The sequence below is a fragment of the Kitasatospora fiedleri genome (genome assembly GCF_948472415.1).
Classification (GTDB): domain Bacteria; phylum Actinomycetota; class Actinomycetes; order Streptomycetales; family Streptomycetaceae; genus Kitasatospora; species Kitasatospora fiedleri.
The window spans coordinates 7,416,368-7,530,358 of sequence record NZ_OX419519.1; the positions used below are offsets into that span (position 1 = coordinate 7,416,368).

A 113,991-nucleotide genomic window follows, 5' to 3' on the forward strand; every position below is an offset into this window, starting at 1 on the left:
AAGGCCGGACGCTCCCCGGCGGTACTGCGGACGGTGCCGTTCACGCGGCGGACTCCTCTGCAACTGCTCTGCTGGAACGGGTCGTTGATCGATAAACGGGGGGCCTGGCCGGACTGGTCGGTCTGGCCGGTCCGGTCGGCCTGGTCGGTCCGGTCAGGAGACCGGGCCGGCCAGCGCCTCCGCCTCCAGCTCGACCGCCGGGACCAGGCCCGCCACCCGCGGCGGGTCGGCCGGCTCCAGCAGGCGGCTCGGCCGACCGTCCACGCCGACCGGCAGGTCCCGTCCAGGGTGATCCGGCGCACCAGGCGCGGCTCGTCGCCGTAGTCGTTCACCGCGTAGTGCTGGGTGGCCCGGTTGTCCCAGATCGCCACGTCGCCGACCTGCCAGTCCCAGCGCACGCTGTTCTCCAGCCGCTCCACGTACCGCTGGAACAGCTCGATCAGCGCCCGGCTGTCCTTGCCCGACACCCCGACGATCTTCTGCGCGAACGACCCCAGCAGCAGGTGCTTCTCACCCGTCACCGGGTGCACCCGCACCAGCGGGTGCTCGGTCTTGAACGCGGTGGACACGAACACCTGCCGGAACAGCTTCGCCACCTCGGCGTTGTCCGCCAACTCCGGTGCCAGCGCCAGGTTCGCGGCGTAGTCGTAGTCGTTGGTGTGCACCGCCCGCAGGCTCTCCGCGAGCGCCTTGAGCGGCGCCGGCAGGTCCTGGTAGGCGGCCGCGGTGTTCGCCCACACCGTGCTGCCGCCCGCCGGCGGCAGCTCCAGCGCCCGCAGGATCGACGCCTTCGGGTACGAGGGCACGAAGGTCACGTCGGTGTGCCAGTTGTTCGCCCGTACGCCCTTGGTGGCGTCCAGCTCGAAGATGTACCGGCCGTCCGCGCTGGGCACCGTCGGGTGGAACACCGGCTGCCCCAACAGCCGTGCGAACGCCTCGTGTTCGGCGTCGTCCAGGTGCTGCTGCCCGCGGAAGAACAGCACCTTGTGCGCGTACAGCGCGGCCTCCAGCGCCGCCACCGTCGCGGCCGGCAGGTCGGCGCCCAGCTTGACGTCGTGGACCACCGCGCCGATCCGCCCCGCGGCCGGGGTCAGCCGCAGCTCGGTGGGCGTGGGCGTGGACGTGGGAGCGGACGTGGGAGCGGGGGCGGACGTGGAAACGGACATGGCGGAACTCCTTCGGTGGGACGGAGGGACGGAGACACGGCGGCGACGGCGACGACGACGGCGGTGACGACGGCCGTGACGACGGTGGCGGGTACGGGTGCCCGCCGCATCAGCCGGACGCGGACGTGGATGTGGACGTGGACGCGGACGTGGGCCCGGCACGGCATCCGGGCAGCCCGAGGGCGCGCCGCCGTACCGGAGAGAAGGGGGGAGAACGGTGAGAGGGGCGTCGTGACTACGCGCGGCAGCGCGGACAACAGCCACCGCGGCACACGGACACCGGGACCGGGCACGACGGACGACAGACGACAACGGCGGTACGCATCGGCCCTCCTTCCGGCTCGCTGCGAGTGGGCTCGGCGCTCATCGTGCTGGGCCGCGACGCCCGCTGTCAATCGCCATCCGCCCAGTTGGGGGCGGGTGTTGCGGAGTATTTCGACATGTTGCGGCGTGGTGACGGCCCCGCGACGAACCCCCGTCCGCCCTTGTCGCCGCGCCCTCGCCCGAGCAAAACTTCCCGAGCGGAAACAACCCGGGGCCGCGGCTCCGGGCCCACCGCGACGGGTCCGGAGCCGCGGCCCCGGGCCACGACTCAGGGACGGCCCGCCGGTGCGACTCGCTCCGGCGGACCGGATCGGCTCAGCCGAGCGTCCAGGTCTGCAGTGCGGTGCCGTTGCCGGTCTGCTGGGTGACGGGCGAGCCGTCCGCCGTGGAGGCGGTGGTGAGCAGCAGTCTGCTCTTGGCCGAGGCGATGGTGTAGCCGCCGGTCACCGGGGTGACGGTCCAGTGCTGGTTGGTGTTGCCGGTGCAGGTCCACTGGATGACGGCCGCGCCCGCGGAGGTGGAGCCGCCGTTGACGTCCATGCAGAGCTGCGAGGTCTGGTTGACCACCGTGTAGGTGCCGTCGCCCTGCCGGGTGAGCCGCCACCGCTGGTTGTTGCCGCCGTGCGCGGTCCAGGTGATCAGCTGGGTGCCCGCGGTGGTGGAACTGCCGGGGACGTCGAGGGACTTGCCGCCGGCGCCGAGGGTGTGGACGCCGTCCGGGGTGCCGGGGGCGGCGGGCCACGGGATGTCGGGCGCGGCGTAGTAGCCGATCCCGGCCGCGGTCCAGCGCGGGCCCTGGGCGGCGAGGCGGGGAGGAACCCGTTCCAGTCGTGGGTGGACTGCGGCGACCAGCCGATCTCGGCGACGGCGGGCAGCCGCGGGAAGGCCATGAAGTCGGTGTACACCGAGGCCGCCGGGAACTGGCCGGTCGAGGTGGGCAAGCTGGTGCTGCCGCGGTAGGCCCGGTCCGCCCACAGGGCCGCCTCGACGCCGAGGACGCTGCCGGCCGGGACCACCGGGGAGGTGCCGTCGGGCTTGGCGGTCGCGGTGGTCGGGTCCCAGCCGTAGGCCCGTTGCGCGGAGACGTAGCCGTCCCAGCTCAGGCCGTACGGCACGGTCGAGTCGTACTTCATGTCGAGGTAGGCGCGGTCACTGGGCGACATGACGAACTTCGCGCCCTGCGCGACGGCGCCGCGCACCTCGGTGATGCTCCTGGACTCGCCGGAGGTGCCGACCGTGGCCCGGTCCGCGGCGTCGCCCCAGAACTGCATGACGCTGCCCGGGGGGAGGGCGGACTGCCCGAGCTGGTGCCAGGCCATCACGGTCTTGCCCCGCGCGGTGACGGCCTGGGTGGCGGCGCTCGCGTACGCGTCGTACTCGGCCGAGGTGGCCTGCGGGGTCTCGTCACCGCCGACGTGGATGTAGGGGCCGGGGGTGAGCTGCGCGACGGCGCCGATCACGGTGGAGAGGAACGCGCCGACACCGGCCACGTGCCGCGCGTCCCTGAGGCAGTACAGGCTGATGCCGACGTCGAAGCCGGAGTACGGTGCGACCGCCCGGTCGTCGCAGTTCAGGTCGGCGACCGAGGCGAGTGCGGCCGAGGTGTGCCCGGGGCCGTCGATCTCGGGGACCACGGTCATGAAGCGGGACGCCGCGTACGCCACGATGTCCTGGTACTGCGCGGTGGTGTAGTACCAGGAGGTGCCGCCGGTGAACCCGCTCTGGGTGGCGGCGCCGACCATGGTCAGACCGGGGAGCGCGCCGATCGCGATCCGCCAGCCCTGGTCGTCGGTCAGATGCAGGTGCAGGGTGTTGAGCTTGTAGGCGGCGGCCTCGTCGATGTACCGCTTGACCTCGTCCACCGCGTAGAACCGGCGCGCGACGTCGAGCATCGCGCCGCGGTAGGAGTAGCGGGGCACGTCGGAGACCTGGACCGGCGCGACGGTCCACGGGCCCGCCTGCACGCTGCCGGACTCCACGGCCGCGGGCAGCAGTTGGCGCAGCGTCTGGACGCCGCGGAAGAGCCCTTCGGCCGTGTGCGCGGTGACGGTCGCGCCGCCAGCACCGGAGGAGAGGGTGTAGCCCTCCTGCCCCAGGGCGGCCGGACCGGTCGGGTCCAGCACGAGGGCCTGGCCCGGGCCCCGCGTGACGCCGGCGACCGGCAGGGCGTACCCGGTGGCGGGGGCGAGCAGGGCGGCCAGGTAGCCGCCCACGCCCACCGAGGCGGGATCGGTGGAGAGCACCGCGATCGGGGTGTGCGCGGTGATCGTGAAGCCGCTGCCGGCCACGGCCGACTCGGACGCCGGCTGCGGCACGATCGGCGGCAGCGCGACCGCGACCGCGGCGGCGGTCTGCGGTGCGACGGCGGTGCCGACGGTGACGGACACCGCGCCGGGCAGCAGCGCGAGGGCGAGGGACACGGCACCGAGGCGGAGGGGACGCCGACGCGGTGGACGGGAGGAAACGCTCACGGAGGATCTCCAAGGCGGGGGAGCGGGGAACCGGGGACGCGGGGGAACCGGGGGACCGGATATCGGCCGGTTGCGCAGGAGCAGTGCCTCTGATCGTTCCTGATCGAAAGTCGGTCATATCAATCAGGTCTGCGCAACGATGGCGGGCGTCCTGATTCCGTGTCAAGGGTGACCGCGACGGTGGACACCCCGGGGCGGGCCCGGCCCGGACGGACGACTCCGAGCTCGCCGGTCGTACCCGGCGAGGGGTCGCAGGGGCGGCCGACCGGCCCTGCGGTTGCGTCAGCCCGCTGCGGTGAGCGCAGCCTTGATCGTCCGGTTCACGCACGGACTCGATCGGCTGCCGGAGCGGCTCGAACAGGTGGGATCAGACCCGGCATCGCCCGCTCCCGGTGCCGGGCCCACCGGTGGGCGCCACGGCACCGGTCCGGGCGAAGTCCTCGGCAGAGCGTCGACACCCGCGCGGCTGCGCTCCGCAGCCGCGCGGGTGTCGGTCTCAGTTGCTACCGGTACTACTGGCCGAGCAGGTGGGCGAAGTCGTTGCCCAGGCCGCCCAGCACCGGCAGGGCGCCCAGGTCGGTGATCGCGCCGACCGGGATGCTGTAACCCTGGTTCGGGACCGGCCCGGCGGCCTCCTCGGCGGCTGCGCCGGTGGGGGCGGCGGCCGAGAGGAGCGCGGCGGCGAGGGCGAGGGCGGGGAGTGCGGTGCGCATGCGGCGTTCCTCGGGCGTGCGGTGACGGGGCAAGGGCTGACGGCCCTTCAACGCGCGACCGGCCGGGACGGTGACGCGAAGCCGCCCGTTCGGAGCAGGGGACGGAGCCGTGGCGGGTGGCGGTACGCCGTCTCGCCCCCTCCCCCTCCCGTCCCGCCGTCAGGGGCGCAGGACCGCCGGGTCCGCGAGCGCCGAGAGAATCCGGGCGAAGGCGTCCTCGCTCTCCGTGGGCCGGAACGTCGCGGGGCGGTGGTCGCACAGGAAACCGTGCGGGACGCCGGGGTAGCAGACCAGGTCGGTGCGGACGCCCGCAGTGGTCAGGCGGGCGGAGATCCGGGCCCACTGCTCGGGCGGGACGACGTGGTCCTCCGCGCCGACCAGGCCGAGCACCGCGGTGCCGTGGGCGGCGAGCGCGGCGGCGCCCTGCTCGGTGAGCGGGGGGCGGTCGTCGGCGAGCGGGGTGGGGCCCTCCAGGGTCCAGCCGGGGTAGCAGGCCGCGACCAGGTCCAGCGGCAGACGCGTCCCGGCCAGCAGGCCCAGGTGGCCGCCGACCGAGAAGCCGACGAACGCCCGGCCCGGGCCCCCGCCGAGGGACGCGCCGACGGCCAGCGCCACCGCCGTGTCGACGGTCACCTGCTCGGCCGTCAGCGTGCCCAGCAACTCGAAGCCGGCGACCCGCCCGGTGTCGTCGTACGGCAGCTCGGCCCGCTCCGCCACCCGCCCGTAGAAGTCCGGCGCGACGGCGGCGTACCCGGCGGCGGCCAGCCGCCCGCACACCTCGCGCACCCACGCCGTCACCCCGAACAGCTCCTGCCCGACCACCACGGTGGCCGCCGGCGGCACCCCCTCGGGCGCGGCCAGGAACACCTCCGGCCCGCCCCCGTCCGGCCGCACCCAACGCCCCGTCACATCTCCCGCGTCCATCCCGCGTCACTTCCCCGTCGCCCTCCGGGGACCCGACCGGGCCCCGCAGGCCCCACGCTACCCGCCACCGCCCGGCCGGAGACCACCCGTCCCGGCCCGCCGCGCCAACTCCCGGACCAGGCCCAGCGGCTGACGACCAGCCTGCGAGCGGGCGACCACACCACCCCCGCGAGCCGGCGGGCCACCGGAAAAGGGGACGAGTACCAGCCGGTCAGACGCCGGCGGGCGGGTGGACGGAGAGCCCTGGCCGGGCCAGCGGACGGGCGCGTTCGTACAGCTCGCGGGCGTGGGCGTTGCGGCGGTGCGGGCCGATCGCGGCGAGCATCGCCCGGTAGCGGTCGTCGGCCCGACCTGACTGGACGTGCGGGTAGTCGTCCAGCGCGCGGTGCCACTCCGTCACCGCCTCCTCCAGTCGGCCTTCCCGGAGCTTCCACTCGGCGAGCATCGCGCGGTGCCGCACCCTGGTCCGGCGGTAAACGGTGGGCCGGAGCTTCTCGGAGAGCTCCATCGCGCGGATCGCGGTGTCGCGGTTGCCGAGCTCGTAGTTGACCTGGGCGACGTGGTAGGCGAGCGAGGACGGGTCGTAGGAGCCGTGGGCCTTGGCCTTCGACTCGGCCTTCTCCATCGCGGTCTCCGCCTCGTGCAGCATCGCCATCGCGCCGCTCGCGTCTCCGGTCCGGGCGCATGCGTGGGCCTGCTGCCCGGCCAGGAACGCGCGCATCCTGGGGCCGGCTTCGGGTGCGGCAGCCGACGCGGCGTCGGCGTACCGCAACGCGGCTGCGCCGTGGCCGAGTTCGACCGCCTGCACGCTCATGCCCCGCAGGGTGGTGCAGTAGGTCAGGTGGTCGCCGGCGGCGCCGGCGAGTTCGAGGGCCTTGGTGTAGTAGCTCTGGCCGAGCAGGTCCAGGCGCTCGTCGACGGCCATGTAGCCGGTCAGGTACAGGTGGTCGGCCGCCGCGGAGAGCATCGCCCGGCGGACCTCGTCGGAGGCGTCGGCCTTCAGGTGCGGGGCGATGTTGTTGACCATGAACGCGGCGGCCATCGGCCGGGCGGTCCGGCCCCCGAACCGGTCGTCGAGTTCGCTGATCCGCTCGGTCATCTGGATCACCGCGTCGACCTCGGCCATGCCGATCCGGGTGTGCGGGTCGGTCCTGATCCGCTCGAACCGCCCGAGGACGTCCTTCCAGCCGGGGATGGTCAGGGCGACCGAGTACAAGCCCGCGCTGAGCACGCCCCTTCGCGATGGGTCCATGTCCATGCTCCCCAAGTCGATCAGTCCCGCCACGGTATCCGGTGCTTCGGGCCGGACGTCCGGCTGATCGGCGAATCCGGCCTCGAACGCGGTGATCGGTCGGCCGAGCCGGCGGGTGAGGGCTTCCAGAACCACGGCCTGGTACTTGGCCATCGGCCGGGTGCCCGACAGCCAGTGCGACACCGCAGACTCGTCGTACCGCAGCTTGATCCCGGCTTCGGTACCGGCCCGGTTGACCGCGCGGGCGAACTCGCCGTTGCTCGACCAGCGGCACTGCGCGATCAGCGCGGCGAGCTTGCCGTTCGGCGTCCGCATCCGTGCTGTCATGCCAGCCCCCGGCGAGGTTTCAAGGGTTTCAAGCGTCCGGGGTGTCTCTACCGTGTTCACGACCGGCGCACACCTGTTGACTCTGTGTCAGGCCGATTGGGTGGGCGGGAGCGGCGCCCGATCCAGCCTTCCTGTTCGGTGGCATCCACCACTGCGTTCGGTCCATCCCGGTGGCGGGTGCCGTCCACCAAATATTGCCGAAGGGCTGTGTCATGGCCGCCAGTTCGTCATTCCACCTCGTGAGAGACCCCGCCCGGACCCGGCCCCTGTTCGCCCGCTTCCGGTCGCCGCAGCGGCCCCGTGCCCCCGCCCTGACGTCTGGTCCACCACACCAGCCGAGGCGGGGACCAGGCGGCGGGGACCCCCTCCGCCCCCCGTGGGTGCTTCCGTAGGGCACACCCCTGCCGAATCACCCCACCTTCCCGAGCGCCAGCCGTCCGACCCGATCGAGGAGGCCACTGAAATGCACGAGCTCATCGCCAGTCGGTTCCTGGAGGACCACCTGGTCGTCCATCCCGGCAGCACCTCGGGCATCAAGGTTCCGATGCGGCACTACGCCGACCTGGAGCGGGCGACCGCCCAAGGCGAGGCGGCCCCGGCCTGGTTGACCAAGGCCGCCCGGCAGCGCTGGGCGATGGACCTCTCTCCCGTCCGCCCGCTTCGGGAGTACCTGCTGGTCCGCGCCCCGGCCGACCCGCAGTACAGCCGTGCGTCGTGGGAGATCAACCTCGGCTGCAACTACGACTGCGAGCACTGCTACCTCGGCGAGAAGACCTTCGAGGGCCTGAGCATGGAGGGCAAGGCCAAGCTCCTGCACCTGATGCGCGACGCCGGGGTGCTGTGGCTGCAGATCACCGGGGGCGAGCCGACCGTCGACCGCGACTTCACCGACGCCTACGCCCTCGCCCACGGGCTCGGCATGATGCTCACCGTCTCCACCAACGGCTCGCGCCTGTGGCAGCCGAAGATCCTGGACGTCCTCACCAGGCTGCCCGCCTACCGGGTCGTCGTCTCCGTCTACGGCGCCAGCGCCGCCAGCTACGACGGCCTGACCCGCCGCAAGGGCTCCTTCGCCACCTTCAAGAAGGGCATGGCCGCCGCTCTTGAGGCCGGTCTTCCGATGCGGCTCAACCTCGTCGTCACCGAGCACGCCGCCGACGAGGAGGCCGCGATGGTCGCCATGGCCGAGAACTGGGGGCTGGAGCACAACAGTTACGTCAACATGGCCCCGACGATCTACGGCGGCGCCGAGCCGCTGCCCGCGCAGTCCGCCAAGCACCTGCGGCAGCGGAAGGTGTTCACCGGCTGCAACGCCGGCCACACCTTCTTCCACTCCGACCCACACGGCAAGGCGTCGATCTGCAAGGTCGGCCGCGACCCCGGCGTGGACCTCATGACCGAGGGCCTCGACGGCCTCCGGCGCCTGGGCGTGATCGCCGACTCCCTCATGCTTCGCACCGGTGGATGCTTCGGCTGCCAGCTGTCCGGCTCCTGCGGGGTCTGCCGGCCGATGGCCAAGCTCTACCAGGAGGCGAAGGCGCCACTCGCAAGCTACTGCCGGCACGGACGACCCAGGGAGGAGGTGTCCACATGAACCCCCAGGCCATGATCCAGCTCGGAGCCACCCGCGCCAGCGCGGTCGACATCGAGCTCGTCGACGACCTCGACGAACTCGCCGAGTCCACCAAGTGCTCCTGCAACGCGGGCGACGACAACCCGTTCTAGGACACCGAACGGTCGAAAACCCGCGGGCCCCGGTCGCTTCCGTGCCGGGGCCCGCGGCGTGCGGAGCCGGTGGGTAGGGTGCTCGCATGCGCCTGACGTGGGACTGGATGAGCCCCGTGGTGACCGTGCCGTACGTGCCCACCCTCGGACCGGTCCACCCCGACGCCCTCACCCCCGAGCTGTTCGCCGACGTCATCGGTCTCGCCGGAACGGGCCGCTTCCTCGCCCACGACAAGGACCGCCGCTGGTCGGACACCAAGGACGAGACGGCCCTGCCGCTCGACATCGTCCACCGCCCCGGCCTCACCCTCATCCCGACGCTCTCCACCCACGGCACCCGCACCCTCAAGGTCCACCTCTACGGCAACCCGACAGGAGGCCACCAGGAGGCCACCGACCTCGCCGCGAAGCTCGCCGCCACCTACAGCGCCGCCAAGACCCGCGTCCTGTTCTTCCAGGCCCCCGGCCGGGCGGCCCGCACCGCCGCCGGGCCTGCACCCGCGTCCAGCTCCGCGAGTTCACCCCCGACCGGCCCGGCCTCACCCAGTCGGACGCCGCGCGGTCACTGGAGGACCACCCGCAGGTCGTACGGGCGACGTTCGCCGACTTCGCGGACGCGCTGGCCGGTGACGGCTTCGCCTTCCTCCACTCCCGCATGCAGACCGGCACTGTCGGCCCCGTCCTGGTCGCCGTCGCCGGAAGCCGGGTCATCGGGGCGATCGGCCCGATGGAGACCCTGCCCGATCCCGTCGGCCGCACCCGGCTGCTGCCGCAGTACTTCGGCGTGCTGCCCGACCACCGCGGCCACGGCCACGGCCGAGCGCTCTGGCGGGCCGCCATGCACTGGGGCCACACCCACAGTGCCGACTACCAGCTCCTGCAGACCGAGATCGGCGGCCCCTCCGACACGCTCTGCCGCTCCGAAGGACTCACCGACCTCGGCCTGGTCCGCACCGTCACCGCCTGACCCGGCGTCACGAGTACCGGAAGCAATCTCAGGCCGCGACGGCCGCGACGGGCGCGACGGCCTCGACGGGCGCTGCGGGCAGGTGTTCGGTGGGCAGGTGTTCGGCGAGCAGGGTGGCGAACTGTTCGGGGTCGAGGACGCGGATGCCGAGTTCTTCGGCCTTGGCGCGCTTGGAGCCGGCCTTCTCGCCCGCGACCAGGAGGGTGGTGCGCTTGGAGACGGAGGAGGACGCCTTGCCGCCGGCGCGTTCGATCAGTTCGTTCATCTCGTTGCGGGAGAGCGCCGCCAGGGGGCCGGTCATGCTGCCCGTCACCACCACGGCCTCGCCGGTCAGCGGGCCGGTGGCCGGGGCAGCGGCACCTTCGGCGGGGACGGGCGCGGCGGGCGCGGTCGGGGTGGTGACCTGGGTGCCCACGCCGAGGTCGGCCAGGCGGTCCAACAGGGCGGACAGTTCGGCGAGTTCGGAGACCACCAGGCGGGCCTTCTCCGGGCCGATGCCGTCCACGGCGGCCAGGGCCTCGGCGTCCGCCGACCGGATGGCCGCCATCGAGCCGAAGTGCGCGGCGATCCGCCGCGACATGCTGCGCCCGGTGCCGCGCACGCCCAGGGCGCACAGGACGCGGTTCAGCGGGCGGGTGCGGGCGGTGGCGATCGCGGCGAGCAGGTTGTCGGTGCTCGTGGTGCCCATCCGCTCCAGGGAGAGGAGTTGCTCGCGGGTCAGGGTGAACAGGTCGGCGAGGTCGGTGACCAGCCCGGCCGCCACCAGCTGCACCGCCCGGGTCGAGCCCAGGCCCTCGATGTCCAGTTGGTCGCGGCCCGCCGCGTAGATGATCGACGCCACCGCCTGGCAGTCGCGGCCCCGCACGCAGCGCCAGCGCTGCTCGCCGGTGTCGATCCCCTCCCCGCAGCGCGGGCAGGCGGCGGGGAAGACGATCGGCCGCTCCGCGCCGGTGCGCTCCTCCACCAGCGGGGCCTCGACCCGCGGGATCACGTCCCCCGCCCGGTGCACGAAGACCCGGTCGCCCAGCATCAGCCCGCGGCGGGTGATGTCGGCGGGGTTGTGGAGGGTGGCGTAGGTGACGGTGACGCCGTCGATGACCACCGGCTCCAGGACGGCGCGCGGCGCGATGATGCCGGTGCGGCCCACCGCCCACTCCACCTCCAGCAGCCGGGTCACCTTGTGCTCCGCCGCGAGCTTGCGGGCCACCGCCCACCGCGGGGCCCGGGAGCCGGAGCCGGCCTGCCGCTGGTCCGCGGCCGCGTCGGCCTTCACCACCACGCCGTCGATGCCGAACGGCAGCGCGCCGCGCAGCGCGGTGATCCCGGCGATCCGCTCCCGGACCTGCTCGATCGTCTCGCAGCGCACCGGGGCGGCGGCCGTGCCGGCGGCGGTGTTCGCGCCGAGCCCGGCCAGGGACTCCAGCAGGGCGCTGTGGCCCAGCTCCTCGTCCAGGCCGATCGCGCCGTAGGCGAAGAACGTCAGCTCGATCCGGTACGGGCGGCCCTTGGCCCGCAGCGTCCCGGCCGCGCCGCTGCGCGGGTGGGCGAACGGGGCGGCCTCGTGCGCGAGCCGGATTCGGTTGGCCTCCTCGAACTGGGCCGACGTCAGCAGCACCTCGCCGCGCAGCTCCACGTCCAGCGGGCGGGTGAGCACGGCGGGCAGGCCCAGGACGGCGTCGGCGGCGTGCGTGATGTCCTCGCCCGCCAGGCCGTCGCCCCGGGTCAGCACCTGCCGGAGCCGCCCACCCCGGTAGCGGGCGGCGACGGCCAGCCCGTCCAGCTTCGGCTCCACGCACCACCCGGCCACCGCCCGGCCCAGCCGCCGCTCCAGGCCCGCGGCCCAGTCGGCCAGCCCCGCGTCGTCGAACACGTTGTCCAGCGACAGCATCGGCACGCCGTGCGGCACGTCGCCCACCACCGCGCCGCCCGCGACCTTCCCGGTCGGCGACTCCGGCAGCACCTCGTCCGGATGCGCCTGCTCGTAGGCCGCGATCGCCCGCACCAGCGCGTCGTACTCGTCGTCCCCGAGCGGGGTCGCCCCGTCCCCGTAGTAGGCGGCGGCGGCCCGCGCGGCGGTGGCAACGGCGTCGGCGTAGTCGCCGGAAGAGAGCGGAGCGGCGTTGTTCATGACCGTCATCCTTCCGTTCCGCACTGACAACCGACCGCCTCCGACCGGACCGCCTGACGCCCCGTCAGCGACGGGTGAAACCCGTTCGGGCGAGAGTGGGATCGCGGAAGCGGGGAAGGCACGCCGAGCGACCCCCGCGAGACCCAGGAGCCACTGACGTGACAGCACCGCCCACCACCGCCTCCCGCGCCGACGACCGGCCGGTCCTCCTCGTCCTGTTCGGGGCGACCGGGGACCTCGCGCGCCGGATGCTCTTCCCCGCGCTGTTCGAACTGTGGGAGCGCGGCCTCCTCCCGGACCGGTTCGAGGTGATCGGCTCGGGCCGCCACTCGCCCGGCACCGACCAGGACTTCCGCCACGACGTCGTGGCGGCGGTCGCCGACTCCGCGGACGGCGCCGACCGCGCGGCGCTGGAACGGTTCGCCGAACGGATCCGGTTCGCCACCGCCTCCGCCGAGGACGGCTCCGGGCTCGCGGCGGCCGTGCAGCAGCGCCGCGCCGCGCTCGGCGAGGGCTGCCGGACCTTCCTCTACCTCTCCGTGCCGCCCGGGCAGGCGGACGGCATGCTGCGGATGACGGACCGCGAGGGCATCGCCCGGGACGCGACCCTGATGGTGGAGAAGCCCGTCGGCGAGGACGTCGACACCGCCCGCGCGCTCAACGCGCTGCTGGCCACCCTCGCCCCCGAGGAACGCGTCCTGCGGGTCGACCACTTCCTCGCCAAGGAGTCGGTGCGCTCCCTGCTGGCCCTGCGCACCGCCAACCCCTGGCTCGCCGGGTCGTGGGACGCCCGGCATATCGCCTCGGTGCTCATCGACGTCCCGGAGAAGATCGACATCGAGGGCCGGGCCGCCTTCATGGAACGCACCGGCACCTTCCGCGACATGATCCCCACCCACCTGTGCCAGGCACTGGCCGCCGCGGCGATGGAACCGCCCTCCTCCGACGACCCGGAGGCGGAACGCGCCGCCCGGCTCCGGCTGTTCGAGCAGACCAGGCCCTTCGACCCGGCCCGGACGGTGTTCGGCCAGTACGAGGGCTACCGGGAGGAGGACGGGGTGGCCGCCGACTCGACCACCGAGACCTTCGCCGCCGTCGAGGTCCGGATCGACAACCCGCGCTGGCAGGGCGTCCCCTTCCTGCTGCGCACCGGCAAGGCCCTGGACTCCGCCGACCACCGGCTCACCGTCCGCTTCCGCCCGACGGCGGACGGGGACGGGGACGGGGACCGGACCAAGGGCGAGGCCGGCACCGAGCTGGTGGTGGGCCTGAGCGCCACGGCGGACGTCCGGTTCGGCGTCCGGCTCAGCCGCCCCGGCCCCCGGCCCGGACTGGTGGACGGGGTGCTGGGCCTGGAGCCGCTGCCCGGCGCCGACGCCTCCCTCGGCGCCTACGCGCAGGTCTTCCACCACGCGCTGAGCGGCGACCACCGGGTGTTCACCACCGCCGCCGAGGTCGAACGGCTCTGGGAGCTCGCCGCACCGGTCCTCGCCGACCCGCCGCCCGCCGTCCGCTACCCCCGGGGCTCGTCCGGACCGGAGGTGCCGGGGATGGCGGGGGTGCCGGAGGTGCCGGAGGTGGCGGACCCGGCGTCGGACCGCGCGGGCTGAGCGCGCGGGCCGGGCGTGCGGCGCCCGCGGCCGGTCAGTGGCCGGTCGCGGGCAGGTCGCGCAGCGCGTTCTCCACGACCTCGGTCAGCGCCGGGTGGATCCACAGCGGGCCGTCGGCGAGTTCGCCGGCCGTCATGCCGGTGGTGAGGGCGACCACCAGGGGCTGGATCAGGGTGGCGGCCTGCGGGCCGAGGATGTGCGCGCCGAGCAGCCGTCCGGTCCGGCGGTCGGCGAGCACCTTGCAAAAGCCCTCGGTGTCCTCCAGCGCCCAGCCGTAGGCCACGTCGGCGTACCGGTGCACGGCGACGGCCGGGTCGAGCCCCTGCTCGCGGGCCTGCCGCTCGGTGAGGCCGACCTGGGCGATCTGCGGGCGGGTGAAGACGGCGGAGGGCACCGCCCCGTAGTCCATGGACCGCTCCTCGCCCGGGTGCAGCAGGTTGTGCGCGACGATCCGGGCCTCGCGGTTGGCGACGTGCTTGAGCGGGACGGGCGTGGCGATGTCGCCGAGCGCCCACACCCCGTCGGCGGTGGTGCGCAGCTGGGCGTCGACGGTGATCCGGCCGTCCTCCCCGGTGGCGACGCCGGCCCGGTCGAGGTCGAGCAGGTCGCTGTTGGGGCGGCGCCCGACGGCCACCAGCAGGGTGTCGGCGCGCAGTTCGGCGCCGTCGTCCAGGGTCAGCCGCAGGTCGCCGGGGCGGCCGGTGACGGCGGTCAGTTCACGGCCCAGCCGCAGGTCCCAGTGCCCGCGCATCGCCTCGGTGAAGGCGGCGGACACCGCCTCGTCCTGCTGCTTCCCGAGCAGCCGGTCCTCCTTCTCCACCACGGTGACGTGGCTGCCCGCGGAGCGGAAGACGTGCGCCAGCTCGGCGGCGATGTAGCCGCCGCCGAGCACCACCAGCCGGGCGGGCGGCTCGGGCAGGCGCATCACGGTGTCGGAGGTCTCGTAGGGCAGGCCGGAGGACGCCACCACGGGCGGGACGACGGGGCGGCCGCCGGCCGCGATGACGATCCGGTCGGCGGTCAGCTCCAGCGGACCGTCGGCGGTGTCCACGGTGAGCCGGCGCGGCCCGGTGAACCGGGCCAGGCCCCGGTGGACGGTGGTGTTCGCGGCGTCCCGGCGGTCCTGCTCGCCCTCGGCGGACGCCGCGTCCAGCCGGCCGAAGACCCGGTCCCGGACCTCGGGCCAGCGCACCTCCCGCAGCCGCGCGTCCACGTCGTGCCGCCCGGCGTCCCGGACGGTGTCGGCGACGTCGGCGGTGACGGCGAGCATCTTGCTGGGGATGCAGCCCGCGTTGAGGCAGGTGCCCCCGAACGGGCCGGCGGAGACGACGGCGACGTCCAGGTCGGCGAAGCGGTCGTCGAGGAGGAGGTTGCCCGAGCCGGCCCCGAGGACCAGGAGATCGTGATGGCGCATGTTCGGAACGTAACCGTTTCCCGGCGGACCATTCCGGACGCCGGTCCGGACGGGTGCCACCCGGAGGCTTCTCCCCGGGCCGGTGGGCCCGTCCGGCGGGCGGACGGAGGAGATGTTCACCCGTTCGGCGCATCCGCACCCATGAGTCGCGCGGAATGGGGGAGGCGTGAGTCAGCACCGTGCAGAACGACATCCCGATGAGGAGAACCCGCCATGGCCCGCACCGTCAACCGTGACGCCAACCGCCCCGCCTACACCGTCCCCGGCCTGACCACCGAACAGGGCGCGGAGCTGATCGTCACGCTGCAGGAGCGGCTGAACGCGCTGAACGACCTGCACCTGACCCTCAAGCACATCCACTGGAACGTGGTCGGCCCGCACTTCATCGCCGTCCACAAGATGCTCGACCCCCAGGTCGACCGGGTGCGCCTGATGGCGGACGACGTCGCCGAGCGGATCGCCACCCTGGGCGGCGTCGCGCACGGCACCCCCGGCCGACTCGTCGCCGACCGCAGCTGGGACGACTACAGCGTCGGCCGGGCCGACGCCATCGCCCACCTCGGGGCCCTCGACCTGGTCTACACCGGCGTCATCACCGACCTGCGCAACGCCGTCGAGCAGGCCGGCAAGATCGACCCCGCCACCGAGGACCTGCTCATCGAGCAGCTGCGCGACCTCGAGCAGTACCAGTGGTTCGTCCGCGCCCACCTGGAGAGTTCCAGCGGCACCCTCGCCACGGCGGACGCCCCCACCGAGGCGCGGGCCGCGAAGAAGGCCGTCCGCAAGAGCGGCAAGTCCGCGGGCTGACCGCGCCGCACACCCGGCTCGAAGGCCGCCCCCGCTCCGGCGGGAGGCGGCCTTCGGCGGGCCCGGGCCCGTCAGGCGGGGCGGTGCGCGGTCGCGAACGCCGCCGCGTCCCAGGTGCCGCCCAGGGCGGGGGCGAGGGCGGCGGTGGCGAAGGGGCGGAAGGTGGCGGGGGTGTGGGCGGCGGCGCCGGCGGGGAGGGCGCCGAGGAGGGGGGCGCCGGCGGCGGTGGGGAGGTCGGCGAGGTTGCAGCGGGTGGCGAGGTCGGGGGCGGCGGGCCAGCAGCCGATGACGACGCCGCGCAGCGGGAGGCCGCGGTGGCGCAGCGCCTCGACGGTGAGCGCGGTGGCGTTCAGGGTGCCCAGGCCGGCCGCTGCGACGAGCAGGAACCCGACGTCCAGGCCCAGGTCGCGGCAGGCCAGCGCGTGGTCGGCGAGGGTGCGGCCCCGCTCGTCGTAGCGCACCAGCAGCCCGCCCGCGCCCTCGACCAGGACGGTGCGGTGCCCGGCGGCGAGCTCGGCGACCGTCTTGGCGACGTCCTCGGGCGCGAGGGGCGGCAGCCCGGCCCGGCGGGCCGCCGTCTCGGGAGCGAGCGGCTCCGGGTAGCGGGCCAGCTCGACCGCGTGCACCAGCGGCCCGGCCAGCCGGGCGACCTCGTGCACGTCCCCCGGCTCGTCGGGCCCAAGACCGGTCTGGCCGGGCTTGAGCACCGCCACCGGCTCCGGGCACAGCGCGGCGACGGCGGCGGTGGTCAGGGTCTTGCCGACCTCGGTGCCGGTGCCGGTGACGAACAGGACGGTGGACATGGCGCGGTTCCTAGCGGTCGGAGCGGTCGGAGCGGTCGGAGTGATGGGCGCGGTGGGCGCGGGTGGAGGCGGTGGCCGCCGCGGCGATCGCCCGGCCGATCGCGGCCAGGTCCTCGTCCGGGGTGACGAACGGCGGCATGGTGTAGATCAGGTCGCGGAACGGCCGCAGCCACACGCCCTGCCCGGCCGCCGCCTCGGTCGCCGCGGCCATGTCCACGGGCGCGTCCAACTGCACCACGCCGATCGCGCCGAGCACCCGGACGTCCGCGACCCCGGGCCGTCCGGCGCACGGGGCGAGCGCGGTGCGCAGCGCGGACTCGATCCGCCCGACCTCGCCGCGCCAGTCCTGCCGCAGCAGCAGGTCGATCGAGGCGTTGGCGACCGCCGCCGCCAGCGGGTTGCCCATGAAGGTCGGGCCGTGCGCCAGCACCGGGACCTCGCCGCGCGAGATGCCCTCGGCGACCCGGCCGGTGCACAGCGTCGCGGCCAGCGTCAGGTAGCCGCCGGTCAGCGCCTTGCCCAGGCACATCACGTCCGGCGAGACGCCCGCGTGGTCGGCGGCGAACAGTTCGCCGGTGCGGCCGAAGCCGGTGGCGATCTCGTCGAAGACCAGCAGCACGTCGTGCGCGTCGCACAACTCCCGCAGCGCGCGCAGGTACGCGGGCGAGTGGAAGCGCATCCCGCCCGCGCCCTGGACCACCGGCTCGACGATCACGGCGGCCAGCTCGCCCGCGTGCCGCCCGATCAGCTCGGCCAGGTGCGCGAGGTACGCCGGGTCGGCCGGGGCGTCGTACCCGGCGGGCGGCTCGGCGGCGAACAGCTGCCGGGGCAGCACCCCGCCCCACAGGTGGTGCATCCCGCCCTCGGGGTCGCACACCGACATCGGGTGGAAGGTGTCGCCGTGGTAGCCGCCGCGCCAGGTCAGCACCCGGTGCTTCTCCGGCCGGCCGAGCGAGCGCCAGTACTGCAGGCACATCTTCAGCGCGACCTCGACCGCCACCGAACCGGAGTCGGCGAGGAAGACGTGCTGCAACGGCTCCGGCGTCAACTCGACCAGTTTCACCGCCAGTTCGACGGCCGGACGGTGGGTGAGGCCGCCGAACATCACGTGGCTCATCGAGTCGAGCTGCCCGCGCACCGCCGCGTCCAGCTCGGGGTGCCGGTAGCCGTGGATCGCCGCCCACCAGGACGACATGCCGTCGACCAACTCCCGGTGCCCGCCGACCGGTTCGGCCAGCCGCAGGCGCACGCCCGCGGCCGACTCCACCACGAGGGGCTGGACCGTTCCCGGCATCGGACCGTACGGGTGCCAGACGTGCGCCCGGTCCAGTGCGAGCAGCCGGGCGGCGTCCGGGGTGTGCTGACGGTCCATCAGGCGTTCGGGGCCAGCTCGGTGCCCGCGCCGCGACGGCGCACCCGGACCAGGTCGGTGCGCGCCTCGTCCTCCGCGCCCGGGGCCGCGACGGCTCCGGCGGTGCCGACGGCTTCGACCGCTCCGGCGGCCTCGACGGCCGGCGCGCTCTCGCCGTGGCCGCCGCACGGGCCGCAGCCGCCGCCCGTCCCGCAGGCGCCCTCCTCCTGGTGGCCGCCGCAGCCGGTGGCGGCGGCGTGGACGCGGTGGCGGGGGAGGGTGGTCTGCCCGGCGCCCTCCACCTCGAAGCCCGCGTCCTTGATCATGTCGAGGTCGGCCTGCCCGGCCTGGCCCTCGCTGGTCAGGTAGTCGCCCAGGAAGATCGAGTTGGCGATGTGCAGGCCCAGCGGCTGCATCGAGCGCAGGTGCACCTCGCGCCCGCCGGCGATCCGCACCTCGATGTCCGGGCAGACGAACCGGACCATCGCCAGGATGCGCAGGCAGCGCTGCGGGGTGAGGTTCCACTCCTCGGCCAGCGGGGTGCCCTCGAACGGGATCAGGAAGTTCACCGGCACCGAGTCCGGGTCCAGCTCGCGCAGCGCGAACACCACGTCGACCAGGTCCGCGTCGCTCTCGCCCATGCCCGCGATCAGGCCCGAGCAGGCCGACAGGCCCGCGCCGTGCGCCTTGGCCACGGTGTCCACCCGGTCCGCGTAGGTGTGGGTGGTGGTGATGTCGCCGTAGGTGGCCTCGGAGGTGTTCAGGTTGTGGTTGTACGCGTCCGCGCCGGCCGCCTTCAACCGCTCGGCCTGGTTGTCCGAGAGCAGGCCCAGGCAGGCGCAGACCTCGACGCCCTCGTCCGCGCCCTTGATCGCCGCGATGGTGTCCGCGACCCGGTCGATGTCCCGGTCCGTCGGGCCGCGCCCGCTCGCCACCAGGCACACCCGCTTCGCCCCGCCCGCGACGCCCGCGGCGGCGGCCTGCGCGGCCTGGTCCGGCTTGAGCCAGGTGTACTTGAGGATCTCCGCCTTCGAACCGAGGCGCTGCGAACAGTACGAGCAGTCCTCCGGGCACAGCCCGCTCTTCAGGTTCACCAGGTAGTTGAGCTTCACCCGGCGGCCGAACCACTGCCGGCGCACCCGGCCGGCGGCTGCGACCACGTCCAGCAACTGGTCGTCGGTGGTGGCCAGCACGGCCAGCGCCTCCTCCCGGGTGGGCAGTTCCCGGCGAAGGCCCTTGTCGGTCAGGATGTCGAGGAGGTCCATGGCCCGATCCTGCCCGGGCGGCCCCGGCGTCCGCCAGAGGGAACCCGCCAGAAGATCCCCCGCAGGCTGTGCGAGTTGTCACAGTGTCGCGGCTCACAGTGACCGCCCGGACACCGGCGCGGGCCGCGTCGGGCCGGGGCGCGTCGGACCGGGGCGCATCGGACCGGGCCGGGAGCGGGCGGGGCGGCCGGGACCGGGGTCAGGCGGGCTGGGCCGGGGGACGGTTGTCGATGACGATCCGGGTCGGCGGACGCTCGTCGACCGCCGCCGTGGAGTCCGCGGGCAGGGTGCGGCGGATCTCGTGGGACAGGTCGACGTAGTACGCCAGGGCCATGGCGCTGTCCTGGAGGTCGCGGGCCGGGCCGACGCCGGTCTCCCAGTAGGTGGTGTACAGGGCGTGGACGGCGGACATCAGGCTGGGGCCGGACAGCCGGACGGTCACCATGTCGCTCTTCTCGTCGGTGGCGGCCGGCGGCAGCTGGAAGTACTTGGCGCCGACGGCCCGCGCGACGATGAACTGCCAGGCGTGCGGGTGGCAGACCAGTTCGGCGGTGCCGATCTGGGCGGCGGTCCGCAGCACGGTGGACAGTTCGGCGTCCAGCTGGTCCCGGAGGCGGTCCGGTCGCACCGCGGGCGCGGAGACGGCGGGAGCGGGGGCGGCGGCGGGCTCCGGCGCGGGCTGCTGCCGGCCGGTCAGTTCGGAGAGCAGACCGGCGGCGGCCCGCTGCTCGGTGCTGTCGGTACTGTCGGTGGAGGCGGGGCCGGAGCCGGGGAGCGGGTCGGACGGGGCGGACAAGGCGGTCTCCTTCGGGGCGGCGGGCTCGGTGGTCTCGGCGGGCTCGGTGGTCTCGTTGGCGGCAGCGGTGCGGGCGTCGGCGTCGGCGTCGGCAGCCGGCACCGCCGGAACGGTGGTGGTGGCCTCGGTGGCGGGCTCCGGGGCGGGCTCCGGCCCGGCGTCCGGTCCGGACGGCGGTGCGGTCCGGGCCGTCCGCAGTTCGGCGAGTCCGCTCTCCCAAGCGGCCCGGGCCTCGGCCAGTTCGCGGCGGAGCCCGTCGATCTGCCGGTGGGCCAGGGCGAGGTCGCGCTGGTCGCGGTCGAGGGCGCGGAGGACTTCGGTGCGGGCCCGGTCCAGGCCCTGGCCGAGCGCGGTGGCCAGATCGGTGCGCAATTCCGCTTGGCCGGAACGGAGTTCCCGCAGTTCTTCGATCAGTGCGGGGGCGGTTTCGGTGCGGAGGAGTGCGATCTGTTCGGCGGTTCTCGTCATGTTCCCTCCCGTTGGCGGCGGGTGCCGTCGCGGGCCCGCCTGCGGCGGTCGGCGGTTCCCGGTGGTGTCCGGGCCAAGCGTGCTGGGCGTGTTCCGGGCGGGTGGGCGGGTCGGGGCAGGCTGTCGGAATTCCGGCGATCACTGGCCGGAATCGCCTCGCCGTCATGTTCGAATGGTTTGTTGTGGGTTTCCCACCCCTCGCCGGGAGCCCTTTTCGCGGATTTCCGTCCCGGCCGGGAAACGGATTCCCCGGGGCGCGGCGGAAACGTCGACCGGGCGGAGAGGGTCGGGTCGGGGAGGCGGGCGGGTTCGGTCCGAAGTGGGCGTGCGTCCGACCCGAAGGAAGGATCGTCCGATCAACTGCTTACAATCTGCGCCATGACCATCCAGCGGGGCCCGCACGCGCGCGGGGACGACGAGCAGCCGCCGCACGGGCACCGGGCGAGCGGCGAGCGGCGTCGGCTGGCCGTGCTCTGGGGCCTCGTCGCGGTGCTCGCGGCCGGCGGGGTCTGGGTGGTGGCCACCCCGCACCACCGGGGCGCGGCGTCCGGGGCGCCCAGCGGCGACAAGCCCACGGCCCAGGCGGCCGGGGCTGGCCAGCCCGTGGAGCCGCTGACGGAGTCTCAGTCCTTCCTGGCGGAGCGGTACTTCCCGGCCCAGCGCGGCTACGACTACGACAACTACCGGGCCCGCCGCTCGACCGCCCGGGAGGGCGCCGAGTGCCGGGGCGTGCAGAACGACAAGGCCCGCGACCTGCTGGCCGAACTCGGCTGCCAGGGCTGGCTGGGCGTCGCGCTCACCCGCAGCGACCAGCCGGTGGCCTCCAGCGTCACGGTGCTGCGCTTCCTCGACGAGGGGGCCGCGGCGCGGGCCCTGCCGACCGTCCGGGACAAGGCGCGGACTTCGAGTTCACCTACCCGGAGGGGATGTTCGCCCCCGCCGCGAACGTCCGGCCGATGTCGGCGACCCGGGTCGAACTGGTCGGCCACCACATCACGCTCACCGTCTCGCGCTACCTCGACCAGCGGGCCGGCGAGAAGCCCGACGACCTGCTCACCGCCAGCAGCCGGTCCGCCGCCGCCGTGGCCGGCCAGCCCTTCATGTGGATGTAGGACCGCCCCGCCCGGACGCGCCCCGCCCGCCCCGCCCGGACGCGCTCCGCCCGGACGCGCCCCGCCCGCGCCGCCCGGCGGCCGTCGTCCGCAGCAGCACCCCGGCCGCCAGCGCCAGCACCGCCGCCAGCGCGAACACCGCCGCCGCCCCGAACGGCAGCGCCACCCCGCCCAGCACGCTGCCCGCGCCGATGCCCAGGTAGATGCCGGACGCGTTCAGCGACACCAGCAGCGCCCCCTGTTCGGGCGCCGCCGCCAGCAGGCGCAGTTGCTGCGGCGGGGTCTGGCACCAACTGCTCGCGCCCCACAGGAACGCCAGCGCCCCGACCACCGCCGCCCCCGGCCGCACCGGCCCGGCCGCCAGGCCCGCCAGCACCGCGAACGCCGCCGCCATCACCGCGTACCCGGCCGCCAGCACCCGCACCGGCCCGCGCCGGTCGGCGAACCGCCCCGCCAGCAGGTTCCCGGCGACCGCGCCCGCCCCGTACAGCACCAGCGCCACCACCACCGCCGTCCGGCCCGAGACCCCGACGGCGGCCAGCACCGGCACGCTGTACGCGTACGGGACGTAGCAGGCGGCCATCCCGAGCACCGTCAGCGGCAGCACCGCGAGCACCCCCGGGCGGCGCAGCGCCGCCAGCCGGGCGCGCAGCGGGACGGGCTCGGTGCCCGGCAGCGGCGGCAGCGCCAGGCGCACCGCGAGCGCGCACAGCGCGGTCAGCGCCGCGACCGCCCCCAGCGCGGCCCGCCAGCCCAGCCCGACGGCGGCCACCCGCCCCAGCGGCACGCCCAGCGCGGTGGCCGCCGTCAGCCCGCCGATCACCACCGCCAGCGCCCGCCCGCGCCGCTCGGGGCGGACCAGCGCCGCCGCGCTCGCCCCCGCCGTCGGCGTGAACGCCGCCGCGCCGAGCGCCGCGAGCAGTCGGCCCGCCAGCAGCGCCGGGTAGGTCGGGGCGAGCGCGGTGAGCGCGTTGGCGGCGGCCAGCAGCACCAGCGCGCCGACCAGCAGGGCCCGCCGGGGCACCCGGGCGGTGGCCACCGCGAGCAGCGGCGAGGCGAGCGCGTAGCAGGCGGCGAACAGGCTCACCGACTGCCCGGCGGCCGAGGTCGACACGTGCAGCGCGGAGGCTGTCGCGGGCAGGAACCCGGCGGTGACGAAGGCGTCGGTGCCGACCGCGAAGGTGCCCAGGGCGAGCACGGCGGCGGGACCGAGACCGGCCCCGGTGGGGGTCGGGGCCGGGGCGGTGGGGGTGGGGCCTTGAGCGCGTCGGTCACGGGGGAGCCCTCCTCGGAGGCAGGCACGGGCCGCTGTTCCGGATATTAGGTGTCCCGAATTATTCGGGACACACTGTATCCGGAATCGACGGGCGGGGAAGGGGAGTTCCGGTGGGTGGGCGCTCAGCCGGTGGCGTCGGCGGTGCCGGCCAGGCGGGCGTAGTTGGCGCGGACCCGGGCCACCGAAGCGGCCGGGGTGGCCGCCGCCAGGTCGGCGACGCTCTGCCCGGAGAGCTCGCGCCGCCAGGCCAGTTCGGCGCGCCGCATCGCGGTGGAGACACCGCACGGGCGGGCGAACTCGCGGGCGGACGCGCCCGTCGCGGAGACGCCCCGCTGCCGGATCTCGGCACAGGCGAACAGCGGGTCCGGGCCCTCGACGGCGGCCACCACGTCCATCATGCTGATCCGCTCCGGCTCCCGGGCCAGCCGCACGCCCCCGCGCGGCCCGGAGACGGACGTCAACACCCCGGCCCGGGTCAGCCGTTGCAGCACCTTGTTCAGGTACGTCGGCGACAGCTCGAACATCGCCGCCAGCCGCGCCGAGGGCACCGGCTCCGCCCCGCCCACCCAGACCAGGGTGAGGCAGCAGTGCAGGCCCCACTCCACGCCTTCGCTCGTCCGCATATTCCGGATGGTAGCTATCCGGAACCCGGTCGCGCCAGCACGGACCGGTGCCCCGGGGGGCGTCCGTGCCGTCGGCGCGGCAGCGGCGCGCGGATCAGCCGTCGAGGTGCTGCCGGACGCGGCGGGAGGGGGAGAAGACGTACAGGTCGAGGATGGCGGGCAGCGGGGCCAGGCCCGGGCCGCCCGCCTCGATCCAGGCGGTGATGTCGGCGCCGGCGTCGCGGTCGTTGACCAGGCCGAGCCAGACCGGCCGGCCACCGGCCCGACGGCCCGCCGCGGAGGGCTGGACGACCACCACGTTGGCGTGGTCGCAGGCGTCCAGGCAGGCCACCGGGCGGACGGTGGCGACCTCGGCCAGGGAACCGCGCAGGTCGGCGAGTTGGGCGGCGTGGTCGAGGCCGGGGATCTTCGGGGTGCCGCAGCAGCACCCCCGGCAGACCGAGACGGTGCAGCGGGCGGGCGCACCCTGCGCGCCGACGGCGGCGGCCTTCTCGCGGGCCCGGCGGCTCATCGCAGGACCCCCGCGACGGTGCGTCCGGTGACGGCCCGCCAGGCGAGCGGCCTCCCGACGGTGCGGTTCCGCGCGGCGACGCGCAGCAGGCCCGGACCGCTCAGCCCCACCAGGACGGCCGCGCCCCCGCGACCGAGCACGCCCAGCGACAGTGACAGCGACAGGGCACCGGCCAGGTCCCGGACCGCGAGCACGGCGAGCAACGCGGCGGCCGCCACCACGTCCCGCGCCACCGCCGCGCCCGCACGCGCCAGGACGAGGCCCGACCCGGCCCGGCCCCTCCCGACGCCACCGGGCACGGCGACCACCGCCGACGCGTCGTCGACACCGTCGCCCACCCTCAGCACCCGCCGCCCGGCGGTCTCCAGTTCCTGCACGGCGGCGACTTTATCCTGCGGCGGCAGCGGGGCCCGCACCCCGGGGCCTCCGGCCCCCCGCCTTCGCCGCTGCGCGTGGACGGTTGTCGGTGGGCGGCCGCGGAGCCGTCCCGGTCGGCGGTGCCCGGCGGGGCCGCGGTCGTCGCCGCGTCCTCCGACTCCGCGGTGAGCGGCGGGGGTTCGGCCCGCGCGGTGGCGGCGACGTCCGGGGCCGGGGTCAAGTCCGTGGCGGCGTGCAGCAGTCGGCCGCCCGCGGGCGCTTCAGGACGAGGCGGTCCGGGGGCGGCGCAGGCAGAATTCGTTGCCCTCCGGGTCCGCCAGCACCAGCCGGTCCGTCGTCGTTCCGAGCCGTCGGGCGCCGAGGGCCAGCAGTCGGGCCGTCTCCGTGGCCGTGTCCGGGTCCGTCTCCGTGGCCGGGTCGGGGCCGAGGGGGCTCAGGTCGAGGTGCAGGGGGAGGCGGACCGGTCGGGGATCGGTGGTCGGGCTCAGCACCAGGGCGGGGAGCGGCCCGCCGTAGCCGTCCGCGGGCGGTCCGAGTTCGATGCTGCCGTCCGGTTCCCGGCCCAGCTCGACGTACCCGAGCACCGCGCCCCAGAACGCGGCCAGCCGCTCCGGGTCCGCGCAGTCCAGCACCAACTCGCCGATGCGGCACGCCATGCCGGCCAGCATAGCCACCCGGCCGGACGCGCGGGGGCGGTGCGGCGGTAGGCTGCCGGACTCCGGATGATCATCGGTACGGGGGCGTGGGGTGGAAGTACTGACAGGCACGCACCGGGTGCACTTCGTCGCGCTGTGGGTGCTGTTCGCGGCCGAGCTGCTCTGCCTGGCGGCGACCGCGCCGCCGCTGCGGCTGCTGGCCCCGGTGTGGCTGTGGGCGGGCCTGGCCGGTCTGGTGCTGCTGCTGTTCGTCTCCGCCCTGGTCCGCTGCTTCACCCTGCGGTTCCCGCGCCACGGCGGCTGGTTCGACCCCGTGCTGTACGTCTGGAACCTGTCGCACGGGACGAAGGTCTGGTACGGGATCGCGCTCTGCCTGGTCGGTCTCGGCCTGGCCACCGCCACCGGTGCGCAGGATGCCCGCCGGGACGCGACGGGCTCCTTCTACCTGCAACGCCACGACGTCCGCACCGACCTCACCCCCGCGCAGTACCGGGAGGTCCGCGGCGCCTTCGTCCGGATCGCCACCGGCGTCCCGGCCGGGCTGTGCGTGGTCGGCAGCTTCCTGGTGCTGCTCTCGGCCGACGTGGCGTACGGCGCCGCCGAGGCCGCCGCCCGCCCCCGTCCCCGCCCTCGTCCCCGCCCGGGCGGCACGCCGAAGTACTGAGCGCTCCGTGTCCCGGCGCCTTGTGTCCCGGCGCCCGGGCGGTGGTCAGCCGAGCCGGGGCCAGGCCAGCAGCTGCTCCAGGACGGCCGGGTCGCCGGCCGCGAGCAGATCGGCGGACGGGCGGCGGCGGTGCAGGGCGAGCAGGAGGTCGCTCGCGGTGCCGGCGAGTTCCAGCCCGGCGGGGCCCTGCCCGGGGGCGGCCTCCGCCGGGGTGAGGTCGAGGGCCAGCTCGGGGCCCTCGGCGGTGCGCAGCCGGAGGGCAACGGGGGCGTGCGGCCACGGGGCGGACATCGCCCAGTACAGGTCGCGGAACTCGTCCAGGCCGTCCAGGGCGACGGCCTCCGGCAGCGGGAGGGGCGCGCCGAGGGCGAGTTGGGCGTCGTGGGCGTGCACGGCGGCCTCCTGCACCTGGTGGCGGGCGACCGCCCCGCTGTCGCCGGGAACGCCGCTGCCCTGCCACCACGTCCAGCAGGCGCGGTCGGGACCGGCCTCCCGGAGCGCCGCGAGCACGTCGGAGGTCGCCGCCTCGGCCCGGGCCAGCGCCCGGGCGGCCGGGAGGCCGGTCTCCAGCGCCGGGCGCTGCGGGGTGAAGCCGGGGCCCGCGGCCACGGCCGCCGCCCAGAACAGGTGCACGCCGGTGATGTGGTCGAGCAGGTCCGAGAGCGCCCAGTCGGGACAGCTGGGGACGCGGGCCGTCAGGTCGGGTGCCTCGGCGACGGCCTTGCGCAGCGCGGCGGAGCGCTCGTCGACGAGGTCTAGCAGGTCCGAAAAGGCAAGCGGAGTGGTCATCCTGACTGCCTATCACGGACCGGTGACAACGAGGCCGCGCCCGCCGGCCCCCGTCCCGATTCCGGGCTCCCCGTCGGGCCCGGGGGCGGGGCGGCCGAGCGGGGTGATGCCGATCCGGGTGATCAGGCCGTGCGCGGTGCGCGGTGGCGCGACATGGTTCGATCCCGCCCGGTCGTGTCGGCCGGGCGGGATCGAGGGGGCGGCACCGCCCGGGGTCGGAGGAGGCTCCCCGCCCGTCGGAGCCCCGGGCGGTGCCGGCTCGGGGGGCCGGCGCCCGTCGGGTGACGGGTGCCGGCCGGTCGGTTGGCGTCCGTGGGAGGCCGGACGCCCGCCGGGGGAGGGGCGTCCATCAGCGGACGGACGCCCTTCGGGACATCAGGCCCCGAACACCTGGAACTCGGAGAGCTGCGCGGCGGGCCAGCCGGTGTTGCCGGTGACGTTCAGGCGCAGGTAACGGGTCGAGGTGGCCGGGAGGTTGATGGTGACGGTGTTGCCGGTGGCCGGGTCGAAGGTGTAGCCGGCGGAGCCCACCAGGGTGGTGAAGGTGGTGCCGTCGGTGGAGCCCTGGACGCTGAGGGTCTGGGTCCGGGAGGCCCAGGCGCTGGCCGGGGGCAGCTTCAGGACGGCCTTGGTCAGGCTGCGGGAGCAGCCCAGGTCGACCTGGACCCACTGCGGGAAGGCGTTGTTGGCGCTCTCCCAGTACGAGTTGGCGTCACCGTCGACCGCGTTGCCCGGACCGTAGGTCTGGCTGGTGCCGGAGGCGGTGGCCGGACGGCCCTGCGCCAGGTTGCCGCTGCCGGTCGGGCAGGTCGGCCCCGAGGGGACGAGGACGGCGAGGACGACGGGGAGGAGGACGGCGAGGAGCTGCCGTTGCCGCCGCCGAACACCTGGAACTCGGAGAGCTGCGCGGCGGGCCAGCCGGTGTTGCCGGTGACGTTCAGGCGCAGGTAGCGGGTCGGCGTGGCCGGGAGGTTGATGGTGACGGTGTTGCCGGTGGCCGGGTCGAAGGTGTAGCCGGCGGAGCCCACCAGGGTGGTGAAGGTGGTGCCGTCGGTGGAGCCCTGGACGCTGAGGGTCTGGGTCCGGGAGGCCCAGGCGCTGGCCGGCGGGAGCTTGAGGACGGCCTTGGTCAGGCTCAGCGAGCAGCCCAGGTCGACCTGGACCCACTGCGGGAAGGCGTTGTTGGCGCTCTCCCAGTAGGTGTTGGCGTCACCGTCGACCGTGTTGCCGGGGCCGTAGGTCTGGCTGGTGCCGGAGGCGGTGGCCGGACGGCCCTGCGCCAGGTTGCCGGTGCCGCTCGGGCAGGTCGGCGGGGTGGAGGTGGAGGGCGACGGGGACGGGGACGGCGAGGAGGGGTTCGAGGTGGACGGGGACGGGGACGGCGAGGAGCTGCCGTTGCCGCCGCCGACCGGAACGCCGTTGTACGTCCAGACCGGCGCGGGCCACTGGCCGGTGCAGGTCGAGCCGGTGAGGCCGGAGTTGCCGCCGCCGTCGGTGATCTGGAAGCCGGTGCCCACGCAGTTGTGGATCGGGGTGGCGGACTGCGCGATGTTCTTGGCCTTGACGTTGGTGAACTTCAGCTGGGCGTTGGCCTGCGCCTGGATGGCGTAGGTGCCCGCGCCGTCGATGTTCACGTTGGTCAGGTTGACGCCGGTGACACCGCCCTCGATGGTCTGGATCGCCTCGTAGGAGCTGTCCAGGATGTCGGTGTCGGTGATGTTGATGGTCGCGCCGGTGATCGGCTCGTTCAGGCCGTCGAACCAGATCGCGCCGACGCCGAACTGCCAGTTGAAGTCGCTGTTGCCGGTGCGGATCAGGGTGTTGCGGGCGGCGGTGATGGTGCCGGCGACGGCGGTGCCGCTGCCGGAGTTGACGCCCGGGTAGCGGTTGGCGATGTGCAGGCCGCCGCCGTTGCTGATGGTGTCGGACATGACGTTGTCCGAGATGGTGAAGTCCTTGCCGCCGTACGTGACGATGTTGTTGGCGAGGATCGGCAGCACCACCGTGTTGTGGGTGAAGCTGTCGTTGGTGTTCGCCACCCGCTCCGGCCAGGAGGCCAGGCCGTCGTCACCGGTGTTGCGCACGAAGGTGTTGGTGACCGTCGAGTTGGTCACGCCGGTGTGGAAGTTGACGCCGTCCGCGGTCTGGTCGAGGATGCGGCTGTTCTTGATGGTGAGCCGGTCCATCGGACCGTCCATCCAGGCGCCGACCTTGGTGTGCTGGATCCACAGGTTGTCCACCGTGGAGTTGGACATCGCGCCGCCCAGGCCGTTGACCTGGTCCTCGTCGACCCGCTCGCGGATGTCGCCGATGATGGCGAAGTCCTTGAGCGTGACGTTCTGGCTCGGGCCGCCGGAGGTGACGTACTTGCCGTAGATGCCGGCCGCGTGGCTGCGGTTGTTCGGGTCGCGCCCGCCCAGCACGCTGTACCAGGGGCCCGCGCCGGCCAGCGTCACCTTGTCCACGATCACGTGGTCGTACAGGGTGAAGTTGCCCTGCGGGATGTAGACCGTCCGGCCCTGCGCCGCACCGGCGTTCACCGCGGCCTGGAACTTGGCGGTGGAGTCGGTGGCGCCGGTGGGGTCGGCGCCGAAGTCCGCGACCACGTCGATCGCGTTGGCGGGCTTGGCGATCGGCGCGCCGACGTTCTCGAAGTCGGCCAGGTCGATGGTGAAGGTCGGCGACTGCGCGGTGGAGGAGACCTGCAGCCGGATCTTCGTCCCGATCGGGTAGGTGCTGCCGAGCAGGGTGCGGGTCTCGTCGAAGAAGTGGTGCGGGTTGGTGTCGCCCGGGTTGTTGTTGAACGGGTAACCGCCGTAGTACCAGCTGTACTTGGAGGTCACGTCGACGTTCTTCAGCTTCTGCCCGTTGACCAGCAGGTCCATCGAGGCGTCGCGGCCCTTGCCGTCCGAGGAGTCCGGCAGGCTGTAGCGGAAGTCGATCGAGTTGGCGGGCGCGGTGAGCGTGAACTCGACGTACTGGCCGACCGCGTTCAGCGTCACGGCCTGCCGGCCGGAGGCTTCCGAGGGCAGGTGGCCGTACAGCCGGTCCGGCCCGACCACGGTGCCGTTGGTGGCCGCGTACTCGGCCTCCTGCTCGATGAACGGGACGCTCGCGCCGCGGTTCGGGACGGCCAGCGGGGAGAGCGCGGGGACGGCGGCGGCGTGGGCCGTGCCGGCGTTGACGAACGCCGCCGCCAGCAGGCCGGAGGCGCCCAGGGCGAGCGTCGCCAGGGACGCGACGGTCCGTCTGGCGCGGGTGGGGGGATTCAGCATGGATGACCGTGCTTCCTGCGGGGGAGGGGCCCGGGTGGTGGCCGGGCGTGCCGAGCGTAGGACGCTGTGCGGCAGGAAGTCCACGGGTGAACGCAAAAAAGATACAGATTGACGCAAGATCAGATGTGAAGGGACGGTGGAACCCAACTGTAGGGCCCATGTCAGGGCAGCCGGCTCAGGGCGCGGACCCGACCAGGGCGTCGCCCGTCGGGGTGCGCCGGTAGAGCACCGAGCGGCCCGCGCGGGCCCGGGAGAGCAGGCCGGCGGCGCGCAGCACGGCGAGGTGGTCGGCGACGGCGCCGGGGGACTGGTGCAGGCTGCGGGCGAGCTGGGTGGTGCTGGCGGGGGTGTCCAGGGCGGCCAGGACGCGGGCGCGGGAGCGGCCGAGCAGGGCGGCCAGCGCGTCGGACGGGACGGCGGCGCCCGGCTCCCACAGCGCCGAGATGCCGCGGGCCGGGTAGATCAGGGTGCACGGCCACGGCTCGTCGTGGTGCGCGGCCACGCCCGGCCAGACGAACACCGAGGGGACCAGCAGCAGCCCCGCGCCGCGCAGCGAGTAGGTGGTGGCGGCGTCGAACGGCGGGACGTCGATGCCGCCGTCCCGCCAGCGGACGTTCTCGTGCAGCCCGGCCAGCGCCGCCGCCCAGCCGCGCCGGCCCAACTCGCCCGCCCGGTGCACCACGTCGCGCTCGCACAGGGCCCGCAGCTGCGGCCAGTCCCGGGCCAGCAGCCCGTGCCAGGCGCGGTCGAGCGCCCCCGCGACCTGCCGGACGGCGTCCGGCGCGGCCAGCACCGCCCGGGCCGCGCCGTCGGTGTCCGGGCGGGCCGCCAGGCAGCGGGCGATCTCGGCGCGGGCCGACTCCGGCGGGGTAGCCAGGATCGCGGCCAGGTCGTCCGCCCAGGTCTGCGCCATGCCGCGCGGCGGGATGGCGATGAAGTCCGCCCCGAACCTCTCGTTGCGCAGCGCCAGCGCGGCCCGCACCGCCGGGTCCGCCCGCAGCCGCAGGAAGGCCGGGCGCAGCCGCTCCCGCCACCCCGGCGGCAGCGACCGCTCCCCGCCCCGGTCCAACAGCCCCAGCAGATTGGCCAGTTCGAACGCGGGCGAGAGCGCGAACCGGCTGCGCACCAGGTCCTCCGCGGCCACCTCGAACCTCAGCATCCGGCGCTCCCTCCGCGCTCCCGCCGGGCCGTCCGACGGCTGCCCGCTCGCAGTTCGCCCGCCGTCCGTCCGCCGTCCGTCCCCGTGACCTTACGTCCAGGGACGAATCTCTCGCCCGCCCCGGCCCCCGGACGCCAGGCTCACCGGCATGACGACCTACCGCGAGGTCCTGGGCGACCCGCGCTTCCGCCTGCTGTTCACCACCCGCACCCTCGGCATCGTCGGGGACTCGCTGCGGATCACCACCCTGGCCGTGCTGATCTACGCGGGCACCGGCTCCGCGCTGCTGAGCGCCGTCGCCTTCGGCATCGGCTTCCTGCCGCAGCTGCTCGGCTCGATGCTGCTCGGCTCGCTCACCGACAGCCTGCGCCCCCGGCCGCTGATCACGGCCGGGTACCTGCTGGACGCCACCGCCGCCGCCCTGCTCGCCCTGGTGCGGATGCCGGTCGCGGCCGACCTGCTGCTGGTCGGCGCGGTCGCGGTGTTCACCCCCGTGTTCAACGGCGCCTCCAGCCGCCTGGTCGCGCAGACCCTGCACGGGGACACCTACGTGCTGGGCCGGTCGCTGACCCAGATCGCCTCCTCCGGCGCCCAGTTGCTCGGCCTGGCCGGCGGCGGCGTGACGGTCGCCCTGCTCGGCCCGCACGGCGCCCTGCTGGTCGCCGCCGGGCTGCACCTCGCCAACGCACTCGCGATCCGGCTGCGGCTGCCCGACCTGCCGCCCCCGCGGCGGGCCACCGGCTCGGTGCTCCGGCAGAGCCTGCGCGGCAACGGCGACCTGCTGCGCCGCACCCCCGTCCGCCGCCTGCTGCTCGCCCAGTGGCTGCCGTCCGCCGCCGTGACCGGCGCCGAGTCGCTGGTCGTCGCGTACGCCGGGGCGCGGGGCTTCCCGGCCGGCGGGTACGGGTTCCTGCTGGCCTGCCTGCCGGTCGGGATGCTGCTCGGCGACCTGCTGGTCGGACGGTTCGCCGCCCCCGCCACCCGGGAGCGGCTGGTCGCGCCGCTGGCCGCGCTGACGGGCCTGCCGCTGCTGGTCTTCGCGCTGCCCGTGCCCCCGCCGCTGTGCGCCGCCGCCCTGCTGGCCGCCGGTCCCGGCTTCGCCTACGCGCTCGGCCTCCAGCGCTCCTTCCTGGACGTGCTCCCCGCGGACGGCCAGGGCCAGGCGTTCACCCTGCTCGGCTCCGGCACCATGACGCTCCAGGGCGTCGGCCCCGCCCTGCTCGGCACCGTCGCCACCTTCACCGGGACCGGCCCCGCGATGGCCATCGCGGGCGCGGCCGCCGTCCTGACCGCGCTCTGGATCGCCACCTGGCACCGCCCGTCCCGCCCCGCCGCCGCGTCCCCCACGGCGGCGGGGGCGGAGGTGGCCTGAGGGTCCGTTCTCCGGCCCCGGTCACGTCGCTTCCGTGCCCCCGCCCCCGACCCCGCTCCCGTCGGCCAGGAACGGGCGCAGCAGCGCGAGGAGGGCGTGCGGCCGGTGCAGCGGGATGATGTGGCCGCAGTCCTCGATGAGGTGTCCGGTGAGGTCGTCGGCGATCGGGCGGAGCTGGCGTTCCAGCGCCGCGCCGACCGGCCGGGCGCCCAGCGCCATCGTCGGCACCGTCAGGCGGGCGGTGGCGACCGCCCGTTCGATCTGGGCCGCGCTCTCGGGCAGCGCCCGGTAGGAGGAGAACGCGCGGCTCAGCGCCCGGCGGCCGGTGTACGCGCGGACGAAGGCGTCCCGGAGGGCGGGGCGGACCCCGTCGCCGAGGGTGCCGGCGTCGAGGAACCAGTCGACGTAGGCGGCCTCGTGGCCCTCCAGCACGGTCTCGGCGAGGCCGGGCGCGGCGCGGTGGAAGCCGAACCACCACGGCGGCCCGCCGGCCAGGAACTCCTCGGCGCCGGGCAGCCCGCCCAGCACGGCCTCCATGACGGCCAGGCGCCGGACGAGGTCCGGGCGGCGCAGGGCGAGCAGGAAGGCCGGCGGGGCGCCCGCGTCGATGCCCACCACCGCGGCCGAGGGGACGCCGAGCGCGGCCAGCAGCGCCGCGGCGTCCTCGGCCAGCGTCCCGGCGTCGTAGCCGGTGGCCGCCGCGCCGCTGGCGCCGAACCCGCGCAGGTCCGGCGCGATGACGCGGTGGCGGTCGGCGAGGCCGGCCATGACGTCCGTCCACAGCTCCCAGGTGTGCGGGAAGCCGTGCAGCAGCAGGACGGCCGGGCCCGACCCGGCGAGGGCGACGTTCAGTTCGACGCCGTTGACGGGGACGCGCCGCAGTTCGGGCACCGGGGGGCTCCAGGTGGGGTGAGGAATGGTGACCACCTCACGCTAGGGACCTATCCTGGCCCCTCCAAGACGGCACTTCTCCCTCAGGTGGTGAGCCCGGAGTGACCACGTCCGAGTCCGGCGGACCCGGTCGGCGGCCAGGTGAGCGGGGCGACCTGCTGGACCCGCTCTGCCCGACCCGCCGGCTGCTCGACCGCATCGGCACCAAGTGGACGTCGATGGTGGTCAAGGTGCTGGCCGAGGAGGCGCCGGACGAGATCCGCTTCGCGGAACTGCGGCGCCGCGTCCCCGGCGTCTCGCAGAAGATGCTGTCCGTCACCCTGCGCAGCCTCGTCCGCGACGGCCTGGTCGCGCGCCGGGTGGAACCCACCGTGCCGCCCGCCGTCCACTACCGGCTCACCGCACTCGGCCTGTCCCTCGAGGGGCCGCTCTCCGCCCTGCGGGTCTGGGCCGAGACGCACATGCCGGAGATCGACCGCAGCAACCGGCTCGCCGACGGGTGAGCCGTCGGCGAGCCGGTTGCTGCGGGGCGGGGGTGCCGATCCGGGGTCAGGGCTTGAGGATCAGGCGGATCGGGTCGCCCTGCTTGCTGTGCAGGCGCTCGACGGCCTCGGCGGCCCGTTCCAGCGGGAGGACCTCGCTGACGGAGCGGGAGAAGTCGAGGCGGCCGCCCGCGGCGAGGGCGATCAGCTGGGGACGGCGTTCTCCTCGGAGCCGTAGTGGCCCAGGATCTGCTGCTGGAGGTAGGAGAAGCGGATGCTGTCCCGGACCGTCAGGGGCTGGTCGGTGAGGCCGACCAGGACCAGGCGGCCGTGCGCGCCGAGCACCTTCAGCGCCTGCTCGCGGACGGCGGGCACGCCGGCGAAGTCGAACGCGGCGGACAGGCCCGCGCCGCCGGTGGCCGCGCCGATCTTCGCGGCGAGCTCGGGATCGGCGGAGTCCAGGGCGAGGTCCGCGCCGAAGGCGAGGGCGCGTTCGCGGGCGGCCGGGGCGGGGTCGACGGCGACGATCGGGTTGGCGCCGATCGCGCGCAGCAGCTGCACGCCGTGCGCGCCCAGGCCGCCGACGCCCCAGACGCCGACCGGCTCGGCGGGGCGGACCCCGCCGGTGGTGGTGACGGCGCCCCACGGGGTGGAGACCGCGTCCGGGATGATCGAGCCCTGCTCGAACGGGATCGTGTCGGGCAGCCGGAACAGCGTGTCGGTGCGGGCCAGCGCGTACTCGGCCCAGCCGCCGTCGTAGTCCACGCCGCGCGTCCAGGTGGTCCCGTCGCGCTTCTCGCCGGCCTGGAGCACCACCCGGTCGCCGACCTGCCAGGCACCCGACCCGTCGCCGAGCCCGGCGACGGTGCCCGCGACCTCGTGGCCCAGCGTGACGCTCTCGCCGGGCAGGTACAGCGGGGTGAGCGAGCCGTCGATCAGGTGGACGTCGGACAGGCAGACGCCCGCCGCCTCCACCTTGACCAGCACCTGGCCGGGGCCGGGAACGGGACGCTCCACCTCCTCCACGCTCAGGGTGCGGGTGGGAACGTGCAGACGGACGGCACGCATCACAGCCATGGTCGATCCTCTCCGGCCGGCGGCGAGCCGTCGGCGGCCTCGTTGCCGCTCGCGACGGCCCGGCCGGTTGCGGCCCGGGCTATCGCAAGGTGACTTGCGTTGTCGAGGCTACGACGCCGACCGGTGCAACGCAAGGTCGCTTGCGTTAGGCTCCGGGTGTGCCCGCGAAAGAACCGTCCCGGGAGGAACCGCCCCGGGAAGAACCGCCCCGGAAGAACCGCCCGGGAGAGAGCCGCCCGGGGAAGAAGTGCCGGACGCCGCGCCGCGGACCGCGGCCGCCACCGCCCCGCTGCGCCGACGCGGCGCCGCGATGCGCCGGGCGGTCCTCGACGCGACGGTGCGCCTGCTCGCCGAGGGCGGCCTGGAGGCCGCCAGCGTCGCGGCGGTCGCCGCCGCCGCCGGGGTGCACGAGACCTCGGTGTACCGCAACTGGGGCACCCGGGAGCGCCTGCTGCGCGAAGCGCTCGCCGACTACACCGACCAGGCCATGCCGCTGCCCGACACCGGCAGCCTCCGCACCGACCTGCACCGGCTGCTCACCGCCCTCGGCGCCTTCCTCGACACCCCCGAGGGCCCGGCCCTGCTGCACCTGAGCATCGCCCCCGCCACCGCCGAGACCCGCAGCGGACGCGACGCCTACTGGGCCGACCGCCTCGACCGCGCCGAACAGCTCCTGCGCCGGGCCGCCGCCCGCGGCGAGATCCGCCCCGACGCCGACCCCCGCGCCGCCGTCGAGGCCCTGATGAGCCCGCTGTTCGCCCGCCACCTGCTGCTCGGCGAACCCGTCACGCCCGCCTTCGTCACCGCCCTGGTCGACCTCGTCCTGGACGGCCTCGCCCCGCGCTGAGCCCCGCGCCGTGCCCGGCGCTGTGCCCGCGCTGAGCCCCGCGCCGTGCCCGGCGCTGTGCCCCGCGCTGAGCCCCGCGCCGTGCCCGGCGGCTACGGTGGACCGATGACGACCCGGGTGATCGTGCTCAACGGCGGCTCCAGCAGCGGCAAGACCAGCCTCGCGCGGGCTCTCCAGGCGCAACTGCCGCGCCCCTGGCTGGCCTTCGGCATCGACGGCCTGGTCGATGCGCTGCCCCCGCCCTGCGGGAGGGCGGCGACGGCATCGGCTTCGCCACCGACGGCACCGTCGCCGTCGGCGACGCCTTCCGCGTGCTGGAGGCCGCCTGGACGGCCGGTGTCGCCGCCACCGCCCGGGCCGGCGCCCCGGTCATCGTCGATGACGTCTTCCTCTCCGGCCCGGCCTCCCAGCAGCGCTGGCGCGAAGCCCTGTACGGCCTGGACGTCCTCTGGGTCGGCGTCCGCTGCGACCCCGCCGAGGCCGCCGCCCGCGAACGCGCCCGCGGTGACCGCGCCACCGGCATGGCCGCCGACCAGGCGGTCCGCGTCCACCGCGGCGTCCACTACGACCTGGAGGTGGACACCACCCGCACCCCGCCCGACGCCTGCGCCCGCACCGTCGCGTTCCATCTCCGGTAAGGAAGTCGACGGTGGGCCGGTTGGCGACGGTCAGTCGAAGCGGCGGGTCGCGGTGATGCCCCCGTCCACCGGCAGGGTCACGCCGGTGACGTACGAGGCGCGGTCGCTGAGCAGCCACGCCGCCGCCTGCGCGACCTCCTCGGGCCGGGCCGGGCGGCCCAGCGGGGTCGAGCGGGCCACCAGGTCGGTGAAGGCCGGGCCGAGCGCGAAGAGGTCCTCGGTGCCGGGGGTGCGCACCACGCCCGGCGCCACCGCGTTGACCCGGATGCCGTGCGGCGCGTAGTCCGCCACCGCCGCCCGCACCAGGCCGGTCAGCCCGTGCTTCGCGGCCTGCTGCACACCGTCGCCGAACCCGCCGACCAGCGCCCCCACCCCCGAGTTGACCACCACCGACCCGCCCCGGCCGCCCGCCACCAGCGCCGCGAGCTGCGCCCGCAGGCACAGCCAGGTGCCGCGCAGGTTCAGCGCGTGCACGCCGTCCCAGTCCTCCTCGGCGCGCTCGGCCAGCGGCGCGGGCGGCAGGCCGTTGCCCGCGTTGTCGAACGCCGCGTCCAGCCGCCCGTAGCTGCGCAGCGCGGTGTCGACCAGCAGGTCCGCGCCCGCCGCGGTGGTCAGGTCGACGGCCACCGGCACCGCCCGCGCTCCCGCCTCCCGCAACTCGGCGGCCAGCGCCGCCACTTCGTCCCCGCTCCGGGCCGCCAGCACCAGCGCCGCGCCCTCCCGGGCGAACAGCCGCGCGGCGGCCGCACCGATACCGCGTCCCGCGCCGGTGACGATCGTGACCTTGTCCTCGAGAAGTCCCATGCCCGCCAGGGTGGTTGACGCCGCCCCGTCCCACCAGCGGCCGACCCGACCGGGGACCGCCGATCCCGGACCTGCGGGGGCGTGGACAGCGGGGCGGGGCGAGGAGGACTGAGGCGGGCTGAGACGGGGCGGGGTGGGCCGTAGTGAGGCGGCACCGGCCCGGCCAGCCCGGACCCGGCAGGTCCTGGTTGCGCGGCGGCGGGTGTGACAGGGTGGCGCGCATGCCCGAGACCCCGCTGGGCGCGTTCCTGCGCGCCCGCCGCGCCCGCCTGGCGCCGTCCGACCTCGGCCTCGCCGCGACCGGCCGGCGGCGCACCCCCGGGCTGCGGCGGGAGGAGGTCGCGGCCCGGGCCGGGATCTCGCCGGACTACTACGCCCGGCTGGAGCAGGGCCGCCAACGGGTGCCCACCGGGCCGGTGCTGGACGGCATCGCGGACGCCCTGCGGCTGGCCGACGCCGAACGGGCCTACCTGCACCGGCTGGCCGGGCGGCGGCCCGCCCCGGAGCGGCCGGAGGAGCGGCGGGGCGTCTCGGCGAGCACCCTGGCCCTGCTCGACACCCTGGACGCCGCACCGGCGTTCGCCACCGGCCCGACCTTCGACCTGCTGGCCTGGAACCGGCCCGCCGCCCTGCTGATGGCCGAGCCCGCCCGCCGGCCCCCGCACGAACGGAACCTGCTCTGGCAGGTCTTCTGCTGCCCGTACGGCTCCCGCACCGCCGACAACCACGCCCCCGAACGGTCGATCGGCGCGGACCTGGTCGCCTCCCTGCGGGCCCACCACGCCGACCGCCCCGCCGACCGGAACCTCGCCGACCTGGTCGACCGCTTCTCCGCCGCGAGCCCGGCCTTCGCCGCCCTGTGGTCCCACCACCGGGCCGGCCCGCCCGGCCCCGGCCGCCTGCACGTCCGCCACCCCGCGCTGGACACCGACGTCCTGGAGTACACCGTCCTGGCCCTGCCCGAACCCGGCCGCCACGTCTTCGCCTGCCTCGCCCCACCCGGGGGCCGCACCCGCCGGGCCTTCGCGGCGTTCGCCGCCGAACGCGGGGTCGAAGCGCCGGTACCTGGCTGAGGGGCGGCGCGGCCAGGGCCCGTCCCGGGGCGGGCGGTCAGCCGGGGCGCAGGCCCGCCGGGCGGGCGAGGAAGCGGGTCTGCGGGTCCCCATCCCGGCCCTGCCCGCCACGTCTTCGCCTGCCTCGCCCCACCCGGGGGCCGCACCCGCCGGGCCTTCGCGGCGTTCGCCGCCGAGCGCGGGGTCGAAGCGCCGGTGTCCGGCCGAGGTGCGGCGCGGTCCGGGCCGGTCTCAGGGGCGGGCGGTCAGCCGGGGCGCAGGCCCGCCGGGCGGGCGAGGATGCGGGTCTGCGGGTCCCCATCCCCGCCCTGCCCGCCACGTCTTCGCCTGCCTCGCCCCCGCCTGGTGGGCGCACCCGCCGGACCGAAGCGCCGGTGTCCGGCCGAGGTGCGGCGCGGTCCGGGCCGGTCTCAGGGGCGGGCGGTCAGTCGGGGCGCAGGCCCGCCAGACGGGCCAGGAAGCGCGTCTCCGAGTCCTCGCCCCGGCCCGCGTACGTCCGGGGACGGCGGTGAGGGCGCTCAGGGCGCGGCACCAGGCCAGTAGGCGGTCGGGGGAGAGGCCGGGGACGAGCGCGGCCAGCCGGTCGGTCCGCCGCCGTAGCGCGGTCAGGTCGGTGACGCCCTCCAGGGCCCAGTCCACGGCGTCGAAGTCCGGGTCGCCCCAGGTCGGCCGTGGGTCGATCGCCACCAGGCGCCCGCCGGGGCCGGAGAGCACGTTGGACGGGTGCAGGTCGCCGTGCACCAGCCCGGTCGGCCCGTCGGCGGCGAGGGCCAGGGCCGCCGCCCGGGGCCCGGCCAGGTCGGCCCCGGCCCCGGCCCCGGCGGCGGACGCCCGGCGCTCGGCGAGGTCGAACAGGAAGTCGATCCGGTGCGCGAGCGGGCGCAGGCCCGAGTCTCCCGCCGGCCGGGTGGCGGAGCGCAGGTCCCGCAGCAGGGAGGCGACTTCGGGCAGGGTCCAACCGAGCTGCCGCACCGGCGTACCGGGCCGGACGTCCGCGAGCAGCAGCGCCCCGGCGGCGGTGTTCGCCGCGAGCAGCGCGACGACCGACGCCCTGCCCGCCCAGACGCGCAGGGCCTCCGCCTCCTCGCCCGCGATCGAGGGATCGGGCGTCAGCTTCAACCACACCCGGGCACCGTCGCCGCGCCGCACGCAGCGGAACACCCGCGAGGTGCCCCCGCCCCCCGCCGCGACCGGCTCCAGCCCCCACCGCCCGGCCAACTCCCCGACCAGCCCGGGCAGCGCGTCGCACCACCCGAGCACCCCGCCCCCGAACCGCCCGACGAACCGCTCCCGCACCTCCGGCCCGACCCGAGCCAACTCCTCCACCGCGCCCTCCCCAGCCCACCGACCTCGATCCCGGGCATCCTACGGGCACGATCCGTCCCGCTCGGCAGCCGGGGAGGGGCGGGTGGGTCAGTGCGCGCCCACCGAGGTGATCTTGACGACGGCGCGGCCTTCTTCGTCGGAGCCGTAGAGGTCGACCTCGGCAGAGATGCCCCAGTCGTGGTCGCCGTTGGGGTCGTCGAAGATCTGGCGGACGCGCCACAGGCCCTCGTCCTCGACCTCCTCGATCAGCAGCATCTTGGGGCCGCGCGCGTTCGGGCCGGTGAAGAGGTCGTCGTACTCCTCCCAGTAGCCGTCCATCGCGTCGGCCCAGCGGTCGGCGTTCCAGCCGTCCTCGCCGTCGAGTTCGGCCAGCGCGTCGTAGTGTTCCAGCGCGCACAGCTCGACCCGGCGGAAGAGCTCGTTGCGGACCAGGACGCGGAAGGCCCGGGCGTTGGCCGTGACGGGGGCGGGCTTGTCGTCCAGGCGGACCTCGGCGGCCTCCGGCTCGGTCGGGTTGGCGAGCGCCTCCCACTCGTCCAGCAGCGAGGAGTCGACCTGGCGGACGAGTTCGCCCAGCCAGGCGATGACGTCCTTGAGGTCGTCGGTCTTGATGTCGTCCGGGACGGTCTGCTCCAGCGCCTTGAACGCGCCCGCCAGGTAGCGCAGCACGATGCCCTCGGTGCGGGCCAGCTCGTAGAAGCCCACGTAGTCGGTGAAGGTCATCGCGCGCTCGTACAGGTCGCGCACCACGGACTTCGGCCGCAGCGGGTGGTCGCCGATCCACGGGTGGGCCCGGCGGTACACCTCGTAGGCGTGGCCGAGCTGCTCCTCCAGCGGCTTCGGGTAGCTGATCTCCTGGAGCCGGTTCATCCGCTCCTCGTACTCGATCCCGTCGCGCTTCATCTCCGCGACGGCCTCGCCGCGCGCCTTGTTCTCCTGCGAGGCGAGGATCTGCCGCGGGTCGTCGAGGGTGGCCTCCACGACCGAGACCACGTCCAGCGCGTACGAGGGCGACTCCGGGTCGAGCAGGTCGAAGGCGGCCAGCGCGAAGGTGGACAGCGGCTGGTTGAGCGCGAAGTTCTCCTGCAGGTCGAGGGTCAGGCGGGCGATCCGGCCCTCGGCGTCCGGCTCGTCGAACTGCTCGACCACGCCGCCCTCCCGCAGCGAGCGGTAGATGGCGATCGCGGTGCGGATGTGGCGGCGCTGCGCGGCGCGGTCCTCGTGGTTGTCGGTGAGCAGCTTGCGCATCGCCTCGAACGCGTTGCCCGGGCGGCCGATCACCGACAGCAGCATCGCGTGGCTGACCTTGAAGCGGGAGACCAGCGGCTCCGGGTCGGCCCCGATCAGGCGCTCGAAGGTCTCCTCGGTCCAGGACACGAAGCCGTCCGGGGCCTTCTTGCGGACCACCTTCTTGCGCTTCTTCGGGTCGTCCCCGGCCTTGGCCAGCGCCCGGTCGTTCTCCACCACGTGCTCGGGGGCCTGCGCCACCACCTGGCCGACGGTGTCGAACCCGGCCCGGCCCGCGCGCCCGGCGATCTGGTGGAACTCGCGGCCCGCAGGATGCGCACCCGCTGCCCGTCGTACTTGGACAGCGCGGTGAACAGCACCGTGCGGATCGGCACGTTGACGCCCACGCCGAGCGTGTCGGTGCCGCAGATCACCTTCAGCAGGCCGGCCTGCGCCAGCCGCTCCACCAGGCGGCGGTACTTGGGCAGCATGCCGGCGTGGTGCACGCCGATGCCGTGCCGCACGTACCGGGACAGGTTGCGGCCGAACTTGGTGGTGAAGCGGAAGTTGCCGATCAGGGCGGCGATCGCGTCCTTCTCCTGCTTGGAGCACATGTTGATGCTCATCAGGGACTGCGCCCGCTCCACCGCCTCCTTCTGGGTGAAGTGCACCACGTACACCGGCGCCTGCCCGGTGGTCAGCAGCTCCTCCAGGGTGTCGTGCAGGTTGGTGCGCCGGTACTCGTAGAACAGCGGCACCGGGCGGGTCGCCGAGCGCACCACGGTGGTCGGGCGGCCGGTGCGGCGGGTCAGGTCCTCCTCGAAGCGGCGGACGTCGCCGAGCGTGGCCGACATCAGCAGGAACTGCACCTGCGGGAGTTCGAGGATCGGGATCTGCCAGGCCCAGCCGCGGTCCGGCTCGGCGTAGAAGTGGAACTCGTCCATCACGACCTGGCCGATGTCGGCGCGCGGGCCGTCGTGCAGGGCGATCTGGGCCAGCACCTCGGCGGTGCAGCAGATGATCGGCGCGGTCGGGTTCACCGAGGCGTCGCCGGTCATCATGCCGACCTGCTCGGTGCCGAAGACCTTGCACAGGTCGAAGAACTTCTCCGACACCAGCGCCTTGATCGGCGCGGTGTAGAACGTCCGCTTGCCCTCGGCCAGCGCGGCGAAGTGCGCGCCCGCCGCGACCAGGGACTTCCCGGAACCGGTCGGCGTCGCCAGGATCACGTTGTTCCCGGAGACCAGCTCGATCAGCGCCTCCTCCTGGGCTGGGTAGAGGGTGATACCGCGCTCCGACGCCCACTCGGCGAAGGTCTCGAACAGCGAGTCGGGCGTGGCGGGCTTCGGCATCAGGTCCAGGAGGGTGGTCACCCCGCTATCTTGCCCGTCCGGGATCACCGCGGGCAAAGCTCGCCCCCGCACCACCGCGCCCCGGCCGGTTCGGCGGTTGCCCGACGCGCCTGCGCCGCGACAGCGAGTCACCGGGGGAGGGCCGGGCCGATCACCCCCCCGACCGGCACCGGCACTACGGCCCGATCGCCGGGGACGGCGGCTTCGCGGGCTGGACCGCGCCCTGCCCGGCCTCCCCGCCGCCGCCCGGCACGATCGCGCTCACCCTCACCTGCACCCGCTGCCGAGACCCTCCCGGACGGGGCCGAGCCGGCCCCGGGGGCGGGCCCGGCCCGTCACGGGCAGGTGACCACCTGGCCGGCCCAGGACAGGCCGCCGCCGAACGCGAACAGCAGCACCCGGGCGCCCGAACGCAGCTCGCCGCGCTCCACCAGCTTCGCCAGCGCCAGCGGCACGGAGGCCGCCGAGGTGTTGCCGGAGTCCACCACGTCCCGGGCGATCACCGCGTCCTCGGACAGACCCAGCTTCTGCACCAGCGACTCGATGATCCGCAGGTTCGCCTGGTGGGTCACCACCCCGTCCAGCTCCGCCGGGCTCAACCCGGCCGCCCGGCACGCCTGTTCGGCCAGCGCGGGCAGCTCGGTGGTGGCCCACCGGAACACCGCCTGGCCGTCCTGCTCGAACTGCGGGTGCCACTCGTCCAGCAGCCGCACCGCGCTCGCCCGCGACGGGTCCGACCCCCAGACCACCGGACCGATCGCGCTGCCCTCCCCGTCGGTCGCGGACAGCACCGCCGCGCCCGCACCGTCGCCCAGCAGGATGCAGCTGCGCCGGTCCGTCCAGTCCACCAGGTCCGACATCTTCTCCGCGCCGATCACCAGCGCGTGCTTGGCGCCGCCCGCCAGCAGCGAGTGGTTCGCCACCGACAGTGAGGTGCAGAACCCCGCGCACCCGTTGTTCAGGTCGAACGCGACGGCGGACGGAATGCCCAGCCGACCCGCCACCTGCGCCGCGATCGACGGGCAGCGGTCCACCGCACTGCAGGTGGCCACCGTGACCTGCCCGATCTCCGCCGGGTCCAGCCCCGAGGCCGCCAGCGCCTTCGCCGCCGCCCCCGCCGCCAGATCGGTCACCGACTCGTGCGGCCCCGCGATCCGCCGGGTCACGATCCCGGTCCGCCGCCGGATCCACTCGTCATTGGTGTCCACCATCGTCGCCAACTCGTCGTTGGTCAGCACCCGGCCGGGCTGATGGTGGCCGAGAGCGGCTATCCGGACTCCGGGCATGGCGGTCCCCTTCTCCACGGGCGGCCCCCGGCCGACGCCGGGGCAACGGCCTGGAATATAGCAACCGACCGATCGGAAGCTAAAGGCCGCCCGCAGGACGGACACCCGGCCGACGGGGAGACACCGGTGACCCGTCCCACCGCAGTGCGACGGGTCCCGGCGGAGCCTGACCGCCGGGAGTGCGGCTCCCCGGACTTCGACCTCGCCGGTCGGATACGGTGCCGGCGTGATCCGGAACCCCCCGTCCACTGCCCCGACACCCGACGGGATGCTGCTCGCCGGCCACTTCGTCGCGGTACCCGAGCCGATCGAGGGCCCGGGTCTGCCCCGTGCGGAGCGGCCGGCCACGGCGTCCGACTGCCTGACCGACCGCCTTCCGCACGACGGCTGCTGGTTCGACACGGCACAGGAAGCCCTGGCGGCCTGCCTGCCCCTGCGAGTACCGGCGGCGGCACGCCTGTACGCCCTACTGGTGCCCGCCGACCACGCCGGCGACTTCGTCGGCGACATCCTCGCGGCCGGGACGGACGAACCGGTGCTGCTCGCGAACCTCGACGGCCGGGCCGGCACGCTGGCCCGGGAGGCGGCGGAGGGCGGGCACGAGCTCGGCTGGGAGGTGCTCGGCTACGACCACGGCCTGCTCCACAGCCGGCTCTTGGAGATCGACCCGGACGACGTCGCCTAGCTGGACGGCCTCCTCGACGCGGCCGAGTACACCGACCTCATCGGCATCGGCCGGGGCTGAACCCCCAGCCCGGCGGGGTCCGGCCGCTCGGCGTCCGTTCCGGCGGCGTCCGGTCCGGCGGAGCCCGGTCGTCGGGGCGCCGGAAGCCGCCCCGGAGGAAAATCGCGGTCCGCACGGCGGGCGCTGCGGCACAATCCCAGGATGATCGGCAACCGGATCACCCATCGCACGGCGGACGGCGTCCGCGTACCCGGAACCTGGCGGCACGCCTTCATCCGCAACGGCGGCCACTACTTCCTCACCGACCTGTTCGTCTACGCCGACGGGCTCATCGACTGCTGGGGTCTGGTCACCGTCGAGGAGTTCGAGGAGAAGCTGCGCACCGGCTGGGTGGCCACCAGTCTGCCCGAGGGCGGGGAAGCGTCCGCGCACGAGCTGGCGGACTGGAAGTTCGGCGAGCCGGAGAGCTGGATCACGCCCGAACTGCTGGTCGCCGAAGTCCGCGACACCATAGACCAGTTGAACGGCCGCCCCGATTCGACGGGCCGCTGCCTGGCCGCCGTCGACGTCTTCCTCGCCGACCGGACCGAGGAGAACCGGGCCGCGGCCCGCGAGGCGTTCCTCGCGGTCCCGGAGACCCGACGTCGCTACGCGCTGGGCGACATGGACAGCAAGGACTGGCCACTGCGGGTCCTGGTGGCGGGGCCCGGCGGCCGGACCTACCTGCCGTTCGACGGGACGGTCACGCAGGAGGACTACGACGGCGCCCTCGGGTACTTCGAGGAGCGGGCCCGGTGGAGGGCCGAGAGGTCCACCCGCGTCCCGGCGGACGGACCGGTGACCCCGCACGCACCGGCCGTCCAGCTCCACCACACGTACCGGACCGAGCCGGTGGCCGATCCCGGCACGATCGGCCTGCGCCACGACTACCCCGCCCCGATCACGGTCGGAGGGGTCGACCACCCCTCCGTCGCCCACGCCTACTGGACCCTGTCGGTCGCCGACCCCGGGGCCCGGGACGCGCTCGCGGCGGCACAGACCGCCTCCGCGGCACGCACGCTCGCGGCCGGAGCCCCCCGCCGCGAGGGCTGGGAACACGCCCGGACCGCCGTCATGACCGCGCTGCTGCGCGCCAAGTACGACCAGCACCCCGAACTGGCCGAGGTCCTGCTGGCGACGGACGACGCCACCCTGGTCTACGACGACGTGGACTCCGCCTTCTGGGGCGACAACGCCGGCCGGGGCCGTAACTGGTCGGGACGCCTCCTCGAACTCGTCCGCTCCGAACTGCACGCCCGGCGCGCCGGGATTCCCGGGGCGTGACCCGAGCAGGCCGGGCCGGGCTGCGGTCGGCGCATCGTCGCACGTCGTAGGATTCCGGGGCCGGGGGTAGGACGGGACGCGTCCGGGCGGACGGATGGACGGACGGATCGCGGAGGAGGACCGGATGAGCCCGCGCAGCACGGTGGTCGAGGCCCGCCGGACCAGGGCCCGGATCATCGACCGCAGTGTCGCCCTCGCCTCGGTCGACGGGCTGGAGGGGCTGACCATCGGGCGGCTGGCCGCCGACCTCGGGCTGTCCAAGGCCGGGGTGCTCGGGCACTTCGGCACCAAGGAGGCCCTCCAACTGGCGACCCTGGAACGGGCCTCCGCGCTGTTCACCGCGCTGGTGTGGGACCCGGCGGCGGCCACCGAGCCCGGCCTGCGCCGGCTGCGGGCCGTCTGCCAGAGCTGGATCGACTACCTGGAGCACGCCCGCGAGGTGTTCCCCGGCGGCTGCCTGTTCACCACCGCGGCCGTCGAGTTCGACGCCCACGACGGCCCGGTCCGCCGCAACGTCGCCCGCCTGCTGCTGGTCTGGCGCCGCCGCCTGGCCGGCGAGGTCCGGCTCGCCGTCGAGGCCGGGGAACTCCCCTCGGACACCGACCCCGAGCAGGTCGTCCACGAGCTGACCGGCATCTACCTGGCCCTCAACCAGGCACTCCAGCTCCTGCGCGACCCGCTCGCCGCCACCCGCACCCGCCGCGCCCTGGACCGGCTGCTGCCCGCCGACCGCTCGCTGCCCGCCCGCTGAGCGTCGGCCGGGGCGGACGGAAAACGGGTGGCGGCGGGCCGCGCGGGCGGGGATCATGCGGGCATGACCGACTGCCGAAAGGCCGATGCCGCGTAACCGGCCCGCCGCCCTGCGCGCCACCGCACCCCGCGCCACCGCACCCAGCCGCCGCCCGGAGGCCCCGCCGCCGCACGTCCCGGGGCTGTCCGCGACCACGGACCGGGACGTCCACCGGGTCGAGTGGCAGCGCCCCGACCGCTGGGTGGAGCCGGGGGCCACCGGCGAGGCGCTGCGCCGCTACCGCGCGTTCCTGCGCACCCCGGCGGGCGGCGGCGCTACCCCCGGGCGGCGGAGTTCTCCTGCTGCCCCGGCTGCGCGCACGACGACGCCCGCCACTGCCGGGACGTCCTGGCGGCGCTGCTGCCGCACCTGCCTCCCCGCTCCCGGGCCGAACTCGTCCGGCTGCTGCGCCCGTTGGACGCGGAGTTCCGCCGCCGCACGCTGCCGGACCCGTTCGCCCCGCCGGACGCCCCCTGGTGGTGGCGCCGCCTGGGCGACCCCCCGTGGGGCTGACGCCCCGGGCGGAACCCCTCGCCGGAGACCCCGGCCGGAAACCCCCGTGGCGGGCGTCCGGGCAGCACACCCGAACCCCGGAAAAGCGAATGAAATGACAGGCGGACAACCGAAAGAAAACGCCGGGCAGCGAATTTCCCGTTCCTCCCGCGTGGCACCCACCCATTCGCCGCGCAGCTCCTAGTCTCAACGGTCTACAGCGCTGCGGCACCTTCCCGCCGCGCCCCGCGTTCCGCGCGTTTCCGCGTTTCTGCGTTCGCGCGTTCCCGCGTTTTCCGTGCCGTCGATCCGAGGAGTTGCGGCCATGAGCCGTGTCGTCAGGGCCGCCCTGTTCCAGACCGCGTGGACGGGCGACAAGGAGAGCATGCTGGCCGCCGCCGAGCAGGCCGCGCGGGACGCCGCCGGGCAGGGGGCGGGGATCATCGGGTTCCAGGAGGTGTTCAACGCCCCGTACTTCTGCCAGGTGCAGGAACCGGAGCACTACGCCTGGGCCGAGCCCGTCCCGGACGGGCCGACGGTGCGGCGGATGCGGGAGCTGGCCCGGGAGTTGGGGATCGTGATCGTCGCCCCGGTGTACGAGATCGAGAAGCCGGGCTTCTTCTACAACACCGCCGCCGTGATCGACGCCGACGGCAGCTACCTCGGCAAGTACCGCAAGCACCACATCCCGCAGGTGCGCGGATTCTGGGAGAAGTACTACTTCAAGCCCGGGAACCTGGGCTGGCCGGTGTTCGACACGGCGGTCGGGAAGGTCGGCGTGTACATCTGCTACGACCGGCACTTCCCGGAGGGCTGGCGGGCGCTCGGCCTGGCCGGGGCGGAGATCGTGTACAACCCGTCGGCGACCAGCCGCGGCCTGTCCGCCTACCTGTGGCAGCTGGAGCAGCCCGCCGCGGCGGTCGCCAACGAGTACTTCGTCGCCGCGATCAACCGGGTCGGCGTCGAGGAGTACGGCGACGACGACTTCTACGGCACCAGCTACTTCGTCGACCCGCGCGGGCAGTTCGTCGGCGAGGTCGCCTCCGACAAGCGCGAGGAACTCGTCGTCCGGGACCTGGACCTCGACCTGATCGACGAGGTCCGCCGGCAGTGGGCGTTCTACCGGGACCGGCGCCCGGACGCCTACGGCCCGCTGACCGAGGGCTGAGCGCGATGGCCCGGACCGTGATCGCCGGCGGACTGGTCGTCACCGCCGCCGAGGAGACGCACGCCGACGTGCTGGTCGAGGACGGCCGGGTGGTCGCGCTCGCCCTGCCCGGCAGCCAGCGCTGGCACGCGGAGCGGGTGTTCGACGCGAGCGGGAAGTACGTGGTCCCGGGCGGCGTCGACGCGCACACCCACATGGAGATGCCGTTCGGCGGCACCCGCGCCTCGGACACCTTCGAGACCGGCACCCGGGCCGCGGCCTGGGGCGGCACCACCACGATCGTCGACTTCGCCGTCCAGACCAAGGGCGCCCCGCTGCGCGCCGGACTGGACGACTGGCACGCCAAGGCCGACGGCCGGTGCGCGATCGACTACGCCTTCCACATGATCGTCTCGGACGTCAACGCGGCGACGCTGGACGAGATGCCCGGCCTGGTCGGCGAGGGCGTCACCTCGTTCAAGTTGTTCATGGCCTACCCCGGCGTCTTCTACTCCGACGACGGGCAGATCCTGCGCGCCATGCAGCGGGCCGCCGACACCGGCGCGCTCACCATGCTGCACGCCGAGAACGGCCCCGCCATCGACGTCCTGGTCGAACAGGCGCTGGCCCGCGGCGAGACCGACCCGCGCCACCACGGCGAGGTCCGCCGGGCGCTGCTGGAGGCCGAGGCCACCCACCGGGCGATCCAACTGGCCCGGGTGGCCGGCGCGCCGCTGTACGTGGTGCACGTCTCCGCCCGCGAGGCGCTCGCCGAACTGGCCGCCGCCCGCGACCTCGGCCTGCCCGTCTTCGGCGAGACCTGCCCGCAGTACCTGTTCCTGTCCACCGACAACCTGGCCGAGCCCGGTTTCGAGGGCGCCAAGTACGTCTGCTCCACCCCGCTGCGGCCCAGGGACCACCAGGCGGCGCTCTGGCGCGGCCTGCGCACCGACGACCTCCAGGTGGTCTCCACCGACCACTGCCCGTTCTGCTTCAAGGGGCAGAAGGACCTCGGCCGCGGCGACTTCTCGAAGATCCCCAACGGCCTGCCCGGCGTCGAGCACCGGATGGACCTGCTCCACCAGGCCGTGGTCGACGGCCACCTGACCCGCCGCCGCTGGATCGAACTCGCCTGCGCCGCCCCCGCCCGGATGTTCGGCCTCCACCCCCGCAAGGGCACCATCGCCCCCGGCTCCGACGCCGACCTGGTGATCTACGACCCGCACGCCGTGCAGACCCTCTCCGCCGCCACCCACCACATGAACGTCGACTACTCGGCGTACGAGGGCCGCACCGTCACCGGACGGGTCGAGACCGTGCTCTCCCGCGGCGAGGTGGTGCTCGACCGCGGCCAGTACCTCGGCCGCCCGGGGCACGGCACCTTCCTGCCCCGCTCCACCTGCCAGTACCTCTGACCACCCCCCTCATCCGCGAGGAGCCCCCCGCCGTGGACTTCGGACTCGTCCTGCAGACCGACCCGCCGGCCGCCGAGGTCGTCGACCTGATGCGCCGCGCCGAACGGGCCGGGTTCAGCCACGGCTGGACCTTCGACTCCGCCGTGCTCTGGCAGGAGCCCTTCGTCATCCACAGCCGGATCCTGGAACACACCGAACGGCTGCACGTCGGCCCGATGGTCACCAACCCGGCCACCCGCAGCTGGGAGGTCACCGCCTCCACCTTCGCCACCCTCAACGACATGTACGGCAACCGGACGGTGTGCGGCATCGGCCGCGGCGACTCCGCGATGCGGGTGGCCGGACGCCGCCCCAACACCCTGGCCCGGCTCGGCGCCGCCATCGACGCGATCCGCGACCTCGCCGAGGGGCGGGAGGCCGAGGTCGACGGCACCCCGATCCGGATTCCCTGGATCAAGGACGGCCGGCTGCCGGTCTGGATGGCCGCGTACGGCCCCAGGGCGCTCGCCCTGGCCGGACAGAAGGCGGACGGGTTCATCCTCCAACTGGCCGACCCCTACCTCACCGAGTGGATGGTCAAGGCCGTCCGCCGGGCCGCCGAGGAGGCCGGCCGCGACCCCGCCGCCGTCACCGTCTGCGTCGCCGCCCCCGCCTACGTCGGCGACGACCTCGCCCACGCCCGCGAGCAGTGCCGCTGGTTCGGCGGCATGGTCGGCAACCACGTCGCCGACCTGGTCGCCACGTACGGTGAGCACTCCGACCTCGTCCCCGAGGAGCTCACCGCCTACGTCAAGGACCGCCACGGCTACGACTACAGCCACCACGGCCGCGCCGGCAACCCCTCCACCGACTTCGTCCCCGACGCCATCGTCGACCGCTTCTGCCTCCTCGGCCCCGCCACCGCCCACATCGAGAAACTCCGCACCCTGCGCGACCTGGGCGTCGACCAGTTCGCCCTCTACGCGATGCACGACGCCCGCGAGGCCGTCATCGACGCCTACGGCACGGAGGTCATCCCGGCACTGGCCTGACCCGGTGGCAGAACCGGAGGACGGCGCCCCCTACGCCGCGGGCGCGGGGAACTTCTTGAGGAAGTCCTCCAGTTCGGGCCGTGAGTGGAACGAGACGTTCAGCCGGGTCGGCTTCGCACCGCCGGGCAACCGCAGGTACAGGGCGTTCCAGGCGCGCCCCCGCCGGACCCGGGCGACCAGGCCGTCGGCCTGCTCACGGGGGATGACGTGCACCAGCTCCTCGGGCCGGTTCCGCACCCGGGGGCCGCGGTGGACGTAGACGGACCGCTCCGTGACGGTCAGGAAGTAGCTCTTCATCAGGAGCAGGCCGACCGGGCCCAGGAAGCCCATCAGGAACTGGCTCGGCCCGTCCACGGCCAGCAGCACCAGGCGCGGCGCCTCGGTCGGATCGGCGCGCAGCACGGCCCGCCTGGCCTCGGACTGCAGGTCGAGCTTGAGATTGGTCGTTCCGAGCGGTTGTCCGGACATGGGGAGTTCGCCTTTCGATGGGTCGGTCGGGTCGGTCGGGTTGGTGGCCGGTACGGGGCGGGGCCGGGGGCCCGGTGTGGTCCGGGCCCCCGGCTGGTTCCCGTCGGATTCCCCGCCGGCTCAGGAGGCCGCGTAGAGCGCGGCGACCTGTTCGGTGCTGAGGGTGTAGGGGTAGGTGCGGGCGTCGGCGACGTTGCCGGCGGTCTTGTTGTCGAGGCTGCCGTCGGGGTAGCGGTTGGCTCCGATGGTGAGGTGGCCGGTGGACGCCCAGGTGGACGGGACCGCGGTGGAGCCCGTGTAGGTGCCGTCGACGTACAGCGTCATGATCTTGCTCGTCGCATCGTAGGTGCCGACGAGGTGGGTCCACTTCCCGGGGACGGCGGGGGAGTTGGCCGCGGCGGTGTAGTAGGCGGTGGCGGCGCTGTCGGCGGAGGTGCCGACGAACGCCCAGGTCCCGGCCGACTTGCTGTACTGCAGGTAGAAGGGGCTGCGGGTCTGGTCGGTCTGGGACATGACGGTGGAGAAGTCGTCGGTGTTGTTGATCTTCGCCCAGGCGCTCACGGTGTAGCTTCCGGTGGTGCCGGGGCTGGCGACGTTCGGGCTGAGCGCCCCCGCGCCGGTGCGGCCGTCGGCGCTGGCGAGCCCCGCGGAACCGACCAGCCTGGTGCCTGACGGGGCGTCGGTGCTCCAGGTGACGGTGCCGATCGGGTTGGCCGCACTGCCCGTGCTGCCGGCCGCGTCGGTGCCCTGGACGGTCGGGTCGAGCAACCACTGGCGGTCCCGGGGGCTGAGCGAGGTGACCGGGGTCCTGTTGGTCCGGTCGGTCGTCACCCCCACCCAGGTGGTGATGCGGCCGGTGGAGCCGACGAAGCCCCAGAGGTCGGGGATGTCGTCGCCGTTGAGGTCGCCGACCGCCCCGACCTGCGGGAACGCGGCCACGGTGAGGCCGGACGCGAGGCGGCCGGCGGGGCTGGCGGTCAGGCCGGTGACGGTGGTGTAGGGGGTTCCGTCCGTGGTGGCGGAACCGAAGGCCAGGGCGTACTGGTAGACGTCGCCCGCGGTCACCGTGCCCGAGGTGGCGCGGGCGCGCACCCAGAGCGCCGGCTTGCCGTCGGCGAGGGCGTTGCCGGGGACCATCAGGTCGTAGTTGCCCCAGCTGCCGTCGCTGGTGAGCTTCGTGGGAGGACCGAACGGGGTGGGCTGTCCTGCGGTGTTGGTGTGCGTCCTGCCGAGACTCGGGTAGTACCAGAGGTTGTTCTTCTCGACGGCCAGGACGCCCGAGCCCTGGGTGATCTGGTCGGTCGGCTTGAGCGTTGCGCTGCTCGATCCGATCGGGGTGATCTGGCTGACGGTGGCCCAGGACCCGACGCTGCCGTAGTCCGCGCAGCTCGGGTTGACGCCCGGTGAGCAGTCGGGCCTGCCGAGGGACTTGGTCGAGAGGTCGAAAGTTCCGTTCCGGTCCGGGTTGTTCGGGTAGTAGAAGAGTTCGATTCCGCCCCCGGTGCCGTCCGTACCGGGGTCCCGGTGGACGAACAGGCTGTCGACGTTGTCGCCGGCGTCGATCGTGCCGCGGTGGCTGGTGCGCAGGTCCTTCCAGGAGCTGCCGGCCGGTGCCTGGCCGACGGTGGCCGCGGCCGGTGCCGCCGCGAAGTCGACCCCCTGGCCGTAGTCGAGGAGCCGGCCGTCGTCGCCGGCGGCGAGGATGTCGGGGTAGCCGTCGCCGGAGACGTCGCCGTAGGCCAGCGGGGTCGGGGACCACGGGACGGAGAAGGTGTACGGGGTGAGCGGGGTCTTGTTGCCGGCGTTGTCCTCGACCTGGACGTAGACGGTGTTGGTGCCCCAGTGGGTCGGGGTCACCGGCAGCTGGGTGACGGGCAGTTGTGCGGGCAGGGTGGCGAAGTACGCGTGCTGGACGTACGGGTCGCACATGCAGGGGTTGAAGCTCCAGTGCACGGCGGCGACGCCGGAGTGTTGCAGGCCGGCCGGGAGGGCGTCGGCCGCGGTGAACGGGATCGTGCCGCTCTGGCCGACGTGCAGGGTGGTCGTCTGGCCGTTGCCGGCGGGCGGGAACTGGGTGGACAGGTCGGTGACGGCCGGGCCGTCCGCGGTGCCGGGGAGGGAGAGGGTCGGGGGCGTCAGGTCGACGCGGAAGTGGCAGGTCGGGGTCGGGCTGCCGCGCAGCAGGCCGTCGTCGCCCTTGGCCGCCCAGCCGTAGCTGTGGCCGTCCTCGAGGAAGCCGGTGGGCAGCGGGTAGCTCGCCTGGTTGCCGGAGGTGACGAAGCCGCTCCAGCCCTCGGCGGACTTGCCGGTGCGCAGGTCCCAGATGTTGGCCCATTCGGTCAGCTGGCCCTGGTTGGGGGAGCGGACGGTCGATGTGAGGCTGAGGTCCTTGGAGGTGATCCAGCCGAAGGAGGACTCCGGGACCTCCGCGCAGGACTCGAGGTCGGGCGCGTTGGGCACGCCGGTGCGCGGGGTGATCGGGCTGGTGCGCGGGTTCTGCGGCACGTCCGGGTACTTGTCGTACAGGACGCCGAGGCTGGCGCCGGTGGTCAGCCGTTTGAAGGCGTTGACGTCGCTCTCGTTCGCGGTGGCGATCTGGAAGCTGATGCTGCCGCCCGCGTTGCTCCCGACGACGCCCGTCACGTCGTAGTTGAACGGGATGTTGCCCCCGCAGCCGGACGAGCCGGTGCCGCCGATCTGCCGGGCCCCCAGGTAGTCCCGCCTGGTCGGCTGGGTGTTCCAGGTGGTGCCGTTGGCCAGGTTGTCGGTGCGGTACGCGGTCACGTCGTACGTGGTCGCGCAGGACCAGTTCGCCGAGTACCGCTGCTCCAGGTTCAGCTGGGCGTAGTCGACCACCGCGCCGCCCAGCGCGGAGAGGTCGAAGCGGTAGTAGGTGTGGTAGGTCGACGCCGGGCTGCAGGAGCCGCCGGCCGGGTAGGAGCCGCACCGGCCGATGCCGGGGTAGTCCGAGTTGCTGCTCCCGGTGTGGTTGTCGTTGTTGAGGGTGGGGTAGGCGGTCTGGACCCAGTTCCAGAGGTTGTTGCCGACCGAGGTGGGCGTCCACGCCGGGTCGATGTACCAGGGGCCGGTGCCGTTGGCGAGCAGGTCCTGGTCGGGCGTCAGGGTGATCCCGGAGGAGTCCGTGGTGACCGGCATCCGGGCGACGCGCGCTCCCTGCCCCGGTCCGTCGGCCGAACTCCCGTCGAGGGGCGGGTCCGTGGCCTCCGAGCCGCCCGCGGTCGCGGTGACGGTGCGCGCGCGGGCGGCGGAAGTGCCCGTCGTGGTGGCCTTGCTGCTGTCCCACATCATCGGCGCCGGCGCGTGCCAGAGCGTCCTGCCGTCGGACGCGGTGGCGGTGAGGTTGTCGCCGGTGTCGGAGGAGACCGTCACGCCCGTGGTCCGGGTGTCGAAGCGGAGCGACTTGAGCGCCGGATTGGCCGCGGCCGCCGCCGACTTCAGGACGAGGACGGTGGTGAAGCCGCCGAACTTGGTGGCGGTCACCTTCAGCTCGGTGTCCTGGTCGACGGTGTAGGTCAGCGAGTCACCGCTGACCCGGGGTGCGGACAGCGGCAACGGCGAGGTGAGGGAGAGCTGTTCACCACCGGGAGCGGTCAGGGTGGCCAGCTGGTCGCCCCCGCCCTTCGACAGCCGCAGGCCGCTGGGGGAGACCCGGGGCGAGTAGCTGCCGTCCGAGTTCGCCACCAGGGTGGCGTCCAGGTCGGCCCAGTCGCCGTCCTTGCGCATCCGCTGCTGCTCCAGGTGCAGCGACTGGTACAGGTGCCCTTGCGGCGTCGCGGCGGTCTCGCTGAACTCGGTGGTCAGCCCGGGGACGGGCACCTGGGCGCCGGTGGACTTCGCCGAGGCCAGCGCCCGCTCGGTCTCGGACGACGCCTGGGCGGCATCGAGGTGCGTCCGGTCGGCCGCCGCGACCTGGTCGGCGGTCAACCCCTCGGTCGCGGCGTGGGCATGGGGAATCGAGGCAGGTAGTGCGCATGTCCAGAGGGCCACCAGAGCGGCGAGTGACACGCGGCCGCTGAGGGGGCGGCGAGGGCGCAGGGCCATGGGCGATCTCCAACGGAAGACTCCCGCCCGGTCGGGCAGAGGACTGGGGAATGATCGGTCATGCCTCTGACCGGACCAAGCGATGACCGGTCGGCTATGGCCCCTTTGTGAAGGCGTGGGCGATTGGTGCGGGGAGTGAGATGAATCACGTACACGACCTGCCCGATATCTCCCCTGTGGTTTCCGCCGACGCCGTAAAGTCCTCCCGCCCATCGATGGTGCACGACTCTGACGCACCGACACACCGGCCAACAGGCATGCAGGAGGGGACAGAACGGTGTCGCAACAAGCGAACCGAAGGGTTTCGGCCCGAAGAGGAACGCGGCGACGGGACGGCTCCCGGCTGCCGGTCATCGCTGTCAGCACGTTGGCGGTCATCGCCTCGCTGCTGGGCCCCGTGAGCCTCGCGGCTGCGGCCGACGACTCGAACAAGATCTGGGAGCCGCCGGACTCACCGATCACCCTGACCCCCTCGATTCCCGTCAGGGACGCGGGTGTTCATGCCGCTGTCGATGGCAAGCAGCGGCAGGGCGCCGCGAAGGTGGTGGAACGCAAGGAGGTCAAGGAGGCCTCTGCGACCATCGATCTGGCGAAGGCTCGCTCCGCCGACCGGGTGCAGGCGACCGGCCTCCCGGTGTGGCTGGCACCGGCCGATCCGATGGCGCCGCGCGTCGAAGCGGCTTCGGGGTCGGTCGACGTCACGCAACTGTCGTCCAAGGCCGCCGCCGCGGCCGGCGTCGACGGCCTGCTGGTGAAGCTGGAGCCCAAGAACGTCAAGGATGCCGGCAAGGTCCAGGTGGCCCTGGACGTCTCGGCGCTCGACGCCGCCAGCGCCGGAGCGTTCTCGCAGCGCGGCCGGCTCGTCCTCCTCCCCTCCTGCGCGCTGACCACCCCGGACGTCCAGGCGTGCCGCACCAAGACTCCGGTGGCCGCGCACGTGGACGCCGACCGCAAGCAGGTCGTCGCCGACGTCGACCTGTCCGCCCGGGCGACGCCCTCGTCGCAGTCGGCCTTCGCGGCGACCGGCGCGCAGTCGGGCGCGGGCCCGATGCTGCTGGCGCAGGACACGACCGCGTCCGGCGGCGGCGGCGACTACAAGGCGTCCGACCTGAACCCGTCGGCCGGGTGGAGCGCGGGCAGTTCCAGCGGTGGAATGACGTACTCGTACGCCGTGCAGAGCCCGTCCACGCTCGGCGGCCAGGTGCCGGCGGTCAGCTTCGGGTACGACTCCTCGTCCGTGGACGGCAAGACGTCGGCGACCAACTCGCAGGCGTCCTGGATCGGCGACGGCTGGGACTACACCCCGGGTTTCATCGAGCGCACCTACAAGCCGTGTGACAAGGCCGGGATCGCCGACTCGGGCGACCTGTGCTGGGCGGGCCAGAACGCGACCATGTCGCTCGGCGGGCACTCCGGTCAGCTGGTCCGCGACGACAACAGCGGCGTGTGGCGGCTGAAGGACGACGACGGAACGAAGATCGAGTTCCGGACCGGAGCGTCCAACGGCGCGGAGAACGGCGAGTACGTCAAGGTCACCGACACCTCCGGCAACGCCTACTACTTCGGCGCCAACCACCTGCCCGCCGCGGACGGCAGCGGCGTGACCGGCACCGGCCCGGCGACCAACTCGGTCTCCACCGTGCCCGTCTACTCGCCCGCCGCCGGGGACCCGTGCAACGCCAAGACCTGGTGCCAGATGGCCCAGCGCTGGGGCCTGGACTACATCGTCGACGCCCACGGCAACCTGGTCACCGTCACCTGGTCCCCCGAGACCAACTCCTACTCCCGCGGCGGCGGTCAGAACAAGGGCACCGGCACCCGCACCGCCTACGTGCGCGCCAACCTGCCCGCCCGGATCGCCTACGGGCAGCTCCTGGGCGAGCAGCTCGCGGCCGGCGGCACGCTGGAGCCCGCCGCGCGGATCGACTTCACGACCGCGGAGCGCTGCCTGGCGGACGAGTCCTTCGACTGCGACCCGGCCAAGCGGACCGTCGCCAACAAGCTGAAGTGGCCCGACGTCCCGGTCGACCAGGAGTGCAAGTCCGACGGGGCCTGCACCAATGTCAGCCCCACCTTCTTCACCACCCGCCGCCTGGTCGGGATCGACACCGCCGTCCGCAGCAACAACACCTGGAAGAACGTCGACTCCTACGTCCTGACCCAGAGCTTCCCGCCGACGGGCGACGCCGGCGGCGAAGTCCCGCTCTGGCTCGACCGCATCCAGCGCACCGGCAAGGCGTCCACCGCCGACTCGCCGTCCGTCCCGCTGCCGCCGGTCTCCTTCGGCTACCAGATGCTGCCCAACCGCGTCGACGGCGTCGCCTCCTCCGCCAACGGGGCGACCTTCCTCGACAACCACCGCCCCCGGATCTCGACGATCCAGACCGAGACCGGCGGCACCCTCCACGTCGACTACGAACTGCCCGGCTGCTCGCGGCTCCAGAACGTCATGCCGCGGGCCGAGGACGACAACGACATGGCGTGCTTCCCGGTGCGGTGGACCCCGCCGGGCTCGCTCGCCGGAGCCGACCCGATCCTCGACTGGTTCAACCACTACCGGGTCAAGTCGACCACCGTCGAGGACCTGGCCGGCACCTCCAGCAAGCTCACCGTCACCGCCTACACGTACGGCAAGGCGGCCTGGCACCGCGACGACAGCGAGTACACCGACCCCAAGTCCCGGACCTGGGGCGACTTCCGCGGCTTCGCCACCGTCACCGCCGTCACCGGCGCGGACGACACCCCCAAGACCAAGACCCGCACCACCTACCTGCAGGGCATGGACGGGGACAGGACCCGCACCGGCAGCCGCTCCGTCCGCGTGGCGGACGCCCTCGGCGAGACCGTCACCGACGACGACTGGCTGTCCGGCAACGTCCTCCAGAACGAGACCTTCGACAACGCCGGCGACACCGCCGCGGCAGCCGTCACCGTCAACCGGCTGACGCAGCCGTCCTCCACGGCCACGCACGCCAAGACCGGGAACACCACGCTCGACGTGCCGCTGGTCGCACGCTACCCGGGCACGGTCAGCACCTCCACCACCAAGGAGAAGAAGACCGACGGCTCGGACCAGGTCACCAGCACCACGACCACCATGGACCCGGCCGCCAACAACCGCGTCACCTCCGTGCTCGGCAGGGCCACCGGCCTGCCCGACACCTGCGTGCGCACCACGTACGCCACCGGACCCGACCCGCAGCGCACCGACCTGGTGGCCGAGACGCTGATGGTCAGCGGCACGGACGCCTGCACCGCCAAGCCGGCCGCCGGCAACACGGTGTCCGGGGCCCGCGCGTTCTACGACGGCAAGCCCTACCAGCAGGCGGGCGCCACCGCGGACCCGACGAGCAGCCAGGTCCTCGGGTCCTTCGACGGGACGGGCAACGCCGGCTACGTCGCGACCAGCACCAGCACCTTCGACGCCTACGGCCGGGTGGCCACCGTCACCGACCCCCTCAGCACCGACGCACAGCACCCCAAGGGCACCGCCACCACGACGACCACCTACACGGTGGCCGCGGCGGGCGAGCTGCCCACCAGCGTGACCTCCACCAGCCCGGCGCCGGGCAGCACCGGCACCTGGAAGACCGTCACCACGCTGGACCCGCGCCGCAACCTGCCGCTGAGCGTCACGGACCTCAACGGCAAGACCACCAACGAGGCCTACGACGCGCTCGGCCGACTGACCGCGGTCTGGCAGCCGGGACGCGCGACGACCGTCCCGGCCAACCTCACCTACGCGTACACGCTCGACCCCGATCGCAAGGTCCCGGCCTACGTCACCAGCAGCAGCCTGACCAGTGACACCACCCCGCCGACCTACCACCGCTCCATCGAGATCATGGACGGGCTCGGCCGCACCCGGCAGACCCAGGAGAACGCGGTCGGCACGGGCACCTACACCGGCCGGCTGATCTCCGACACCCTCTACGACTCGCACGGGCGCGCCTACAAGACCAACGCGCCCTGGTACAACTCCTCGGCGCCGTCCGGCACCCTGGTCGTCCCGGACACCACCCCCGACGCGGCCGACGCCGCCATCCCGTCGCAGACCGTGCTGGCCTTCGACGGCCGGGGACGGACGGTCACCTCGACCTTCCGGTCGATGGGCGCCGACCAGTGGTCGACCACCACCGCCTACCCGGGCGCGGACCGCGTCGACACCACCCCGCCCAAGGGCTCCGCACCGACCACCACCGTCACCGACGCGCGCGGCCGGACCGGCGAACTGTGGCAGTACGGCACCGCCACCCCGACCGGACAGGCCGCCGACGCCACCATCACCCGCTACACCTACACCGTCGACGGCAAGCCGCTGACCCGCAAGGACGCGGCGGGCAACACCTGGTCCTACGAGTACGACCAGCGCGGACGGCAGACCAAGGCGACCGACCCCGACAGCGGAGTCTCCCTCCAGACCTGGGACGACGCCGGGCACCTCACCTCGGCCACCGACGCCCGCAACACCACCCTGTCCTACACGTACGACCTGATCGGCCGGAAGACCGGCAGTTTCCAGGGCGGCACCGGTGCCGCCAACCAACTGGCGGCCTGGACCTTCGACACGGTCACCAACGGCAAGGGCAAGCCCGCCTCCTCTACCCGCTACACCAGCGGTGCCGGCGGCCCGGCGTACACCACGGCCGTCACCGGGTACGACGACGCCTACCGTGCCACCGGCACCACGATCACCATCCCCGGCACCGAGGTCGGCCAAGCCGCCGGAACGACGTTCACCTACACCACCTCCAGCACCTACGACCGGGTCACCGGCAACGTCCAGACCACCAAGCTGCCGGCCGTCGGCGATCTCCCGAGCGAGGAGCTCGGCTACTCCTACGGCATCGACGGGATCCTCCAGGGCTACGGCGGCCTGGTGACGTACGACCGGCAGACCCAGGTCGACGCCTTCGGGCGCCCGACCAGCACGGTCGTCAACCCCTACGGCACCCAGGTCGTCGCCAGGACCGTCTACGACCAGGCGACCGGTCAGACCCTCAGCCAGAGCGTCGACCGGCAGACCCAGGCCGCCGCCCCGACCCAGCTCACCGCGTACACCTACAACCCGGCCGGCCGGGTCACCTCGATCACCGACACCCCCGACAACGCGCCGGCGCTGGCGGACCGCCAGTGCTTCAGCTACGACGCGCTCGGCCGCCTGACCACCGCCTGGACCGACAAGGGCGGCATCACCACCCCGGCGGCCGGCGAGCACAAGGCGCTCTCGCAGGGCGCCTGCACCAACACCACCCCCACCAGCGGGGCGGTCGCCCCGGCGACCAACACCGTCGGCGGCGGCAACCCGTACTGGCAGGACTACACCTACGACGTCACCGGCAACCGGACCAGCCGGACCGACCACGCGGTCGGCAGCTCGGCGCCCGTGGTGCTGAACCCGTCGCAGATCACCCAGATCGCCGCGGCCAGCGACGCCGGCCAGAGCTGGGGCGTCGCCCTGGCCGACGGCAAGGTCTGGACCTCCCGTCAGAACGCGGACGGCACCTGGGGGCTGTACACCGACCTGATGGCCCAGGCCGGCCCGCTCAGCTCCGTCACCTCCGTCTCGGCGGCCGTCAGCAACGGCCAACTGCAGGTCATGGCGGTCGCCGGCGGCAAGCTCTGGCACACCCTCCGCAAGGCGGACGGCACCTGGCAGGCGTGGGGCGACGTGTCCAGCGTCGTCGGCGCCCTGGCCTCGCCGAGCCAGCTCGCGCTGACCGCGACCTCCTCCGGCCTGGAGGTGCTCACCTTCTCCGGCGGCAAGCTCTGGCACACCCTGCGCAGGGCCGACGGCACCTGGCAGACGCAGGGCTGGGGCGACGTGTTCAGCGTCGTCGGCACCCTCTCCAACCCGACCCAGATGGCCGCCGCGGCCACCGGCTCGGGCCTGGAGATCGGCGTCTCGGCGGGCGGAAAGCTCTGGCACACCGTCCGCAGGGCCGACGGCACCTGGCAGACGCAGGGCTGGGGCGACGTCTACAGCGTCACCGGTGCCCTGACCGGGGCCCAGACCGGCGCCGGACAGCTCGCGCTGGCCAACACCACCGCCGGCCTCCAGGTCGTCAACCTGGCCTCCGGCAAACCCTGGCACGTGATCCGCAACTCCGCCGGCCAGTGGACCACCTGGGCCGACGTCACCTCCACCGCCGGAGCCGTCCCCGCCCTCACCACCATCGGAGCGGTGGGCTACGGCACCGACCTCAAGCTCCTGGGCGCGGGCTCCGGAAAGATCGACTACAGCAAGCGCAACGACAGCTCCTCCACCTGGTCCCCCTGGACGCAGCTGCTCCAGACCGCGACCGCCAACACCACCACCACGTCCACCTACCCGGCCGCCGGAACGGCCAACACCCCCACCGGCGGCGGCGCCGGCACCGGCGGCGCGCACGCCCTGCTCGGTGCCTCCTCCACCGGCCCCAGCGGCGTCAGCTCCGCGAACCTGAAGTACGACGCCGCCGGCAACACCACCGAGATCGCCGACACCTCAGGCAAGACCACCTACACCTGGAACTCCGAAGGCAGACTCGCCAAGACCTCCCAGGCAGCCGGCGACACCACCTACCTCTACGACGCCGACGGCAACCAGCTCATCCGCCGCAACCCCGGCGGCAAGATCACCATCAGCCTCGGCGCCGACGAGGCCACCTACGACCTCACCACCAAGACGCTCTCCGGCACCCGCTACTACCCGATGCCCAACGGCATCACCGCCGTCCGCACCGGCTCCGCTCCCACTCTCAGCTTCCAGATCTCCGACCACCACGGCACCGGAACGCTCGCCGTCGACTCCGCCACCCTCCAGGTGGCACGCCGACCCAGCGACCCGTTCGGCAACCCCCGCGGCACCCAGCCCACCACCTGGGCCGGCGACCACGGCTTCGTCGGCGGCACCAAGGACGACACCACCGGACTCACCAACCTCGGAGCCCGCGAGTACCAACCCCTCCTCGGGCGGTTCCTCAGCCCCGATCCGCTGCTCGGCCCCGCCGACCCCCAGCAGTGGAACGGCTACGCCTACAGCAACAACGACCCCGTCAGCAGCAGCGACCCGACCGGCCTGTTCCACGCCGCCCTGACCGACGGCGGTGGCAGCGGCGACGTCGTGACCGACGACAGCACCCCGGACACCTCCTCCTCGCCTGTTGCCGCACAGAGCGACAACAGCAACAAAACGAAGGTCAAGAAGAAGAGCTTCTGGGGCAAGGTCGCCGACTGGGGGTACCACCACGGCGGCGAAGTCCTGGGGGCCGCCCTGGAGACTGTCACCTACGCAGGCTGCTGGGTCGGCGCCACCGCCGGCGCCCCCGAGACCGGAGGCACCAGCCTCCTCGCGGCAGCAGCTGGCTGCGGAGCCGCCTCCGCCGCGATCGGTGCCTGGACCACCAACATCCTCACTCCGGGAGCGGACCACTCACTCGGCGGCGTCGCCACCGACATGGCCGTGGCCGCGTCCGTCGGAGCACTGTTCTCGGCCGGCTCGCACGCGGCGGGCGAACTGATAGCACCGCTGGTCCGCAAAGTCATCGGCGGAGCAGCCGACGAGGCGACGGCACTGGGCCGAGCCGGGGCCGAGCCGGAGCCGTCCGGAGGCTGCCCCAACAGCTTCCCCGCAGGCACGCCGGTCCTGCTCGCCGACGGCACCGCCAAGCCCATCGACCAACTCGCCCAGGGCGACCAGGTCACGGCGACCGACCCCGAGACCGACACCACGTCCGCGGAAACCGTCACCAACACCTTCACCACCCCGGACGACCAGGAATTCACCACCCTCACCCTGACCACCGGCGAGGGCCCCGCCCCTCTCCACACGCTCACCTCGACTCAGCACCACCCCTTCTGGGACGTCACCACCGGCCAGTGGACGGACGCCGCCGAGCTCAAGGCCAGCGACAAGGTACGCACGGACACCGGAAGCACCGTGACGGTCCTGAAGGTGACCAACTACCTCACGGCCCCGACGACCGCCTACAACCTCACCGTCGCCGACCTCCACACGTACTATGTACTCGCGGGCACGACGCCGGTATTGGTGCATAACACCAGTCCTGTTGGGCCTGGATGTGCTACGGGTAAGGCTCCGCGTACGCCTGATGGCAAATTCTCGAAGCGAAATGGGGAACCGGGAACCGATGGTTCTCTCGATGAGAGAACAGTCTTGGATCAGCTTGAACTGGATGGCGCTCCAGTAATTCGAGGCCAGGTTTATGCAAGGGTTCCAGGATTCCCTCTGCGCAAGTATGACGGTGCTGTTCAGATCGATGGGCGCTGGCTTGGTGTGGAGACAAAGGGGGGAACTTCACCCTTGACTCCGCCGCAGAGGGTATTTGATAACTGGCTGAACACGCCGGGGAACTCAGTTACGACCAGCGGGGGCATCACCCTGGAGGGGACCTTCAACGCCTGGGTGCCAAGGTGATTGGCCGGGGGCGGCCTACCTAGGTAGGCTGCCCCCGGCAGCGCCGAGTGGTTGTCTCTACAGGGAGTGATCTCGTGAGCTTTGATCTTGGATTTTGGTGGGAGGCGCAGCCCGTCTCTTCCGCTGAAGCGGGGCAGAAGTACCTTGCCATGGTTGAAGGCGGGACTGGCATCGTGCACGAGCGCTCCGCCTTGGCGACGTTCTACAACGAGCTGACCAGCCAGTTTCCAGACTTGTCGGAGGAGAACATGGACACCTCTCCTTGGGCTTCGTCCTTGTATCGCACCGATGAATGCGTGATTGTCTCGATCTCCTACCCCCGAAAGCTGGAAATGTCCAGCTTCCTGTTCGGGCTCGCCAGTAGGTGCGGGATCACGTGTTATGACCCGCAGGAAAGCAGGGTGCATTTCCCCGAGGGCGGGAATGCGGCAAGCCTGGAACTGGCCGATGGATCAATCGTCGACAGTCCGAGTCGAGACGATGTGGCCCGAGCGCTGAATGGGCTTTCGCTGGAGGACTGGTATGTCATCGTCGAACTTGAGCCCGGGTGGTTTATTCAGGTGGGCTTCGGCGTCGCTGCTGGAGTTCCGGAAGGGTTCTATGCTTTGGAGGTTCGAGAAGGCGCCAAGGAAAAGCACTTCCGGGCCGTAGTGGGAGAGCTGGCGCGAGTCATTGACGCCTTCTACCGATTCATTGCGGGCGATTCCTCCTGGCAGGCAGGGCTCCAGTTCTCCCCAGTTTCCTATTGAGAATCAGCGCCGTCGGATGAGTCATTAGATCCAATTTGGTTCCGCATATGGCAATGGGCCCCTTCCGGAAGATGGAAGGGGCCCATTGGCCGTTTGACGGCAGTAGTTGACGGCAACGTCAGCGGACGGATGCTGCACAAAGCGGTGGCTCGTCGCCGCCGTGAGGGTCGGTGCCGGCCTCGGAGGGCTTGCCGAGAGTGTGGCCGAGGAGGTCGATGGCGTCGCGCTGGAGGCGGAGTCGGACGTGTGCGTAGACGGTGGCGGTGACGCCGATGTGGGCGTGACCCAACAGCTCCTTGATGACGACGAGTTCGACGCCCTGTTCCAGGAGGAGGGTCGCGGTCGAGTGCCTCAGGTCGTGGAAGCGGATCTGGCGGAGGTGTGCTCGGCGGAGGAGTGCGTTGAAGTGTCGGGTGAGTGTGGCGGGTTCGATGGGGTGGCCGTCGGGCCGGGTGAAGACGTGGCCGCTGTCCACCCAGCCCGCGCCGGCCTTCTCCTTCTCTTGGGCCTGCTGCTTGCGGTGAGCGCGGAGCGAGGTGAGGCAGGGGGTCGGGAGGGCGATGCGGCGTTCGGAGCTGACTGTCTTGGTGGGGAGGGTGGTGAGGCCGCCGGTGCGGGTGCGCTGGAGGGTGCGGCGGATGCTGGCGGTGCCGCTGCCGCGGTCGAGATCTTCCCAGCGCAGGCCGAGGAGTTCGCCCTTGCGGAGCCCGGTGCGGAGGGCGAGTTCGAACAGTGCGTGGAGGCGGTGGCCCTGGGCGGTGGTGAGGAAGGTGCGGGCCTCGTCGGCGGTGAGGGGCTCGAAGCGGCGGGGGCGGGGTGTGCCGTTGCGGGCGACGTTGCGCGGGATCTCTTCCTCCCGGACTGCGTGCTCCAGGGCGGACTTGAGCACCGAGTGGATGTAGGCGAGGGTCAGCGGGGAGAGCCGCTTGCCGCAGCACTTGCCGATCGCGCAGCAGCGGGGCTGTGTGCGGGCAGCGTCGAGGCCGCGTGCGCAGCACTGGCAGGTGGTGCGGAGCTGGTTGAGCCATGTGCGCACATCCTTGGCGGTGAGCTTGGCGAGCTTCTTCTTGCCGAGGCCGGGGATGAGGTAGCGGTTCGTGCAGGCGGTGTAGCGGGTGTGGGTGGTCTCGCGGAGCTGGTGGACGGCGACGTTCTCCAGCCAGTACGTCAGATAGGCGGCCAGGCTGCCCTGGACAGAGACGACCGGGAGGCCGCGGTTAGTGGCGGCGATCTTCTCGGTGAGTTTGGCGAGGGCTTCCTTGCGGGTGATGCCGTAGACGCGGACGCGCTTGCGGGTGTCGCCGGGGGCGAGGACGTAGCCGGCTGCTTCCCAGCGGCCGTCCTTGCGCTGGTAGACGGTGCCGTTGGCGCGGACGCGGCGGGAGGCGGGGGTGTCGCGGGGTGTGGTCATCAGGCGGCGTCCAGTTGAAGGCGGGTGCGGATGAAGTCGTTGAGGGCGTGGGTGGGGATGCGGCGGGCGCGGCCGAGGGCGATGGAGGCGAGCTGCCGAGTGCGGAGCAGGTCGTAGACGGCGGAGCGGCCGAGCTGGAGGCGGGCCATGACCTGGGGGACCGTCAGCAGGTCCTCACCCGGCCCCGTGAGTGGGGGCATCAGCAGCTGCCCTCTGCGGTGAACTGCCGTGCCAGCACTCTGCGGTGCCAGACAGCGGGGGCGAGGAGTTCCCCGCCGGGGCTGTAGCCCGAGCCGTGGTAGGCCCAGTGGCCGATGACGAGGGTCGTACTCGGGTCGAGGTCGGGCAGGCCGGCGTGTGCGCGGGCCTGTTCGGTGCGCCAGGCGCGGCGGTCGTCGCGCAGTTGGCCGAGGGTGACGGAGTAGCAGCGGGACTTGGTGGAGAAGTGCCCCCGGAAGCCGAGCATGTGCGCCCACTTCCAGAGCTTGAGGTCGGCGAACTCCGGGCGTTTGCCGAGCTCCCAGCAGGTGCGGATCATCTGCCTCACGTGGCGTTCGACGGCGAGGCGGCGCAGCGGCCGGGCCTGTCCGGTGCCCGCGCAGGCGGAGCACTGGAGCGGGGTTCCGCGGCCGGTCAGGGTCATGCCGCGTCCCTGGCAGGGGCGGCACAACAGGGAGCGGTCGAGAGCGCCGGAGGCGTCGGCGGACTTGGTGGCGTATTTGGCCACGTAGGCGGCGACCGCGTGATCGGTCAGTTCGGCGTCGGTGTCAGGCGTCGATGGGGCCCTGGCCAGTTCGAAGGCGGGCGAGTCCGTCGTGCGGGTCGAGCGATGCTCTGAACCTGTGGGGTGGTGCCGGGAGGGACACGGAAGGCGTACCTTCACGGATGATCCACAAGGTCTCCGAGTGGGCCCGTGTTGCAGCGCGGGTCAGGAAGGCACGCCCGTGCTCAGCGTAGGCACCGACGACGGCCCGACCCGGTCCGGCTCCCTGATCGACGAGATCGTTCGCGGGGGAGGCTGGCGGATGCCCGCCGCGGCGCTGGAAGCGGAAGTCAACCAGTACACAGCCGAATTGGCAGCCGAGACCGACGAGGACGGACGGCGCCTGGTGGTGCGCAACGGCCGCCACCGGCCCCGCACCGTGGTCACCGCGGGTGGTTCGGCCCAGGTCACCGCTGCCCGAGTCAACGACCGCCGCGTCGACGAGACCACCGGCGAGCGCAAACGATTCTCCCCGAAGATCTCCGAGGCCCTGCCGTTGCTCTCCTTGCACGGCTTGTCGTTCGGGGACTTCGTCCCGGCACCGGGACAGTTCCTCGGCGGCACGGCCGGCCTGTCGCCCGCGACCGTCACCGGGCTGACGAAGCAGTGGAGCGACGACCGCGCCGCCTTCCAGGACCGGGACCTGTCCGACCGCGGCATCGAGAACGGCGTCCTGGCCGAGTGCGCCGAGGCGGCGGCATGACCGAGCACGCCAACCCGGACAAGCACGCGGTCGAGGTGGAACTGCAGATCGACCAGGTCACCGTTGTGACCGCGACCGAGGCCACCGCCACCGTGCGCTGCACACTCGGGCCCGTCCGTCGGGGAGCCCGCTTCGACCGCATCCGCGACGCGGTGGAAGCCATCGACCTGGAACTGACGCAGATCCTCACCTACCACCGCTCCGTCGAGGAGCTCGACCCCGTCCACACCGCGCTCGTGACCCTCCGAGGCCGAGGCGTCCGACACCTCACGTCAGCCACCCCGGGCCCCCGCCGGCAGATCATTCAGGGAACGAACCCGCCACCATCATGAGCAACCCGTCCACGGGTATCGACCATTGCTCGGGCGGGTCTTCGCCGAGGGCGCCCGGGAGACCGTCACCGGCACCGTCCAGGACGCTGCGCGCCCCTCCGGACCTCTCAACGTTCCTTGTCGACGCGGTGGGCACCGGTGATTGGGCTTCGACCGTGCCGAGTCGACGTCGGGCGGAAGGTTCCGCTGATGGCCATCTGTCGATCACCGAAGCAGCAGAACAGGAGCTGGAGTCGGATCTCGCCGTACCGGCCGCGACACGGCACCCGAGCCGCTCTTCTTCCTGAGCAGTGTCGTCGGCGGCATGCAGGTGTGGCGGTTGCCGACCGCAGAACGTTGGCTCGCGTTGACCATCGGTCAGGCTGATCCGGAGTTCCCGTTCCAACTGCGCGCTCAGTCCTGGCGGGTGGACCAGAGTGGTGGTGGCGTTCGGCGTGGTCGTGCCCGGAGGCTGTGGCCGGAGGAACAAGTCCACCTCTCTCACTTCCGATCTGACACGGCCAGTAGGATGAAGTCCGCGTCGAGGCTGGTGGTTTGGGGGAGCTGGGGCCGGGCGCTGAGCAGCCGACACGGTGGGGGGCCGATGAAGCCGGTGAAGAGTAGCGACCCTGCTCGGATGATTCTGGTGGGCGCAGGGCTGGTGTTCCTGGTGCTCTCGGCCGCTGGCCTGACCGGGCCGTCGGTCGGATCGCGGGTGTTCTTCGTGGTCCTGACGGTCCTCTCCGCGGTGTGGTGCTTCCGTGCGGCCCGGATGGGGCTGGTCATCGACCAGGACGGCGTTGTCGAGCGGTCGATCGGGCGCTCCCTCCGTACCCCCTGGCAGGAGGTCGAGACGGTTGCCGTCCGCGCCGGACGGAGAGCGGACGCGGCCGACTACTGGCTGGTCGAGTTGCGGCTGCGCGACGGCCGGGTCCTGCCGGTCGGGGGAACGGGGAGCCGTACCAGGAGCGGCGTCGAGGAGGTCGGGCACCGGATCGTCGCCATGCGGGCGGCATGCCTCGGCGACGGGGACGCTGCCGGGCTGCTGGAGCTGGACGGTGGCGCGGGCCGGACGGGCAGTCAGTCGTGGGGGATGCGGTCGTCGGTCCGGACGGTGTCCCGGTGGCGGTCCGGTTGACCGGTCCCGGCGGGGTGAAGCTGGACGGGGGCGCTGCGGCCCTACCGGACGGCCCGCTGATCGCGCTGGGGGCCGCCGTGGTGATCGGCGTCGGGAGACTGGTGTCGGTCATCGTGCGAAAGATCCGCAGGAAACCGGGCTACGCGGTGAACATCGAGGTCGGCGGACCGGAACCCCGCAGCGTCACCCTGCCGTTCGACTCGCGGGCGCGGGCCGCCGAGCGCGTCCGCGAGCTGGTCGCCGCCGTCGGCGAGCGCGGTGCGGACGCCGTGCCCCGCGCCTCCGGGCGGTAAGGGGCAGCCGTAGGGGACGCCCTACAGCTGCTGGGTGGTCGATGCGTGCCGGTCGTGACGGGTCTTCGTCGAGGGGGCCCGGGAGGCCGTCACCGACACCGTCCGGAGCGTCAGTTGGCGTACCGGGCCGTTCGGTACCGGTGCCGCCGACCTGTGGGTCGGGATCGACCGGGAGGGCACGGGCCTGAACCTCCGGCTCCGGGCGCCACCCGGCGGGGCTCTGACGTGCTGTCATCGGCTCCGGTGGCTGTCGGTGGCGGCTGCGAGGATGGTCGGCATGGCTGGAACGATCACCTATCTGCGGGGCGACGCCACCGCGCCGCAGGGCGAAGGACCGCGGATCATCGCGCACGTCTGCAACGACCTCGGGGGGTGGGGCAAGGGATTCGTGCTGGCGCTCTCCCGGCGTTGGCCCGAACCGGAGGCCGCGTTCCGCCGTTGGCACCGGGAGCGGGCCGGTAACGACTTCGGGCTGGGGGCGGTGCAGTTGGTGCGGGTCACGCCTGGTCTGTGGGTGGCCAACATGGTGGGTCAGCGCGGCATCCGGACCGGCCGTTCCACCGGTGTCCCGGTCCGTTACGAGGCGATCGACACCGCCCTGGCCGCCCTGGCCGCCGAGGCCGTCCGGCTCGGGGCCTCCGTGCACATGCCGCGGATCGGCTGCGGCCTGGCCGGCGGCAGGTGGGAGCGGATCGAACCCCTGGTCACCGACCGCCTCACCGCCCGGGGCATACCGGTGACGGTCTACGACCACTGACCGGCCGGCCCGCCGCCGCGGGCAGGCCCTCTTCCGCACCGGCCCGATCGGCGGGACGCTGGGAGCGCACCGGGGGAGCGAGGGAGGGGACGCGCATGGACCTGCGGCAACGGGTGGTGCGGCGCAACCCGTTCGTCACCTGGACGCTCAACGGGCTGGCCGCGGCGGCCGTCCTGCTGTTCGTGCACACCATGGTCCGGCAGAACCTGTCCGCGCAGGGGCTGCGCTCCTGGCCGTGGTCCTGGCAGCTGCTCGACACGCAGAGCGCGACCGCCGCGCTGCTGGCTGCGATCGGGGCGATCGTCGCGCGCGCCCAGTTCGCCCGCACCGTCCGTCCGCTGCTGGGAAACACCGGCTGGCCGACGGGCGGCCACGCCCCCGACGGGGCACTCGCCTGGGCCAGTCACCTGCGCAACGGCGGGAGCGGCGCGGTGGTGGTGGTCTCCCTCGACTACCGCCTCGACTTCTTCCCCGACCCGGTGGCCGAGGCGGGGGCGCGGGCCCCTGACGGGCCTGACGGGCCGGGCCCGAGTACGGGGTGGACCGGGCGGGACGGGGTCGTCGCGGCCGTCGCCCGGTACGGGCTGCGCTCCGGAGCCGACTACCGTTTCGCGTCCATCCGTCCGAACAGCTTCATCGGCGGCGAGAGCAGCTTCCTGCTCGGCTGGTTCGCCGAACCCGCCCTCGCGGTGGTCCGGGACCTGTACGTCCGGGTCACCGTCCGGGACCGGATCGGTGACCTGCACCAGCGGGTCATCTCCTGCCTGGTCGACGTCGACCGCCCGCTCGCCCACGTCGTTCCCGACCCGCGGTAGCGCCCCGGCGGCCGGGGGGAGCCGGTGCGGCGGCCTACGATGCTGCGCATGACGGAAGACGCCGGTGACCTGGACGGGCTGGTCCGCAAGCGGATTCGCGCGCTGCGGGTCGCGCAGGGCTGGTCGCTGGAGGAACTGGCGGGCCGGGCCAACCTCAGCCAGTCCTCGCTGAGCCGGATCGAGAACGGGCAGCGCCGACTCGCGCTCGACCAACTCGTGACCCTGGCGCGGGCGTTGGACACCACGCTGGACCAGTTGGTGGAGACCGCCGCCGAGGACGTGGTGATCAGTCCGACGGTCGACGGGCCGCACGGCACCATGCGCTGGCCGGTCAAGGGCGACCCGGGGATCAGCGTGGTGCGCCAGCGGATGACCGAGCCGCCGCCCGACAACCCGGCCCGGATGCGCGCCCACCCCGGCCGGGAGTGGCTGGTCGTGCTCTCGGGCACCGCGATCCTGATGCTCGGCCACCGCCGCATCCGGCTCGCCACCCACCAGGCCGCCGAGTTCCCCACGATGATGCCGCACGCCATCGGCGCCGAGGGCGGGCCGTGCGAGATCCTCGGCATCTTCGACCGCGACGCCCGCCGCGGCCACCAGCCCGACCCCGGCCCGCACCGCTGCTGACCTGCTGACCTGCTGACGGCTTGCGCCTGCGGCAAGCGGGGACGGCACTGTCTTGCGCATTCCGGGAGGATGCGTGCCCCACGCGCATGACGGCCGTACGGTGGCACCATGAGCCACCCGCAGCCCCACGTCCCCGCCCACGGGCACGCCCACACCCCCGCCCACGGGCACGCCCCCGCTCACGAGCACGCCCACGCCCACCACCAGCACCCGGTCGAGGACGACGCCGGGCAGGCCGAGGTCCTCGACCTGGACGCCGAGGTGCTGGCCGAGCACCTCGCCGCGATCACCGACTGGCTGCCGCTGGACGCCGACCCGCGGCACGTCGTCGACCTCGGGGCCGGCACCGGCGCCGGCACCTTCGCGCTGCTGAGCCGCTTCCCCGAGGCCCGGGTCACCGCCGTCGACGCCTCGCCCGGCCACCTGCTGCGCCTGCGCGAGAAGGCGCACGCGCTGGGCCTGGCGGACCGGATCGCCACCGTGCAGGCCGACCTGGACGAGGCCGACTGGCCCGAACTCGGCCGGCCCGACCTGGTCTGGGCGTCCGCCTCGATGCACCACCTGGCCGACCCCGGCCGGGCCCTGCGCCGCGTCCGCGAACTCCTCGCCCCGGACGGCGTGTTCGCCCTGGTCGAGCTGGCCGGCTTCCCGCGCTTCCTACCGCCGGACGCGCCCGCCGAGCGCCCCGGCCTGGAGGAGCGCTGCCAGCGCGCGACCGACCACTTCCACGCCGAGCACGTCCCGCACCGGGGCGCCGACTGGGGGCCGCTGCTGACCGCCGCCGGGTTCACCGTCACCGGCGAGCGCACCGTCACCGTCCACATCGACGCCACCGAGCACCCGTCCGTCGGCCGCTACGCCCTGGCCACCCTGCGCCGTATCCGCTCCGCCGCCGCCGAGGCGCTCGACCCCGCCGACCTGGCCGCCCTCGACCGGCTGACCGACGCCGACGGCCCGGACAGCGTCGCGCTGCGCGAGGACCTCGCGGTGCGCACCGAACGCCAGGTCTGGGCCGCCCGCCCCTGACGCCCACCTCGCCGAGGCCGACCGCCGGGCACCGGGCGCCCCGCGAGTCCGGTGCTTCAGACCCGGCGCCGCTCGTATAGGGCGCGGCCGATCCGGCGGCCCAGCAGCAGGTGGGCCAGCAGGGCGCCGAGCGTGTTCAGCAGGACGTCGTCCACGTCGAACGCCCGGCCCTCCACCAGCAGGCCCTGCGCCGTCTCGACCGTGACCATCACCAGCGCGGTCAGCGCGGTCGCCGCCAGCACGCTGCGCAGTCGGGGGAAGAGCACCGGCAGCAGCACTCCGAACGGCGCGCCCAGCAGGATGTTCCCGCCCACCTGCTGGGCGGCGGCCCGGACGGCGGGCTGGTCCAGGTAGCCGCGCAGCGAGGCGCCGAGGTGGAAGTTGGGGTGCACCAGGTTCCGGGCGCCGGGTTCCGGCACCAGCGTCACCCGGGCCAGCGCGACCGCGAACACCACGGTCAGCACCAGCCCCGCCAGCAGGATCAGCCACCGGGCCAGGACGGAGAACGGTCCGCGCCGCTCCATGAAAGCCGGCCGGGTCCGCTCGGCCCGCCGGACGCCCGCGTCCCCGGGGGCGGCCGGGACGTCCCCGGACGCCGCCGGGGCGCTCCCGGGCTTCCGGGTCCGCCAGCGCTTCCAGTCCCACGACGAGGACCGGCCGCCCACCGGTTCCACGTCCACGGCCGGTGCCTCCTGCTGCCCGGCACCCGCCGAAGTGGCCCGCACTCTGCCCACTGTCGAGGCCCTCCCCATTCCCGCGTTCCGCTCCCTGTTCCCCGTGCCCCCGCCGAATACCCCGTGGCAGCGCTCCCATGCCGCGCCGACCGGCGCGGACCGGCGCGGGCCGGTGGCCTCCGGCCGGGCGGTGCGGCAGACTCGTCCGCATGGTTTCCCTGGTGCAGAACGTGGCGATCGACTGTGCGGACGCCTACCGGCTGGCCCGGTTCTGGGGCGCGGTGACGGGCCGCCCGGTCGACCCGGACTGCCGGCCGGGCGACCGCGAGACGCAGGTGACCCTGGCCGACGGGCTGGTGCTCTACTTCCACCAGGTGCCCGAGGCCAAGACGGTCAAGAACCGGGTCCACCTCTGCCTGCGTCCCGAGACCACCCGCGACGCGGAGGCGGAACGCCTGCTGGCCCTCGGCGCCGCCCTGGTCGCCGACCGCCGCGACGCCGACGGCACCGGCTGGGTGGTGCTGGCCGACCCGGAGGGCAACGAGTTCTGCGTCCTGCGCGGCACCGCCGAACGGGCCCCCGCCCACTGACCCGACGCAAGGCGCAGGGCGCAACGCGTAAGGCAGACGGCGGCGGCCGCCCCCTCCCGCACGGAGGGGGCGGCCGCCTTTCCGGTGGGGGCCGGGTCCGGGGGGCTTACGGGTAGGCCACCAGGTTCGCCACGTTGGTGGACGAGTTGGACGGTCCGCCGGTGGAGTTGATGACGTGGGCGATGGTGCCGGTGCCGCCGAGCGAGACGGTCACCATGTCGTGGAAGCGGACGGTGGAGCGGTTCGGGACCTCGAAGGAGTGCTCCTCGACCACGGACGGGTTGACGTTGAAGTAGGCGTAGGAGCCCAGGCCCCAGGCCTCGTGGTTGGTCACCGAGTCGGCGACCTTGTAGGCCGGGTAACCGCGGGTGGAGCCGTTCGTCCAGGCGGCCTGGTTCGGCGGGTCGTACGGCAGCTCGTTCTGGAAGAAGTACGTCCGGCCGTTGTTGCCGTTCCAGATCACCTGGGTCTGCTGGTAGTGCTCGACGAACAGCCCGTACATGGTGACGTTGTTGCCGTTGACGACCAGCCCGTTGGCGGCCGTGTTGCTGGTCCAGCCGACGCCGCTGCCGTGGTCCGCGCGCCACAGCCACATGTGGTCGCCGATCACGTTGTTGGAGTTGACCACCAGCGACTGGGTGGCCTTGCCGACGCCCGCGCCGCCGATCCGGAAGAAGACGTCGTGCAGCGAGGTCGGGTCGGCCGAGTGGTCGGCGGCGGAGCCGGCCGCGCCGAGCTGCATCAGCACCGGCGAGTTGACCGTCCCGGCGTCGATCAGCAGGCCGGCCAGCTTCACGCCGTTCACGTCGGCGACGTTGACGGCGGTGATGCCGTTGTCCGGGACGAGGGTGGCCAGGCCCAGGCCGAGCACCACGGTGTCGGCGCGGTTGATGTTCAGGGTCTGGTTCAGGTGGTAGACGCCCGGCGTGAACAGCAGGTTCTTGCCCTGCGCCAGCGCCGAGTTGATGTCGGCCGCGCTCGCGCCCGGCTTGACGATGAAGAACTGGTCGATCGGCAGCGAGCTGCCCTGCTGCGCGCCGCCCGCCCAGCTGGTGCCGGAGGTGTTGGAGCGCAGCGCCGGGACGAACACCTTGTACGCGCCCGCGGAGTCCACGTACAGGAAGGGCTTCTCGCGCACCACCGGGGTCTGGTTGACCGTGGTGTAGGGCGGGTTGGGGAAGGAGTTGGCGGGCGCGTTGACGTCGCCGACGAACACCATGTTCCAGTTGGAGCCGGTCCAGCTGCCCCACTGCGCGTTGCGCGACAGCCACTGCTGCTGGGAGCCGGAGCGGACCTGGCCGTCGATCTTCGAGTCGGCGATGAAGCCGCCCGAGGACCAGCCGCCGTCGTCCAGTTGCAGGTTGCCGCGCACGTGCATCCGGCGGTAGGGCGCGGCCTGGGAGACCGCCCAGCGGTCGGTGCCGCCGGTCGGGTTGACCGAGAGGTTCTCGGCGGAGCGCCAGAAGTTCTGCGTCGCGTTGCCCTGGAACCAGTCCGCCTCGGCGTGCACCGCGCCGTTGATGGTGACGTCGTCGGGGGACAGGCCCAGGCCCGCGACCTGGGTGTAGAAGCCGACGTTGGCGTCCACGTTGTAGCTGCCCGGCTTGAACAGCAGGGCCTGGCGCTGGCTGCCGAACTGGTTGCTCTCCTGCTGGGAGAAGACCGCGTTCAGCTTGGCCTGGATGGTCGCGGCGGGCGTCGACGGGTCGAAGACGGCCACGTTTGGCCCGAAGTCGGGCGTGCCGGGCGGGTTCGTGACGGTGCTCCCGAAGGTGAAGGACTGCGCGGCGGAGCCGTTGCAGGTGTACTGCTGCAACTGCACCGCGTCGGCGGTGGAGGCGCTCGGCACGTCCAGGCACTTGCCGCTGTTGCGGTTGACGAAGTGGTAGGCGCCGCTCGCCTCGGCGACCGCCTGCCACTGCTGGTTCAGGCCGCCGCTGTACGTCCACAGCTGGATCTTGGCGGCGTCCGCGGTGGAGACGTCGGTGACGTCCAGCGCCTTCGAGGTGTCGTTCTGGTTGTTGATCCGGACGTAGCCGTTGCCGAGGTCCTGGACCTGCCACTGCTGGGCGGTGGTCCCGTTGCAGGCGTACTGCTGGACGGCGGTGCCGTTGGCGGTGGCCGCCGCGGCGGCGTCCACGCACTTGCCGGAGTTCTGCGCCACCAGGGTGGTCGCCCCGGTCGGGACGGCGGCCAGCGCGGCGGGGGCGGGGGCCAGCAGCACCGCGGAGGAGGCGAGCAGGCCGGCGGTCGCGGCGAGCGGGAGGATTCTGTTGCTGCGCAAGGGGGTTGCTCCTTTCTCGGGCCGACGGGCGATCAGGCGGGCAGGTTCCACTGCTGGTTGGCGCCGCCGAAGCAGTCCCAGATCTGGAGCCGGGTGCCGTTCGCGGAGGACGGGCCGGTGGCGTCCAGGCAGCGGCCGGAGGCCGGGTTCACCAGCGTCTTGTTGGACTGCGCCTGCCACTGCTGGGCGGCGGTGCCGTTGCAGTCGTACAGCTGGGCCTGGGTGCCGTTGGCGGTGCCGCCCGAGGTGAGGTCGAGGCACTTGCCGAGCGCCCGGACGGTGCCGTCGGTGCCCACCGTCCACTGCTGGGCGGTGGTGCCGTTGCAGTCGTAGAGCTGCACGGCGGTGCCGTTGGCTGAACTGGCGGCCGCGACGTCCACGCACTTGCCGCCGTAGCCGGTGATCCGGCCGGTGCGGCCGCCGGTCGGCGGGGTGGTGGTGCCGCCGCCGGTGATCGCGTTGAAGGTCTTGGAGAACTGGTACGCCGACTGCGGGGTGCCGCTGCAGCTGTCGGAGAGCGTGCCGCTGCTGGCGCACGCCTTGTCGCGGCCGATCGCCCAGAAGGCCAGCAACTGGATGCCCTTGGACGCGGCGAAGGACTCCAGGGTCTGCGCGTTGGCGGTGGTGAACACCTCGGCGGTGGTGTCGTTGACCCCGATCATCGGGGTGTTGCCCTCCATCGCCCACAGCTGGTCGGAGGTCTTGGACGTCCAGATCTGGCCGAGCTGGGTGTGCAGGCCGTTGGCGGCGCTGATCGCGGCCTGGCCCATGTCCATGGCCGGGCCGTAGTCCATCGTCATGATGTTGACCGCGTTGACGGTCAGGCCGCGGCTCTTCGCGTTGTTCAGCAGGCTGATCGAGTTGGATTCGAGACCCGAAGGGCTGACCGGCAGCGTGTAGTTGACGTCCAGCCGCTTGCCCGCGGCCGCCTGGGCCTGCTGGAGCTGGGCCAGCGCCTGGTTGCGGCGGTCGTTGGCGGTGGTGTCGTTCAGCGCGCCGCCCTCGATGTCCAGGTCGATCCTGGTCAGGTTGAGCGCGTCCACCACCCGCTTGTACTGGGCCTGGAGGCTGGAGACGCTGGTGCACGCCTGGCCCAGCTCGGTGCCGGAGGCGCCGCCGAAGCTGGCGATCACGTCGCCGCCGGCGGCCCGGTGCGCGTTGATCGCATTGGTCCAACCGGCGTCCGTGATCGAGGTGTTGCCGTTGAACGTGGCGTTGCAGCTGCCGTCGCTGATCACGAAGGCGAGGGTCACGTACTTCAGCCCGCCGCTGTTGCGGGCGTCCGCCAGCGTGTTCGGCGAGTTCCAGGTCTCCAGGTACGGCGCGGCGTAGTGCGCCGGGAAGCCCGGACCGGCGTTGGCCGCGGCCGAGGCCGGGCCGGCACCGGCCACCAGCAGGCCGGCGACGGTGGCGGGCAGCGCGACGGCGGCGGCGACGGCCCGGAGGCGGGTGCCGGTGCGGCTGTCGGTGCGACCGTCGGTGTGGCCTTCGGTGCGGGGGCGCAGACGGGTGCGGATCAAGGCGGCTCCTCGTGGGGGAGTACGTTCACTCGTTCAGTTAGTGAACGCGAAGCGATGCCTGAGGGAGCGTCCGGAGCGGTCCGGGCAGGGCGGATCATCCCCTGAGGGGGAATCAGTGGTGGTGGCCAGCAGCCCTGCCGGCTTTGGTCTGGACCTTTTTCAAGACGTGAAGTTAGGGGGGTCTGCGCGGCCACGTCAACCCCCGTGCGTACAGGACTCGAAGACCGTGCACGGAGCGGCCCGGTGTGGACCGCCGCGCCGGGACGTGCCCAGTTGTGTTTGTTAACAGATGAAAATCGCCCGGGACGACGGCACCGGCCGCCCGCCGCCGGTGAGGAACGGGAGGCACCCGCCACGGCCGGGGACTTCGACCGGCAGGTCATCGCAGAGTTCCGGGCGGATGGTGGGAAGAGTTCCGGGCGGACGGTGGGAAGGCCGACGGGCGCGGCGGGGCTCGGCGGCGGGCGCGGCGGTCAGCGGCTCCAGTGGGGCGGGACGCGGTTGAGGAGCAGGCTGCGGTGTTCCGCCAGTGTCATCGGGCGGGGCCGGAGCAGCGCCCCGGCGGTGGTGGTGTCTCCGGCGGCGGTGAGGGCCGCCGCGGCTGCCGCGACGGTCGGCGGGGCCAGGCGGCCGACCTCGTGCAGCAGGACCTCCAGGCGGCCGTGCTGGCCCGCCCGCCGGAAACCGGCGACCAGCGCGGGCAGTTCCGACGGCGCCCGTACCGCCCCGGCCCGCCGGACCACCTGCCCCGCGACCTCGAACTGCCCGGTGGCGTGGAACGCCGCGACCACCGCGCCCAGTTCGGCGGCCGGCCAGGCCCGCGCGACTGCCGCCACCAGGTCGTCCGGCGAGATCCCCGAGTGCCGGAGCCGGTGCAGCGTCGGCAGCCACTCCGCCCGGAACCGGTCCTCGCCCGGGGGCTGGGCCCGGACCCAGTCGAGGAACGCCGCCTCGTCCGCGATCCCCGCCCCGGTGAGCGCGGCCACCGCCGCGACGACCGCCGCGAACGGGGGGACGTTCGGCCCGGCCGGGGGCGGGTCCGCCCGGCGGGCCGCGACGGCGCGCATCCGGTGGGCGAACCGGGCGAACAGCTCCGCGCGGGCCGCGCTGATCGGGATGCCCGGCGGGGTGCGGCGGGTCGGTGCCGGGGGCAGCAGTTCGGGTGCGCGGCTCTCCAGGGCGGCGGTCAGCATGGTGAGCCGGAGCTGCTGCCCGGCCGCGCGGAGCCCGGCGAGCAGCGCCGGGAACTCGGCGCTCTCCCGGTGGTCGGGGAGGCTGCGGGTGATCTCGTTGGCGAGGCGCGGCAGCCGGGCGCTCTCGTAGGTGGCCAGCAGCGCGCCCAGCTCCGCCGCCGGCCAGGCCCGGGCCACGGCGTTCGCCCAGGCGGTGGACTGGTAGCCGCGACCGTGCCGGGCCAGCATCCGTTCGGGCGGCGGGAGTTGCCCAGCGGCGTGCAGGGCGCTGATCCAGTCGACGTACACCGACTCCGTGGCGTGCGGCCCCGGGTCCGGGAGGGGCGAGGACGGGAGGGGCGAGGACGGGAGGGGGATGGTCGTCGGAGCGGTCGGAGCGGTCGGAGCGGGCTGGGGCAGGCGGACGGTGGCGGCCGTCGGTGGGGCGGGCGTCGTCGGCCCGGGGGCGGGCAGCGGCGCGGTGACCGCCGTCGGCGCGGCGAGCGGCACGGGCGGTACGGGCGGCGAGGACGGCACAGCCGGCACGGGCTGGGGCGTCAGCCGGACGGTGTCGTGCCCGGACGGGAAGTGGACGGCGGTGGCGGGTGCGGCGGGCGTGGTGGGGACGGTGGGCGCGGGGTCGAGGTGGCGGAGGCGGTCGGCGACCTCGGCGGCGGAGCGGGGGCGGGCGTCCGGGTCCTTGGCGAGCAGGTCGAGGACCAGGCGGTCGAGCGCGGGCGGGACGGGACGGGGCGCCTCGCCGCCGGGCGGTCGGGGCGGCTCGGAGAGGTGGCGCACCATCAGCCGGACCGGGTCTCCCGTACCGAACGGCGGTCGGCCGGTGAGCAGTTCGAACAGGACGCAGCCGAGGGCGTACAGGTCTCCGCGGTGGTCGCCGGAACGGCCGTGGAAGCGTTCCGGCGGCAGGTACGCCAAGGTGCCCATCACCCGGCTGTGGGTGTCGGACCGGCCCTCGCGGTGCTTGGCGATGCCGAAGTCGAGGATCTTCAGCCGTCCGGTCCGGTCCAGGAACAGGTTGGCCGGCTTGAGGTCCCGGTGGATCACCTGCGCGGTGTGCGCGAAGGCGAGCGCGTCGCAGAGCTGGAGCGCCCAGTCCACGGCCTCGGCGACCGGCGGCGGCCCGTCCGCGCGGAGCCGGACGGCCAGGTCGGTGCCGGTGAGCAGCTCCATCACCAGGTAGACCGTGCCGTCGGGCTCCCGGCCCAGGTCGTGGACGGTGACGATGCCGGGGTGGCCGAGCCCGGCGGCGAGCCGGGCCTCGTTGAGGAACAGGTCGGTGCCGCGCGGGTCGTGCAGGTCGGTGTGCAGCAGCTTGACGGCGATCCGGCGCCGTAGCGCGACGTCCCACCCGTGCCAGACCTGGCCCATCCCGCCGCGCCCGATCAGCTCGTCCAGACGGTAGCGCGCGGCGAGCACGCGTCCTGCGGCCAAGGCTGCCTCCCCGGTCTCCCCGACCGGGCCGCGCCGGGGCGTGGTGCGGGCCGCCGGGGCCGGTCTGCCCGGGAATCTACCAGCCCGCCGCGGCCCGGGGCCGCCCGCGCGGGAACGGGCAGCGGCCTCCCCGGCGGGGGCGGAGCGGCGCTGTGGGCGGGGCCTGCTTGAATGCGCGGATGCTCGTCGCCGAACTGATCCGCCGCCTCCCCGACACCCCCGCCGTCCTGGCGCGTTGCCGCGCCCTGGCGATGCTGGACGCCGTCCTCAGCCCGGACTGGGCGGACAGGTACTACTCGTGCGACTCCGGCTGGGCGCCCGGCGAGGTGATGGCCTCGATGCGGAACGGCAGTGGCGACTCCTACTCGATCGTCTTCACCGAACAGGGCGCCTTCGCCCTGGGCTTCGACCACGAATCCGCGCTGAGCCCGTACCGGTGCGACGCGCGGGAGCCGTGGCCCGGGCTGCTCGACGAGGTGCCGGAGGCGTTCCGCGCGCAGCTGGAGGAGCCCGCTTTCCGCGACGAGGACGGGGTGCTGGAGGCCACGGTGTGCTTCTGGCGCGAGCGGGCCGACACCGCCTGGCGCACCGGCGACCTCGCCCCCGCGCCGGACGGCGGCGACCGGGACGGCGGTGACCAGGACGGCGGCGCCGCCCGGCTGTTCGACCTGCTGCTGGACGGCAGCCCCGAGGCGTACCGCGATTTTGCCGAGGAGTACTACGAGGTGGACGTCGACCTCGACGCCGTCCGCCACGTCCACGCCCTGCGCCCGCTCACCGCCGCGCTGGTGCGCGCACTGAACCCGGAGCTTGACCTCGCCGACCTCGCCGACGACATCGCGGAGATCGGCTACCCGACCGGCGGGTGCGTCCCCGGCGGGGGAGCCGCCGCCGGATGAACCTCCGCCGGAGGAGCCCCCGGTGTGTGGGCCTCCGACGGCGGGCCTCCGACGGCGGGGTGCCGCAGGCCCGGCGGTACGCGTTTCCGGGAGGGCTTGCGTCTCCCCCGGGGGGAGACGCGAGGGTGGGGCCATGGAAGGCGACGCGCTCTACTCGATCGGTGAACTGGCCCGGCGGACCGGCCTGACGGTCAAGACCGTCCGGTTCTACTCCGACCGCGGGATCGTGGCGCCGACGGAACGGAGCCCGGCCGGCCACCGCCGCTACGACCGCGCTGCCGCCGCGCGCCTGGACCTCGTGCGGACCCTGCGGGAACTGGGACTGGGCCTCGCCACGGTCCGCAAGGTCGCCGAACTGGACCTGCCGCTGCCTGAGGTGGCCGCGGCGCACGCCGAGGCGCTGGCGGCGCAGATCCGCGTCCTGCGCCTGCGGCACGCCGTGCTCACGGTGGTGGCCCAACGCGGGCTGACTCCCGAGGAGGCCGATGTCATGCACCAGCTCGCCCGCTTGACCGAGGACGAACGCCGCGACCTCGTCGAGGACTTCCTCCAGGCCGTCTTCGACGGCCTGGACGGCGATCCCGCGTTCGTGGGGGTGCGGCGCTCGATGACCCCCGAACCGCCCGAGGACCCCGGGGCGGACCAGGCCCGGGCCTGGGTGGAGTGGGCCGAGCTGGCCCTGGACCCCGATTTCCGGGCCGGGGTGCGCCGCATGGCACAGGATCTGGCGGCCGACCGGGCGCAGGACGGCACCACCGGCCCGCGCCGCGACTTCACCGCCACCGTCCACGACCTGGCCGCCCCGGCCGTGGCGGCGGGGATCGACCCGGCCTCGCCCGAGGCCGACCCCGTCGTCGAGCAACTCGCCTCCCGCTACGCGTACTTCTGCGGCCGCCCCGACGACGACGCGCTGCGCCGCCGGCTGCTGCGGCGGCTGGAGAACGTGCACGACCCGCGCCGGGAGCGGCACGCCCGGCTGCTCGCGGTGATCAACCGCTGGTCCGTCCCGCAGTCCCTGTCGCCCGTGCTCGACTGGTCCGTCGCGGCCGTGCGCGCACGGCTCCGTTGACAGCCCGCCGCCGGCAGGACCCTGCCCCGGCCGCGTCCGTGCGCTCTGCGGGTTCCCCGTAGGGGCCGTACGCCGACGACCGGTTCGCCCTCCGGCGCAACCCCTACACCGCTGAGCCGACGTCAACTCCCCTGGAAGGAACATACGGTCACGCCCATGGCCACAATCCGTCCCGCCGCCGCCCTGGCGGCCCTGCTGCTCGCCCTGCCGCTGTCCGTCGCCGCCGCCCCGCCCGCGGGGGCCGCCCCGGCCGGCGCGTCCGCCGCCGCCCCGGCCGCGGTCCGGGCCGAACTCCCGCGCCCCACCGGGCCCTACGCCGTCGGTCAGGACGTCCTGGAACTCGTCGACCGGAACCGGCCCGACCCGTGGGTGCCGGCGTCGGGCCCGCGCCGGCTGATGGTGTCGGTGTACTACCCGGCCGAGACGGGCACCGGCAGCCCGGCTGCGTACATGACCCCCGGCGCGGCACGGATGCTGCTGGACGCCAAGCTGCCGGGCACCACCATCCCCGCCGACGCGCTCACCGCAACCCGGACCTGGGCCGCCTCCGGCGCCCGCCCCGCGCCCGGCCGCTACCCGCTGGTCCTCCTCTCGCCGGGCTTCACCCTGCCCCGCACCTCGCTGACCGGCCTGGCCGAGGACCTTTCCAGCCACGGCTACGTGGTCGCGCTGATCGACCACACCTACGAGAACACCGGGACGACCTTCCCCGACGGAACCACGCTGCCCTGCGTGATGTGCGGCCGGTTGCGCTCCCCGGAGGACTGGGCGGGCCTGGACCGCAGCCGCGCCCGCGACGTCTCCTTCGTCATCGACCGGCTCACCGCCCGTCCCCACCCCGCCTGGCGCCACTCCCGCATGATCGACCCCGCCCGGATCGGCACGGCCGGCCACTCCGCGGGCGGCGCGGCGGCCGTCCCCGCCCTGCTCGCCGACGGCCGGATCCGGGCCGGCGCGGACCTGGACGGCACCATGGACGTCCCGGTGCCCGCCACCGGCCTCGGCGGCAGGCCGTTCCTGATGATCGGGCACCCGCTGCCGGACGGCGCCGAGGACCCCAGCTGGAACGAGAGCTGGCCCCGCCTCGACGGCTGGAAACGCTGGCTGACCGTCGCCGGCACCAACCACGCCTCGTTCACCGACTTCCCGGTGCTGCTCGACGCGCTCGGCCTGCCCGACGACGGCCGGATCCTCGCGTCCGGGCGCGCGCTCCAGCTCACCCGCGCGTACGTCACGGCCTTCTTCGACCTGCACCTGAAGGGCGTCGCCCAGCCGCTCCTCGACGGGCCGATCCCACAGAACCCCGAGGTCGGCTTCCACCCGTAGCCGCCCGCCCTCGTCCCCGCCGAAGCCGCCGGACGCCCGGAACCCCGCAGCGAACCGGCTCGGCCCGGCGGACCGGCGCGACAGCGCCGCTGACCGTCGTCGCGGCGACCGGGTCCACCGGGAGGAGACCGGCGAACGGATTCACCTGCCGTCCGGGCACGACGGGGTACCGGAGGACACCGGAGCGGTGCTGCGCCACCTGGGGGCGGCAGGCTGACGGGCCGTCCGGGGCGCTCGGCTCCCGTCCGGCAGGGGCAGGCCGCCGCCGAGCAGGTCGAGGAGGTGGGGCCAGGCCAGGGCGCCCAGCCGGCTGTCGGCGGCCGGGGTGCCGCCGTGGGCGTGGACCGGGGACGGGGGCAGCGGGACTTCGCCGGGGAGCACCACGCGGTGGCCCGCGTCCGGGTCGCCGACCAGCAGGGTGCGGGGGCCGCCGGACGCGGGGCGGCGCTCGCGGAGCCGCTCGGCGAACGGGAGGGACGGCCACATCGCGTCGGCGCCGCCCGCGACCAGCAGCAGGTCGGCCCGGGCCCGCTCGACCGGGATGCGGGCCGCGGGCAGGACCGGGGCGAACGTCCGCGCGCTCTGCTCGTACCAGCCGCGGATGGCCACCGGGGCGCCCTCCGGCTCCGCGGGCGTCCAGCCCTCGTCCATCGGGACGAACGGCAGCGGACGCCCCCGCCAGGTCCAGCAGGAGCGGAACGGGCGGTCCGCGCCGTCCGGGCCCGGGCCGACGTTGCACCACACCAGGGAGGTGGGCGCCAGCGCGACGACCGCGTCCACCCGGGGATCGCGCACAGCCGTCAGCAGCGCCGCCTCCGCGCCCTTCGACGTCCCGAGCAGGCCGACCCGGCGCGCCCCGTCCGCCCGCAGCAGGTCCACCGCCGCCGTGAAGGTCTCCAACGGGACCTCGCACACCCCCGGCGGCTGCCCCGGCCCGCCGAACCAGCGGATCGCCAGCGCGTCGAACCCCGCCCGGGCCAGCACCCGCGCCCGCGCCGCCTCCACCCGCCCGCTCGACCCCGACAGCACCACCACCCCGACCGGACTGCCCCCGGCCGGCGTGCACCGCAGCCCCTCCCAGGGCTCCGCCCAGGCCCGCTCGACGATCTCCATCCGCCTCCCCTTCCTCCGTCCTGCCACCGGCACCCCCACCCTGGTCGGGCCCGCCCCCGCCACGCAAGGGCGTACCGGATGCCGTCGAGCCGCGGCGCACGCGGCCCGCAGGCCCGGGGTGCCGGTGCCGGGCTGCCGGTGTCAGGGCGAAGCGGTGCCGCGTTCCCGGCCGTTGGAGCCCCCTGCGGTTGGAGCCCCGGCGTTGGAGCCTCCGTACGCGGTGCACGGGGCGCCGGCATTTCTGGACTTGCTGGTCCATTTTTGCCCGCCTAACGTGCAGGACGTGCCCGGACGACGGCGGACGGGCCCGAGCAGGAAGGCGGTGTGCCATGCACGCGATCCGGATCGAGGAGCACGGCGGCCCCGAGGTGATGCGCTGGACCGAGCTGCCCGACCCCGTGCCCGGCCCCGGGGAGGCGCTGGTGCGGCTGGGCGCGGCCGGGGTCAACTACATGGACACCGGGGCGCGTTCCCAGGGCGGCCCGGGCTGGGCGGCGCCGACGGTGCTGGGCGCCGAGGGCATGGGGTACGTCACCGCGCTCGGCGCGGGCGTCGAGGACCTGGCCGTCGGCGACCGGGTGGCCTGGTTCTACCACCCCGGCAGCTACGCCGAACTGCTGGCCGTCCCGGCCGCCGCGCTGGTCAAGGTCCCGGACGGGGTGCCGGACGAGATCGCGGGCGGCCTGCTGATGCAGGGACTGACCGTCAACCACCTGACCACCGAGACGTTCTCCGTCACCCCGGGCAGCACCGCCGTGGTGCACGCCGCGGCCGGCGGGGTCGGGCAGCTGCTCACCCAGCTGGTCAAGGCCCGCGGCGGCAGCGTGATCGGCCTGGTCTCCCGGGAGGAGAAGACCGCGGTGGCGAAGGAGGCCGGGGCCGACCACGTCCTGGTCCACTCCGGCGGCGGGTTCGAGGAGCGCGTCCGCGAACTCACCGGCGGACGCGGGGCCGACGTGGTCTACGACGGCGGCGGCGCCGACACCTTCCGCTCCTCCCAACTGGCCCTGCGCCCGCACGGCGTGCACGCCTACTACGGCCCCTTCATGGGCGTCCCGACCATGCGGCCCACCGACCTGCCCAACAGCATCCTGCTCAGCTACCCGGTCGTGCACCACCACGTCGCCACCCGCGCCGACCTGGTGCGGCGCACCGGCGAACTGTTCGACCTGGTCCTGGACGGGCGGCTCACCCAGCGGATCACCGGCCGCTACCCCCTCGCCGACGCCGCCCGGGCGCACGCCGACCTCGAATCGCGCCGCACCACCGGCAAACTGATCCTGCTGCCCTGACCGCCGACCGTCCCGGGAGGAGAACCGTGCCGCTGACCCGCAAGGGCGCCGCCACCCGGCAGCGCATCGTCGAGGGAACCGCCGAACAGATCCGGGAGGACGGCGTGTTCGCGGTCCGGCTGGAGGACGTGATGGCCCGCACCGCGACCAGCAAGAGCCAGCTCTTCCACTACTTCCCCGGCGGGAAGGACGACCTGCTGCTCGCCGTCGCCCGGCACGAGGCCGACCGGGTGCTGGCGGACCAGCAGCCGGAACTCGGCGCACTCACCTCCTTGGACGCCTGGCGGCAGTGGCGCGACAAGGTCCTCGCCCGCTACCGCGCCCAGGGCGGCAACTGCCCCCTGCACACGGCCCTCGCCCAACTCGGCGGCGCCACCGACGCCACCCGGGCGGTGGCCTGCGAACTGCTCGCCCAGTGGCAGCGCCACCTCGTCGCGGGCATCCGCCACCTCCAGGCCGACGGCGCGATCTCCCCGGAGCTGGACGCCGACCGGGAGGCCGCCGCGCTGCTGGCCGGCATCCAGGGCGGCGTGCTGATCCTGATGACCACCGGCTCCGCCACCCACCTGGAGGCCGCCCTGGACACCGGCCTCGCCCGCCTGCGCGCGGACGGGGCCTGAGGGGGCGGGGCGGGGCACGAGGGGTGCGGGGCCTGAGGGAGCGAGGAGTGCGGGCGCTGGCGGGATCTTGACGGTCGCAGGCGCTCACGCCACTCGTGGAGCGATCGCGCCCGACCCGAAGATGGAGCCGTCGCCGACCGGGGCCACCCGCACCCGGTACGGCCCCGTCCCACCGTCGCGTCCCGCCAGGAAGAGGCCCCCGTGTCCGTCGCCGAGAGCACCCGTGAGAGCACCAGCGCCGTCCCGAGCAACGCCGGTCCGAGCAGTGCAGCTCCGAGCAGCGCAGCTCCGGGCAGCGCCGTCCTGAGCGTCCCCGCCGCCGCCCCGGCCGAGGCCGCCGCCCACTACGCCGCCCGGCTCGCCTTCGAGGCGGACGTCTCCGACGTGCACGCCGACCTCGCCGCCGGGGTGCCCGGCATCGTAGTGGTCGACACCCGCAGCGAGGCCGCCTGGGACCAGGGGCACCTCCCCGGTGCCGTGCACCTGCCCACCGCGCGGATCGCCGACCTGGCGCCGGGGACGATCGACCCGTCGCTGACCGTGGTCACCTACTGCTGGGGCCCCGGCTGCAACGGCGCCACCCGCGCGGCGCTGGCCTTCGCCCGGCTCGGCCACCCGGTCAAGGAGATGCTCGGCGGCTTCGAGTACTGGGTCCGCGAGGGCTTCGCGTACGACACCGCCGCCGGCACCGAGCAGCGCCCCGTCGACGACCTGACCGCCCCGCGCTCCGGCCTCTCCTGCGCCTGCTGAGCCCCGCGCCGCGCCCACGAACCCCCACCTGCCACCTGCTACCTCCCGCCCTCCGCCGGTCCGGCGGGCGGTCGGCGTCAGTCGCGGTAGGCGGCCGTCGCCGTCTCGACGAAGGAGCGGACCAGCGGGTCGGCCCCGTGCTCGTTCCACGCCACCACCACCCGGCTCGGCGCCAGGTCCACCACCGGCACCACCGCCAGCTCGGCGGGCAGTTCGTGCCCGAGCGGCGCCAGCCCGACCGTGCCGTTCCAGAGCACCGCCTGGAGGCACTCCTGGACGCCGCGCACCACCGGCCCCTCGCGCGGGACGCCGCCGTGCCAGTACGCCTGCCAGTGCGGATCGGTGCCCGGCGGGAAGCGGAACCAGCGGCGGTCGGCCAACTCGGCCAGCCGCAGCCGCTCGCGGCGGGCCAGCGGGTCGTCCGCCCGCAGCACCGCGCCGACCGGGTCGGACCGCAGCGTGCGCACCGCCAGGCCGGTCCCGTCGAACGGTGCCCGGGTGAGCGCGACGTCGACCAGCCCGGCGCGCAGCCCGCAGGTCGGGTCGGTCAGGTCGGTCTCCCGGACCCGGACGTCCACGCCGGGGTGGCGGCGGCGGTAGGCCGCCGCCGACCGGAACACGCCGGGGTCGGTGCCGTCGCCCAGGATGCCGACGGTGATGCCCGCGCTCCCGGCCGCCGCGCCCACCCGCACCCGCACCCGGTCCGCGTGGGCGAGCAGCGTCCGGGCCTCCGCCAGCAGCACCGCGCCCGCCGGGGTGAGCGCGACCCCGGCCGGCGAGCGGACGAACAGCAGCGCGCCGAGGTCGGCCTCCAACTGCTTGACGGCCCGGCTCAGCGGCGGCTGGCTGAGGTGCAGGCGGCGGGCGGCCCGGCCGAAGTGCAGTTCCTCGGCGACCGCGACGAAGTACCGCAGGGTGCGTAGCTCCACGCTGCGACGATACCCAGCCGGTATCGGCGGTCCGGAACGGGTCTTGGACAGCGCCCGGCCCCGGCGGTGGGGTGGACGGGGACGCGGCCGACCCGGCCGCCGCCACCGCCCGGCCCCGCCCAGCGGCGGCCACGTCCGAACGGGAACCATGGAACTCGCCTACTGGATCGTCGCGGGCCCGCTCGCCCTCCTCTACCTCTACGGGGGCGCGCTGAAAGCGGTCCGCAGCCCCGACCGGCTCCGCCCGATGATGGCCTGGGTCGACCGCGTCCCGCTCCCCGTCCTGCGCACCCTCGGCGGGCTCGAACTCCTCGGCGCCGCGGGCCTGCTGCTCCCGCCGCTGACCGGCACCGCCACCTGGCTCGCCCCGACCGCGGCGGCCGGTCTGCTGCTGCTCCAGGCCGGCGCGATCCCGGTCCACCTCACCGGCGGCGACCGCCGGATCGGACTCAACCTCGTGCTGCTGGCCGCCGCGGCCGCGGCCCTCGTGCTGTCCGTCGGGTAGCCCGGGCCCGGGGCCGAGCGGGCTGGAGAACAAATGGGTTGGACGGACGGCGGGAGGTTGCTACTGTTCGGATCACCGTGACCGGAAGCGAGGAGGTGAGTTCCCGATGAGAGCTGGATCGAGGCGGGTGCTCCCCCTTTCCCCACGGTGCAACGACTGACACAGGTGTCGTCGGGAGCGCTCGCGTGACAACGCAGGCACTCCCGAAAGGCGAAAGCCATGAACACCGTGCAGATCACCCGGGTCGACGAGACCCAGTGGCAGGCCCTGGCCGACGACGTGGTCGTCGGCCACGGCGACGTCTCCTCGCGCCGCCACGACCTCCGCTACGTCAGCATCGACGTCTGGGACGACGCGGCCTTCCAGCCGCTCGCCGGGGCGATGCTCACCGCCCTGCCCGCCCCGCTCCGCACCCTGGTGCCGGGGGACGACGACACCGGCCTGGCCGCCCGCTGGGAGCGGGCCGGCTTCGTCCCCGAACGACGGGAGTGGGAGTACCTGCTGTCCACCGCCGTCGCCGCCGAGGCCCCCCGCCCCGCCCCGGGCGTCACGATCCTGCCCGCCGGGGCGGCCGACGAGGCCGCGCTGCGGGCGCTGGACCGGGAGATCCGGGCCGAGGTCGAGGCCGGGCCCGGCTGGCACACCATGCCCGCCGAGGTTCGACCCGGCCCTCCGGGGGACACTCTCATCGACCCCTCCCTGTACGCCGTCGCCGTCCACCGGGGCCGGTACGCCGGGCTGGTGCGGGTGGTCCGCGGTCGCGGCCCCGCCCGGATCGGCCTGCTCGCGGTCCGCGCCGCCGACCAGCGGCACGGCCTCGGCCGCTCCCTGCTCGCCCACGCCCTGCACACCCTGCACCGGGCGGGAATCCCCACCGCCTGGGCCGAGGTCGACCAGTCGCGCGCCGCCGCCACCACCCTCGTCGAGAGCTTCGGCGCCGAACGGACCGGCCAGGTCCTGCACCTGATCCACCCCTGATCCACTCCTGATCGACCCGCACCACCCCGCCGGAACCCCACCAGAGAATCGAGATCCCTTGCCACGCGTCGCCAAGGGCCTGGAGCTCGAAGGCACCGTCCTCGAGTGTCTGCGCAACGCCACCTTCAAGGTGGAACTGCAGAACGGCCACCACGTACTCGCCCACATCAGCGGAAAGATCCGCAAGAACTACATCAAGATCCTCCCGTTCGACCGCGTCCTGGTCGAACTCAGCCCGTACGACCTGACCAGGGGCCGCATCCTGTTCCGCTACCGCAACTGACCCCCCGCCAGACCTGCCAGATCCGTCAGGTCCGCCGCCCCGGAGTGTGGGACACCGCACATCGGGGCGGTGCGCGTTGCTCCGGCCCGCTGCCGGGTGACAGAGTGCCGGGCATGGCGGGAGACGGGCAGGTCGGGGACGTGGGTGCGGCGCCGGAGCGGGTGTTCGACTGGCTGGACGAGGCCGCGGCCGTCCGCGCGGAGGCCGGGCTGACGAGGCGGCTGCGCAGTCGGCCGGCCGAGGACCCGGTGCTCGACCTGGCGTCCAACGACTACCTCGGGCTGACCAGGCACCCGGCCGTCACCGCGGCCGCCGCCGAGGCCGCCGTGCGCTGGGGCGGTGGGGCGACCGGCTCCCGGCTGGTCACCGGGACCACCGAGGCGCACACCGAGCTGGAGCGCGAACTCGCCGAGTTCTGCGGGTACGAGGCCGCGCTGGTGTTCTCCTCCGGCTACACCGCCAACCTCGCCGTGCTCACCGCGCTCGCCGGTCCGGACACCCTGATCGTCTCCGACGCCCACAACCACGCCTCGCTGATCGACGGCTGCCGCCTCGCCAGGGGCCGCACCGTCCGCGCCGCGCACTGCGACCCCGGCGCGGTCCGGGCCGCCCTCGCCGGGCGGGCCGAACCCCGCGCCCTGGTGGTCACCGACTCGGTGTTCTCGGTCGACGGCAACGCCGCCCCGCTCGCCGGACACCTCGCCGCGGCCCGGGAGTCCGGCGCCGCCCTGGTCGTCGACGACGCGCACGGCCTGGGCGTGCTGGGCCCCGGCGGCGCGGGCGCCGGAGCCGCCGCCGGCATCGCCGGACAGCCCGACGTGGTCGCCACCGCGACGCTCTCCAAGTCCCTCGGCGCCCAGGGCGGCGTCGTCCTCGGCCCCGAACGGGTCGTCCGCCACCTGGTCTCCGCCGCCCGCACCTTCATCTTCGACACCGGCCTGGCCCCCGCCGCCGTCGGCGCCGCCCTCGGCGCCCTGCGCCTGCTGCGCGCCGAACCCGGCCGGGCCGCCGACGCCCTCCGGGTGGCCCGCGAACTCGCCGACCGGCTCACCGAGTCCGGCCTGCACGCCTCCGCCCCCGACGGCGCCGTGGTCTCCGTCCGCGCCGAGGACCCGAGCACGCCGTGCGCTGGGCCGCCGCCTGCCGCGAGGAGGGCCTGGCCGTCGGCTGCTTCCGCCCGCCGTCCGTCCCCGACGGCGTCCCGCGGCTGCGCCTGACCGCCCGCGCCGACCTGACGGACGAGCAGGTCGCCTTCGCCGTCGGCGTGGTGCTCAAGACCCGCTGAACCGGTCCGGGGCGCGCCGGGCGCGGCTCGCCCCGGACCGGGCGCGGCATCAGCCGAAGACGACCTGGTCGACCGTCCAGAACGCCGAGTTGGTGCCCGTGTAGCGGAACTGGAACCGGGCCGTCGACGCGCCCGCCGGGACGGCGACGTCCAGGTGCTCGACGGTGTTCAGGTCCGCGCGGTAGGACTTCACCAGCTGCGCGGCGCCGCCGTCGAACGAGACGTACACGTCGCCGGTCTGCGGGCCGTCGACCTTGTAGTCGGTGGCGAAGGACAGCGTGCCGTGCGTGCGGCCGGCCACCGAGTACGCCGGGCTGACCAGCGTCGAGTCGAACTGGCCGGTGCCGTGCGACTTGTCGTCCCACTCGTCGGAGTCCGCGACCGCGAACACGTTGCGGGCCCGGACGTTGGTCTCCCGGCTCTGGCCGAGCTGCGCCGCCGTCCAGAACTCGTCCGTGGCGAACGCCCAGCCGCGCCACTCGGTGACGCCGCCGGACGGCATCCGCGTGTTGTCGATCGACCAGCCGGCCGGCGGGGTGTGGGTGAAGCCCTTGACCGTCGCGCCGATGCCGCTCTCGTCGACCCGGGTCTGCAGGCTCGGCCGCAGCGCGTCGAACTCGTCCGGCACGATCTCGTCCACCGGCTTGCCGTCCAGGCCCCAGGCCGGGTCGATCGGCGCGCCCTCGTGCTTGAGGACGGTCGGCGCGATGTCCACCGGCTTGACGTCGTAGCGGTGCGCGCCGGCCGCGTAGCCCCGGCCGTTGAGGACCATCCAGGTCTGCCGCTCGTTCGCCGAGTTGCCGCCGTGGCCGCCCGCGTCGGTGTGGCCGTGGTCGGTGGTGACCACCACCAGCCAGTCCTCCGCGGCGTACGTGGCACGGGACCGGAGGCCCGCCAGCACCTGCCCGACCCGGGTGTCCGCGTCGTGGATCGCCGCCAGGTACTGGCCGGACGCGCCGCCGTACGAGTGCCCGGCCTCGTCCACCTCGTCCAGGTGCAGGAACACCGAGTCCGGGTTGCCGTGCGCCAGGTAGTCGGCGGTGTCCGCGGCGGCCTTCGCGTCGTTCTCGCTCTCCGAGACCCGCAGGTCGGCCCTGCTGCTGAAGACGGTGGTCGCGATCGGGTTCCAGGAGCCGACCACCAGCGTCGAGGCGGCCGGGGCGGCGCTCTCCAGCCGGCTCGTGTAGTCCGGGTACAGGTCGAAGCGCGAACCGGTGAAGTTGTTGTCCATCACCTTGTGCTTGTCCGGCCACACGCCGGTCGCGATGGTCGACCAGCCCGGGCCGGAGAGGGTCGGCGCCAGCGGGTTCGCGTACAGGTTGGACGTCGCCGTGGTGCCGGAGGCGATCAGCGCCTTCAGGTTCGGCGCGTCTGCCGTGAGCAGCTTGTCGTACCGGGTGCCGTCGATGCCGATGACCAGCGTCTTGGCCTGCTTGCTGCCGTTCGGCAGACCGTTGTAAGCGCCGGTGGCGGCCACGGCGGACGAGCCGCCCAGCGGGACCAGCGCGGCCGCGACGACGGCCGCCGCGGAGAGGGAGAGGGCCATGGTGGAACGGGAGTTGCGCACGGGGGCTCCCAACGGGAAAGCGTCACGGTGCGGTTGCACCGGCACCGAGGATGGGCCGGGCGGGCGAGCGCGAGCCCGCGCCGAATCCACGGTTGTATGAACAAGCGCCAAAATTCAGTCCAGACCGGTTATCCGTTCGTGATGTTCCGTGGACGTCCGGACCGAGGGTGGATCGGGGCGGGCCGGGGCGGGCCGGGAGCGGGGGAGGGGTGCTCGCTACCCTGGGCCGGTGAACCACGGCCCCTCCCGCGCCCCCCTCGCCCCCGCCCGGTCCGGCGTCCCCGAGCACGGCCGGGTGCCCAAGTACTACCTGGTCAAGGCCGAACTCGAAGAGCTGATCGAGGAGTTGGGCCCCGGCGGACGGCTCCCCACCGAAGCCGGGCTGGCCGAGCGGTACGGCGTCGCCCGGGCCACCGTCCGCCAGGCCCTGCGCGACCTGCTGATCGAGGGCCGCCTGCGCCGCCAGGGCCGCGGCACCGTGGTGGCCGGCGCCAAGATCGAACAGCCGCTGTCGCTGGCCAGCTACACCGAGGGCGTCACCCGCCAGGGCCTGCGCCCCGGCCGCACCCTGATCGCCCTGGACCGCCAGCCCGCCGACCCCGCGACGGCCGACCGCCTCGCCGTCCCCGCGGGCGAGCCGCTCTGGCACCTCGAACGCGTGCTGCGCGCCGACGAGGAGCGCGTCGGCCTGGAGTCCACCTACCTGCCGGTGGCCCGCGTCCCGCGGCTGGCCGCCGAGTTCGACCCCGCGGGCTCGCTCTACGGCTACCTGCGCGAACGCGGCGTCCACCTCGCCGGAGCCGAGGAACGCATCGAGACCGTCCTCGCCACCCCGCGCGAAGCCCTCCTGATCGGCACCCCGCCCGCCCTCCCGATGCTCCTGCTGAACCGCCGCAGCCGCGACGCCGCCGACCGCCCGCTGGAACTCGTCCGCACCCTCTACCGCGGCGACCGCTTCAGCTTCACCCTCGACCTGACCGCCCCCACCACCGACTGACCACCGGCGGGCCGCCGGCGGGCCGCCGGACGGCTCGCGCCGGTGGTGAACGCCGCGGAGCGCGGCGTCAGGCGAGGGACTTGCGCATCAGGGTGCAGACCGTCTCGTGGCGGCGCAGGGTGCCGTCCGCGTCCTCCACCTCCCAGGAGTCGGGGGCGCGGCCGAAGGCGCGGTAGCCGAGGCGCTCGTACAGGGCGCGGGCGCGCGGGTTGGACTCCTCGACGGCGAGCTCGGCCCGGGGCAGGCCGCGCGCGGCGATCCGCTGCTCGGCGGAGCGGATCAGCAGCGTGCCGATCCCGCAGGACTGCAGGGCCGGGTGGACGCCCAACTGCCAGAGCGTGCCCGCCCCGGGCGCGACCGTGTAGTCGACGCCGCCGACCGCCACCGGCAGCCCCGCCGGCGTGCACACCGCCAGGTAGTCGACCTCGCCCGCCCCGGCTCGGCGGAGCTGCCGGACCAGCTCGCGCACGTGCTTGGGCGAACCGGCCCAGCCGCAGGACGGCAGGTCGGCCTCGGCGAGGTCGCGCACCGACAGGTGCAGCCTGATCTCGGTCATCGCGGTGTCCCTCCGGTTCGGCCCGGGCCGGTGCGGCTCCGGCCGTGGCCGTGGGCGTTCCCATTGCAGCAAGCCGTGCCCCGGGACGTCCAAGGGATTTGTGACGGGGGGTCAGTCCGGAGTTCCGAGAGCGGCGGCGTCGGCGGACCGGCGAATCAGACAAGGAACTTGGCAAAGTTGCTTGTCCGGTTCTACGCTCGCCCCATGAGCGAGAACCCCGGCCCGCCCGGTTCCGCGGCGTCCGCGCAACGCCTCAACGACGCGGTCAAACGCCTGCGGGCCCGGCTGCGGACGGAGTCCGGGCAGCACGCGACCGGGCTGAGTCCGACGCAGCTCGGGGTGCTGGCGGGCGTGGTGCGGGAGGGCCCGACGACGGCGGCCCGGCTCGCGGCGGCGGAGCGCGTCAGCGCGCAGGCCATCGCGCAGAGCCTGGCGGTGCTCAGGGCCGCCGGGCTGGTCCACAGCGAGCCCGACCCCTCGGACGGGCGGAAGAAGCTGATCAGCGCGCACGCCGCGGCGGCCGAACTGGTCGACCGGCTGCTCACCGGGCGCGCCGCCTTCCTGGCCCGGGCGATCGACGCGACCGTCGCCGAGCACGAGCGGGCGGACCTGGCCCGGGCGATCGAGCTGCTGGAACGGCTCGCCGACGTGGACCTGCGCGGCGGCGCGGGATGACCGCCGCTGCCGCGCGGGCGACGGAGCCCCGGACGGGCGGGCCGCCGCCCGCGCAGCCCGTGCCGGGAAGCACCGCGCTGAACCGCCGCGCCGAACCACTGCGCCGAACCCTCGCGCCGAACCGCCGCGACCCGCACCCGACAGCCCCGCATCCCGTACCGCACGAGGAGATACCCGCATGACCTCCCACGACGTCCCCGCCCTGGTGCCCGCCCGGACCGCCCTGCTGGCCATGGACTTCCAGAACGGCATCGTGCCGATCGCCCCCGAGCCCGAGGCGTTGCTCGCCCGGGTGCGGGAGGCCGCCGCGCGGGTCCGGGCGGCGGGCGGGACCGTCGCGCACGTCCGGGTGGCCTTCACCGAGGAGGACTGGGCGGCGGCCTCCGAGCGGAACAGGTCCTTCGGCGCGGTGGCGGCCAACAGGGCGCTGCACCACCTGGACGAGGCCACCCAGTTCCACCCCGGACTCGCCCCGCTGGAGGGCGACATCGTGGTCCGCAAGGTCCGGATCGGCGCCGGGTCCACCACGGACCTGTACGAGCGGCTCGCGGCCCGCGGCGTCGACACGCTGGTCCTGAGCGGGATCAGCACCAGCGGCGTCGTGCTGTCGACGCTGCTCGACGCCGCCGACCGGGACTACCGGCTCTACGTGCTCTCCGACGGGGTGGCCGCCCGCGACCCGGAGGTGCACCGCGTCCTGCTGGAGAAGGTGTTCCCGAGCCGGGCGCACGTCATCGACACCGCCCGGCTGGCCGAACTGCTGGGCTGAGGCCGCCCGTTGCCGCCGCCCGTTGCCGCCGTCCGCCCTGCCGACGGCCCGCCCGGGTCACGGCCCGCCCCGGTCAGGGGCGGACGGCGACCGCGCCGTAGCAGGAGGCGCCGGCGTCGGTGATGTGCTCGGTGTCGTCCTCGGGGGAGGGGTTCCAGCGGGTGGTGGCGACCAGGCCCGGGTCGAGGAGGTCCCAGCCGGTGAAGAACTCGCCGAACCGGTCGCGGGTGCAGGCCGCGACCGGTGTGCCGGCGGCGGTGTAGACCTGGATGAGCCGGGCGGTCTCGTCGGGGGCGAAGTCGGGCGTCAGGTGGCTGATCACCAGCGCGGACCCGCGGGGCAGCCGGGCCTTGAGGCCCTCGGTGATCCGGTGCGCGTCGTCCGGGACGAAGTGCAGCAGCGCGTTCATGCTGAGCGCGACCGGCCGGTCGAAGTCGAGGGTCCGGGCGGCGGCCTCCAGCAGCGCGTCCGGCTCGCGGACGTCGGCCTGGACGTAGGCGGTGACGCCCTGCTCGGTGCCGCGCAGCAGGGCCTGGGCGTGCAGCAGCACGATCGGGTCGTTGTCGGCGTAGACGACCGCGGCGTCCGGCGCGATCCGCTGGGCCACCTCGTGCAGGTTGGGCGAGGTGGGGATGCCGGTGCCGATGTCGAGGAACTGCCGGATGCCGGAGCGGGCGAGCAGGCGGGTCGAGCGGCGCATGAAGGCGCGGTTGGCGCGGGCGGCGGAGCGGGCGTAGGGGAAGACGGCCAGGGCGCGGCCGGCGGCCTCCCGGTCCGCGGGGAAGTTGGTCGTCCCGCCGAGGTAGAAGTCGTACATCCGGGCCGAGTGCGCCAGGTGGATGTCGAGGTTGACCTCGACGCCGTCGGTCCGTCCGCTCACGTCCGTCACGCGCGCCCCCTGATCGTCCGTCACTCCTGCGCTGCGCCCACTATGCCCATACGGGCGAACGGAGAATCAAGGGGGGTGGCCGTACCCGGGGCGCGGCCGGGCGAAACGGTCGGAATCGATCATCGGTCGGTCCGATCCGGTCGGCGTGCCGGATAAGCTGGTTGTCCGGCAGGGTGACGTGCGGCTGATCGGGAAACCTCTTGTGCCGGATTACCACGTCGGCACCTGATGCGCCTTAATGTTCCTGTGGGGTAAGCGAGTTCTGGCGATCGGTACCGGCATCCGGCTGCGGCGACCAGGGTGCCGCCGGGGAGGAGTGGGGCGTGAACGAGAGCGAACGGGCGGTGGGCGACCGGCACCGCCTGACGTTCGACGCATTCTGTGACACGCACCACCGGACGTGGACCGGCTTCGCCGCCGCCCGCCTGGGCGACCCCGGCGCGGCGCGCGGCGCGGTGGAACTCGCCAAGGGCCGGGTCTGGCAGGAGTGGCCGCGCATCCTGCGCGAGCAGTTCCCGGCGTTCCAGGCCTGGACGATCCTCAAGGAGGAGGTCGGCGCGGCCCTGCTGCAGCGGATGATGGACGGCGAACCGCCGCCCTCCCCGGCGCACGTCCCGCTCTGGGTCTGCGCGGTGCGGGTCGCCGCCGAGCGGGCCGGCGACCTGCCGGAGACCGCCGCCGACCACTGGCAGCTGTACGCCGCCCTGCGCGGGCTCTCGGAGCGGCGCCACGACGTGGTCCTGCTGCGCTACCTGCTCGGCCTGACGGACCGCCAGATCGCCGACTGCCTGGCCACCACGGAGGCCAACGTCCGCTCCACCGCCACCCAGGCCCTCGACCGGCTGGCCGCCGCCCTCGGCGCCCGGAACAGGGAGCGCCGATGACCGCCGGACCGGACAGCCTCCACCCGCCCGCCACCCGCGAGCCCCGCCCGCACCCCGGCGGCCCGCACCGCGCAGGCGGCCAGAGCGACCAGGGTGGTCAAAGCGGCCAGGGTGGTCAAAGCGGTCAAAGCGGCCCGGACGGCCCGGACGGCCCCGGCGTCTCCTGGGACCGGCTGCTCACCGCCCCCCGCCCGTTCCCCTCCGAACACCTCCAGGCCGCCCACGAACTCGACCTGGCCACCTCGCTGGTCCTGGCGATGCCCACCGCCGCCCCCTCGCTGGACCTGCTCGTCAACGACGAACGCATCCACCCCGAGGGCGCCCTGGTCCTGGGCGCGCTGCTGCACGCCGCCCGCCACCGCGAGGGCGCCCAGTTCTGGTGGCAGTTCGCGGCTGGCGGCGGCTCCTACACCGCCGCGTCCTGCCTGAGCCTGCTGCACCGCAGCCTCGGCGAGTTCCTGGACGCCGAGGTCTGGCGCCGCCAGGCCGAGGCGCTGGCCGCCCGCCCCCGTCCGCCGCAGCACGTCCTCGGCGTCCGCGACACCCTGCTCCCGGCGGGCGTGCTCGCCGAGATCCTCGCCCTGTGCCACGACGGCCTCGGCGTCAAGCTCCCGCCCCGGCTGGCCGCCGTCATCCACCAGCTCCCGGTCGACTGCGACGACCTCGAGTACGGCGAACTCCCGCAGGTGAGCAGCACCCTGGTCCGCGACCTGGCCCGCTGACCGGCTGACCGGCTGACCGGCTGACCGGCTGACCGGCTGACCCGCTGACCCGCTGATCGGCCGGCCTGCTTCGGCCGGCCCGCTGACCGGCGGGCCCTTCGGCCCTCAGCGCTGGACGATCACCCGCTCACCCTCGCCCACCGGCTCCTGGAAGGCGTCGAAGTACCGCCGCAGCGTCTCGTCCGGGACGGTCACGCTGTTCGCGTCGCTGCGCCGGCTGCGGGCGGCCAGGCGGCGGCGCAGCGTCTCCAGGTCGGCCCGCAGCCGGACCAACTCCCAGCGGCAGCCGTGGCCTTCGATCAGCGCCTTGTACCGGTCGCGGGTCTCCCGGTTCCAGAAGCTGTAGTCGACGACCACCGGGCGGCGCGCCTCCAACAGCCCGACCAGCTCCTCCCACAGCTCCCGTTCCACCGCCGACTTGAGCCGCTCGTACACGGCCGGTTCCAGCTCGGCCCCGTCGCGCCCGGTCCGGGACCAGATCACCTCGTCGATCGACAGCCGGACGAAGCCGCGCCGCTCCAGCGCCCGCGCGTACGTGCTCTTCCCCGATCCGGGCAGCCCGCACATCAGCACCACCAGCCCGCGCTCGGTCCCGTCCAGCTCCGGCAGCAGCTCCGCCTCGTCCGGTACCGTCTCCACCTCGTCCACGCGGCCCAGCCTATGCCGTTGCGGACCGTGGCCGTCGCACCGGGGCCGGGAGGACGGTCGGCGGTGCACCGCCCCGCGCCGCAGAACCGGCGCCGCACGGCGGGGGGCCCGGCCTACAGGGGGGGTCGGCCGGGCCCTTCTTCCGCCGCACCCAGCGACTGCCCCGGGTGCGCGACTCCATGCCACCTTCTTCCGGGGATTCTTCCGGGGCCCCTTCCGGGACGGGCGGGGCGCCGGTCGGTGGGTGCGCGAAACATTGCAACGGGCCCGTGAACAGCGTGCGTTGTCTGCGCGCAGCCAATTGCGGGCCCTCGTCGCGCGCCCGTAGGTTCACCGTCAGTGCCGCGCACGCTCCGTCCGGCCGGGGACGCCCGCCGACTCGCTCCGCCCGCACGTTTCCTCCTGCCGCGAAAGGGTGCGCACACCATGAGCCGGAACACCGAACCTCCGCGCGACGAACCGAAGGCCGAACCGAAGGTGGACCGCCGCGGCTTCCTGGCCGGCGCGGTATCGGTCGCCGCCGCGACCGCCCTGCCCCTGGCCCTGGGCGCCCCACCGGCCACCGCGGCCGCCGCCGCCACCGAGCCCGGCGCCGCGCCGGGCGCCCGGCCGAACATCCTGGTGATCCTCACCGACGACCAGCCCAAGCAGACCGAGTGGGCCACCCCCAAGACGGTGGACTGGCTGGTCGGCCACGGCGTCCGGTTCACCGCCGGGCACGTCACCACGCCGCTGTGCGCGCCGTCCCGCTCCTCGATCTTCAGCGGCCAGTACGCGCACCACCACGGCGTCCGCGACAACGGCCACCCGTACAACCTCGACCAGCAGCACACCATCCAGCGGCTGCTGCACCAGGCCGGCTACCGCACCGGCCTGTTCGGCAAGTACCTGAACGCCTGGCACCCGGCCGACAACCCGCCGCACTTCGACGAGTGGCTGCTGTCCGCGCCGGTGGTCTACAACAACGGCCAGTACAACGACAACGGCACCGTGCGCACCATCCCCGGTTACTCGACCTCGGTGATCCGCGACCACGCGCTCGCCTTCCTCGACAAGGCCGCCACCGACGCGCGCCCCTGGTTCGCGTTCGTCGCGCCGAAGGCCTCGCACGAGCCCAACACGCCCGAGCCGAAGTACGCCGACACGCCCGTCCCGGCCTGGGACGGCCGCCCGTCCGTCGACGAGGCCGACCGCAGCGACAAGCCCGAGTGGATCCAGAACGGGACGGCCACCCTCGCCACCGCCCGGCAGCTGCGCGCCCGCCAACTGCGCACCCTGCTCTCGGTGGACGACGCCGTACAGGCCATCCACGACAAACTGGCCGCGCTCGGGCAGCTCCAGAACACCCTGGTGATCTACCTCGGCGACAACGGCTACACCTGGGCCGACCACGGCTGGTCGAAGAAGTCGGTGCCCTACCTGCCCTCGGTCGAGGTGCCGTTCTACCTGTCCTGGCCGGCCGGCGGCCTCGGGGCGGGCAGCCCCGCCGACAACCGGATCGTGGCCAACATCGACATCGCCCCGACCGTCCTCCAGGCCGCCGGGATCACCCCCGACTGGGCGGTCGACGGGCACTCGCTGCTCGGCGCGTACAGCCGCGACCACCTGCTGGTCGAGTTCTGGGAGCAGGGCGCCCACCAGGACGGGCGGCCGCACACCTGGGCCTCGTACCTCGGCAAGGACAAGCAGTACACCGAGTACTACAAGCTGCACACCGATGCGAACGGCCTGCCCGTCGGCACCGGCGAGATCGCCTTCCGCGAGTACTACGACCTGAACGCCGACCCCTACCAGCTGGTCAACAAGCTGTACCAGGCCACCCCGGCCCAGGAGAAGGCGCTCGGCGTCCCGGCCCTCGCGGCGACCCTCGCCGCCGAACGCACCGCCTGACCGCACGGCCGTACGACCGCACGGCTTCCTCGAAACCCCAGCCGGTCGCCCCCCACGGCGACCGGCCGGGCCCCGCGTCCCCGCACTCCGAACCACCCGATCCACCCGATCCACCCGAACCCCCGCACCGAAGAGGCCGCCATGCTCTCCTGCTGCACCCCCGGACACGAGCCCACCGACCTCGGCCTGCCCGTCCTGACCCTGTCGCCCACCGCCGCCGAGCCCTCCGCCGCCGAGCCCACCGTCGCCGAGCCGCCCGCCCCGTCCCCCGCCGCGGTGCGGGCCGCCCGCGGGCTGCTGGAACTGCCCGGCGGAACGTTCCTGATGGGCGGGCAGGACCCGGACGGCATCCCGGCGGACGGCGAGGGGCCGGTGCGCGAGGTGCGGCTCGGGCCGTTCGCGATCGCCGCGACCACCGTCACCAACGCCGAGTTCGCGTCCTTCGTCCGGGAGACCGGGTACGTCACCGACGCCGAGCGCTTCGGCTCCAGCTTCGTCTTCGAGGGCTTCCTCACCGACCGGCTGCGCGCCGCCTCCCCGCCGGTCGCCGCCACCCCGTGGTGGCGGGCCGTCGAGGGGGCCGACTGGCGCGCCCCCGAGGGCCCCGGCAGCGGTTTCGCCGCCCGCCAGCAGCACCCCGTGGTGCACGTCTCCTGGAACGACGCGCAGGCGTACTGCGCCTGGTCCGGCACCCGGCTGCCCACCGAGGCGCAGTGGGAGTACGCGGCCCGCGGCGGCGCACCGGCACCCGCTACCCGTGGGGCGACGAACTCGCCCCGGCGGACGGGAGATGCTCAACATCTGGCAGGGCGAGTTCCCGATCCGCAATACCGGCCGGCACCGCTCCACCGCCCCGTCCGCTCCTACCGCCCCAACGGACACGGCCTGTACAACGTGCTCGGCAACGTCTGGGAGTGGTGCGCCGACCGCTTCAGCCCCGACCACCACCGCCCCGACACCCCCGCCACCCGCCAGGACCCGCTCGGCCCGCCCACCGGCCCCGCCCGGGTGATGCGCGGCGGCTCCCACATGTGCCACGCCTCCTACTGCAACCGCTACCGGCTGTCCGCCCGCTCCTCGAACACCCCGGACAGCTCCAGCGGCAACATCGGCTTCCGGGTGGCCCGCTGACCGCCCGCCGGGGTGCCCCTGGGGTGCGGTGCGGCGCACCCTTGACCGGCCCTTGCCGGGCGGCGGGGGCATGTCGCGGGGGCGGTCCGCGGTCCTAGCGTCCTGCCGCCGAGCCGAACCCGGCCGCGACACCACACCCCACCGGTGCCGCGGCCGTCCCCCATCAACCCCGGCCCGGTGGGAGGAAACCCGATGAACCGCAAGACCGCGCTGGCGGCAGCCGTTGCGGCCGCCCTCACCCTGGGCACCGTGGTGGCGGCGAGTTCGCAGTCCCCCGCACTGGCGAGCGGTACCACCGCCAACGGTGCGGGCTTCCAGTCGATGACCGTCGTGGGCCGCCTCGCGGTCATGGAACGGGCGGAGAAGGAGGCCGGGGCGCTGGCGAAGACGCTGGGCCTGGGCCCGGACGAGCGCCTGCTGCCCAAGGACGTGCTGGTCGAGAACGACGGCGTCCGGCACGTGCGCTACGACCGCACCTACCGCGGGCTGCCCGTGGTCGGCGGCGACCTGGTCGTACACTACGCCGCGAACGGCAAGCCCACCTCGACCACCTGGGCGCACGAGGGCGCCGTCAAGGTGGCCGGCGTGACCCCGAAGCTGACCGGCAAGGACGCCTCGGCCACCGCCGAGCGCAGCGCCAAGCACGTCACCTCGGCCCGCACCACCCACCTCGACACCAGCCAGCTGGTGGTCTGGGCGGTCGGCAAGGTGCCGGTGCTGGCCTACCGCACCACCGTCACCGGCACCGGCGACGCGGGCCCCGGCTCCCACGAGGCGGTCGTGCTCGACGCGGCCAGCGGCGCCGTCCTCGACCAGTACGAGGTCGAGCAGACCGTCACCGGCACCGGCAACGGCGTCAACGTCGGCCAGGTGAGCATCGAGACCAGCCAGGGCGGCAGCGGCTACACGCTGACCGACGCGGCGCACGGCGGCACCATCGTCTACGACTCGTACAACAGCCCGCAGTCGAACCCCGCGCAGAACGCCCGGACCTTCTCCAAGTCGTCCAACTCCTGGGGCAACGGCTCCACTTCGAGCCGCGAGAGCGCCGCCGTCGACGCCTCCTACGGCCTGGCCAAGACCTGGGACTACTACAAGAGCACCTTCAACCGCAGCGGCATCCGCAACGACGGCCGCGGCGCCCCGGCCTACGTGCACGTGGACAACCAGCTGCTGAACGCGTTCTACGACGACTCCTGCTTCTGCATGTCCTTCGGCGACGGCTCCTCGCAGAACGGCAACACCCCGCTGACCGCCCTGGACGTCTCCGGCCACGAGATGAGCCACGGCGTCACCGCCGCCACCGCCAACCTGAACTACTCCGGCGAGTCCGGCGGCCTCAACGAGGCCACCAGCGACATCTTCGGCACCATGGTCGAGTTCTACGCCGGCAACAGCACCGACCCCGGCGACTACTACATCGGCGAGAAGCTCCACATGGGCAACGGCTACCTGCGCCGGATGGACAACCCGGCCGCCGACGGCTCCTCGCTCTCCTGCTACAGCAGCCGGGCCGGCCAGGTCGACGTGCACTACTCCTCCGGCATCGCCAACCACTTCTTCTACCTCGCCGCCGAGGGCACCGGCGCCAAGACCATCGGCGGCCTGCCGCACAACGGCACCCCGTGCAACGGCGACAGCTTCGGCGGCATCGGCCGGGACAAGGCCGCCGCGGTCTGGTACCGCGCCCTGTCCACCTACATGACCTCCACCACCACCTACTCCTCCGCCCGCACCGCCACCCTGCAGGCCGCCGCCGACCTGTACGGCGCCAACTCGCAGGAGCGGTACCTGGTCTCCAAGGCGTGGGCCGCCGTCAGCGTCGGCACCGCCCTGCCCGACCCGGGCAACGGCACCCCGACCCCGTCGCCGTCCGGCTCGCCCAGCCCCTCGCCCACCGGCAACCCCAACCCGGGCAACGCGCTGACCAACGGCGGCTTCGAGCAGGGCGCCACCGGCTGGACCCAGAGCGCCGACGACATCACCAACTCCACCCAGCAGCAGGCCCACGGCGGCTCCTGGTACGCCTGGATGATGGGCTACGGTTCCGCCGCCAGTGAGACGCTGGCGCAGAACAACGTCGCGGTGCCGTCCACCGGCAGCCCCAAGCTCACCTTCTGGCTCAAGGTCACCACCCAGGAGTCCGGCTCCACCGCCTACGACACGCTCAAGGTCACCGCCAACGGCCAGACCCTGGCGACGTACTCCAACGCCAACGCCTCCGCCGGCTACGTGCAGAAGACCGTCGACCTGAGCGCCTTCCGCGGCCAGAGCGTCAACCTGGGCTTCGTCGGCCAGGAGGACGCCTACCTGTCGACCGTCTTCCTGGTCGACGACGTCAGCGTCGGCTGACCGGAGCGGGCGGGCCCGAGCGGGCCGCCGGAGCCGACCGCCGGAGCAGGCCGTCGGCGCAGGCCGCCGGGGCCGACCGCCGGAGCCGGAAGCGTCCCACCGGCTCCGGCCGGGCCTCCCCAACAGGCGGTCCTTAAAGGGGACTTAACGGCGGGTCGTGAGGGTGCCGCGTTCAGGTGACACCCTCGCGCAGCCGGTTCCGAGGCGGCACACTGACCGCCATGACCGGCATCCTCCCCGGCCCGGCCGCAGCCGCCACCACCCCGGCGGGCCCGACCGAGCCCCGCTCGTCGACCGCGCGCACCTGCTCGCCGACATCCGCGCCGCACTCGCCGCCACCGGCGGCGTCCTGCTGCACGGACCGGCCGGCATCGGCAAGACCGCGCTGCTCGACACCCTCGCCCAGGACGCCGGCCCGGCGGGCGAGACCGTCCTGCGCAGCAGCCCCACCGCCGCCGAGGCGGACCTGCCGCACCTCGCCCTGATCGACCTCCTCGGCGAGGCCCTCCCCGGCCTCGCCGAGGACCTGCCCGACCACCTGCGCCAGGCCCTGGAGTGCGCCCTGCTCCACCGCGCCCCCCAACCCGGCACCCCCACCGACCCGTTGGCCGTCCGGGTGGCCGTCCTCGAAGCACTGCGCCGACTCGCCCAGCGCGGCCCCGTCCTCGTCCTGCTCGACGACACCCAGTGGCTCGACGAGGCCAGCCGCCAGGTCATCGCCTTCGCCGCCCGCCGCCTCACCGACCGCCGGGTCCGGATCGCCGTCACCGAACGCACCGAACACGCCGGCGCCGCACCCGAGCGGGGCGCGCTCTGCCCGCCCGCCGCCCGCGAGATCGCGGTCGGCCCGCTCGGCGAACGCGGCACCGGCGCCCTGCTGCGCGAACGGCTCGGCCTGCGGCTGAGCGGACTCACCCTGACCCGGGTGCACGCCGTCAGCGGCGGGAACCCCTACTACGCGCTGGAGCTGGGCCGCTCGCTGGCCACCGGCGGCGGCGAGAGCGCGCTGGCCGCCGACCCGGCCCGCCCGCTCGACGTCCCGCACCGGCTGCGCGCCCTGGTCTCCGCCCGGCTCGGCGAACTCCCCGACACCGCACGGCAGTCGCTCACCGTCCTGGCCGCCGCCCGGACCGGCACCGGCCTGCCCGCCACCATCACCGAACCGCTCGCCGCCGCCCGCCGCCACGGCATCGTCCAGCAGACCCCCGCCGGCACCCCCCAGTTCAGCCACCCCCTGGTCGCCGAAGTGGTCCTCGCCGACGCCGCCCCCGACACCCTGCGCGCCGCCCACCGGCTGCTCGCCGAACTCACCGCCGACCCGGTCGAACAGGTCCGCCACCAGGCCCTCGCCGCCGACGCCCCCGACCCCCGCCTCGCCTCCCGGCTGCACCGCGCCGCCGACACCGCGCTCACCCGCGGCGCCCCCGGCACCGCCGCCGAACTGCTCCGCCTCGCCGCCGACCACACCCCCGACCCCGACACCGCGAGCCGCCGCCTGCTCGCCGCCGCCCGCAACGCCGCCGCCGCCGGCCTGCCCGACCTCGCCCGCGCCTGCGGCGAACGCCTCGCCGCCGCCCCCGCCGCCGACGTCCGGGTGCACGCCCGCCTGCTGCTCGCCCGCCTGCTCGGCCCCGACCACCCCGGCGCCGAACCCCTGCTCACCGCCGCCGCCGAGGACACCGGCGGCCACCCCGCCCTCACCGCCGCCGTCCACCAGGAACGCGCCGTCCGCGCCCTGCACCGCGGCGACCGCGCCGAAGGACTCGCCGAACTCGCCACCGCCGAGAAGCACGCCGACCACGCCGACGACCCCGACCTGCTGGTCGAACTCCTCGCCCAGCGCGCCCCGCTGACCCTGCTCACCGACCCCGCCCTGGGCCTGGCCCAACTCGAACGCGGCTGCCGCCTCGCCGCCGGCCGGCCCCCCACCGCCGCCGCCGTGTTCTGCCGCGAAGGACTCGCCGTCGCCGCCCTGCGCAGCGGCGACCTGCCCCGCGCCGTCGCCGAGGTCGAGGCGCTGCGCGCCGAGGTCGAAGCCGCCGGCCGCACCGAGGACCTCGCCAACGTCCTCTACATCGCCGCCTCCGTCTACGAGCGGGCCGGCCGCTGCACCGAGGCGTACGCCGCCGGCCGCGCCGCCCACGACCTGCGCGAACGCATCGAACCCAGCCCCGGCCCGGCCCGCGTCCTGGGCGGCGCCGCCGAACTCAACGGCGGCACCGCCGACCGCGCCGCCCACCTCCTCGACTCCGCGATCCGCGCCGCCGAGAGCGACCACGACCGCGAATGGCTCGCCTACGCCCACGGCCTGCGCGGCCGCGCCGAACTCCTGCGCGGCAACCACCCGGCCGCCGCCGACCACCTCACCCGCTGCCGGCTCCTGCTGCGCCTGATGGAGTTCACCGACCCCGCGCTCTTCCTGGTCGACGCCGACCTGGCCGAGGCACTCGCCCTCTCCGGCCGCCCCGAGCAGGCCGCCGCCACCCTCGCCGACGCCCGCGACCGCGCCGCCCGGCTCGGCCGCGACGTCCTCACCCTGGGCCTGCACCGCGCCGAAGCCCACCTCACCGCCGCCACCGACCCCCGCCGCGCCGCCGACACCCTGCGCGCCCTGCTCCCCGACACCCACCCCTACCCCCTCGAACTCGCCCGCGCCCACCTCGCCCTCGGCACCCTGGAACGCCGCGCCCGCCGCCGCGCCGCCGCCCGCACCGCCCTCCAGGAGGCCCACACCCGCTACACCGCCGCCGGCTGCCGCCCCTGGCAGCAGCACACCGCCGCCGCCCTCGCCGCCCTCGACGCCCTGGAGGCCGACCCCACCCCCATGCAGCAGCAGATCCTCACCCTGATCCGCTCCGGCGCCACCAACCGCGAGATCGCGGCCCGCCTCCACCTCTCCGTCAAGGCCGTCGAGGCCAACCTCACCCGCCTCTACCGCCAGTACGGCGTCCGCGGCCGGGCCGAACTGGCCCGCCACCGGGACTGACGGGACTGACCCGGGGCCGGGCCGACCCGCGGCCACGATTCCGGCCTCGCCACCGGCCCGCCACGCCGTCAGGAGCCGTCAGGAGAGGTTGCCGCCGCCGGTGGTCACCGTCCCCGCGCCCTGGTCCAGCAGCGCCGCCGTGCCCCAGCCGCGCAGGTCGTTGCCGGTGACCCAGGCCCCGCTGCTGCCCGGCAGCACCGCGACGGCCGCCGCCGCGTCCGCCGCTCCGCCGCCGCGCCGCACCAGGTTGCCCTGCACCGAGACGTTCTTGGCGTTGTTGCCGATCCGGATGCCGTACTTGTCCGCGGCACCGTCCGTGTTCAGCCCCGAGAACAGGTTGTTCCGCACGACCAGGTCGTTCGAGCTGGCCGCCAGGCCGTGGGTCGCGCACCCGGAGACCCGGTTCCCGCTCACCAGGCTGCCGTCGCTGAAGTTCACGAACAGACCGTCACCGGCGATGCCGGAGGCCGCGTTGTCGGTCAGGACGCTCTCCGGCGAGTAATCCAGCTGGATCGCCTGGCAGTTGCTCGCCTTCGCGTTGCGGGCGGTGCCGGTGACCGTGTTGCCGCTGACCACGGCCTGCGGCGCGTAGCCCACGTACACGCCGTACTCGCCCCGGGTGCCCGCGACGGCGTTGCCGCTGACCACCAGGCCGGTGATCGGCGCCGCCGCCTTGCCGGCGACGGTGATGCCGCCGCTCGGGCAGTCGGGGCCGCCGGTGCCGGTGACGGTGTTGCCCTGGATCAGCAGGCCCGTCAGCGTGTTCGGCGCGGTTCTGCTCTGCGAGCGCACGTCGATGCCCGTGTTGCGCGCCGACTCGACGGTGTTGCCGCTGACCACCGACTGCTGCCAGTCCGCGACCCGGATGCCCTCCGCGGTGGCCGCCTCGATCCGGTTGCCGAGCACCCGGACCCCGCTGTGCACGACCCCCGGCGCGCCGTCGTGGTCGCCGCACAGCGCGCCGAAGTCGCCGTAGCCCGCGGCCGTCGTGGCCCGCAGCGTGCAGCCCGAGATCAGCACGTCCGTGCACGGGGTGTTGTCGTACGGCGGCGCGGCCAGGTTCGCCGCCGAGGTCGCGCCGGTGATCTGCACCGCCTCCTTGTCCTTGCCGACAGCGGTGTTCAGCCCCTCGAAGACGCAGTCGACCACCCGCACCCCGCGCACCGCGTTCAGCTCGATCGCGTGCGCCGACGGCACGTTGACGATGGTGCAGTCCCGGATCAGCAGGTCCTGGGCGTGCGCGAACGCGAACGCGTCGGTCTGCCGGGGGTACAGCGCCCCGGCCATGTCCCACGTCCCGCCCAGAACGCTGATCCGGCCCGGGCCGCTGTACGCCGGCACCTGCGCGCCGCCGTCCACGTTGTGCAGCAGCGCCGAACAGGCGTCCGTGCCGCGGACGATCCGCGCCCCGTACGCGACCACCGTGGTGCCCGCCGCCAGCCGCACCCCCGCGGAGAGCGTGTACGTACCCGGCGGGATCAGCACGGTGGCACCCGCACCCGCCGCGAACGCGTCGCGGAACACGGCGGTGTAGTCGCCGCCGATCATGCCGGCCGGCACGAAGTCCAGCACGTTCACGACCGGCCCGCCGCCCGTCGCCGCGTGCGCGACCCGGTCCCGACCAGTTGGGCGCCGCCGAACACGCCCAGGGCGGTGCCGGTGGCCTTGAGCAGACCGCGTCGGTCCATGGAGGTTCCCCTTGTGAAGATCCGATGAATCACCCGGAGCGTAGTGAAGCTCCGCGGACGCACCATCGGGCGGGGGCGGTTCGGACGCCGGATGGCAGGATGGGCGGCATGAGCGAAGAAACCCGGCCCCTGCTCGTCGACCGCACGCCCTTCCCCGACGGGCTGGACGAGCGGCTGCGCGCCCAGCTGACCTTCCTGGTCGAGGTGGACCGGCTCAAGACCGTCCTGCGCCAGTCGCCGCTGGCCGCCGCCGACCGCCGGGAGAACGACGCCGAGCACTCCTGGCACCTGGCGATGATGGTGACCGTCCTGGCCGAGTACGCCGACGAGCCGATCGACGTCGGCCACACCGTCCGACTGGTCCTGCTGCACGACCTGGTGGAGGTCTACGCCGGGGACACCCCGCTGTACGACGACGCGGGCGCCGTCGACCAGGCGGAGCGCGAGGCGGCCGCCGCGGACGAGCTGTTCGGGCTGCTGCCCGCCGACCAGACCCGCCTGCTGCGCGCGCACTGGGACGAGTTCGAGGCCCGCCGCACCCCCGAGGCGCGGTTCGCCAAGGCGATGGACCGCCTCCAGCCCCTGCTGCTCAACTGGCTGGCCCGCGGCGGCACCTGGCGCACCCCCGGTGTCACCGCCGCCGACGTCCGGGCCCGCAAGGCCGTCATCGGCGACGCCTCCACCCCGCTGTGGGAGGCCGCCCGCCGGCTGATCGACGAGGGCGAGGCCCGCGGCTGGTCCCGCCCAGCGCCCTGAGCCCCGCGGCCCTGAGCCCCGCGGCCCTGAGCCCGCCGCCCGGGCCGGTGGCCCGGACCGGCGGCCGTGCCACGGGTGTTGACATGTTCAGCGTCGGTCGGGATGCTGCGGAGGAGCGCTCTTCCAACGTTGCAGAGCCCGACGCGCCGCCACCGGCCGGGCCGGTGCCCGGCCCCGGGCCCCACCACGGATCGGGACACCATGAAGCCTTCCCGCCGCCTGTCCGGCGCCGTCGCCCTCACCCTGTCCGCCGTCCTCGCCGCCGCACTGTCCACCGCGGTCACCGCCCCGGCCGAAGCGTCCCAGACCGGCCTGCGGGCCGCGGACCCCAGCGTGCTGCGGGTCGGCGGCACGTACGTCTCGGTGCAGTCCACCGGCGCGGGCATCGCCGTCCGGCAGGCCGCCTCGACGGCCGCGCTGGCCTCGGCGCCCGCCCGGCAGGTCTGGTCGGACACCGCCGGGCGCGGCGAGGTGTGGGCACCGGAGATCGTGGTGGACGGCGGCCGCTACTACATCTACTTCTCGGCCGGCCGCGGCGCGGCCCACCGGATGTACGCCATCAGCTCCGCCACCCCCGACAGCGGCTACGGCGCCGAGACGAAACTGGCCCTGCCGGACGACAAGTGGGCCATCGACGGCACCCTGTTCACCTTCAACGGGCAGCGCTGGTTCGTCTGGTCCGGCTGGGCCGGCGACACCAACGTCGAGCAGAACCTCTACATCGCCCGGATGAACACCCCGACCGCGCCGACCGGCGCCCGCCACGTCATCTCCCAGCCCCGGGAGGGCTGGGAGCGGGTGGTCGGCAACCCGTTCATCAACGAGGCGCCCGAGGCGATCAAGGACCCCAACGGGCAACTGCACGTCACGTACTCCGCCAACGGCAGCTGGAGCGACCAGTACTGCCTGGCCGACCTGCGGCTGCGGGCCGGCGGCGACCCGACGTACGTGTGGGACTGGTACAAGTCCAACGGCTGTCTGTTCGGCTCCCACCGCGAGACGATGATGTCCGGCTGGGACCCGACCCTGTACGTCGACGGCCCCGGCCACCACAGCTTCGTCCTGCTGAACGGCGACATCAACACCAGCCCGCCCGCCGGGCCGACCTTCCCGCTGATGTTCCACGCCGTCCCCAAGGGCACGCCCTACTCCTGGGCCGAACGGTACTGGTACACCGGCACGTTCGCCTGGTGGGGCAACGCCACCTACCGCCGCGCCAACGTCCCCGGCCCCACCGCCGACACCGGCTGGAGCCTGAAGTTCTTCGAGTGACCGGCCCGGGGCCCGGCCCTCCTCGGACCCGGACTCGGACTGGGACCCGGGCCCGGACTCAGACGCGTTCGAGCGGGCGGTGCGGCTCGGGCGGCAGCGTGACGGTGACGGGGTCGCCGGGGCGGATCTCGCCGCCGGAGCGGACCACGCCCATGACGCCCGCCTTGCGGACCACCGCGCCGCTCTCGTCCCGCCCCACCACCTGCTTGAGCAGGCCGTGCCGGAAGCCGTCGATCTGCCCGCACGGGTTGCGCAGCCCGGTCACCTCGACCACCGCCTCGGCGCCGAGCCGCAGCAGCGTCCCGACGGGCAGGCCCAGCAGGTCCACGCCCCGGGTGGTGACGTTCTCGCCCAACTGCCCGGGCCCGACGGTGTAACCGGCCTGCGCCAGCTCCTCGAACAGTTCGGCGTGCATCAGGTGCACCTGCCGCAGGTTCGGCTGGGTCGGGTCCTGCGCCACCCGGGAGCGGTGCCTGACGGTCACCCCTGCGTGCACGTCCCCCTCGACCCGAGACCCGCCAGCAGGCGGATGCCGTCCCGGTTCGGCTTCGTGAACGCGTACTCCCCGTTGCTGCTGACCGCCACCACGCTTCCGGACACCCGGACCACCTCTCGTCGCACCGATGTTCCGTGCACCCACCCTAGGGCCTCGCTTCCGGGCCTCGCCGACCGGGGCGGGACGGCGGCGAGGCGGAGGGCCGCGGGGCGGGGTACGAACGCTGACGTCCCCTCCGGGGCTGCGTTTCGGCCGGAGGCGCGCCTATGATGGCGCCTCGCGGGCGCGTTGGCGATCGATCGTGGCGGGGGCCGGATGGAATTCGTGGGGGACGTCCTGTCCAATGCGGCCAGCGCGGCCGTCCTGGCCGTCGTGGCGAGTGCCCTGGCACTGGTCGCTGCCTGGACGTCACGGCGCGGCCGCGTGTGGAAGCTGTTCCGGGTCGGCACGTCCTCGAAGAGTTCCGTCGAGGTGTTCGTACCCAGCTTCGACATCGCGCCCGCGAGTGCCGCAGGGACGGTCCCGGTGCAAGGGGGGTTCGTGGGGACGGCGGTCAGCGAACTGGAGTACCGCGAGGCACTCGGCCTCGCCGACGCACTTCACGCCAACCCCGCGGTCCGTCTGCTCCAAGCCGTCGGTCTTCCCGAGCGGATCGTCCGTAGGCCGTTGCGCTGTCGGGTCACGGCCAGCATGCCGGCGTCGAAGTACGCCGCGAACCGGCAGGCGGCCTCCGACGAGATCAGGAACGCGGTGCGCAGGGCCGACTGCGTCATACTGGTCGGCGGACCGGTGTACAACAGCACGACGGACGTCGCGCTCGGGCAGGGGCCGTTCGCGTTCGGGTTCCATGCGGGCGAGCAGGACGGCGGACTCGTGCGCGGTGTTCGGATTCGCCCGCTGCACGGGAACGCGGAACGCACCTTCCGCCGTCGAGCGGAGCCCGGCGCGGGCGGTACCCACCTCGAGTACGCGGTGCTGGAGGCCGTCGACTGGGACGGGAGGCGGGTCTTCCTCTGCGCGGGCACCTGCGAGGCGGCCACCGTGGCGGCGGTGCGCAAGCTCGGACAGGACTGGCGGCAACTCGCGAAGCGGTTCGGGACGGAAGGGTTCGGTCTCGTGTTCGAGCTGGCGTTGGACAGCGAGGCCATGCGTCACCACGGTCCGGACATGGGGCGACTGCAGCAGTGCTACGTCTACCCTCCGGGTCGGTGACCCATCGTCGCGCCCACCGCGTCGAGGAGGCCGGGAACGGCGTCCGGGCCGTCCAGGACGAGGTCGGCCTCCTGGAGCAGGACGGCGTCCGCGTCCGGGTGATCGACGGCGACGCGCACCGCCGTCCGGTCCGGAGAACCGGTGGACCAGTCGGTCAGGGCCCGGAACGCCGCCAGGTCGGGCGCGCCGTCACCGAAGTACCACGCGCATTCCAGTCCCGAGGTCTCCTCTGCGAGCACGGTGCCCTTGTCCCGGTCGACCGGTGGTTTCAACTCGACGGTCATGGGGCCGAGTTCGAGCACCAGGCCGTGGAGGCGCGCCTGCTCGCGCCCCCACCGGACCGCGTACTCCCCGAAGCGGGGCGCCCGCCGGCAGTGCAAGGCCATGGACAGGCGCTTGTCCTCGACGAGGATCCCGCCCGGCAGTTCTTCCCGCGCGCGGGCGAGCAGTTCCGCGACCACCAGTCCCCAGTCCTCGGCACCGGGGACGACGGTCGTCACCCCCGACTGCCAGCGCTCCAGCCCGTACAGACCGTGTAACACCACGCCCGGGACCTGTTCGAAGCGCGACCGCAGGAAGTCCACCGGACGCGCCGAGACGATCCCGACGGTGCGCACCAGGCCGGCGAGCCCGGTCAGCGCCCCCACCGCACCCGGCACCGGCAGCACCGTCGCCGGATCGACCTGGATCCGGGAGAGGGTGCCGTCGAAGTCGAAGAAGAACCCGCTCATGCCCGGCGAAGCGGATGTCCGCTCCAGAGCGGATACCCAGGGTCCCGAGGCGCCACGATCTGCCGTCACGGTGCCGAGACTATCCAACGGCGCACGAGGTGCGCCGGACCAGTCGGCGGTCCGGGCTCAGTGCCGCTACCCGGGCAGCAGCCGGGTGCCGGGCGGGAGGGAGTCGGTGCGGTCGGCCTCGTGGAGGTGGGCGAGCAGGGTGTCGCGGAAGGCGCTCGCGGCGCGGGTCAGCGGGAGGTCGCGGCCGTGCGCGACGGCGATGGTGCGGCCGAGGCCGGGCGGGGCGAACGGGGTGGTGGGGAGGTTGGCGCTGGCGGCGACCATGCCGGGGACGACCGCGGGGCCCAGGCCGGCCCGGACGGCGGCCAGGACCGCGTCCATCTCGCCGCCCTCGACGGCGTAGACCGGCTCGAACCCGGCGGCGCGGCAGGCCGCAAGGGTGGTCTCGCGCAGGTCGTAGCCCTCGCGGAACATCACCAGGCCCAGGCCGCGCAGGTCGGTGATCCGGGCCCGGCGGCGGGGGAGTGGGTCGGCCGAGACCAGCACCAGGTCCTCGTGCAGCAGCGGGGTGACGGCGAGCGGGGCGGGCGGCGCGGAGGCCGGGGTGATGACCAGCGCGAGGTCCAGCTCGCCGGCCTCCAGGTCGCGGACCAGATCCCGGGAGCCGCCCTCGGTGAGGTGCAGGTCGACGCCGGGGTGCCGGGCCCGGTACGCGCGCAGCACCTCCGGGACCAGGCTGGCGCAGAGCGAGGGCGGGGCGCCGAAGCGGACCCGGCCCCGGCGCAGCTGCACGGTCTCGGCGACGGCCCGCCGGGCGCTGTCGGCGTCCGCGAGGATGCGCCGGGCCAGCGGCAGCAGGGCCTGTCCGGCGTCGGTCAGGGTCGTCCCGGAGCGCGAGCGGTGGAACAGCTCGGCGCCCAGCTCCCGTTCCAGGGCGCGGACCTGTTGGGAGAGCGAGGGCTGCGAGACGTGGCTGAGCTCGGCGGCCCGGGTGAAGTGCCGGGCGTCGGCGACCGCGACGAAGTAGGCGAGCTGCTGCAACTGCACACCGGCCATCATAGGCGCTTCCTATCGTGACGCGTCTTTCCATGTCTTGGACATCCGGGATCGCCCGGCTTACGGTCATGGTCATGGCTTCTGCTACCCGGACGAACCGGGCGAACCGGACGGCCCCCGCCCCCGGCCGGCACCCGTCCTCCCTGGCGGCGCTCTGGCGCAGCTCCGTCGGCAAGAAGGCCGTGATGGCGGTCAGCGGCCTGGTGATGC

92 protein-coding genes and 9 pseudogenes (2 of these 101 only partly in view) are annotated in these 113,991 nt (G+C 74.1%); 53 read left to right on the top strand and 48 right to left on the bottom strand.

The annotated features are described in order from the left end of the window. The 7 genes and pseudogenes from QMQ26_RS33875 to QMQ26_RS33900 form a co-directional block, all read right to left on the bottom strand. Positions 1–44, bottom strand: the beginning of a protein-coding gene (locus tag QMQ26_RS33875) for an ROK family protein (RefSeq protein WP_282203964.1). Its footprint begins 1,177 nt before the window's first position; the window shows 44 of its 1,221 coding nt (coding positions 1–44); the start codon lies at positions 42–44; its stop codon lies off the left edge, out of view. A gap of 109 nt (positions 45–153) precedes the next feature. Further along, positions 154–1,166: pseudogene (locus QMQ26_RS33880) on the bottom strand (TauD/TfdA dioxygenase family protein). A gap of 639 nt (positions 1,167–1,805) precedes the next feature. After that, on the bottom strand, positions 1,806–2,237 hold the full coding sequence (locus QMQ26_RS37640) for an RICIN domain-containing protein (protein ID WP_318552291.1): 432 nt from the start codon (positions 2,235–2,237) through the stop codon (positions 1,806–1,808). After that, entirely contained in the window at positions 2,129–3,910 is a 1,782-nt protein-coding gene (locus QMQ26_RS33885; protein WP_318552123.1) for a family 20 glycosylhydrolase, read from the bottom strand. Before QMQ26_RS33885 ends, QMQ26_RS37640 begins: the two co-directional genes overlap by 109 nt. Before the next feature lie 563 nt (positions 3,911–4,473). After that, complete coding sequence (locus QMQ26_RS33890; protein WP_282203965.1) at positions 4,474–4,674, bottom strand: hypothetical protein; 201 nt, start codon at positions 4,672–4,674, stop codon at positions 4,474–4,476. Between the two features lie 159 nt (positions 4,675–4,833). Beyond that, a complete protein-coding gene (locus QMQ26_RS33895) occupies positions 4,834–5,598 on the bottom strand; it encodes a dienelactone hydrolase family protein (RefSeq protein ID WP_282203966.1) in 765 nt (254 codons plus the stop codon). Between the two features lie 211 nt (positions 5,599–5,809). Next, positions 5,810–7,177, bottom strand: a complete 1,368-nt coding sequence (locus tag QMQ26_RS33900; RefSeq protein ID WP_282203967.1) for a tetratricopeptide repeat protein — start codon at positions 7,175–7,177, stop codon at positions 5,810–5,812. Between the two features lie 463 nt (positions 7,178–7,640). Between QMQ26_RS33900 and QMQ26_RS33905 the strand changes: the two genes are divergently transcribed. The 3 genes from QMQ26_RS33905 to QMQ26_RS37645 all read left to right on the top strand — a co-directional run bounded on the left by QMQ26_RS33905 (position 7,641) and on the right by QMQ26_RS37645 (position 9,869). Next, positions 7,641–8,771 (top strand): radical SAM protein, encoded by a 1,131-nt coding sequence (locus QMQ26_RS33905; RefSeq protein ID WP_282203968.1) that lies wholly within the window; start codon positions 7,641–7,643, stop codon positions 8,769–8,771. Beyond that, the gene (locus QMQ26_RS33910) at positions 8,768–8,902 is read left to right on the top strand and encodes a hypothetical protein (RefSeq protein ID WP_282203969.1); all 135 of its coding nucleotides are present in this window, start codon (positions 8,768–8,770) and stop codon (positions 8,900–8,902) included. Before QMQ26_RS33905 ends, QMQ26_RS33910 begins: the two co-directional genes overlap by 4 nt. A gap of 655 nt (positions 8,903–9,557) precedes the next feature. Further along, positions 9,558–9,869 carry a GNAT family N-acetyltransferase gene (locus QMQ26_RS37645; RefSeq protein ID WP_318552124.1) on the top strand — a complete coding sequence of 104 codons (312 nt, stop codon included), beginning with the start codon at positions 9,558–9,560 and terminating at the stop codon, positions 9,867–9,869. A gap of 28 nt (positions 9,870–9,897) precedes the next feature. Here the strand turns inward: QMQ26_RS37645 and ligA are convergent, their stop codons facing one another. Next, positions 9,898–12,006 carry an NAD-dependent DNA ligase LigA gene (gene ligA / locus QMQ26_RS33920; protein WP_282203970.1) on the bottom strand — a complete coding sequence of 703 codons (2,109 nt, stop codon included), beginning with the start codon at positions 12,004–12,006 and terminating at the stop codon, positions 9,898–9,900. 149 nt (positions 12,007–12,155) lie between these two features. On the opposite strand from ligA, the gene QMQ26_RS33925 reads away from it, so the two are divergent. Next, positions 12,156–13,607 carry a glucose-6-phosphate dehydrogenase gene (locus tag QMQ26_RS33925; RefSeq protein ID WP_282203971.1) on the top strand — a complete coding sequence of 484 codons (1,452 nt, stop codon included), beginning with the start codon at positions 12,156–12,158 and terminating at the stop codon, positions 13,605–13,607. A gap of 34 nt (positions 13,608–13,641) precedes the next feature. Here the strand turns inward: QMQ26_RS33925 and QMQ26_RS33930 are convergent, their stop codons facing one another. Then, complete coding sequence (locus QMQ26_RS33930) at positions 13,642–15,021, bottom strand: mycothione reductase (RefSeq protein ID WP_100838990.1); 1,380 nt, start codon at positions 15,019–15,021, stop codon at positions 13,642–13,644. A 213-nt stretch (positions 15,022–15,234) separates the two neighbouring features. Between QMQ26_RS33930 and QMQ26_RS33935 the strand changes: the two genes are divergently transcribed. After that, positions 15,235–15,828 (top strand): Dps family protein, encoded by a 594-nt coding sequence (locus QMQ26_RS33935; protein WP_282203972.1) that lies wholly within the window; start codon positions 15,235–15,237, stop codon positions 15,826–15,828. 71 nt (positions 15,829–15,899) lie between these two features. Here the strand turns inward: QMQ26_RS33935 and bioD are convergent, their stop codons facing one another. The 5 genes from bioD to QMQ26_RS33960 form a co-directional block, all read right to left on the bottom strand. Further along, entirely contained in the window at positions 15,900–16,631 is a 732-nt protein-coding gene (gene bioD / locus QMQ26_RS33940; protein WP_282203973.1) for a dethiobiotin synthase, read from the bottom strand. Positions 16,632–16,641: 10 nt separating this feature from the next. Then, positions 16,642–18,003 carry an adenosylmethionine--8-amino-7-oxononanoate transaminase gene (locus QMQ26_RS33945; protein WP_282203974.1) on the bottom strand — a complete coding sequence of 454 codons (1,362 nt, stop codon included), beginning with the start codon at positions 18,001–18,003 and terminating at the stop codon, positions 16,642–16,644. Continuing rightward, complete coding sequence (gene bioB, locus QMQ26_RS33950; protein WP_282203975.1) at positions 18,003–19,247, bottom strand: biotin synthase BioB; 1,245 nt, start codon at positions 19,245–19,247, stop codon at positions 18,003–18,005. The genes QMQ26_RS33945 and bioB overlap by 1 nt, the downstream gene beginning before the upstream one ends. Before the next feature lie 199 nt (positions 19,248–19,446). After that, a complete protein-coding gene (locus QMQ26_RS33955; protein WP_282203976.1) occupies positions 19,447–20,511 on the bottom strand; it encodes a hypothetical protein in 1,065 nt (354 codons plus the stop codon). A 680-nt stretch (positions 20,512–21,191) separates the two neighbouring features. Beyond that, positions 21,192–21,344, bottom strand: a complete 153-nt coding sequence (locus QMQ26_RS33960; RefSeq protein WP_282203977.1) for a hypothetical protein — start codon at positions 21,342–21,344, stop codon at positions 21,192–21,194. 93 nt (positions 21,345–21,437) lie between these two features. On the opposite strand from QMQ26_RS33960, the gene QMQ26_RS33965 reads away from it, so the two are divergent. Next, the gene (locus QMQ26_RS33965) at positions 21,438–21,623 is read left to right on the top strand and encodes a hypothetical protein (protein WP_282203978.1); all 186 of its coding nucleotides are present in this window, start codon (positions 21,438–21,440) and stop codon (positions 21,621–21,623) included. On the opposite strand, the gene QMQ26_RS33970 is transcribed toward QMQ26_RS33965, so the two are convergent. From QMQ26_RS33970 to QMQ26_RS33990, 5 genes are all read right to left on the bottom strand, one after another. Continuing rightward, positions 21,610–22,821, bottom strand: coding sequence for an MFS transporter (locus QMQ26_RS33970; RefSeq protein WP_282203979.1), 1,212 nt, complete (start codon positions 22,819–22,821; stop codon positions 21,610–21,612). The genes QMQ26_RS33965 and QMQ26_RS33970 overlap by 14 nt on opposite strands. 200 nt (positions 22,822–23,021) lie before the next feature. Beyond that, the gene (locus tag QMQ26_RS33975) at positions 23,022–23,522 is read right to left on the bottom strand and encodes an RrF2 family transcriptional regulator (protein ID WP_282203980.1); all 501 of its coding nucleotides are present in this window, start codon (positions 23,520–23,522) and stop codon (positions 23,022–23,024) included. 94 nt (positions 23,523–23,616) lie between these two features. Continuing rightward, the gene (locus tag QMQ26_RS33980) at positions 23,617–24,033 is read right to left on the bottom strand and encodes a (2Fe-2S) ferredoxin domain-containing protein (protein ID WP_282203981.1); all 417 of its coding nucleotides are present in this window, start codon (positions 24,031–24,033) and stop codon (positions 23,617–23,619) included. Continuing rightward, positions 24,030–24,410, bottom strand: coding sequence for a hypothetical protein (locus QMQ26_RS33985; protein WP_282203982.1), 381 nt, complete (start codon positions 24,408–24,410; stop codon positions 24,030–24,032). Before QMQ26_RS33985 ends, QMQ26_RS33980 begins: the two co-directional genes overlap by 4 nt. 261 nt (positions 24,411–24,671) lie before the next feature. After that, on the bottom strand, positions 24,672–25,067 hold the full coding sequence (locus QMQ26_RS33990) for a VOC family protein (protein ID WP_282203983.1): 396 nt from the start codon (positions 25,065–25,067) through the stop codon (positions 24,672–24,674). Positions 25,068–25,158: 91 nt separating this feature from the next. Here QMQ26_RS33990 and QMQ26_RS33995 point away from each other — a divergent pair, with 91 nt between their 5' ends. Next, positions 25,159–25,731, top strand: coding sequence for a hypothetical protein (locus QMQ26_RS33995; protein ID WP_282203984.1), 573 nt, complete (start codon positions 25,159–25,161; stop codon positions 25,729–25,731). Positions 25,732–25,776: 45 nt separating this feature from the next. Here the strand turns inward: QMQ26_RS33995 and QMQ26_RS34000 are convergent, their stop codons facing one another. From QMQ26_RS34000 to QMQ26_RS34015, 4 genes and pseudogenes are all read right to left on the bottom strand, one after another. Beyond that, the gene (locus tag QMQ26_RS34000; RefSeq protein WP_282203985.1) at positions 25,777–26,520 is read right to left on the bottom strand and encodes a maleylpyruvate isomerase N-terminal domain-containing protein; all 744 of its coding nucleotides are present in this window, start codon (positions 26,518–26,520) and stop codon (positions 25,777–25,779) included. Between the two features lie 375 nt (positions 26,521–26,895). After that, positions 26,896–27,228 (bottom strand): annotated as a pseudogene (locus QMQ26_RS34005) (galactose-binding domain-containing protein); the annotation flags it as partial. Continuing rightward, positions 27,153–29,795, bottom strand: coding sequence for a discoidin domain-containing protein (locus tag QMQ26_RS34010; RefSeq protein WP_282203986.1), 2,643 nt, complete (start codon positions 29,793–29,795; stop codon positions 27,153–27,155). The pseudogene QMQ26_RS34005 and the gene QMQ26_RS34010, both read right to left, overlap by 76 nt. A 175-nt stretch (positions 29,796–29,970) precedes the next feature. Beyond that, complete coding sequence (locus QMQ26_RS34015; protein ID WP_282203987.1) at positions 29,971–30,954, bottom strand: ArsR/SmtB family transcription factor; 984 nt, start codon at positions 30,952–30,954, stop codon at positions 29,971–29,973. Positions 30,955–31,102: 148 nt separating this feature from the next. On the opposite strand from QMQ26_RS34015, the gene QMQ26_RS34020 reads away from it, so the two are divergent. Continuing rightward, a complete protein-coding gene (locus tag QMQ26_RS34020) occupies positions 31,103–32,326 on the top strand; it encodes an MFS transporter (RefSeq protein WP_282203988.1) in 1,224 nt (407 codons plus the stop codon). A 21-nt stretch (positions 32,327–32,347) separates the two neighbouring features. On the opposite strand, the gene QMQ26_RS34025 is transcribed toward QMQ26_RS34020, so the two are convergent. Continuing rightward, positions 32,348–33,217 carry an alpha/beta fold hydrolase gene (locus QMQ26_RS34025; RefSeq protein ID WP_282203989.1) on the bottom strand — a complete coding sequence of 290 codons (870 nt, stop codon included), beginning with the start codon at positions 33,215–33,217 and terminating at the stop codon, positions 32,348–32,350. Between the two features lie 101 nt (positions 33,218–33,318). Here QMQ26_RS34025 and QMQ26_RS34030 point away from each other — a divergent pair, with 101 nt between their 5' ends. Beyond that, positions 33,319–33,720, top strand: coding sequence for a winged helix-turn-helix transcriptional regulator (locus QMQ26_RS34030; RefSeq protein WP_100838973.1), 402 nt, complete (start codon positions 33,319–33,321; stop codon positions 33,718–33,720). A 46-nt stretch (positions 33,721–33,766) separates the two neighbouring features. Here QMQ26_RS34030 and QMQ26_RS34035 read toward each other — a convergent pair. Next, positions 33,767–34,776: pseudogene (locus QMQ26_RS34035) on the bottom strand (zinc-binding dehydrogenase). Between the two features lie 310 nt (positions 34,777–35,086). Here QMQ26_RS34035 and QMQ26_RS34040 point away from each other — a divergent pair. Both QMQ26_RS34040 and cpt read left to right on the top strand, forming a co-directional pair. Then, on the top strand, positions 35,087–35,623 hold the full coding sequence (locus QMQ26_RS34040; RefSeq protein WP_100840530.1) for a TetR-like C-terminal domain-containing protein: 537 nt from the start codon (positions 35,087–35,089) through the stop codon (positions 35,621–35,623). Between the two features lie 105 nt (positions 35,624–35,728). Further along, a pseudogene (gene cpt / locus QMQ26_RS34045) lies at positions 35,729–36,261 on the top strand (chloramphenicol phosphotransferase CPT). Positions 36,262–36,291: 30 nt separating this feature from the next. On the opposite strand, the gene QMQ26_RS34050 reads toward cpt, so the two are convergent. Beyond that, positions 36,292–37,065: an SDR family NAD(P)-dependent oxidoreductase gene (locus tag QMQ26_RS34050; protein ID WP_282203990.1), complete on the bottom strand. Its 774-nt coding sequence runs from the start codon at positions 37,063–37,065 to the stop codon at positions 36,292–36,294. A 221-nt stretch (positions 37,066–37,286) separates the two neighbouring features. On the opposite strand from QMQ26_RS34050, the gene QMQ26_RS34055 reads away from it, so the two are divergent. Further along, a complete protein-coding gene (locus tag QMQ26_RS34055) occupies positions 37,287–38,138 on the top strand; it encodes a helix-turn-helix transcriptional regulator (protein WP_159073230.1) in 852 nt (283 codons plus the stop codon). A gap of 231 nt (positions 38,139–38,369) precedes the next feature. Here the strand turns inward: QMQ26_RS34055 and QMQ26_RS34060 are convergent, their stop codons facing one another. The 3 genes and pseudogenes from QMQ26_RS34060 to QMQ26_RS34070 all read right to left on the bottom strand — a co-directional run bounded on the left by QMQ26_RS34060 (position 38,370) and on the right by QMQ26_RS34070 (position 43,329). Then, the gene (locus QMQ26_RS34060; protein WP_282203991.1) at positions 38,370–39,464 is read right to left on the bottom strand and encodes an aminoglycoside phosphotransferase family protein; all 1,095 of its coding nucleotides are present in this window, start codon (positions 39,462–39,464) and stop codon (positions 38,370–38,372) included. A gap of 87 nt (positions 39,465–39,551) precedes the next feature. Continuing rightward, a pseudogene (locus tag QMQ26_RS34065) lies at positions 39,552–42,043 on the bottom strand (DEAD/DEAH box helicase). Positions 42,044–42,378: 335 nt separating this feature from the next. Continuing rightward, positions 42,379–43,329 (bottom strand): beta-ketoacyl-ACP synthase III, encoded by a 951-nt coding sequence (locus tag QMQ26_RS34070; protein WP_282203992.1) that lies wholly within the window; start codon positions 43,327–43,329, stop codon positions 42,379–42,381. A 226-nt stretch (positions 43,330–43,555) separates the two neighbouring features. Here QMQ26_RS34070 and QMQ26_RS34075 point away from each other — a divergent pair, with 226 nt between their 5' ends. The 7 genes from QMQ26_RS34075 to QMQ26_RS34105 all read left to right on the top strand — a co-directional run bounded on the left by QMQ26_RS34075 (position 43,556) and on the right by QMQ26_RS34105 (position 50,212). Continuing rightward, a complete protein-coding gene (locus QMQ26_RS34075; protein WP_282203993.1) occupies positions 43,556–44,014 on the top strand; it encodes a hypothetical protein in 459 nt (152 codons plus the stop codon). Between the two features lie 201 nt (positions 44,015–44,215). Next, complete coding sequence (locus tag QMQ26_RS34080) at positions 44,216–45,337, top strand: NADAR family protein (protein ID WP_282203994.1); 1,122 nt, start codon at positions 44,216–44,218, stop codon at positions 45,335–45,337. 124 nt (positions 45,338–45,461) lie between these two features. Next, positions 45,462–46,088 (top strand): TetR/AcrR family transcriptional regulator, encoded by a 627-nt coding sequence (locus QMQ26_RS34085; protein ID WP_100840527.1) that lies wholly within the window; start codon positions 45,462–45,464, stop codon positions 46,086–46,088. Positions 46,089–46,307: 219 nt separating this feature from the next. Further along, complete coding sequence (locus QMQ26_RS34090) at positions 46,308–46,640, top strand: hypothetical protein (RefSeq protein WP_282203995.1); 333 nt, start codon at positions 46,308–46,310, stop codon at positions 46,638–46,640. Between the two features lie 304 nt (positions 46,641–46,944). Then, the gene (locus QMQ26_RS34095) at positions 46,945–47,787 is read left to right on the top strand and encodes a nitrilase-related carbon-nitrogen hydrolase (RefSeq protein WP_100838963.1); all 843 of its coding nucleotides are present in this window, start codon (positions 46,945–46,947) and stop codon (positions 47,785–47,787) included. A gap of 5 nt (positions 47,788–47,792) precedes the next feature. Further along, complete coding sequence (gene hydA, locus QMQ26_RS34100; RefSeq protein WP_282203996.1) at positions 47,793–49,181, top strand: dihydropyrimidinase; 1,389 nt, start codon at positions 47,793–47,795, stop codon at positions 49,179–49,181. Positions 49,182–49,213: 32 nt separating this feature from the next. Then, positions 49,214–50,212 (top strand): TIGR03842 family LLM class F420-dependent oxidoreductase, encoded by a 999-nt coding sequence (locus QMQ26_RS34105; protein WP_282203997.1) that lies wholly within the window; start codon positions 49,214–49,216, stop codon positions 50,210–50,212. A 30-nt stretch (positions 50,213–50,242) separates the two neighbouring features. On the opposite strand, the gene QMQ26_RS34110 is transcribed toward QMQ26_RS34105, so the two are convergent. Further along, a complete protein-coding gene (locus QMQ26_RS34110) occupies positions 50,243–50,680 on the bottom strand; it encodes a hypothetical protein (protein WP_282203998.1) in 438 nt (145 codons plus the stop codon). A gap of 120 nt (positions 50,681–50,800) precedes the next feature. After that, on the bottom strand, positions 50,801–54,625 hold the full coding sequence (locus QMQ26_RS34115; RefSeq protein ID WP_282203999.1) for a LamG-like jellyroll fold domain-containing protein: 3,825 nt from the start codon (positions 54,623–54,625) through the stop codon (positions 50,801–50,803). Positions 54,626–55,286: 661 nt separating this feature from the next. Here QMQ26_RS34115 and QMQ26_RS34120 point away from each other — a divergent pair. Together QMQ26_RS34120 and QMQ26_RS34125 are read left to right on the top strand one after the other, a co-directional pair. Continuing rightward, on the top strand, positions 55,287–63,161 hold the full coding sequence (locus QMQ26_RS34120) for a polymorphic toxin-type HINT domain-containing protein (protein ID WP_282204000.1): 7,875 nt from the start codon (positions 55,287–55,289) through the stop codon (positions 63,159–63,161). A 74-nt stretch (positions 63,162–63,235) separates the two neighbouring features. Next, the gene (locus tag QMQ26_RS34125; protein ID WP_282204001.1) at positions 63,236–63,910 is read left to right on the top strand and encodes a hypothetical protein; all 675 of its coding nucleotides are present in this window, start codon (positions 63,236–63,238) and stop codon (positions 63,908–63,910) included. Between the two features lie 118 nt (positions 63,911–64,028). Here the strand turns inward: QMQ26_RS34125 and QMQ26_RS34130 are convergent, their stop codons facing one another. The 3 genes and pseudogenes from QMQ26_RS34130 to QMQ26_RS34140 all read right to left on the bottom strand — a co-directional run. Continuing rightward, positions 64,029–65,321, bottom strand: coding sequence for a tyrosine-type recombinase/integrase (locus QMQ26_RS34130; RefSeq protein ID WP_282204002.1), 1,293 nt, complete (start codon positions 65,319–65,321; stop codon positions 64,029–64,031). Beyond that, positions 65,321–65,521 (bottom strand): helix-turn-helix domain-containing protein, encoded by a 201-nt coding sequence (locus QMQ26_RS34135; protein ID WP_282204003.1) that lies wholly within the window; start codon positions 65,519–65,521, stop codon positions 65,321–65,323. Before QMQ26_RS34135 ends, QMQ26_RS34130 begins: the two co-directional genes overlap by 1 nt. Further along, positions 65,521–66,084: pseudogene (locus QMQ26_RS34140) on the bottom strand (replication initiator); the annotation flags it as partial. The gene QMQ26_RS34135 and the pseudogene QMQ26_RS34140, both read right to left, overlap by 1 nt. Positions 66,085–66,265: 181 nt before the next feature. Between QMQ26_RS34140 and QMQ26_RS34145 the strand changes: the two are divergent. The 8 genes and pseudogenes from QMQ26_RS34145 to QMQ26_RS34180 all read left to right on the top strand — a co-directional run. Beyond that, positions 66,266–66,733, top strand: a pseudogene (locus tag QMQ26_RS34145) (IS256 family transposase); the annotation flags it as partial. A gap of 50 nt (positions 66,734–66,783) precedes the next feature. Beyond that, positions 66,784–67,119 (top strand): hypothetical protein, encoded by a 336-nt coding sequence (locus tag QMQ26_RS34150; RefSeq protein WP_282204004.1) that lies wholly within the window; start codon positions 66,784–66,786, stop codon positions 67,117–67,119. 616 nt (positions 67,120–67,735) lie between these two features. Continuing rightward, positions 67,736–68,236, top strand: coding sequence for a hypothetical protein (locus QMQ26_RS34155; RefSeq protein ID WP_282204005.1), 501 nt, complete (start codon positions 67,736–67,738; stop codon positions 68,234–68,236). Further along, the gene (locus QMQ26_RS34160; protein ID WP_282204006.1) at positions 68,221–68,529 is read left to right on the top strand and encodes a hypothetical protein; all 309 of its coding nucleotides are present in this window, start codon (positions 68,221–68,223) and stop codon (positions 68,527–68,529) included. The genes QMQ26_RS34155 and QMQ26_RS34160 overlap by 16 nt, the downstream gene beginning before the upstream one ends. A gap of 277 nt (positions 68,530–68,806) precedes the next feature. Then, a complete protein-coding gene (locus tag QMQ26_RS34165) occupies positions 68,807–69,286 on the top strand; it encodes a macro domain-containing protein (RefSeq protein ID WP_282204007.1) in 480 nt (159 codons plus the stop codon). A gap of 95 nt (positions 69,287–69,381) precedes the next feature. Beyond that, positions 69,382–70,101, top strand: coding sequence for a hypothetical protein (locus QMQ26_RS34170; protein WP_282204008.1), 720 nt, complete (start codon positions 69,382–69,384; stop codon positions 70,099–70,101). Between the two features lie 48 nt (positions 70,102–70,149). Further along, a complete protein-coding gene (locus tag QMQ26_RS34175; protein WP_282204009.1) occupies positions 70,150–70,728 on the top strand; it encodes a helix-turn-helix domain-containing protein in 579 nt (192 codons plus the stop codon). A gap of 108 nt (positions 70,729–70,836) precedes the next feature. Next, positions 70,837–71,754 (top strand): class I SAM-dependent methyltransferase, encoded by a 918-nt coding sequence (locus tag QMQ26_RS34180; RefSeq protein WP_282204010.1) that lies wholly within the window; start codon positions 70,837–70,839, stop codon positions 71,752–71,754. A gap of 56 nt (positions 71,755–71,810) precedes the next feature. Here the strand turns inward: QMQ26_RS34180 and QMQ26_RS34185 are convergent, their stop codons facing one another. Beyond that, positions 71,811–72,434 carry a VanZ family protein gene (locus QMQ26_RS34185; RefSeq protein ID WP_282204011.1) on the bottom strand — a complete coding sequence of 208 codons (624 nt, stop codon included), beginning with the start codon at positions 72,432–72,434 and terminating at the stop codon, positions 71,811–71,813. Between the two features lie 203 nt (positions 72,435–72,637). On the opposite strand from QMQ26_RS34185, the gene QMQ26_RS34190 reads away from it, so the two are divergent. After that, on the top strand, positions 72,638–73,018 hold the full coding sequence (locus QMQ26_RS34190) for a VOC family protein (protein ID WP_282204012.1): 381 nt from the start codon (positions 72,638–72,640) through the stop codon (positions 73,016–73,018). Between the two features lie 106 nt (positions 73,019–73,124). Here the strand turns inward: QMQ26_RS34190 and QMQ26_RS34195 are convergent, their stop codons facing one another. The 3 genes from QMQ26_RS34195 to QMQ26_RS34205 form a co-directional block, all read right to left on the bottom strand. Beyond that, entirely contained in the window at positions 73,125–75,302 is a 2,178-nt protein-coding gene (locus QMQ26_RS34195) for an RICIN domain-containing protein (protein ID WP_282204013.1), read from the bottom strand. 32 nt (positions 75,303–75,334) lie between these two features. Beyond that, positions 75,335–76,822: a ricin-type beta-trefoil lectin domain protein gene (locus QMQ26_RS34200; protein WP_282204014.1), complete on the bottom strand. Its 1,488-nt coding sequence runs from the start codon at positions 76,820–76,822 to the stop codon at positions 75,335–75,337. A 473-nt stretch (positions 76,823–77,295) separates the two neighbouring features. Beyond that, positions 77,296–79,446 carry a serine/threonine-protein kinase gene (locus QMQ26_RS34205; protein ID WP_282204015.1) on the bottom strand — a complete coding sequence of 717 codons (2,151 nt, stop codon included), beginning with the start codon at positions 79,444–79,446 and terminating at the stop codon, positions 77,296–77,298. Positions 79,447–79,625: 179 nt separating this feature from the next. Between QMQ26_RS34205 and QMQ26_RS34210 the strand changes: the two genes are divergently transcribed. From QMQ26_RS34210 to QMQ26_RS34220, 3 genes are all read left to right on the top strand, one after another. Then, positions 79,626–80,345, top strand: a complete 720-nt coding sequence (locus QMQ26_RS34210; RefSeq protein WP_282204016.1) for a hypothetical protein — start codon at positions 79,626–79,628, stop codon at positions 80,343–80,345. A gap of 133 nt (positions 80,346–80,478) precedes the next feature. Continuing rightward, positions 80,479–81,414 carry a MerR family transcriptional regulator gene (locus QMQ26_RS34215; RefSeq protein ID WP_282204017.1) on the top strand — a complete coding sequence of 312 codons (936 nt, stop codon included), beginning with the start codon at positions 80,479–80,481 and terminating at the stop codon, positions 81,412–81,414. A gap of 156 nt (positions 81,415–81,570) precedes the next feature. After that, positions 81,571–82,740: an alpha/beta hydrolase family protein gene (locus tag QMQ26_RS34220; protein WP_282204018.1), complete on the top strand. Its 1,170-nt coding sequence runs from the start codon at positions 81,571–81,573 to the stop codon at positions 82,738–82,740. A gap of 141 nt (positions 82,741–82,881) precedes the next feature. Here the strand turns inward: QMQ26_RS34220 and QMQ26_RS34225 are convergent, their stop codons facing one another. Then, positions 82,882–83,853: an acyl-CoA thioester hydrolase/BAAT C-terminal domain-containing protein gene (locus QMQ26_RS34225; RefSeq protein WP_282204019.1), complete on the bottom strand. Its 972-nt coding sequence runs from the start codon at positions 83,851–83,853 to the stop codon at positions 82,882–82,884. 329 nt (positions 83,854–84,182) lie between these two features. On the opposite strand from QMQ26_RS34225, the gene QMQ26_RS34230 reads away from it, so the two are divergent. The 3 genes from QMQ26_RS34230 to QMQ26_RS34240 all read left to right on the top strand — a co-directional run bounded on the left by QMQ26_RS34230 (position 84,183) and on the right by QMQ26_RS34240 (position 86,515). Then, the gene (locus QMQ26_RS34230) at positions 84,183–85,145 is read left to right on the top strand and encodes a quinone oxidoreductase family protein (protein ID WP_282204020.1); all 963 of its coding nucleotides are present in this window, start codon (positions 84,183–84,185) and stop codon (positions 85,143–85,145) included. Positions 85,146–85,171: 26 nt separating this feature from the next. Next, positions 85,172–85,765, top strand: a complete 594-nt coding sequence (locus QMQ26_RS34235; RefSeq protein ID WP_282204021.1) for a TetR/AcrR family transcriptional regulator — start codon at positions 85,172–85,174, stop codon at positions 85,763–85,765. Positions 85,766–85,966: 201 nt separating this feature from the next. Continuing rightward, positions 85,967–86,515: a rhodanese-like domain-containing protein gene (locus tag QMQ26_RS34240; RefSeq protein ID WP_404814018.1), complete on the top strand. Its 549-nt coding sequence runs from the start codon at positions 85,967–85,969 to the stop codon at positions 86,513–86,515. A 77-nt stretch (positions 86,516–86,592) separates the two neighbouring features. Here QMQ26_RS34240 and QMQ26_RS34245 read toward each other — a convergent pair whose 3' ends face one another. Next, the gene (locus QMQ26_RS34245; RefSeq protein WP_282204022.1) at positions 86,593–87,444 is read right to left on the bottom strand and encodes a LysR family transcriptional regulator; all 852 of its coding nucleotides are present in this window, start codon (positions 87,442–87,444) and stop codon (positions 86,593–86,595) included. Between the two features lie 148 nt (positions 87,445–87,592). On the opposite strand from QMQ26_RS34245, the gene QMQ26_RS34250 reads away from it, so the two are divergent. The 4 genes and pseudogenes from QMQ26_RS34250 (at position 87,593) to QMQ26_RS34265 (ending at position 90,495) form a co-directional block, all read left to right on the top strand. Beyond that, complete coding sequence (locus tag QMQ26_RS34250; RefSeq protein ID WP_282204023.1) at positions 87,593–87,949, top strand: DoxX family protein; 357 nt, start codon at positions 87,593–87,595, stop codon at positions 87,947–87,949. 219 nt (positions 87,950–88,168) lie between these two features. Further along, the gene (locus QMQ26_RS34255; protein ID WP_282204024.1) at positions 88,169–88,927 is read left to right on the top strand and encodes a GNAT family N-acetyltransferase; all 759 of its coding nucleotides are present in this window, start codon (positions 88,169–88,171) and stop codon (positions 88,925–88,927) included. 58 nt (positions 88,928–88,985) lie between these two features. Then, positions 88,986–89,210 carry a translation initiation factor IF-1 gene (infA, locus tag QMQ26_RS34260; RefSeq protein WP_030463886.1) on the top strand — a complete coding sequence of 75 codons (225 nt, stop codon included), beginning with the start codon at positions 88,986–88,988 and terminating at the stop codon, positions 89,208–89,210. A gap of 113 nt (positions 89,211–89,323) precedes the next feature. Next, positions 89,324–90,495 (top strand): annotated as a pseudogene (locus QMQ26_RS34265) (8-amino-7-oxononanoate synthase). A 49-nt stretch (positions 90,496–90,544) separates the two neighbouring features. On the opposite strand, the gene QMQ26_RS34270 reads toward QMQ26_RS34265, so the two are convergent. Beyond that, positions 90,545–92,062: an alkaline phosphatase family protein gene (locus QMQ26_RS34270; protein WP_282204025.1), complete on the bottom strand. Its 1,518-nt coding sequence runs from the start codon at positions 92,060–92,062 to the stop codon at positions 90,545–90,547. Positions 92,063–92,291: 229 nt separating this feature from the next. Here QMQ26_RS34270 and QMQ26_RS34275 point away from each other — a divergent pair, with 229 nt between their 5' ends. Further along, complete coding sequence (locus QMQ26_RS34275; protein ID WP_100838940.1) at positions 92,292–93,059, top strand: GntR family transcriptional regulator; 768 nt, start codon at positions 92,292–92,294, stop codon at positions 93,057–93,059. A gap of 67 nt (positions 93,060–93,126) precedes the next feature. On the opposite strand, the gene QMQ26_RS34280 is transcribed toward QMQ26_RS34275, so the two are convergent. Further along, positions 93,127–93,615 (bottom strand): GNAT family N-acetyltransferase, encoded by a 489-nt coding sequence (locus QMQ26_RS34280; protein WP_282204026.1) that lies wholly within the window; start codon positions 93,613–93,615, stop codon positions 93,127–93,129. Between the two features lie 204 nt (positions 93,616–93,819). Here QMQ26_RS34280 and QMQ26_RS34285 point away from each other — a divergent pair, with 204 nt between their 5' ends. Both QMQ26_RS34285 and QMQ26_RS34290 read left to right on the top strand, forming a co-directional pair. Beyond that, entirely contained in the window at positions 93,820–94,290 is a 471-nt protein-coding gene (locus QMQ26_RS34285) for a MarR family winged helix-turn-helix transcriptional regulator (RefSeq protein WP_282204027.1), read from the top strand. A gap of 178 nt (positions 94,291–94,468) precedes the next feature. After that, on the top strand, positions 94,469–95,059 hold the full coding sequence (locus QMQ26_RS34290; protein WP_100838937.1) for a cysteine hydrolase family protein: 591 nt from the start codon (positions 94,469–94,471) through the stop codon (positions 95,057–95,059). Positions 95,060–95,132: 73 nt separating this feature from the next. On the opposite strand, the gene QMQ26_RS34295 is transcribed toward QMQ26_RS34290, so the two are convergent. Further along, positions 95,133–95,876: an SAM-dependent methyltransferase gene (locus QMQ26_RS34295; protein WP_404814234.1), complete on the bottom strand. Its 744-nt coding sequence runs from the start codon at positions 95,874–95,876 to the stop codon at positions 95,133–95,135. A 395-nt stretch (positions 95,877–96,271) separates the two neighbouring features. On the opposite strand from QMQ26_RS34295, the gene QMQ26_RS34300 reads away from it, so the two are divergent. Both QMQ26_RS34300 and QMQ26_RS34305 read left to right on the top strand, forming a co-directional pair. Then, complete coding sequence (locus QMQ26_RS34300) at positions 96,272–96,832, top strand: sigma factor-like helix-turn-helix DNA-binding protein (protein ID WP_282204029.1); 561 nt, start codon at positions 96,272–96,274, stop codon at positions 96,830–96,832. Next, positions 96,829–97,554, top strand: a complete 726-nt coding sequence (locus QMQ26_RS34305) for a hypothetical protein (RefSeq protein ID WP_282204030.1) — start codon at positions 96,829–96,831, stop codon at positions 97,552–97,554. The genes QMQ26_RS34300 and QMQ26_RS34305 overlap by 4 nt, the downstream gene beginning before the upstream one ends. A gap of 105 nt (positions 97,555–97,659) precedes the next feature. Here the strand turns inward: QMQ26_RS34305 and QMQ26_RS34310 are convergent, their stop codons facing one another. Next, positions 97,660–98,202, bottom strand: a complete 543-nt coding sequence (locus QMQ26_RS34310) for an AAA family ATPase (RefSeq protein WP_282204031.1) — start codon at positions 98,200–98,202, stop codon at positions 97,660–97,662. 426 nt (positions 98,203–98,628) lie between these two features. On the opposite strand from QMQ26_RS34310, the gene QMQ26_RS34315 reads away from it, so the two are divergent. The 4 genes from QMQ26_RS34315 (at position 98,629) to QMQ26_RS34330 (ending at position 106,561) form a co-directional block, all read left to right on the top strand. Continuing rightward, the gene (locus QMQ26_RS34315) at positions 98,629–100,092 is read left to right on the top strand and encodes a sulfatase family protein (RefSeq protein ID WP_282204032.1); all 1,464 of its coding nucleotides are present in this window, start codon (positions 98,629–98,631) and stop codon (positions 100,090–100,092) included. A 141-nt stretch (positions 100,093–100,233) separates the two neighbouring features. Then, a complete protein-coding gene (locus tag QMQ26_RS34320; RefSeq protein WP_282204033.1) occupies positions 100,234–101,223 on the top strand; it encodes a formylglycine-generating enzyme family protein in 990 nt (329 codons plus the stop codon). A gap of 192 nt (positions 101,224–101,415) precedes the next feature. Continuing rightward, positions 101,416–103,575, top strand: coding sequence for a M4 family metallopeptidase (locus QMQ26_RS34325; RefSeq protein ID WP_282204034.1), 2,160 nt, complete (start codon positions 101,416–101,418; stop codon positions 103,573–103,575). A gap of 163 nt (positions 103,576–103,738) precedes the next feature. Next, positions 103,739–106,561, top strand: coding sequence for an ATP-binding protein (locus QMQ26_RS34330; RefSeq protein WP_282204035.1), 2,823 nt, complete (start codon positions 103,739–103,741; stop codon positions 106,559–106,561). A gap of 78 nt (positions 106,562–106,639) precedes the next feature. On the opposite strand, the gene QMQ26_RS34335 is transcribed toward QMQ26_RS34330, so the two are convergent. Beyond that, positions 106,640–108,133 (bottom strand): right-handed parallel beta-helix repeat-containing protein, encoded by a 1,494-nt coding sequence (locus tag QMQ26_RS34335; RefSeq protein ID WP_282204036.1) that lies wholly within the window; start codon positions 108,131–108,133, stop codon positions 106,640–106,642. A 224-nt stretch (positions 108,134–108,357) separates the two neighbouring features. On the opposite strand from QMQ26_RS34335, the gene QMQ26_RS34340 reads away from it, so the two are divergent. After that, positions 108,358–109,005, top strand: a complete 648-nt coding sequence (locus QMQ26_RS34340; protein WP_100838931.1) for an HD domain-containing protein — start codon at positions 108,358–108,360, stop codon at positions 109,003–109,005. 201 nt (positions 109,006–109,206) lie between these two features. Beyond that, positions 109,207–110,277: a glycoside hydrolase family 43 protein gene (locus QMQ26_RS34345; RefSeq protein ID WP_282204037.1), complete on the top strand. Its 1,071-nt coding sequence runs from the start codon at positions 109,207–109,209 to the stop codon at positions 110,275–110,277. A 58-nt stretch (positions 110,278–110,335) separates the two neighbouring features. Here the strand turns inward: QMQ26_RS34345 and QMQ26_RS34350 are convergent. Beyond that, a pseudogene (locus tag QMQ26_RS34350) lies at positions 110,336–110,877 on the bottom strand (MOSC domain-containing protein). A gap of 184 nt (positions 110,878–111,061) precedes the next feature. Here QMQ26_RS34350 and QMQ26_RS34355 point away from each other — a divergent pair. Then, positions 111,062–111,985, top strand: coding sequence for a hypothetical protein (locus tag QMQ26_RS34355; RefSeq protein ID WP_282204038.1), 924 nt, complete (start codon positions 111,062–111,064; stop codon positions 111,983–111,985). Here the strand turns inward: QMQ26_RS34355 and otsB are convergent. Next, on the bottom strand, positions 111,967–112,716 hold the full coding sequence (otsB, locus tag QMQ26_RS34360) for a trehalose-phosphatase (protein WP_282204039.1): 750 nt from the start codon (positions 112,714–112,716) through the stop codon (positions 111,967–111,969). The two genes, QMQ26_RS34355 and otsB, sit on opposite strands and share 19 nt — an antisense overlap. A 135-nt stretch (positions 112,717–112,851) precedes the next feature. Next, entirely contained in the window at positions 112,852–113,772 is a 921-nt protein-coding gene (locus QMQ26_RS34365; RefSeq protein ID WP_282204040.1) for a LysR family transcriptional regulator, read from the bottom strand. Positions 113,773–113,855: 83 nt separating this feature from the next. Between QMQ26_RS34365 and QMQ26_RS34370 the strand changes: the two genes are divergently transcribed. Next, positions 113,856–113,991, top strand: the beginning of a protein-coding gene (locus QMQ26_RS34370) for a succinate dehydrogenase cytochrome b subunit (protein ID WP_282204041.1). 599 nt of this gene lie beyond the right edge of the window; only the first 136 of its 735 coding nucleotides appear in the window; the start codon lies at positions 113,856–113,858; its stop codon lies off the right edge, out of view.

Bases quoted from the DNA above. Each gene is read 5' to 3' on its own strand.
- QMQ26_RS33890 (WP_282203965.1), bottom strand. From the start codon at position 4,674: ATGCGCACCGCACTCCCCGCCCTCGCCCTCGCCGCCGCGCTCCTCTCG.
- QMQ26_RS33895 (WP_282203966.1), bottom strand. From the start codon at position 5,598: ATGGACGCGGGAGATGTGACGGGGCGTTGGGTGCGGCCGGACGGGGGC.
- QMQ26_RS33900 (WP_282203967.1), bottom strand. From the start codon at position 7,177: ATGACAGCACGGATGCGGACGCCGAACGGCAAGCTCGCCGCGCTGATC.
- QMQ26_RS33905 (WP_282203968.1), top strand. From the start codon at position 7,641: ATGCACGAGCTCATCGCCAGTCGGTTCCTGGAGGACCACCTGGTCGTC.
- QMQ26_RS33910 (WP_282203969.1), top strand. From the start codon at position 8,768: ATGAACCCCCAGGCCATGATCCAGCTCGGAGCCACCCGCGCCAGCGCG.
- QMQ26_RS37645 (WP_318552124.1), top strand. From the start codon at position 9,558: ATGCAGACCGGCACTGTCGGCCCCGTCCTGGTCGCCGTCGCCGGAAGC.
- ligA (WP_282203970.1), bottom strand. From the start codon at position 12,006: ATGACGGTCATGAACAACGCCGCTCCGCTCTCTTCCGGCGACTACGCC.
- QMQ26_RS33930 (WP_100838990.1), bottom strand. From the start codon at position 15,021: ATGCGCCATCACGATCTCCTGGTCCTCGGGGCCGGCTCGGGCAACCTC.
- QMQ26_RS33935 (WP_282203972.1), top strand. From the start codon at position 15,235: ATGGCCCGCACCGTCAACCGTGACGCCAACCGCCCCGCCTACACCGTC.
- bioD (WP_282203973.1), bottom strand. From the start codon at position 16,631: ATGTCCACCGTCCTGTTCGTCACCGGCACCGGCACCGAGGTCGGCAAG.
- QMQ26_RS33945 (WP_282203974.1), bottom strand. From the start codon at position 18,003: ATGGACCGTCAGCACACCCCGGACGCCGCCCGGCTGCTCGCACTGGAC.
- bioB (WP_282203975.1), bottom strand. From the start codon at position 19,247: ATGGACCTCCTCGACATCCTGACCGACAAGGGCCTTCGCCGGGAACTG.
- QMQ26_RS33955 (WP_282203976.1), bottom strand. From the start codon at position 20,511: ATGACGAGAACCGCCGAACAGATCGCACTCCTCCGCACCGAAACCGCC.
- QMQ26_RS33965 (WP_282203978.1), top strand. From the start codon at position 21,438: ATGTTCGCCCCCGCCGCGAACGTCCGGCCGATGTCGGCGACCCGGGTC.
- QMQ26_RS33975 (WP_282203980.1), bottom strand. From the start codon at position 23,522: ATGCGGACGAGCGAAGGCGTGGAGTGGGGCCTGCACTGCTGCCTCACC.
- QMQ26_RS33980 (WP_282203981.1), bottom strand. From the start codon at position 24,033: ATGAGCCGCCGGGCCCGCGAGAAGGCCGCCGCCGTCGGCGCGCAGGGT.
- QMQ26_RS33990 (WP_282203983.1), bottom strand. From the start codon at position 25,067: ATGGCGTGCCGCATCGGCGAGTTGGTGCTGGACTGCGCGGACCCGGAG.
- QMQ26_RS34000 (WP_282203985.1), bottom strand. From the start codon at position 26,520: ATGACCACTCCGCTTGCCTTTTCGGACCTGCTAGACCTCGTCGACGAG.
- QMQ26_RS34010 (WP_282203986.1), bottom strand. From the start codon at position 29,795: ATGCTGAATCCCCCCACCCGCGCCAGACGGACCGTCGCGTCCCTGGCG.
- QMQ26_RS34015 (WP_282203987.1), bottom strand. From the start codon at position 30,954: ATGCTGAGGTTCGAGGTGGCCGCGGAGGACCTGGTGCGCAGCCGGTTC.
- QMQ26_RS34020 (WP_282203988.1), top strand. From the start codon at position 31,103: ATGACGACCTACCGCGAGGTCCTGGGCGACCCGCGCTTCCGCCTGCTG.
- QMQ26_RS34040 (WP_100840530.1), top strand. From the start codon at position 35,087: ATGCGCCGGGCGGTCCTCGACGCGACGGTGCGCCTGCTCGCCGAGGGC.
- QMQ26_RS34050 (WP_282203990.1), bottom strand. From the start codon at position 37,065: ATGGGACTTCTCGAGGACAAGGTCACGATCGTCACCGGCGCGGGACGC.
- QMQ26_RS34055 (WP_159073230.1), top strand. From the start codon at position 37,287: ATGCCCGAGACCCCGCTGGGCGCGTTCCTGCGCGCCCGCCGCGCCCGC.
- QMQ26_RS34070 (WP_282203992.1), bottom strand. From the start codon at position 43,329: ATGCCCGGAGTCCGGATAGCCGCTCTCGGCCACCATCAGCCCGGCCGG.
- QMQ26_RS34080 (WP_282203994.1), top strand. From the start codon at position 44,216: ATGATCGGCAACCGGATCACCCATCGCACGGCGGACGGCGTCCGCGTA.
- QMQ26_RS34085 (WP_100840527.1), top strand. From the start codon at position 45,462: ATGAGCCCGCGCAGCACGGTGGTCGAGGCCCGCCGGACCAGGGCCCGG.
- QMQ26_RS34095 (WP_100838963.1), top strand. From the start codon at position 46,945: ATGAGCCGTGTCGTCAGGGCCGCCCTGTTCCAGACCGCGTGGACGGGC.
- hydA (WP_282203996.1), top strand. From the start codon at position 47,793: ATGGCCCGGACCGTGATCGCCGGCGGACTGGTCGTCACCGCCGCCGAG.
- QMQ26_RS34110 (WP_282203998.1), bottom strand. From the start codon at position 50,680: ATGTCCGGACAACCGCTCGGAACGACCAATCTCAAGCTCGACCTGCAG.
- QMQ26_RS34130 (WP_282204002.1), bottom strand. From the start codon at position 65,321: ATGACCACACCCCGCGACACCCCCGCCTCCCGCCGCGTCCGCGCCAAC.
- QMQ26_RS34135 (WP_282204003.1), bottom strand. From the start codon at position 65,521: ATGCCCCCACTCACGGGGCCGGGTGAGGACCTGCTGACGGTCCCCCAG.
- QMQ26_RS34150 (WP_282204004.1), top strand. From the start codon at position 66,784: ATGACCGAGCACGCCAACCCGGACAAGCACGCGGTCGAGGTGGAACTG.
- QMQ26_RS34155 (WP_282204005.1), top strand. From the start codon at position 67,736: ATGATTCTGGTGGGCGCAGGGCTGGTGTTCCTGGTGCTCTCGGCCGCT.
- QMQ26_RS34165 (WP_282204007.1), top strand. From the start codon at position 68,807: ATGGCTGGAACGATCACCTATCTGCGGGGCGACGCCACCGCGCCGCAG.
- QMQ26_RS34170 (WP_282204008.1), top strand. From the start codon at position 69,382: ATGGACCTGCGGCAACGGGTGGTGCGGCGCAACCCGTTCGTCACCTGG.
- QMQ26_RS34175 (WP_282204009.1), top strand. From the start codon at position 70,150: ATGACGGAAGACGCCGGTGACCTGGACGGGCTGGTCCGCAAGCGGATT.
- QMQ26_RS34180 (WP_282204010.1), top strand. From the start codon at position 70,837: ATGAGCCACCCGCAGCCCCACGTCCCCGCCCACGGGCACGCCCACACC.
- QMQ26_RS34190 (WP_282204012.1), top strand. From the start codon at position 72,638: ATGGTTTCCCTGGTGCAGAACGTGGCGATCGACTGTGCGGACGCCTAC.
- QMQ26_RS34210 (WP_282204016.1), top strand. From the start codon at position 79,626: ATGCTCGTCGCCGAACTGATCCGCCGCCTCCCCGACACCCCCGCCGTC.
- QMQ26_RS34215 (WP_282204017.1), top strand. From the start codon at position 80,479: ATGGAAGGCGACGCGCTCTACTCGATCGGTGAACTGGCCCGGCGGACC.
- QMQ26_RS34220 (WP_282204018.1), top strand. From the start codon at position 81,571: ATGGCCACAATCCGTCCCGCCGCCGCCCTGGCGGCCCTGCTGCTCGCC.
- QMQ26_RS34225 (WP_282204019.1), bottom strand. From the start codon at position 83,853: ATGGAGATCGTCGAGCGGGCCTGGGCGGAGCCCTGGGAGGGGCTGCGG.
- QMQ26_RS34230 (WP_282204020.1), top strand. From the start codon at position 84,183: ATGCACGCGATCCGGATCGAGGAGCACGGCGGCCCCGAGGTGATGCGC.
- QMQ26_RS34250 (WP_282204023.1), top strand. From the start codon at position 87,593: ATGGAACTCGCCTACTGGATCGTCGCGGGCCCGCTCGCCCTCCTCTAC.
- QMQ26_RS34255 (WP_282204024.1), top strand. From the start codon at position 88,169: ATGAACACCGTGCAGATCACCCGGGTCGACGAGACCCAGTGGCAGGCC.
- QMQ26_RS34280 (WP_282204026.1), bottom strand. From the start codon at position 93,615: ATGACCGAGATCAGGCTGCACCTGTCGGTGCGCGACCTCGCCGAGGCC.
- QMQ26_RS34285 (WP_282204027.1), top strand. From the start codon at position 93,820: ATGAGCGAGAACCCCGGCCCGCCCGGTTCCGCGGCGTCCGCGCAACGC.
- QMQ26_RS34290 (WP_100838937.1), top strand. From the start codon at position 94,469: ATGACCTCCCACGACGTCCCCGCCCTGGTGCCCGCCCGGACCGCCCTG.
- QMQ26_RS34295 (WP_404814234.1), bottom strand. From the start codon at position 95,876: ATGTACGACTTCTACCTCGGCGGGACGACCAACTTCCCCGCGGACCGG.
- QMQ26_RS34305 (WP_282204030.1), top strand. From the start codon at position 96,829: ATGACCGCCGGACCGGACAGCCTCCACCCGCCCGCCACCCGCGAGCCC.
- QMQ26_RS34315 (WP_282204032.1), top strand. From the start codon at position 98,629: ATGAGCCGGAACACCGAACCTCCGCGCGACGAACCGAAGGCCGAACCG.
- QMQ26_RS34320 (WP_282204033.1), top strand. From the start codon at position 100,234: ATGCTCTCCTGCTGCACCCCCGGACACGAGCCCACCGACCTCGGCCTG.
- QMQ26_RS34325 (WP_282204034.1), top strand. From the start codon at position 101,416: ATGAACCGCAAGACCGCGCTGGCGGCAGCCGTTGCGGCCGCCCTCACC.
- QMQ26_RS34340 (WP_100838931.1), top strand. From the start codon at position 108,358: ATGAGCGAAGAAACCCGGCCCCTGCTCGTCGACCGCACGCCCTTCCCC.
- QMQ26_RS34345 (WP_282204037.1), top strand. From the start codon at position 109,207: ATGAAGCCTTCCCGCCGCCTGTCCGGCGCCGTCGCCCTCACCCTGTCC.
- otsB (WP_282204039.1), bottom strand. From the start codon at position 112,716: ATGAGCGGGTTCTTCTTCGACTTCGACGGCACCCTCTCCCGGATCCAG.